The organism is Arthrobacter sp. TJ-238 (assembly GCF_058269215.1).
The window spans coordinates 56650-149944 of the sequence record NZ_JBZCNH010000009.1; the positions used below are offsets into that span (position 1 = coordinate 56650).

89 protein-coding genes and 3 pseudogenes (1 of these 92 cut by a window edge) are annotated in these 93295 nt (G+C 62.5%); 52 read left to right on the plus strand and 40 right to left on the minus strand.

The window, feature by feature from the left end:
- From AC4D2O_RS17055 to AC4D2O_RS17115, 13 genes and pseudogenes are all read right to left on the minus strand, one after another.
- Positions 1 to 298, minus strand: partial view of an HAD family hydrolase gene (locus tag AC4D2O_RS17055; protein ID WP_490908549.1) — the 5' end (the start) only. It extends 368 nt beyond the left edge of the window; 298 of the gene's 666 nt are visible here — the first part of the coding sequence; it begins with the start codon at positions 296 to 298; its stop codon lies beyond the left edge, outside the window.
- Positions 276 to 1214, minus strand: a complete 939-nt coding sequence (locus tag AC4D2O_RS17060; protein ID WP_490908550.1) for a pseudouridine-5'-phosphate glycosidase — start codon at positions 1212 to 1214, stop codon at positions 276 to 278. The genes AC4D2O_RS17055 and AC4D2O_RS17060 overlap by 23 nt, the downstream gene beginning before the upstream one ends.
- Positions 1215 to 1227: 13 nt before the next feature.
- A complete protein-coding gene (locus AC4D2O_RS17065; RefSeq protein WP_490908551.1) occupies positions 1228 to 1884 on the minus strand; it encodes a transglutaminase-like domain-containing protein in 657 nt (218 codons plus the stop codon).
- Positions 1877 to 2971: an acyl-CoA dehydrogenase family protein gene (locus AC4D2O_RS17070; protein WP_490908552.1), complete on the minus strand. Its 1095-nt coding sequence runs from the start codon at positions 2969 to 2971 to the stop codon at positions 1877 to 1879. Before AC4D2O_RS17070 ends, AC4D2O_RS17065 begins: the two co-directional genes overlap by 8 nt.
- On the minus strand, positions 2952 to 3329 hold the full coding sequence (locus AC4D2O_RS17075; protein WP_490908553.1) for an ectoine synthase: 378 nt from the start codon (positions 3327 to 3329) through the stop codon (positions 2952 to 2954). The genes AC4D2O_RS17070 and AC4D2O_RS17075 overlap by 20 nt, the downstream gene beginning before the upstream one ends.
- 24 nt (positions 3330 to 3353) lie before the next feature.
- A complete protein-coding gene (locus tag AC4D2O_RS17080) occupies positions 3354 to 3608 on the minus strand; it encodes an acyl carrier protein (protein WP_490908554.1) in 255 nt (84 codons plus the stop codon).
- Entirely contained in the window at positions 3601 to 5046 is a 1446-nt protein-coding gene (locus tag AC4D2O_RS17085; RefSeq protein WP_490908555.1) for an AMP-binding protein, read from the minus strand. Before AC4D2O_RS17085 ends, AC4D2O_RS17080 begins: the two co-directional genes overlap by 8 nt.
- 219 nt (positions 5047 to 5265) lie before the next feature.
- A complete protein-coding gene (locus AC4D2O_RS17090) occupies positions 5266 to 5619 on the minus strand; it encodes a 4'-phosphopantetheinyl transferase superfamily protein (protein WP_490908641.1) in 354 nt (117 codons plus the stop codon).
- Between the two features lie 6 nt (positions 5620 to 5625).
- Positions 5626 to 5943 (minus strand): annotated as a pseudogene (locus AC4D2O_RS17095) (hypothetical protein); the annotation flags it as partial.
- Positions 5928 to 6401, minus strand: coding sequence for a nucleoside deaminase (locus AC4D2O_RS17100; protein ID WP_490908556.1), 474 nt, complete (start codon positions 6399 to 6401; stop codon positions 5928 to 5930). The gene AC4D2O_RS17100 and the pseudogene AC4D2O_RS17095, both read right to left, overlap by 16 nt.
- A 69-nt stretch (positions 6402 to 6470) precedes the next feature.
- Positions 6471 to 7442, minus strand: coding sequence for an MsnO8 family LLM class oxidoreductase (locus tag AC4D2O_RS17105; protein ID WP_490908557.1), 972 nt, complete (start codon positions 7440 to 7442; stop codon positions 6471 to 6473).
- Complete coding sequence (locus AC4D2O_RS17110; RefSeq protein WP_490908558.1) at positions 7409 to 7933, minus strand: hypothetical protein; 525 nt, start codon at positions 7931 to 7933, stop codon at positions 7409 to 7411. Before AC4D2O_RS17110 ends, AC4D2O_RS17105 begins: the two co-directional genes overlap by 34 nt.
- Positions 7930 to 8784, minus strand: a complete 855-nt coding sequence (locus AC4D2O_RS17115; protein WP_490908560.1) for an alpha/beta hydrolase fold domain-containing protein — start codon at positions 8782 to 8784, stop codon at positions 7930 to 7932. Before AC4D2O_RS17115 ends, AC4D2O_RS17110 begins: the two co-directional genes overlap by 4 nt.
- Positions 8785 to 8987: 203 nt before the next feature.
- On the opposite strand from AC4D2O_RS17115, the gene AC4D2O_RS17120 reads away from it, so the two are divergent.
- The 6 genes from AC4D2O_RS17120 to AC4D2O_RS17145 all read left to right on the plus strand — a co-directional run bounded on the left by AC4D2O_RS17120 (position 8988) and on the right by AC4D2O_RS17145 (position 16349).
- Positions 8988 to 9671 carry a hypothetical protein gene (locus tag AC4D2O_RS17120; protein WP_490908561.1) on the plus strand — a complete coding sequence of 228 codons (684 nt, stop codon included), beginning with the start codon at positions 8988 to 8990 and terminating at the stop codon, positions 9669 to 9671.
- A gap of 78 nt (positions 9672 to 9749) precedes the next feature.
- Positions 9750 to 10916: a non-hydrolyzing UDP-N-acetylglucosamine 2-epimerase gene (gene wecB / locus AC4D2O_RS17125; RefSeq protein ID WP_490908562.1), complete on the plus strand. Its 1167-nt coding sequence runs from the start codon at positions 9750 to 9752 to the stop codon at positions 10914 to 10916.
- A 56-nt stretch (positions 10917 to 10972) separates the two neighbouring features.
- Positions 10973 to 12169, plus strand: coding sequence for an MFS transporter (locus tag AC4D2O_RS17130; RefSeq protein WP_490908563.1), 1197 nt, complete (start codon positions 10973 to 10975; stop codon positions 12167 to 12169).
- Between the two features lie 18 nt (positions 12170 to 12187).
- Positions 12188 to 13462 carry an FG-GAP repeat domain-containing protein gene (locus AC4D2O_RS17135; RefSeq protein ID WP_490908564.1) on the plus strand — a complete coding sequence of 425 codons (1275 nt, stop codon included), beginning with the start codon at positions 12188 to 12190 and terminating at the stop codon, positions 13460 to 13462.
- Entirely contained in the window at positions 13459 to 15162 is a 1704-nt protein-coding gene (locus tag AC4D2O_RS17140) for an FAD-binding oxidoreductase (RefSeq protein ID WP_490908565.1), read from the plus strand. Before AC4D2O_RS17135 ends, AC4D2O_RS17140 begins: the two co-directional genes overlap by 4 nt.
- Positions 15159 to 16349 (plus strand): acyltransferase family protein, encoded by a 1191-nt coding sequence (locus AC4D2O_RS17145; RefSeq protein WP_490908566.1) that lies wholly within the window; start codon positions 15159 to 15161, stop codon positions 16347 to 16349. Before AC4D2O_RS17140 ends, AC4D2O_RS17145 begins: the two co-directional genes overlap by 4 nt.
- Positions 16350 to 16416: 67 nt before the next feature.
- Here the strand turns inward: AC4D2O_RS17145 and AC4D2O_RS17150 are convergent, their stop codons facing one another.
- Positions 16417 to 17313, minus strand: coding sequence for a helix-turn-helix transcriptional regulator (locus AC4D2O_RS17150; protein WP_490908568.1), 897 nt, complete (start codon positions 17311 to 17313; stop codon positions 16417 to 16419).
- Between the two features lie 209 nt (positions 17314 to 17522).
- Between AC4D2O_RS17150 and AC4D2O_RS17155 the strand changes: the two genes are divergently transcribed.
- Both AC4D2O_RS17155 and AC4D2O_RS17160 read left to right on the plus strand, forming a co-directional pair.
- Positions 17523 to 18914 (plus strand): MFS transporter, encoded by a 1392-nt coding sequence (locus AC4D2O_RS17155; RefSeq protein WP_490908642.1) that lies wholly within the window; start codon positions 17523 to 17525, stop codon positions 18912 to 18914.
- Between the two features lie 465 nt (positions 18915 to 19379).
- The gene (locus AC4D2O_RS17160) at positions 19380 to 20435 is read left to right on the plus strand and encodes a PDDEXK nuclease domain-containing protein (protein WP_490908569.1); all 1056 of its coding nucleotides are present in this window, start codon (positions 19380 to 19382) and stop codon (positions 20433 to 20435) included.
- 165 nt (positions 20436 to 20600) lie between these two features.
- On the opposite strand, the gene AC4D2O_RS17165 is transcribed toward AC4D2O_RS17160, so the two are convergent.
- Both AC4D2O_RS17165 and AC4D2O_RS17170 read right to left on the minus strand, forming a co-directional pair.
- Positions 20601 to 21797 (minus strand): ATP-binding protein, encoded by a 1197-nt coding sequence (locus AC4D2O_RS17165; protein WP_490908570.1) that lies wholly within the window; start codon positions 21795 to 21797, stop codon positions 20601 to 20603.
- A gap of 115 nt (positions 21798 to 21912) precedes the next feature.
- Positions 21913 to 22701: a DeoR/GlpR family DNA-binding transcription regulator gene (locus AC4D2O_RS17170; protein WP_490908572.1), complete on the minus strand. Its 789-nt coding sequence runs from the start codon at positions 22699 to 22701 to the stop codon at positions 21913 to 21915.
- A 290-nt stretch (positions 22702 to 22991) separates the two neighbouring features.
- Here AC4D2O_RS17170 and AC4D2O_RS17175 point away from each other — a divergent pair, with 290 nt between their 5' ends.
- The 7 genes from AC4D2O_RS17175 (at position 22992) to AC4D2O_RS17205 (ending at position 30810) form a co-directional block, all read left to right on the plus strand.
- A complete protein-coding gene (locus tag AC4D2O_RS17175) occupies positions 22992 to 23933 on the plus strand; it encodes an ABC transporter substrate-binding protein (protein ID WP_490908573.1) in 942 nt (313 codons plus the stop codon).
- Positions 23934 to 23944: 11 nt separating this feature from the next.
- Positions 23945 to 24787, plus strand: coding sequence for an ATP-binding cassette domain-containing protein (locus tag AC4D2O_RS17180; protein ID WP_490908574.1), 843 nt, complete (start codon positions 23945 to 23947; stop codon positions 24785 to 24787).
- Positions 24784 to 26046 (plus strand): sugar ABC transporter permease, encoded by a 1263-nt coding sequence (locus tag AC4D2O_RS17185; protein WP_490908575.1) that lies wholly within the window; start codon positions 24784 to 24786, stop codon positions 26044 to 26046. The genes AC4D2O_RS17180 and AC4D2O_RS17185 overlap by 4 nt, the downstream gene beginning before the upstream one ends.
- A gap of 66 nt (positions 26047 to 26112) precedes the next feature.
- Positions 26113 to 27615 carry an FGGY family carbohydrate kinase gene (locus tag AC4D2O_RS17190; RefSeq protein WP_490908576.1) on the plus strand — a complete coding sequence of 501 codons (1503 nt, stop codon included), beginning with the start codon at positions 26113 to 26115 and terminating at the stop codon, positions 27613 to 27615.
- Positions 27612 to 29102, plus strand: coding sequence for an FGGY-family carbohydrate kinase (locus tag AC4D2O_RS17195; RefSeq protein ID WP_490908577.1), 1491 nt, complete (start codon positions 27612 to 27614; stop codon positions 29100 to 29102). The genes AC4D2O_RS17190 and AC4D2O_RS17195 overlap by 4 nt, the downstream gene beginning before the upstream one ends.
- Positions 29099 to 29761 (plus strand): histidine phosphatase family protein, encoded by a 663-nt coding sequence (locus AC4D2O_RS17200; protein WP_490908578.1) that lies wholly within the window; start codon positions 29099 to 29101, stop codon positions 29759 to 29761. The genes AC4D2O_RS17195 and AC4D2O_RS17200 overlap by 4 nt, the downstream gene beginning before the upstream one ends.
- Positions 29758 to 30810 (plus strand): 2-hydroxyacid dehydrogenase, encoded by a 1053-nt coding sequence (locus tag AC4D2O_RS17205; RefSeq protein ID WP_490908579.1) that lies wholly within the window; start codon positions 29758 to 29760, stop codon positions 30808 to 30810. Before AC4D2O_RS17200 ends, AC4D2O_RS17205 begins: the two co-directional genes overlap by 4 nt.
- Here the strand turns inward: AC4D2O_RS17205 and AC4D2O_RS17210 are convergent.
- The 3 genes from AC4D2O_RS17210 to AC4D2O_RS17220 all read right to left on the minus strand — a co-directional run bounded on the left by AC4D2O_RS17210 (position 30807) and on the right by AC4D2O_RS17220 (position 34697).
- The gene (locus AC4D2O_RS17210) at positions 30807 to 30935 is read right to left on the minus strand and encodes a hypothetical protein (RefSeq protein WP_490908580.1); all 129 of its coding nucleotides are present in this window, start codon (positions 30933 to 30935) and stop codon (positions 30807 to 30809) included. The genes AC4D2O_RS17205 and AC4D2O_RS17210 overlap by 4 nt on opposite strands.
- 71 nt (positions 30936 to 31006) lie before the next feature.
- Positions 31007 to 32494 carry a mannitol dehydrogenase family protein gene (locus tag AC4D2O_RS17215; RefSeq protein WP_490908581.1) on the minus strand — a complete coding sequence of 496 codons (1488 nt, stop codon included), beginning with the start codon at positions 32492 to 32494 and terminating at the stop codon, positions 31007 to 31009.
- Between the two features lie 136 nt (positions 32495 to 32630).
- On the minus strand, positions 32631 to 34697 hold the full coding sequence (locus tag AC4D2O_RS17220; protein ID WP_490908582.1) for a glycoside hydrolase family 2 protein: 2067 nt from the start codon (positions 34695 to 34697) through the stop codon (positions 32631 to 32633).
- 124 nt (positions 34698 to 34821) lie between these two features.
- On the opposite strand from AC4D2O_RS17220, the gene AC4D2O_RS17225 reads away from it, so the two are divergent.
- From AC4D2O_RS17225 to AC4D2O_RS17245, 5 genes are all read left to right on the plus strand, one after another.
- On the plus strand, positions 34822 to 36000 hold the full coding sequence (locus AC4D2O_RS17225) for a carbohydrate ABC transporter permease (protein ID WP_490908583.1): 1179 nt from the start codon (positions 34822 to 34824) through the stop codon (positions 35998 to 36000).
- Positions 36000 to 36926: a carbohydrate ABC transporter permease gene (locus AC4D2O_RS17230; protein WP_490908584.1), complete on the plus strand. Its 927-nt coding sequence runs from the start codon at positions 36000 to 36002 to the stop codon at positions 36924 to 36926. Before AC4D2O_RS17225 ends, AC4D2O_RS17230 begins: the two co-directional genes overlap by 1 nt.
- A gap of 163 nt (positions 36927 to 37089) precedes the next feature.
- Positions 37090 to 38478 carry an ABC transporter substrate-binding protein gene (locus AC4D2O_RS17235; RefSeq protein ID WP_490908585.1) on the plus strand — a complete coding sequence of 463 codons (1389 nt, stop codon included), beginning with the start codon at positions 37090 to 37092 and terminating at the stop codon, positions 38476 to 38478.
- Between the two features lie 206 nt (positions 38479 to 38684).
- A complete protein-coding gene (locus AC4D2O_RS17240) occupies positions 38685 to 39680 on the plus strand; it encodes a LacI family DNA-binding transcriptional regulator (RefSeq protein WP_490908586.1) in 996 nt (331 codons plus the stop codon).
- 151 nt (positions 39681 to 39831) lie between these two features.
- Positions 39832 to 40236, plus strand: coding sequence for a DUF6968 family protein (locus AC4D2O_RS17245; protein ID WP_490908588.1), 405 nt, complete (start codon positions 39832 to 39834; stop codon positions 40234 to 40236).
- Between the two features lie 158 nt (positions 40237 to 40394).
- Here AC4D2O_RS17245 and AC4D2O_RS17250 read toward each other — a convergent pair whose 3' ends face one another.
- Both AC4D2O_RS17250 and AC4D2O_RS17255 read right to left on the minus strand, forming a co-directional pair.
- Entirely contained in the window at positions 40395 to 41273 is an 879-nt protein-coding gene (locus AC4D2O_RS17250) for a hypothetical protein (protein WP_490908589.1), read from the minus strand.
- A gap of 75 nt (positions 41274 to 41348) precedes the next feature.
- Positions 41349 to 42215, minus strand: a complete 867-nt coding sequence (locus AC4D2O_RS17255; RefSeq protein WP_490908590.1) for an alpha/beta fold hydrolase — start codon at positions 42213 to 42215, stop codon at positions 41349 to 41351.
- 94 nt (positions 42216 to 42309) lie between these two features.
- Here AC4D2O_RS17255 and AC4D2O_RS17260 point away from each other — a divergent pair, with 94 nt between their 5' ends.
- Positions 42310 to 42837, plus strand: coding sequence for a CGNR zinc finger domain-containing protein (locus AC4D2O_RS17260; RefSeq protein ID WP_490908591.1), 528 nt, complete (start codon positions 42310 to 42312; stop codon positions 42835 to 42837).
- Between the two features lie 130 nt (positions 42838 to 42967).
- Here the strand turns inward: AC4D2O_RS17260 and AC4D2O_RS17265 are convergent, their stop codons facing one another.
- Positions 42968 to 43090 carry a ribosomal protein bL36 gene (locus AC4D2O_RS17265; protein ID WP_490908592.1) on the minus strand — a complete coding sequence of 41 codons (123 nt, stop codon included), beginning with the start codon at positions 43088 to 43090 and terminating at the stop codon, positions 42968 to 42970.
- A 116-nt stretch (positions 43091 to 43206) separates the two neighbouring features.
- On the opposite strand from AC4D2O_RS17265, the gene AC4D2O_RS17270 reads away from it, so the two are divergent.
- From AC4D2O_RS17270 to AC4D2O_RS17280, 3 genes are read left to right on the plus strand one after another with little or no spacing between them, the layout of a single operon-like run.
- Entirely contained in the window at positions 43207 to 43362 is a 156-nt protein-coding gene (locus tag AC4D2O_RS17270) for a hypothetical protein (RefSeq protein ID WP_490908593.1), read from the plus strand.
- Between the two features lie 21 nt (positions 43363 to 43383).
- The gene (locus tag AC4D2O_RS17275) at positions 43384 to 43578 is read left to right on the plus strand and encodes a hypothetical protein (protein ID WP_490908594.1); all 195 of its coding nucleotides are present in this window, start codon (positions 43384 to 43386) and stop codon (positions 43576 to 43578) included.
- 15 nt (positions 43579 to 43593) lie between these two features.
- Positions 43594 to 43830 carry an SDR family oxidoreductase gene (locus AC4D2O_RS17280; protein WP_490908643.1) on the plus strand — a complete coding sequence of 79 codons (237 nt, stop codon included), beginning with the start codon at positions 43594 to 43596 and terminating at the stop codon, positions 43828 to 43830.
- Between the two features lie 193 nt (positions 43831 to 44023).
- On the opposite strand, the gene AC4D2O_RS17285 is transcribed toward AC4D2O_RS17280, so the two are convergent.
- On the minus strand, positions 44024 to 44869 hold the full coding sequence (locus AC4D2O_RS17285) for an SDR family oxidoreductase (protein WP_490908595.1): 846 nt from the start codon (positions 44867 to 44869) through the stop codon (positions 44024 to 44026).
- A gap of 80 nt (positions 44870 to 44949) precedes the next feature.
- On the opposite strand from AC4D2O_RS17285, the gene AC4D2O_RS17290 reads away from it, so the two are divergent.
- Positions 44950 to 45558 carry a TetR/AcrR family transcriptional regulator gene (locus AC4D2O_RS17290; protein WP_490908596.1) on the plus strand — a complete coding sequence of 203 codons (609 nt, stop codon included), beginning with the start codon at positions 44950 to 44952 and terminating at the stop codon, positions 45556 to 45558.
- A 19-nt stretch (positions 45559 to 45577) separates the two neighbouring features.
- On the opposite strand, the gene AC4D2O_RS17295 is transcribed toward AC4D2O_RS17290, so the two are convergent.
- Positions 45578 to 46162 (minus strand): TetR/AcrR family transcriptional regulator, encoded by a 585-nt coding sequence (locus AC4D2O_RS17295; protein WP_490908597.1) that lies wholly within the window; start codon positions 46160 to 46162, stop codon positions 45578 to 45580.
- Positions 46163 to 46177: 15 nt separating this feature from the next.
- On the opposite strand from AC4D2O_RS17295, the gene AC4D2O_RS17300 reads away from it, so the two are divergent.
- A complete protein-coding gene (locus tag AC4D2O_RS17300) occupies positions 46178 to 47044 on the plus strand; it encodes an SDR family NAD(P)-dependent oxidoreductase (protein WP_490908598.1) in 867 nt (288 codons plus the stop codon).
- Between the two features lie 251 nt (positions 47045 to 47295).
- Here AC4D2O_RS17300 and AC4D2O_RS17305 read toward each other — a convergent pair whose 3' ends face one another.
- Together AC4D2O_RS17305 and AC4D2O_RS17310 are read right to left on the minus strand one after the other, a co-directional pair.
- Positions 47296 to 47667: a VOC family protein gene (locus tag AC4D2O_RS17305; RefSeq protein ID WP_490908599.1), complete on the minus strand. Its 372-nt coding sequence runs from the start codon at positions 47665 to 47667 to the stop codon at positions 47296 to 47298.
- 224 nt (positions 47668 to 47891) lie between these two features.
- A complete protein-coding gene (locus AC4D2O_RS17310; protein ID WP_490908600.1) occupies positions 47892 to 48863 on the minus strand; it encodes an NADP-dependent oxidoreductase in 972 nt (323 codons plus the stop codon).
- 66 nt (positions 48864 to 48929) lie between these two features.
- Between AC4D2O_RS17310 and AC4D2O_RS17315 the strand changes: the two genes are divergently transcribed.
- Positions 48930 to 49520 carry a TetR/AcrR family transcriptional regulator gene (locus AC4D2O_RS17315; protein WP_490908601.1) on the plus strand — a complete coding sequence of 197 codons (591 nt, stop codon included), beginning with the start codon at positions 48930 to 48932 and terminating at the stop codon, positions 49518 to 49520.
- Between the two features lie 235 nt (positions 49521 to 49755).
- Here the strand turns inward: AC4D2O_RS17315 and AC4D2O_RS17320 are convergent, their stop codons facing one another.
- Positions 49756 to 50064, minus strand: coding sequence for a putative quinol monooxygenase (locus AC4D2O_RS17320; RefSeq protein ID WP_490908602.1), 309 nt, complete (start codon positions 50062 to 50064; stop codon positions 49756 to 49758).
- A gap of 112 nt (positions 50065 to 50176) precedes the next feature.
- Between AC4D2O_RS17320 and AC4D2O_RS17325 the strand changes: the two genes are divergently transcribed.
- A complete protein-coding gene (locus tag AC4D2O_RS17325) occupies positions 50177 to 50554 on the plus strand; it encodes a MerR family transcriptional regulator (protein ID WP_490908603.1) in 378 nt (125 codons plus the stop codon).
- Between the two features lie 532 nt (positions 50555 to 51086).
- On the opposite strand, the gene AC4D2O_RS17330 is transcribed toward AC4D2O_RS17325, so the two are convergent.
- A complete protein-coding gene (locus tag AC4D2O_RS17330) occupies positions 51087 to 51656 on the minus strand; it encodes an MmyB family transcriptional regulator (protein WP_490908644.1) in 570 nt (189 codons plus the stop codon).
- Positions 51657 to 51734: 78 nt separating this feature from the next.
- Positions 51735 to 51971 (minus strand): annotated as a pseudogene (locus AC4D2O_RS17335) (helix-turn-helix domain-containing protein); the annotation flags it as partial.
- Positions 51972 to 52184: 213 nt separating this feature from the next.
- Between AC4D2O_RS17335 and AC4D2O_RS17340 the strand changes: the two are divergent.
- Positions 52185 to 52964, plus strand: coding sequence for an SDR family NAD(P)-dependent oxidoreductase (locus AC4D2O_RS17340; protein WP_490908604.1), 780 nt, complete (start codon positions 52185 to 52187; stop codon positions 52962 to 52964).
- Positions 52965 to 53129: 165 nt separating this feature from the next.
- On the opposite strand, the gene AC4D2O_RS17345 is transcribed toward AC4D2O_RS17340, so the two are convergent.
- The 5 genes from AC4D2O_RS17345 to AC4D2O_RS17365 all read right to left on the minus strand — a co-directional run bounded on the left by AC4D2O_RS17345 (position 53130) and on the right by AC4D2O_RS17365 (position 61451).
- A complete protein-coding gene (locus tag AC4D2O_RS17345; protein ID WP_490908606.1) occupies positions 53130 to 54422 on the minus strand; it encodes an alpha/beta hydrolase in 1293 nt (430 codons plus the stop codon).
- Positions 54419 to 57100, minus strand: a complete 2682-nt coding sequence (locus AC4D2O_RS17350) for a bifunctional lysylphosphatidylglycerol flippase/synthetase MprF (protein ID WP_490908607.1) — start codon at positions 57098 to 57100, stop codon at positions 54419 to 54421. Before AC4D2O_RS17350 ends, AC4D2O_RS17345 begins: the two co-directional genes overlap by 4 nt.
- Positions 57101 to 57821: 721 nt before the next feature.
- Positions 57822 to 59102 carry a COG4705 family protein gene (locus AC4D2O_RS17355; RefSeq protein WP_490908608.1) on the minus strand — a complete coding sequence of 427 codons (1281 nt, stop codon included), beginning with the start codon at positions 59100 to 59102 and terminating at the stop codon, positions 57822 to 57824.
- A gap of 352 nt (positions 59103 to 59454) precedes the next feature.
- On the minus strand, positions 59455 to 60318 hold the full coding sequence (locus AC4D2O_RS17360; RefSeq protein WP_490908609.1) for a phosphatase PAP2 family protein: 864 nt from the start codon (positions 60316 to 60318) through the stop codon (positions 59455 to 59457).
- Between the two features lie 515 nt (positions 60319 to 60833).
- A complete protein-coding gene (locus AC4D2O_RS17365) occupies positions 60834 to 61451 on the minus strand; it encodes an SGNH/GDSL hydrolase family protein (protein ID WP_490908612.1) in 618 nt (205 codons plus the stop codon).
- Positions 61452 to 62139: 688 nt separating this feature from the next.
- On the opposite strand from AC4D2O_RS17365, the gene AC4D2O_RS17370 reads away from it, so the two are divergent.
- From AC4D2O_RS17370 to AC4D2O_RS17420, 11 genes and pseudogenes are all read left to right on the plus strand, one after another.
- A complete protein-coding gene (locus AC4D2O_RS17370) occupies positions 62140 to 62742 on the plus strand; it encodes a PepSY domain-containing protein (protein ID WP_490908613.1) in 603 nt (200 codons plus the stop codon).
- A 451-nt stretch (positions 62743 to 63193) separates the two neighbouring features.
- Entirely contained in the window at positions 63194 to 63940 is a 747-nt protein-coding gene (locus AC4D2O_RS17375; RefSeq protein WP_490908614.1) for a DedA family protein, read from the plus strand.
- A 304-nt stretch (positions 63941 to 64244) separates the two neighbouring features.
- Positions 64245 to 64382, plus strand: a pseudogene (locus tag AC4D2O_RS17380) (phosphatase PAP2 family protein); the annotation flags it as partial.
- Between the two features lie 177 nt (positions 64383 to 64559).
- Complete coding sequence (locus AC4D2O_RS17385; RefSeq protein WP_490908645.1) at positions 64560 to 65237, plus strand: response regulator transcription factor; 678 nt, start codon at positions 64560 to 64562, stop codon at positions 65235 to 65237.
- Positions 65238 to 65361: 124 nt separating this feature from the next.
- Positions 65362 to 66903 (plus strand): sensor histidine kinase, encoded by a 1542-nt coding sequence (locus AC4D2O_RS17390; protein ID WP_490908615.1) that lies wholly within the window; start codon positions 65362 to 65364, stop codon positions 66901 to 66903.
- On the plus strand, positions 66900 to 68288 hold the full coding sequence (locus AC4D2O_RS17395) for a DedA family protein (RefSeq protein WP_490908617.1): 1389 nt from the start codon (positions 66900 to 66902) through the stop codon (positions 68286 to 68288). Before AC4D2O_RS17390 ends, AC4D2O_RS17395 begins: the two co-directional genes overlap by 4 nt.
- A 1123-nt stretch (positions 68289 to 69411) precedes the next feature.
- Entirely contained in the window at positions 69412 to 70356 is a 945-nt protein-coding gene (locus AC4D2O_RS17400; RefSeq protein ID WP_490908618.1) for an FAD:protein FMN transferase, read from the plus strand.
- 2 nt (positions 70357 to 70358) lie between these two features.
- Positions 70359 to 70928, plus strand: a complete 570-nt coding sequence (locus tag AC4D2O_RS17405; RefSeq protein ID WP_490908619.1) for a ferric reductase-like transmembrane domain-containing protein — start codon at positions 70359 to 70361, stop codon at positions 70926 to 70928.
- Entirely contained in the window at positions 70919 to 72010 is a 1092-nt protein-coding gene (locus tag AC4D2O_RS17410; protein WP_490908620.1) for an NADH-ubiquinone oxidoreductase-F iron-sulfur binding region domain-containing protein, read from the plus strand. The genes AC4D2O_RS17405 and AC4D2O_RS17410 overlap by 10 nt, the downstream gene beginning before the upstream one ends.
- Complete coding sequence (locus tag AC4D2O_RS17415; RefSeq protein WP_490908621.1) at positions 72007 to 72237, plus strand: ferredoxin; 231 nt, start codon at positions 72007 to 72009, stop codon at positions 72235 to 72237. The genes AC4D2O_RS17410 and AC4D2O_RS17415 overlap by 4 nt, the downstream gene beginning before the upstream one ends.
- Positions 72238 to 72343: 106 nt before the next feature.
- On the plus strand, positions 72344 to 73063 hold the full coding sequence (locus AC4D2O_RS17420) for a VIT1/CCC1 transporter family protein (RefSeq protein ID WP_490908622.1): 720 nt from the start codon (positions 72344 to 72346) through the stop codon (positions 73061 to 73063).
- Positions 73064 to 73614: 551 nt separating this feature from the next.
- Here AC4D2O_RS17420 and AC4D2O_RS17425 read toward each other — a convergent pair.
- Both AC4D2O_RS17425 and AC4D2O_RS17430 read right to left on the minus strand, forming a co-directional pair.
- Complete coding sequence (locus AC4D2O_RS17425) at positions 73615 to 74577, minus strand: SDR family NAD(P)-dependent oxidoreductase (RefSeq protein WP_490908624.1); 963 nt, start codon at positions 74575 to 74577, stop codon at positions 73615 to 73617.
- Between the two features lie 61 nt (positions 74578 to 74638).
- Positions 74639 to 75424: an SDR family NAD(P)-dependent oxidoreductase gene (locus tag AC4D2O_RS17430; protein ID WP_490908625.1), complete on the minus strand. Its 786-nt coding sequence runs from the start codon at positions 75422 to 75424 to the stop codon at positions 74639 to 74641.
- A 100-nt stretch (positions 75425 to 75524) separates the two neighbouring features.
- Between AC4D2O_RS17430 and AC4D2O_RS17435 the strand changes: the two genes are divergently transcribed.
- Positions 75525 to 76367 (plus strand): helix-turn-helix transcriptional regulator, encoded by an 843-nt coding sequence (locus tag AC4D2O_RS17435; RefSeq protein WP_490908626.1) that lies wholly within the window; start codon positions 75525 to 75527, stop codon positions 76365 to 76367.
- A 195-nt stretch (positions 76368 to 76562) separates the two neighbouring features.
- On the opposite strand, the gene AC4D2O_RS17440 is transcribed toward AC4D2O_RS17435, so the two are convergent.
- Positions 76563 to 77354 carry an IclR family transcriptional regulator gene (locus AC4D2O_RS17440; protein ID WP_490908627.1) on the minus strand — a complete coding sequence of 264 codons (792 nt, stop codon included), beginning with the start codon at positions 77352 to 77354 and terminating at the stop codon, positions 76563 to 76565.
- A 170-nt stretch (positions 77355 to 77524) separates the two neighbouring features.
- On the opposite strand from AC4D2O_RS17440, the gene kduI reads away from it, so the two are divergent.
- The 9 genes from kduI to AC4D2O_RS17485 all read left to right on the plus strand — a co-directional run bounded on the left by kduI (position 77525) and on the right by AC4D2O_RS17485 (position 87204).
- Complete coding sequence (gene kduI, locus AC4D2O_RS17445; RefSeq protein WP_490908628.1) at positions 77525 to 78340, plus strand: 5-dehydro-4-deoxy-D-glucuronate isomerase; 816 nt, start codon at positions 77525 to 77527, stop codon at positions 78338 to 78340.
- Positions 78337 to 79116 (plus strand): 2-dehydro-3-deoxy-D-gluconate 5-dehydrogenase KduD, encoded by a 780-nt coding sequence (gene kduD, locus AC4D2O_RS17450; RefSeq protein WP_490908629.1) that lies wholly within the window; start codon positions 78337 to 78339, stop codon positions 79114 to 79116. Before kduI ends, kduD begins: the two co-directional genes overlap by 4 nt.
- 134 nt (positions 79117 to 79250) lie before the next feature.
- On the plus strand, positions 79251 to 80342 hold the full coding sequence (locus tag AC4D2O_RS17455; RefSeq protein ID WP_490908630.1) for a sugar ABC transporter substrate-binding protein: 1092 nt from the start codon (positions 79251 to 79253) through the stop codon (positions 80340 to 80342).
- 2 nt (positions 80343 to 80344) lie between these two features.
- Positions 80345 to 81355, plus strand: a complete 1011-nt coding sequence (locus AC4D2O_RS17460; protein ID WP_490908646.1) for an ABC transporter permease — start codon at positions 80345 to 80347, stop codon at positions 81353 to 81355.
- On the plus strand, positions 81352 to 82914 hold the full coding sequence (locus AC4D2O_RS17465) for a sugar ABC transporter ATP-binding protein (protein ID WP_490908631.1): 1563 nt from the start codon (positions 81352 to 81354) through the stop codon (positions 82912 to 82914). The genes AC4D2O_RS17460 and AC4D2O_RS17465 overlap by 4 nt, the downstream gene beginning before the upstream one ends.
- Before the next feature lie 89 nt (positions 82915 to 83003).
- On the plus strand, positions 83004 to 83912 hold the full coding sequence (locus AC4D2O_RS17470; protein ID WP_490908632.1) for an ABC transporter permease: 909 nt from the start codon (positions 83004 to 83006) through the stop codon (positions 83910 to 83912).
- Between the two features lie 60 nt (positions 83913 to 83972).
- A complete protein-coding gene (locus tag AC4D2O_RS17475; protein ID WP_490908633.1) occupies positions 83973 to 85466 on the plus strand; it encodes an aldehyde dehydrogenase family protein in 1494 nt (497 codons plus the stop codon).
- Positions 85463 to 86113, plus strand: coding sequence for a bifunctional 4-hydroxy-2-oxoglutarate aldolase/2-dehydro-3-deoxy-phosphogluconate aldolase (gene eda / locus AC4D2O_RS17480; RefSeq protein ID WP_490908634.1), 651 nt, complete (start codon positions 85463 to 85465; stop codon positions 86111 to 86113). Before AC4D2O_RS17475 ends, eda begins: the two co-directional genes overlap by 4 nt.
- Before the next feature lie 56 nt (positions 86114 to 86169).
- Positions 86170 to 87204 carry a sugar kinase gene (locus AC4D2O_RS17485; RefSeq protein WP_490908635.1) on the plus strand — a complete coding sequence of 345 codons (1035 nt, stop codon included), beginning with the start codon at positions 86170 to 86172 and terminating at the stop codon, positions 87202 to 87204.
- A gap of 99 nt (positions 87205 to 87303) precedes the next feature.
- On the opposite strand, the gene AC4D2O_RS17490 is transcribed toward AC4D2O_RS17485, so the two are convergent.
- The 3 genes from AC4D2O_RS17490 to AC4D2O_RS17500 all read right to left on the minus strand — a co-directional run bounded on the left by AC4D2O_RS17490 (position 87304) and on the right by AC4D2O_RS17500 (position 90203).
- Positions 87304 to 87528, minus strand: coding sequence for a tautomerase family protein (locus tag AC4D2O_RS17490; RefSeq protein ID WP_490908636.1), 225 nt, complete (start codon positions 87526 to 87528; stop codon positions 87304 to 87306).
- A 927-nt stretch (positions 87529 to 88455) separates the two neighbouring features.
- Positions 88456 to 88878 (minus strand): hypothetical protein, encoded by a 423-nt coding sequence (locus AC4D2O_RS17495; protein ID WP_490908637.1) that lies wholly within the window; start codon positions 88876 to 88878, stop codon positions 88456 to 88458.
- Between the two features lie 305 nt (positions 88879 to 89183).
- A complete protein-coding gene (locus tag AC4D2O_RS17500) occupies positions 89184 to 90203 on the minus strand; it encodes a ComEC/Rec2 family competence protein (protein ID WP_490908638.1) in 1020 nt (339 codons plus the stop codon).
- Positions 90204 to 90439: 236 nt separating this feature from the next.
- On the opposite strand from AC4D2O_RS17500, the gene AC4D2O_RS17505 reads away from it, so the two are divergent.
- Together AC4D2O_RS17505 and mblB are read left to right on the plus strand one after the other, a co-directional pair.
- Entirely contained in the window at positions 90440 to 91648 is a 1209-nt protein-coding gene (locus tag AC4D2O_RS17505; RefSeq protein WP_490908639.1) for an ATP-binding protein, read from the plus strand.
- A 400-nt stretch (positions 91649 to 92048) separates the two neighbouring features.
- Positions 92049 to 93295, plus strand: a 1247-nt coding sequence (mblB, locus tag AC4D2O_RS17510; protein WP_490908640.1) for an anti-phage 6A-MBL system MBL-fold protein, incomplete at its 3' end; no start/stop codon positions are given.

Below are 93295 nucleotides of genomic sequence, written 5' to 3' on the forward strand. Positions count from 1 at the left end.
GTGTGTGGCCGGCAAGGGATCGGAGTGTTTCGCGTATTCCGGGGAAGACCAGGGTTGAAGCAGAAGCCACGACATGCTCGGTGAATAGCTCTCGGAACCGAACGACTGCCGCCTCGTGGGTCGCCTCTGTTCCGCCGAAGGTGGAGAAGAGCTGGATCAGCGGCTTGCCGATCATGGCTCTGATGACTGTCTCCGTCGGAGCGTCCAGGCCTAGGTCGAGAGCGGTCATTCGGGCAACACTGACGATGCCCGCTGGCGTGTCGAGCAGGGTCCCGTCAAGGTCGAACAGTACGGCCACTGTGGGGCTCCTTGGAGACGTGGGAAGCGATCTCGGCGGCGGCTACTGCCGTGGAGATCAGGACAGCGCGGTTGGCTTCCGTGCTCCGGCCAGCGGTCGCCTTACTGATGGCAGACAGGACCACCGGGGTCAGTGACTGTCCCCGTATGCCTTGAGTGAGTGCATCCGCCAGTGCGTCGTCGACTGCTCGGTTCAGCTCATCGGAGGGCAGCGCGTCCTCATCGTTGATCGGGCGGGTGATCAGCACTCCTCCTGGCAAGTCAGAGGCGAGATGGATGTCTATGACGCGTGCCAGGTCCGCTGCGGAATCGAGTGTCCAGGGGACCTCGCACCCGGAGGACACTGCGTAGTAGTTGGGGAAGTGCTTGGATCCGTAGCCAACGACGGGGATGCCCTTGGTCTCGAGGTATTCGAGCGTCAGGGCCGGGTCGAGGAGGCTTTTTGCTCCCGCGCAGACTACTGCGATCCGCTGCCTTGCCAGTTCGTCGAGGTCGGTGGACACATCGAACGAGGTCTCAGCGCCCCGGTGCACCCCGCCGATGCCGGCGACGCTGAAGACCTTGATTCTCTGGGCGGCCGCGATGATGAGGCTTGAGGAGACGGTCGTCCCTGCGGTCGCTTTGGATGCCATGGCCAGTGCTAGGTCCCGCGTGCTGATCTTCCTGGGTGAGTTCTCTTCGGCCATCCGGTAGAGCTCCTGGTCCTCGAGCCCGAGCTTGATGCGTCCGTCGATGACACCGATCCTGGCGGGTACCGCCCCGGCGTTCCTCACCGCCTTATCGACGTCGACCGCCATAGCGTGGTTCGTGGGAAACGAGCCGCCTGAGACGCCGGAGGTTTCCATTGCGACTATCGGAGCCTTGTCGTAGAAAGCGGTGGCGACTTCTTCCGAGAGGTCGATGTAGTCGGTGAGCATGGGTGCGGTCCCTTCAGTGGTTCGCGAGTTTTAGGAGCATTGATCGTTCGGTCGGGACGCGGTCCGTGGCGCCAATCATGCGTGGGTGATGGTGCCGCACGAGTGCCGTAATTTCGTCATAGCCCGGGGTGGAGCTCAGATGTTCGTCCGAGAGGAAGCGCATCGTTTTCCCCTGACCGGCCTCTTGATGCACGGAGTCGTGGTGGGCATCGAACTCCAGCGGGGTGATGCCGTAGAAGCGGCAGAGCATCTTCCCGAACACGGGGGTGACCTTCACCCACCTGCCCTGCAGGTAAATTTCGGAGAACCAGTGGAGGAACGTAGTGCCTCCCACAAGGTGCTCGAGCGCCGGAGTCGAGAGGTGATTGTCGACGGTCGATGCGTCCAGGCGTGCGGGCACACCGATTGCCCTGCAAGCAGCGACGTAGAGTGCCGACTTGTGTAGGCAGAACCCCTTCTTTGCTCGCAGCGTGCCGGAAGCGCTGATGCCCTCAGCACTCAGGTCGGTGTCGAAGACTTCGTAGTTGATGCCGTCCCGCACCGCATAGAACAGGTCCCTGGCGGCTTCTTCTGGACCCGGGCTGGTGCCCCGCACCGAGCGTTCGATCCAGGCTGAGACGTCCGGATGCTCGAAGTCGAAGACCGGGCTTGCCCCAAGGAATTCATCCACCGGACTTCACCCCCAGCATCGCTGCGATACGGGTGCGCTGGATCCTGTTGGTGCCCGAGTAAATCGGTCCGGCCAGCGCGTCGACGACGTCCTGAACCTGAACAGATCCACTGGCCACCCCGGATCCTCCACGAAGGTGAGTCGCATCAACTGCGGTGCTCAGGTTCGCTTCGCTGATGACGATCTTGGCAGCGGAAACCTCCTTGGTGATGTCCTTGTTGGTGCGCAGCAGTGAGATCACTTCGTGGATCAGGGCGAGGCCGCTCTGGTACTTCACGAACATGTCAGCGATGGTGAAGGAGATCGACTGATAGGTCGCGATCGGCGAACCGAACTGCTGTCGCCGGTTGACGAAGTCGATGCTCTCGTCGATTCGGCGGTGGATACGGCCGAGGTCGCAGGAGAAGGCATAAATGATTTCCCTCTTCATCACGTAGTCCAGAACCTGCAGCCCTGCTCCCTCCGATCCAATATGGAGGCCCGCCTGAACCCGGACGTTCGTTAGCTCGACCCGACCGATAGGGGATTCAGGAAGGCTTGCTGTCGGCTCGCTGCAGATCTCAACCCCTGGCGTATCGGTGGGGACCAGATAGGCGGAGATGCCGTGGTCCTGCGAGTTGCGGAGTGTGCGGGCGTAGACCACGACGTGGGTTGCGATCGGCGCATTGGTGATGAAGCGTTTCGTCCCGTTGAGGACGACACTTCCATCTGCCTCGTCAACGACTGCGGTTGCCTTCATTCGTGAGGGATCGGATCCTGCATCTTGCTCGGTGATTGCATGGGCTCCGATGTACTGGCCCCGAACCATCCGGCGAAGCACGTCCTGCTTCAGTGAAGGGGAGCCGAACCGCGTGATCGATGTGATCGTCGAGGCAAGGTGCGTGGCCACGGCAAACATCAGCCCTGGATTCTCGCCCGCTTCACCCAGCTTCCTCATCCTTTCGGAAACCTCGGCGATCCGTTCGCTGCTGGACAGGTCCTCCTTGGTGAGGACCTCGAAGATCCCTGTTTCGGAGATCCTCGACCAGCCCTCGTAGTCGAAGTCGAGCCGCTGCGGTGCGGCGACCTCAGTAGCTTGAGAAGTCATGCTCGGAGAGTTCATGGCGTTCGTGGCCTTCCAGGGCTGGAGAGAAAACGCTGATCAGGTGCATGTCCTCGCCCGGATCGGCGCACAGGATGTGGGGGTCATGCTGGTCGAGCGCGTAGAGGGTGCCCGGCTCGATGACTGCTTCGGTAGTCCCGTCTGCGCTGACTACCCTCCCTGACCCGGAGATGCAGTAGCAGGCCTCCAGGTGCTTCTCATAGCGCAGCTTGGACTCGGTCCCAGCCTTTACTACGGTGTGCGCCACTCCGAAGCCGAGTTGCTCGCCCTTGTTGACGAGTCGGAAGCTGGTGCCATTGCCCCAGTCGATGGCAGGGACGTCTTCGCGGGTTCTGATGAACATGATTTCTCCTTTGTGTGGGCTGGATCAGGCCGGGGTGTTCTCGTCGATGAAGTCGGCAATGCCTTGGATGCTGGAGAGTCGCTTCGGGTCGATCTCGAGCTCGTTCACTGGGAGTCCGAACTCGTCGCCGGACCAGGCAACGATCCGGAGCAGCGAGAGACTCGTGACGATTCCGAGCCCGACCAGGTTCAGCTCTGGGTTCAGTTCCTCGGCGGGCACGTCGGTCGCAATTTCCTGTGCGATGTAGTCGCGTACTTTGGTCAGCGTTGCTTCAGGCATTGATGGCTCCTTCGAGGTACGTGAGTTGAGTCAGCTTGCGGTCAATCTTGTCGGTGGATGTTCTGGGGAAGGGCGGTTCCACCATTTGGAAGCGAGCTGGCAGGGCATAAGGTGGCAGCAATCTCGAGCAGTGAACCCGAAGGGCAAGAGGTGAGAGGTTGGCCACACCCCTGGGCCTCACAAGCGCCACGATGCGGGGGGACGCGTCGTCGCCCAGTGCAAGCACTACCGATTCGTCGACGGCATCGTGGCTGTTGATGGAGGCTTCCACCTGATCGAGGCTCACGCGATTGCCGCGAATCTTCACGATGCGCGAGCTGCGCGATTCGAGGTGGTAGGTGCCGTCGGGCTCCCGGTGCACGATGTCACCCGTGGAGAAAAGGGCGGCGTTTTCGCTCTCGCCTTCGGCGGCCATGCCCACATACCGACTCATCATGAAGGGTGTTCGGACCAGGAGTTCACCTGACCCGGAGCCGTCGATGATCATCCCGGTCGAACCCCTGATGGCAGCGGTGACACCCGGCAGCGGCCGCCCGATAGGAAGTCGCTCGCATTCGAGGAAGTTGTCAGTGTCGAACGACGCCATGAAGCTGTTGTTCGTCTCGGTCGAGCCGTACACGTTGTGGAACCGGGCTCGCGGGAAGATGTCGAACATTAAGAGCCGTGTTTCCCTGTCGAGACTGGATCCGGTGGTAATGACGTCCCGCACCCCGGGCAGTCGTAGTGGATCCTCGTCGGTTGGCGCGGTGAGGGACTTGAAGACGAATGGCACGCCCTGGATGAGGTCGACGTCGGAATTCCTGAGAAGTGATCTCAGTGCGGCCGGACTTTGTGCGTCGGCGTCACGAACAAGCTCGACGCTTCCCCCGTTGGCGAGCACGGCCCACACTTCGAACAGGGACAGGTCGAAGTTCATGGGAGCGAAACCTAGCGACCGCCGGCCGGAGAGGCTGTAGGTTTGCTCGGCCCAGCCGAAGAACTCCCTGACAGCGTGCTCAGCCAGGGGAACAAGCTTGGGCTCGCCCGTGCTGCCAGATGTCGGAAGGATCAGAAGGATCCCCGCTACGTCCAGCCGGGGAGAGGGCTCAGCGTGGATGAGCTGTGGTGGTCGCCCTGCTGAATGCAGAACTGCCGCAGCATGGCTGCGGATGACCATTCCTTCCACTAGGGATTCTTCGCTGTTGGCAGGGAACACCAGAACGGACACGTCGAGGATCCACAGGGCTGCGATGTCGATGACCGTGTTCAAGCCGCGTATGCCTTCGACAGCCACGACAGTGGAAGGGCGGATGCCCTCTGCACGAAGAGCGGAGGCTCGCTCGTCGATCAGGCGTCCGAGCGCGGTGTAGCTGTACTCGGACCCCTGCCAGTGGACCGCAGGACGTTCGGGATTCGCCGCCCCGTAGGCTCGGATTCCGTCGATAGTCGGGTTGCTCACTCGAGTGTCCCTTTCGATTGCAGGCGCGAGAAATCAGGGCGGTGTGGCTGTGGGTGTGTGGTGCTGACTCGACGGTGAGTCCTCTGGCCCCTTCGGGGGCGGAAGGCATGTCCTTCAGACCTCAGTCTGCTGGCCCGGACCGTGGCTGTCCTGCCCCTGCCTTGGGTAGTACTGGCAGTGACAGGCTGGTCAGAAGGTTCTGGCAAGTCGGACTTCGTTTCAGGGAGTTCGAGCGGTAGCCAACGTCAGAACGAGGGATGGTGTGGCCGCGAAGAATCCGTCCAGGACACGCCGTGAATTCGCTCGTTGCCAGGCACGGAATCGGCCGTGCAGGGAGGACGAGTCGCTGAAACGGACCTCGATGTCTCGAATGGTCGATAACTTTGAAGACGGCGACAGAGCCTTGAAGGCAGCTTCTTTCGCGCTGAACAGGAGTGTGGCCACGTCGATGCACTCGACCTCGGGAAGATGATCGAGTTGGCTTTTGGAGGAGAAGATTTCCAGAGCACCACGGGGCACATCACCACCCGCTTCGATGTCGATTCCGACGGCGCCCGCGGCAGACCAGGCCACCGCTGCTGCGTGGCCGGCCGAGTGCGAGATGCTTCCCGAATACCCCTGTGGCCACCGTGCAGCTCCTGTTGAAACAGGGTCCAGTACGGCAGGCCCGTGATGCCCTGCACTTCGTAGGGCATCACGGGCGGCAGTGCGACCTGCAAGATATTCGGCAGTCCGCTGACCCCTCCAGCCTTCTCTAGGATCGCTGGTGAAGGGCTCGAACGAGAGTGCGAGACCAGGCTCGAGCAGATACCTCGATGCCCCGCCCGCCATATAGGCCTCGAAGGACCTGGCCACGAGCTGGCTGCGCTCCGGCCAGGAGCTTAGGGTCGAACCCATTCGTGAAAAGGCTCGAGGCGGCCATCGAGCTCCTTGAACTGCGCAACCGGTCCCCACCCCTCGGTTTCGAAGGGGAACTCCTCGTAGGTACCCCGCAGGTCGCACCCGAACGATCCAGCCTCCTCGCGGGTGACCGTGTAGAAGATCGTCTCGATACCCGCGTAGAAGGCAGACACGTAACAGAGCGTGCACGGCGAGCATGAGGTGTACATGGTGGCGCCCTTCAGCGCTTCAAGACCCAACTTCGTAGTCGCGTCCCTGATGGCGGCGACCTCTGCGTGAGCTGTCGGGTCGGAATCCTCAACGACCCGGTTGGGTGTAGGGGCGAGGGTGATGCCGGCGGCGGTCACGATCGTCGTAACGAAGGGAAGCCCTCCACCCTTGACCTCCAAGGTCGCAGCCTCAATGGTGGCTTGAGCTACCGCTTCGTCGAAGCCGGTACTGACTTGAGTGTTCATCGGGATCTCCTTTTGGTGTGTGATGCAAAACCGCCATTGTTGGCGGGAGTCGGGTGGCTGAGGGGCGCCTTAGTCGATGCCGTCCATGAAGACCTCGCGCATCGCTTGCTCGACGAGCTCGTAGGAACGGACGCGGTCCTTGAAGCGGGGGAGGGGCGTCGAGATCATCAACTCATCGACGGCCATCTGTCTGGAGAGTCTTTTCAACTCCCGTACCACCGTCACCGGCTCGCCCACGATCATCTTCTGGTCGTTGCCACCCCGCAGGGACAGTTCCTGCTCGGACCACCCCGAGAGCGCGCTGTCGGCGCAACTGGGGAAGGGCTGGTCGACGCCGAGGTCCTTGCGTGCGCGCCACAGCCGCACGGAGTTTGCAAGGCGATCTGCCTCGTCGGAAGTGGGTGCGGTGATGACCCGGACTGCTCCTAGCGCCTCTGGATGTGCCCGGTGATTCGTCGGCGCATAGGTCGAGGCGTACTTCAGAATCGCCGGCCGGCCACTTGTCGCGTTGAGGAAGTGCGCGTGTGCGTATCCCGTGCCCAGAGCGGCAGCTAGTGGGGCGGAACCTTTGCCGGCCCCCAGGAGCCACACTTTCAGGTCCTTCCGCTGCTGGTCATCGGGCATCAGCTGAAGCCTCGCGTGCAGCTGGATGAGCTTGTCGCTGAATTGCTCCGTGTCCGATGATCCTGCCCGCCCGACGCCGAGGTCGACCCTGCCAGGGTGCAGCGCTACGAGGATCTCGAATGCTTCGGCAATCCGCCTCGGGTCGTGATGCCCAAGTAGGACACCTCCCGTTCCGACGCGGATCTGCTTCGTCGCGTCAAGAACGGCCATGGCAAGGAGTTCCGGGGTCGTGCCAGCGAAGCCAGGTGAACCGTGGTGTTCTGCGACCCAGAACCGGTGATACCCCATGCTCTCGGTCGCGGCCGCGAGCTGTACGGTCTCGCGAATGGCCTCTGCCGGGGTGAGCCCCGCCGCCACCGGGGACTGGTCAAGGACGGATAGCCTCATCGCGTCGGGTAGGTCGTGCCAGGCGCGCATGCGGGCACGATAGTGAAGTCGGCCATGAAGACGAGGTTGTGGAGGTCGGCAGATGCGATCGATCGCAGGAGCGGCACTTCATCCGCGGCCTGCTTGTCAGTGAAGACGTTCATCGGCCACTCCCGCACTGTGCCTCCGCGCAGGTGCGGATGGTGAAACCCGCGACCGTAGTAGGCATGAAGACTTACTGGCGGTAATGCCAGAGACCTCTGCTCCTCCCAGGACAAGGTCCAGGAACAGAGCTGGCCGTCGAGTGTCTGCACTGTTCCGGTGTCCTCCACGGTGCCCCGTCCGAGGATGAGTGCTTCGTTCATTTCTGCCAGGACCTGAAGTGCGTACGGGCGGAGGAGATCCACAGCCGTGAAGAAGAGTGCTTCCTTGTCCCGCCTCGATACCGCGTCCCCGTGGGTGCCATCGCGCAGGTCTGCGAAATGTCGCCGGAGCGAATGGGTGTACGCGGGCTGTTCCGTGCGGATTGAGGAGTGGGTCATGGTCTGCTCGTTTCGGATGTCTTGTTGGTGGTCAGTTCGAGACTCATGCGTTCGAGCTCGAACTGAACCCACTGGTGAACAGGATTGGCGCGCGCTGACGCGCTGAGGAACTGGCCGTGGAAGACCCATGGGTCCTCGCGCACGGAAACGCTGACGGCGGCGTCACGGAGCTTCCTCGCGAATTCGTGGACGTCGTCGCGAACGGGGTCGGAAGGACCGACGAGAAGTGCCGTGCGGCAGACGCCGGCCAGGTGTTCCTCGTGGATTGGAGCAAGGTACTTGGACGTGCGCAGCGTCCCTTCGGCACCCGCGTACTGCCTCCAGGCGTGCATCAGCATCCGATGTGGAGGAAATGGCTGCTCGGGCTGGTGGTAGGACGGGGATGTGCAGCCTGGATCGAGCGGTGGGTACGCCAGGATCTGCCCTGCTAGGCGAAACCCGCTGTCACGAGCGAAGAGCGCGGCTCCAGCTGCCAGTGTTCCTCCGGCACTGTCACCGCCGACATAGGTGGAGCCACCGAACTGCGCTGCGCTCCAACGGAGGGCACATGAGATGTCCATGACCGCCGTCGGGTGTTCCCATTGGGGTGCCAGCCGGTAGCCGACACTCACGATCCGAGCCCGCCCGAGTGCCGCAAGCTGCAGACAGGCGCCGTGCCAGTCATCGATTGAGCCTCGCGTCCAGCTGCCACCGTGTGCCCAGACGAGGTTTGTGTCGTTGGCACCTTCCGGCTCATAGACCCTGACCCGGATGCGCTGACCGTCGGCCACGGGAATCGTCTGGTCGTGGAAGCTGACCGCACATCGATGCGGTTTGGATGCAGCCAGGTGCGCGGGCAGGTCGATGGTCATTGGATCAGTCTTGCTGCGCCGGCTGCTTCCCACCTGTCCCTGCTCTGCCTATCACTCACAGGGCGTGGATAGATTTGCCTACCCCTGTTGATACTTGCTCAGCGGAACACCGAAGTGACCACTCACCTTGGTGCTCCGCTCTTTTTCGCCGTCGCTCATCTGCGGCCGCGGATCACTCAACGCCGATACCTCCGGGGGTACCCATGCAAGCGTCAACCCAGGAACTGCTGACCTTCTCCAGCCGACTCGCCTACGCAGAAGTCCTGCGGTCCGTCTCCAATCACGTTGTTCCAGGGCGAAATATCGTCGTCAACATGTCGGCGCATGACGCACAGGTCGGAGCCGAGCAATTCAGCGCCCTTCCCCCGTTCAGCTCGACGATCCTCGTAGATGGCCGTGTTTCGGGCGACCTCCTCGGGATCTTTTCGGTTCAGGACATCCATGACCGGGAGCAGCTCGCACGCAACCTGGGCTGGACCGATTTCTACGGACCCGGAGAAGGGCATCCTGTCCTACTCAAGTCCGACCAGCAGAGCCTCGGCACCATCGAAATCGACAAAGCCCTGGCGCTCCACACACCCGGGCTTGGTGCCGGAGACTTCGAGCTGAAGGCAAACCTGTGGTTCAGCCCGGCCGGCACCGACTGTGGGATCCATAACGAGCACCCCTTCATCGAGATCCACACCCAGATCTCGGGCATTGGGCGCATGCAGAAGTTCACCGCCAAAGACCACGCAGCGCTGTACGAGGACCAGATCCTCGCCCCAGGCTCCACCAACCCGGTCCCGTTCTGCATCGAGCAGCCTAACGGGTTCGTCTACCCCTGGCATCAGTACCGGGCCGACACCGACTGCGTCTGGCTCGCGCTCGAGTACCACCAGCTCTAGCCACCCACACCAACCAGCTCCTCTTCCAGCGTCGATCATTCCCGGCGTCGTCATCACCCCTGCTCAAAGGAGATCGTCATGAAAACCATCGGAGTCGTCTTCGGCACCCGTCCGGAAGCGGTCAAGTTCGCACCCATCATCCACGCCCTCATCGAGGACCCCCGGTTCCGGCCTGTCCTCATCTCAACCGGACAGCACCGCGAGATGCTCGACAACACCCTCGAGGAATTTCGAATCACCCCAGACGTCGAGCTGCGAGTCATGAGGGACAAGCAGACTCTCTCGCAGGTCACGCACCGCATGCTCGAGGGCCTGTGTGCCGGTGACCACATGGAGGGCCTGGACGCGGTCATGGTGCACGGAGACACCGCCTCCACGCTGGCCGGGGCCCTCGCAGCCCTGCACCGTTCTGTGCCGATCATCCATGTCGAGGCCGGCCTGCGCAGCGGCAACAACTACTCGCCTTTCCCGGAAGAGGCGAACCGGAAGCTCGTCGCCCAGATTGCCGCCCTGCATCTCGCCCCGACTCCTGGGAACAGTGCGAACCTCATTCGCGAGGGAGTCCGCGAGAGCTCGATCGTCGTCACGGGCAACACCATTGTCGATGCCCTGCAGTGGGGCATGCAGAACCTCCACACCTACGGGGCGGCCGTTCTTGATGACCTTGACGGTGACCCACGCCGCGTCATCCTCGCCACCACGCATCGCCGCGAGAGCATCGGTCAGCCGATGAAGGAGATTGCCGAAGCTCTCACTGACATCGCGGCCCGCGACGATGTGCGCATCGTGGTCCCTCTGCACCTAAACCCGCGGGTGCGCGAGATCATGCTTCCCATCCTCTCGGGCATCCCCAACATCAACCTCGTCGATCCCCTGCCGTACCTGAGTTTCTGCCGACTGCTTCGCCGGAGCGACATCATCCTTTCCGACAGCTCAGGTGCGGAGGAGGAAGGGCCCGCCCTGGGCAAGCCGACTCTCGTGCTGCGGGACATCACCGAGCGGTGCGAGTCGATTCTGACGGGAAGCTCGCGCCTCGTGAGCCGCAACCGCGGCAAGATCGTTGCCGAAGTCGCTCGGCTCCTCAATGATCCCGTGGCCTACCGCGACATGGCTGGCGCTATCAACCCGTACGGCGACGGCCGGGCCACCGAGCGGACGATCGCAGCGACAGCGCATTTCTTCAAGATCGGTCCTGCGGTCATGCCCTTCGTGCCTGGCTCCGAGAGCATGCCCGTCCCCGCCTGACCTACTACCAGGGCAGGCAACGATTACCGCTGCCTGCCCCCCGGAAGGAAGACCCCATGCCCCTTGGACTATTCGCCCTCGCCCTGGGCGGCTTCGGCATCGGCCTCACCGAATTCGTCATCCTCGGACTACTTCCCGAAGTGGCAGCAGACTTCAACGTCAGCATCCCGGTCGCGGGCTACCTCGTCTCGGGCTACGCGCTCAGTGTCGCGGCCGGTGGAATCTTCGTGACCGCAGCCACTGCGTCACTCAAGCCGAAGAACGTGCTGTGTGCCCTCATGGTCCTGTTCATCGCGGGGAACCTGATCTCTGCCATCGCTGACACCTACGCGGTCATGATGGCCAGCCGCATCGTTGCGGCCCTCTGCCACGGCGCCTTCTTCGGTATCGGCGCGGTGCTCGCCTCGACCCTCGTCACGCCGGACAGGAAGGCACGCGCCATTTCGCTCATGTTCGCGGGCCTCACCATCGCGAACGTCCTCGGGGTTCCGCTGGGGACCTTCCTCGGGCAGAGCTACGGCTGGCGGTCGACCTTCTGGGCCATCACCGCCATCGGCGTCCTCGCCTTCATCGGACTGGTCGCCCTGATACCGCAGCGCGACGCCGAGCACCGGGCAGCTGGAAGCCTTCGGCGAGAACTTCGGGCCTTCACCAGCGGCCAGGTGTGGCTGTCCATCTTGGTCACCGTCTTCGGCTTCGGCGCCATGTTCGGATCCTTCACCTACATCGCCCCGATGCTCACCGACCTGGCAGGCTTCCCACCCTCGGCCGTCCCATGGATGCTCGTCCTCTTCGGAACAGGGCTCTTCGTCGGCAACATCATCGGCGGGCGAGCTGCGGACTCGAACCTCGACAGGACGCTCATCACCTTGCTGGCCGGTCTGACGGTGGTGCTGCTGGCCTTTACCGTGGCCATCCACAACCCGTGGTCGGCAGCTGTCACGGTGTTCCTGCTCGGCGCGGTCGGTTTCGCGGCGGTGCCGGGCATGCAAATGCGGGTCCTGTCCTTCGCGAGCCAGGCACCCACCCTCGCATCGGGCGTCAACATCTCGGCCTTCAACCTCGGCAACGCTATCGGGGCCTACCTGGGCGGGGTGACCATCGCGGCCGGCTTCGGCTACGTGTCACCCGTCTGGGTGGGTGCTGGCCTCGCCGCCGTCGCGCTGGCACTGATTCTGATGGCCGCGCGGATGGCCCGTGGCTCCAATCTCTCCGCTCCTTCCTCCCCACTCTCACCGACAGCGGTCGGCTGACTCACGAAAGGCACCGCCATGACGACACCAGCAGTAACAGGCGCCAAGATCCCAAGCCTGGACATCACGGAACCATCCTTCGGCAGCGAGACCGTCACCGACTTTCTGCGTGACGGGTACTGGCTCGAGGCAGCCGACATCGACGGGGATGGGCGTCCGGACCTCGTCGGCTACGGCCTGTCCCTCGGGGAAATCTACTGGTACAAGAACCCGACCTGGGAAAAGCGCCTGATCATCGACAAGATTAAGGAGCCGGTGGGCATGGACTTTGGGGACATCACCGGCAACGGCACCGACGACCTAGTCGTCTGCTACCAGCTGTACGGTCCCGGCGGCACCATCCACCACGCGGACCCTGAGGGCGGCAAGATCGACTGGATCGAGAACCCGGGCAAGGATGCCGCGGACGGAGCCCAGTGGAAGCGCCACTACATCGGGCGCGCCATCGGCATGCACCGCCTGCGTGTCGGGCACTTCACCAGGACTGACCGTACACAAGTGATCGGGTTCCCCATCGTCGCTGTCGAGGACGTCCACGCTGTCCTTCCCGTGGTCCTCTTCACCGAACCGGACGACCCGCGGACCGAGTGGGACAAGGAAGTCATCTCCGACACCGACTTCAGGATGATCCACGGTGTCGCGCGGAAGACCGACCTGATCCCCGGATCAGCACTGGATTCCATCCTCATGGCCTCTGACGAAGGTGTCACCTGGCTCTACTACGAGGAGGACTCGAGCACCTGGAAGTACGAGCACATCGGTGACGGCGAGGAATCCCAGTTCGAGCTGACCACCTTCAAGGGCAGCGGGGACGTGGACGGAGGCCGGGTGGGCGATGACCCACTGGCCTACGTCGCAGCGATCGAGCCCTTCCACGGCAACACGGTGGCCGTTTACACCCGCAGTGGCGGTGAGGATGAGGCCGCTGGCTGGACGCGCCACCTCCTGGACATTTATGGCGACCCGAACGAGAACGGGGAAGGCCCCGGCCACACGGTCATGTGCCGGGACTTCGACGGGGACGGTGATGACGAGTTCCTCATCGGGCTCCGCGGTCCGAACCCCTGGCAGGGCGCGTACTACTACAAGGCCGTCGACCTGCAGAAGGGACTGTTCCTGAAGTGGAAGGTCTCGGGCGAGTCCATCGCACGCATCGTCGCTGGCGACTTCGGTTCCCGCGGCGTGGATGACTTCGCCACCATCTCCTACTCCGTCCAGCACTACTTCGTCGCTCCCAAGGCGGAGATCACCCTGCACCCCAACCTGACCCCACAAGGAGGCAACGAGCGATGAGAACCAAGGACAAAGCCGCGGAAAAGGCAGGTCTCGGCAGGAGACACTTCCTCGGCGGATCAGCCGCCACAGCAGCAGTCGGGTCCCTCGCCGTCTTCGAGACCACCGGAGGGCCTGCGGCGAATGCCGCCACGGGAGCTGTCACACCTGACGGATCGGTCATCGGGCCATCTGACTCGCGCTACCGGGACCTGATGACAGGCAACAACCAGCGGTTCGTCGCCCGTCCCGAGTACGTCAGGCTGATCACCAGCTCCAAGGACGCCGAGAGCGCTGTGCGGGATGCGGTCAGAGCCGGCAAGAAGGTGTCCGTGCGAAGCGGCGGGCACTGCTTCGCCGACTTCGTCTGCAACCCGAGTATCGAGGTGATCCTCGACGTGTCGCCCATGAACGCGGTCTACTACGACAAGAAGATGCGCGCGTTCGCCGTCGAGCCTGGAGCCCGGCTGATGAACGTCTACGAGACCCTCTACAAGAACTGGGGCGTCACGATTCCAGGTGGCATCTGCTACAGCGTCGGGGTGGGTGGGCACATCGCCGGCGGCGGGTACGGCCTGCTTTCACGCTCTCACGGGCTGGTAACCGACCACCTGTATGCGGTCGAGGTGGTCACCGTCGCCGCCGACGGAAAGGTCCGAACGACCGTGGCCACCAGAGACGACAAGGGCGCCCTGAATGACCTCTGGTGGGCCCACACCGGCGGAGGCGGCGGCAACTGGGGGATCGTGACCAAGTACTGGTTCCGGTCCCCGGGAGCTTCCGGTTCCAACCCATCGGACCAGCTCATCAACGCGCCATCCACCGTCCTCGTCAGCGCCATCTCGATCCCCTGGGACCAGCTCGACGAGGAAAAGTTCCGCAGGCTCATCACGAACTTCGGGGCCTGGCACGAGAAGTACCGCGAGCCCGGCACCCCCGAGTCCCACCTGAGCAGCCTCTTCAACGTCAGTTCGAAGGCGAACGGAAACATGGGGATGTTCACCCAGATCGATGCGGCACGCCCCGACGCGAAGGGGGTCATGGACCGCTACGTGGCCTCGATCCTAGAAGGGGTCGCGGTCACCCCCGAACCCCTGGACACGCCCACCGGGGAGCTGCCGGCAATGCCGGACTTCTTCACCACGAGGGAGATCCCCTGGCTACAGGCGACACGGCTGGTGGGCACTGACAACCCGGTCATCACGAACCCGACCAGCCGCGGTGCGCACAAGTCCGCCTACCTCAACAAGCGCTTCGCCGACGACCAGATCGGGGTGCTCTACCGCCAGATGAGCCGCCCGGACTTCACCAACCCGAACACGATGCTTGTGCTGTTCTCCTTCGGCGGCCAGGTCAACGCCGTAGCCCCGGACGCCACGGCGAACGTGCAGCGGCGCTCAGCGTTCAAGCTCTGCCTCCAGACCTTCTGGCCGGACGAGTCCGACGACGACTTTTACCTCGGGTGGGAACGAGAAACCTTCGAGGGCATGTTCGCCGCTACCGGGGGAGTGCCCGTGCCGAACGAGCAGCTCGACGGCTGCTACATCAATTACCCCGACGTCGACATGGCGGACCCGGCACGGAACCGCTCTGGGACAGGATGGCAGGAGCTGTACTTCAAGACCAATTACCCGCGCCTCCAGCGGGCCAAGCAGGCCTGGGACCCGACCAACTTCTTCACCCACAGCCTCGGTATCGAGCTTCCTGGAGCTCGGCCGTGACCGCGACAACCGGGGCGAGCAGCTCGCCTAGGGCCGGCCTGAGCAAGCTGCCCTCACTCACAGGACTGCGATTCTTCGCGGCACTGCTCGTCTTCTTCTTCCATATCACGCTCTCGAACTCGCCCATCCCACCGAACGACCCCATCAACCCGTTCGCGGACCAGGAGCTCGGCTCGTTCCTCGAGATGCTCGTGAGCAAGGCCGGGTACGTCGGGGTCTCGTTCTTCTTCGTACTCAGCGGCTTCCTGCTCGCATGGTCTTACAAGCCCAGCGAACCGACCAGGCAGTTCTGGCGGCGCCGGCTGCTGAAGATCTTCCCCAACCACCTCGTCATGTGGGTGCTGTCGATGATCCTCTTCGCTGCCGCAATCAACACACCGACGGGCATCATCTCCAACCTGTTCCTGGTCAATTCCTTCTTCCCGGACGGCGCCGTCTATGTCGCGGTCAACCCGCCGTCCTGGACGCTGAACAGCGAGCTGCTGTTCTACATGCTGTTCCCGCTCATCATGATCCCGCTGCGCCGCATCCCGGGTAACCGGCTGTGGACGTGGGCCTGGGTCATGGTGGCAGGGATGATTGCCGTCCAGCTGGTGACCACCTACCTGATCCCGGCCACGCCGGTGTCGCCGCTCACCCCGGTGTCGGTTACCCAGTTCTGGTTCGGATACATCTTCCCGCCGTCGCGGCTGTTCGAGTTCGTCCTCGGATCCATCCTGGCGATGATCGTCCTTGACAAGCGGTGGATTCCGCTGAAGATGTGGCAGACCCTGCTGATCTGTGTCGCCGGCTACGCCCTCGCCATGGTCGTCCCGTTCGTCTACAGCTTCAGCGTGGCAACGATCATCCCGGTCGCGGCCATCATCTGCACCGTGGCCGCCGGTGACATCACCGGCCGCAAGACCTTCCTCGCCTCACCCACGATGGTCTGGCTCGGCAACATCTCCTTCGGGTTCTACCTCTGCCAGGGCGTCGTCATTTTCTACGGCCGCATCCTCCTCGGCGACCAGGTGTTCGACACCCCGATGGCGCTGCTCGTGATCGCCGGGTTCTTTGTGGCGACACTGCTCGGAGGCTGGGCCCTCTACGCTCTCGTGGAGAAGCCAGTGATGGACCGCTGGGCGCGCCCGAAGCGCAAGTCTGCAGCACCAGCCGCGGAACAGCCGGCGCCCGTCGCCGCACCGTAATCAGCATGAAGAAGGGACCCTGCAGACGCAGGGCCCCTTCTTTGCTTCAGCACACGACGTGGATGCCTCAGTCGCCGGTGGCGAGCAGCTCAGCATGCTGCAGATCTCCTGCCACTTCCTGTGGCATTTGAGAGCCGAGCAGCTGGAGGGCGACGTAGCCTGGTGTGCCGACATCGGCGGTGTACATGAGCACCCGGTGCCCTGACTCGTCAGGCGGGGTGAGGACCTCGAAGTTCAGCTCGAGGTCACCCACTTCAGGGTGGTGCATGTACTTCAGGCCGGACATGCAGTTCACGACTGGGTGCTTGGCCCAGAGCGACGAGAAGTCCGGACTCTTGACCGTCAGCTCGCCGACCAGCTCCGTGAGCTCAGGATCATCAGTCGTTGCACCGGCCAGCAGGCGCAGCGATGACACCGCGCGCGTCGCTTCCTCCTGCCAGCGAGTGTAGAGCTCACGCGTGTGCTCATCCAGGAACAACATGCGCGTCATGTTTGCCCGTGCGGCGGGCCGGTTCGGGCCGTCGAAGTCCAGGTGACCGGCAACCAGTCGATGACCGAGCCTGTTCCATGCCAGGACCTCGCTGCGCCGGCCGAGGACGACTGCAGGCGTTGACGCCATCGACCTGATGAGCCGAATCGTTCCAGCTCGTGCGAAGTCAGGCTTGTGAGCGGTCTTGTGTTTCGTCTTCACCGGCCGCGCGAGGTTCATCAGGTGCGTGCGCTCATCCGAAGTCAGGTTCAGCGCCCGGGCGATTGCTTCGATCACCGCCTCCGAAGCGTTGTTGCTCAATCCCTGTTCGAGCCTTGTGTAGTAGGTGATGCTCATCCCGGCGAGCATCGCCAGCTCTTCACGGCGAAGCCCTGGCACCCGGCGGACGCCGTAGTTGCGAAGGCCGACGTCCTCGGGCTGCAGTGCGGCCCTCCGGACTCGAAGGAACTCCCCAAGTTCACTCAAATTGCTCATCCCCCCATAGTGCCTGCGGGCGCAGGCGTTGTCCTGTCACTGGCAGTGCTACCCATGACACGGTCTGGTTGATTATTGCCCTCCCCAGCAGGCTGAAGACACACCGCTCCGCCTTTTCGCGGCAGGACCAGCAGACAAGGAACCCCATGACTACTCCGTATGACGTAGACCGTCGCGAGGTCTCGGTGGGAGCCAGCACGCCAACCGGTATGACCGGCAAGCAGCGACTGACGCTCATCGTCCTTCTGACAGCAAGCTTCACCCTGGCCGTCGACTTCTCGATCCTGAACGTCGCCCTGCCCACCATCGGTGCCGACGTTGGTTTCAGCCTCGAGAACCTCCAATGGATCGCCACCTCCTTCGCCCTGTGCGCAGCCGGCTTCACGCTTCTCTTCGGAAGGGTCGCGGACCTTATGGGCCGACGCCGGATGTTCCTCATCGGCATGGCCCTGCTGGGCGCTGGATCGTTGCTCGGGGGTTTGGCCGTAGACCCCGCAATCCTGCTCATCGCCCGCGTCGCCCAAGGAATCGCAACCGCCATTGTCGTACCAGCGGCCCTGGCACTGCTTCTAAGCTCCTTCGCAGAGGGACCCCTGCGGGACAAGGCACTCGGACTCAATGGCGCCCTAATGGCCGCCGGCTTCACCACCGGTGCAATCCTGGGTGGACTGCTGACGGATCTCCTTAGCTGGCGCTGGGCGTTCTTCATCAACATCCCGGTCGCCGTCGCAGTGCTCGTAATCGCTCCCATCGTGCTCGCCGAGAGCAAGCCAGCGGGCAGGACTCGGCTGGACGTGCCGGGCGCAACCGCCGTCACCGCAGGTCTCCTCGCCCTGGTATTCGGCCTCACAAGGGCCGCGGAGACTTCCTGGACGGACACTCTCACGCTCGTGTCCTTCGCCGTTGCCATCGTCCTGTTCGTGGCTTTCACCGCCATCGAGAAGGGTGCAGAGTTCCCCCTCGTACCGCTGGGCATCCTCAAGCGCTCGACCGTGGCGTGGGGCAACATCGCCGGGATACTTGCCTTCGTCACGGAAACGTCCCTGGTCTTCCTGCTGACCCTGTACCTCCAGCAAGTTCTCGGATACACCCCGCTTGGCGCCGGACTCTCGTTCGCTGTCCTTGGACTGGGTACCGTGCTTGGCGGAATCATCGGGCCTAAGGTTATTGGGGCTGTCGGCAACAAGCGGGCCATTGTGTACGGCTTCATCGTGCAGGGAATCGCAACCGCCTCCTTGGTGATGCTGGGGACGAACGGCTCGGCCATCATCTTGCTCCTGGCAGCAACCTTCATCGGCGGAGTCGCCAACCTCGTAGTCATCGTCGGCTTCATGGTCACGGCGACGTCAGGCTTGCCGGACGGAGAGCAAGGGCTGGCTACGGGACTGGCGACAATGAGCCAACAGATCGGCATCACCATGGGCATTCCAATCATGAGCGCAATCTTCACAGCGCAGCTCCTGGCTCTCGACTCGGATTCGGCAGCAGCAGTGCTTAGTGGCGTGACGTTGGCGATCTGGGTAAACGCTGCGTTGTGCATCGCGACGGCGCTGGTGGTCGCATTGTTCCTCAGGCCTCAGAAGGCAGCCGCAACAGCTTGAGGTGAGCGGAACCATCCGACTGTCCGCCACGGGACGCGATTATTCCGCAGCAAGTGGGGCTATCTGGCTCTCATTCTGGTCGCCCTGGGGATCGGGCTCCTCCTGACGGAACAGGCTCCCCTGTCCATCTTGGCGCAATCGTATGCTTCGCTGGCGCCGTGTTTTCCCTCTGGATCGGCGAATGGATGATCAAAGAGCTTAGACACGAGTACCGGTACGAGGAGGACGAACCTCGCAATTGATGAAGGAGACGAAACACCCAAAACCAACAATTTCTGTCGCCGGACACGGAGACACAGAAGTACAGAGTTCATTGCTGATCGTTCCCTTCAATCGCGTCACAGGCTGCGGTGCTATTACACTGCCTGCCCGGGTGTGGGAGCCGCGAACTGGGGGTTGGAGCGGTGACTATGGGTCTCCCTCGGCGATGGCGGGAAGGAACGCCACTCCAACTAGGGTGGTCCTATGCCTCAGCTCGAACCGGATCTCCCGGGAGATTATGCCGCCGCGCTCACGGCCTTGAAAGCGCTGGTGTGGGAAGCACAGCGCCGCGCGCAGCGCGTCGTGAATACGGCGATGATCGAGCTGTACTGGAACATCGGACGGTCGATTTTGGACAGGCAGGCGGACGAACCCTGGGGGAGTAGGGTCCTCGAACGCCTGGCGAAGGATCTGAAGGCCGAGTTCCCGCACATGAGAGGCTTTTCCCGAACTAACCTCTACAACATGCGCGCCTTCGCAGCGGCATGGGATGCTTCGGAACCAATTGTCCAGACACCGTCTGGACAATTGAGCTGGAGCCACAACGTCACGCTTTTGACCAAGGTTGACGACCACGAAGTGCGGACCTGGTACGCATCGCGCGCCGCCCAGCACGGCTGGTCAGTGGCCGTCCTCGAACACCAAATTTCGACCAATCTTCATGCCCGGGCCGGCGCGGCACCGAACAACCTTGAAGCACGGCTACCCGGCGTGGGCACAGACCTGGCGCGGGAAGTTGCGAAGGACCCGCTGGTACTCGATTTCCTCGGCCTGACCGAGGAAGCCCAGGAACACGCCATCGAGGAGGCCATGACCCTCCGGATGGCCCAGACACTGGCGGAGTTCGGACCAGGATTCGCCTTCGTCGGCCGACAACACCACCTCAGCATTGACGGGGACGACTTCTACATAGACCTCCTGCTCTACCACGTCCCCTCGGACCGGTACGTGGTGGTCGAACTTAAAGCAGGCAAGTTCAAACCGGAGAACCTAGGACAACTCAACTTTTACGTAGCAGCAGTCAACGACATCATGCGACTCCCGAGGCAGGCACCAACTGTTGGGATCTTGGTCTGTGGATCGAAGAGTGAACGAGTCGTGCGCTACGCCCTCGAGGGATCCACCCAACCCTTGGCCGTAACGTCCTATACCTACGAAGCGCTTCCCGCGGACGAACAAGCCGCACTGCCGTCGCCGGCCGCAATCACTGCTGCACTGGAGCACGAAAATCCGGACGCCTCTGACGCACCAAATTCCTGATCCGGAAGTAACCTCCCGACGGAGCAAAGACGGTACTTGAACAGGACATCCTCAAAGCTCAAAACACTCATCTTCGAGCACACCACTAATCGCCGATAATTGACCTTCCGTCGGCCTAATCCAGATGGTGCAGGCACGGCATCTGGTTGATCATCGGCCGCGGAGTCAGTCCTCGTGTTGTCGGAGGATGAAGCCGGTCATGCCAGGGACTGTGAAGGCGACTCGTCCGTATTCGGGGGAGTAGATGATGCCTTTGCTGATCAGTTGTGCCCTGGCTGGACCTAGTGCGGTGACTTTGACGCCGAGTCGCTCTGCGATCTTGCTCGTGCTGGATCCAGCGTCTCCGTCTTCAGCCATTGCTCGCAGGTACGAGCGTTCCTTTCGAGTTGCTCGTCCCCACCGGGAGGAAAAGAATCCGGCGTCGAGTTGTCCTAGTCCCATGGAGACGGCGAGTTCCGCGTCGTCTCCGGTGAATGGGCTTGTTGGGGCAGCGTCCCAGATGGCTTTGCCAAACTCCTGGATGAAGTATGGGTAGTGTCCGGAGGCTTGGAGCAGCGTGGTGAGGGCGTCGGAGGAGTACTCGGCACCCATCTTCTTTGCGGGTCGGGTCAGCGCGTATTGCGCGTCGGCCTCTTCGAGCGGGCCAATGGCGCGGTAGTCGAACAGTCTTTCGGCGTAGGTCCGCGCTTCACTAAGTGTCGTGGGGAGGTTCGGTAGACCTGCGCCGATGATGTAGAACGGCCAACCGCGTTGCCCGGCGGTGTGCTGCACGGTGATGAGCGCGGTCAATAGATCCTGGTCGAGGTCCTGCATTTCATCGATGAAGATCGCGAATGCACTGTTGTCTGCTTGCAGGGCCAGGGACACGTCCTCGACAAGTTCTTCGAGGTCGATGTCGATCGTTCCGGAGTTCGCCCGATGGTTCACCCCACTAGACGTCCCACCTGAGGCAATACTGATGTCGGCCTTGATGCCAGGGACGCCCAGGGTCAGGGTAAAGGACTGGATGGTGCCCAGTGCCTGTTGGAGCCGTTCTTTGCCGGAGGGGCTGTTGTAGCGGCGGGCTGCCGATGTCAGTTCGCGGGCGAATTTCCCGCGGACCTCGTTGAAGCCCTGTGCTTCGGGTTTGCCCTCCAGCCAGATCGTGAACCACCCGTGGTTGTCGGCATGTGCGCGCAGATAGTTGAGCAGTACGGTCTTGCCGACGCCCCGTAGGCCCGAGAGCACCATGCCGCGGTTTTGAAGATTACGCTTCGTTCTCGCGACGATGAGATCGAAGGCATCGATTTCTCGCTGCCGGCCGCCCATGACCGGGGGGCGAAGCCCAGATCCTGGGTTGTACGGGTTCAGTTCGAGGTGCATGTACCAAAATCTACGCCTTTATATCGAAACGTGTAGAACTACGTAGAACTTTCTAGATCTTCCGCAGTCGACCGCAGCGCTACCGATCCGATGGAGTGTTCACTGCCTGGGGCGGTCAGGCAGTCGGGGCTATATGGACCGTGCATTGGTCTTTGAGCTCGGCGATGACGTCGGGGTGGACGTCATCCGTGATGACGACGTCGGTGAAGTCGCTGACCGGGACGTAGTGGTGAAGTGAGGTCCGGCCGATCTTCGACCCATCCATGAGCAAAACGCGACGGGCGCCTGCGGTGAGCATGGCGCGTTTCATGTGCACGACGTCCTGTTCCTGGTGGTACGTCATGCGGGTGCCCATGGTCGAGGTGGACTGGAAGACGATATCGACGGAGTAGGACATGACGGACGGGTCGCTGGGCAACCCGATGAATGAATCATGCGTCCGGCTGTACTGGCCGCCGATCACGATGAGCCTGACGTCATCGTTCTCCCTGAAAACCTCGAGTCCCTGACGGTAGTTGGTCAGTACCGTCAGCGGACCCTTGTCGTTGAGCAGCCGCGCCAGAGCAAGGACGGTCGTGGAGTCATCGAGCATGACCGACATTCCGGCGTCCACGAACGTCTCGGCGACGCGGGCCAACGCCTGTTTGGCTCCTGGTTCAATCTGCATCCTGATCTCGGAGCTGGCCTCGAAGACGGTCGAGGGCAGGGCAGAGACGCCACCAGAGACCTTGCGCAGGATACCGCGGCGGGCAAGGTCATCGATGTCCCGGTGAATGGTCATCACGCTGACATCGCAGAGGGAGGCGAGGGTCGCCGCGCTGGCGAAGCCAGCCTCCACAACATGAGTAACGAGTGCACGCTGGCGCTCGACCCTTGGACGACGCGGCGACGCTTCTGTGCTCATGCTGATCGAACCTCACTGCTCGGACTGATACCTAAACACTATCCGAAGCAAAAAACTATCAGCGTACATGATAATAATCACAGAGTTAATGTTACTGTTCCTTCAGCGCCAGACGAGGCGCCTCCGTCCGCAGCCAGACATGAAAGAGAATTCCAATGAAGAAGTTCTTGACCCGGGGTCCCCTTGTGCTCGCAGCCTCCGCAAGCGTCGTACTCACCGTCGCAGGATGCGGGGGAGGAGGCGCAGCGGCAGGCGAACAGGCCGGCGAGGCAAAGAGCATCGCATTCTTGATGCCGGATAACGCCTCGACGCGGTATGAGCTGTTCGATCGCCCCCTCTTCGAGGCGAAGATGAAGGACCTGTGCGCCGAGTGCGAGGTCATCTACTCCAATGCTGATTCCAGTGCCTCGAAGCAGCAGGAACAGGCGAACTCCGCCATCGCCCAAGGTGTCGACGCCATCGTAATCGACCCGGTCGATTCAGCTGCGGCGGCCACCATCGTCAACTCGGCACAAAGCCAGGACATCCCGATCATCGCGTACGACCGCCCCATCCCCGACATGCCGGCCGACTACTACGTCTCCTTCGACAATGAGGCCATTGGGGCGAAAATTGCGCAGTCCCTCGTCGATCACCTGACAGAGATTGGCGCCACCGGAGGGGTCCTGCAGGTCAACGGATCTCCCACAGACGCCGCCGCCGGGCTCATTAAGGACGGCATCCACTCGTCGATCGATACCAGCGACTTCAATCTGCTGGCCGAGTTCGACACTCCCGGCTGGGATCCCACGGAAGCCCAAAACTGGGTCAGCGGCCAGATCACCCAGTTCGGCGACGATATCGCCGGCGTCGTCGCGGCGAACGACGGGACCGGCGGGGGAGCGATTGCCGCCTTCAAGGCCGCCGGTACCACGGAGCTCCCCCCCGTTACCGGCAACGACGCGGAACTGGCCGCCCTGCAGCGGATCATCGCGGGAGACCAGTACAACACCATCTCCAAGCCCATCAAGACCGTCGCCGAAGCCGCAGCCGAGGTCGCCTACAAGTTCGCCAACGGGGAGACCGTCGAGGGCAAGACGACGCTCTTCGACACCCCGTCCGAACTCTTCGAACCAACCGTGGTGACCCTCGATAACTTCCAGGAAGTCATCATCGACGGCGGAGTGGCCACCATCGAGGACATCTGCACGTCGACCTACGCGGCTGACTGCGCTGCAGCCGGCATCGAATAGGGGTACCGGGAATGAGCACACCCACACTCGCCCGCACGGACCGGACCATCCTGTCCCTCGAGGGCGTCAGCAAGTCCTTCGGAGCCGTCGCCGCTCTCACTGACATCGAGCTCCACGTCGCGGCAGGGGAAGTCGTTGCGATCGTCGGTGACAACGGCGCCGGGAAGTCCACCTTGGTCAAGGTCCTCTCCGGGGTCCACACCCCCGATACCGGAAGGATCACCTTCGAGGGGAACCCTGAAACGATTCCCACTCCCATGGCTGCGTTGAACCTCGGTATCGCAACGGTCTTCCAGGACCTGGCGCTCTGCGACAACCTCAACGTCATCAACAACCTGTTCCTAGGCCGCGAAATGTCCAAATACCGGCTCGACGAGGTCGCCATGGAAACCAGGTCCTGGGAGTTACTGAAGCAACTCTCAGCCAAGATCCCATCCCTGCACACGCCCATCGCCTCCCTCTCCGGCGGGCAACGCCAGACGGTCGCTATCGCCCGGTCCCTACTCGGAGACCCCAAAGTCATCATCCTGGACGAACCCACCGCAGCTCTCGGCGTCGCTCAGACCGCCGAGGTGCTGAATCTCGTCGAACGGCTCCGCGAACGCGGCCTCGGCGTCATCATGATCAGCCACAACATGGCCGACGTGAAAGCCGTGGCGGACCGCGTCGCCGTCCTCCGTCTCGGCAAGAACAACGGAACATTCCGGGTGGCCGACGTCTCGACCGAGGACGTCATCGCCGCCATCACCGGCGCCACTGACAACGTCGTGTCCCGACGCTCGGCCACCCGAAACCTGGACTCCACCCAGAACCCGGTACCGCAGCCCCCACTTACCGAGGAAACACAGCCATGAAGACCAGTACCGAGCCTCAAGGATCAGCTCAGGCCACGATGATCGACCGGCAGGACGAGCGATTACGCACCTCCACCGGTATCAGGGGAACCATCGACGGGGCTCTCGACCGTGTCCGCTCCGGGGATCTCGGCGTCCTGCCCGTCATCGCAGGGCTCGCCATCATCTGGACGATCCTGCAAATCCTCAACCCGAAGTTCCTCTCCAGCTCGAACCTGGTCAACCTCGCGATGGAAAGCGCAGCCGTGGGCGTCATCGCGCTCGGTATCGTCTGCGTCCTCCTGCTGGGACAGATTGATCTGTCCGTCGGATCCGTCAGCGGCCTCTCCGCAGCCGTCGTCACGGTCACCTTCGTCAACCAGGGCTGGAACGTCTGGCTCTCCGTAGCAGCAGCGGTCGTCATGGGAATGCTCATCGGCTGGTTCTACGGGCAGGTCTTCAACCGCTTCGGCGTCCCGGCATTCGTTGTCACCCTCGCCGGACTGCTCGGGTTTCTCGGCCTGCAGCTTTACGTCCTGGGTCCCATTGGGTCCATCAACATCCCCTTCGATTCCCCCCTCGTCTACTTCGCCCAGCTGGCTTTCGTCCCCGCCTGGTTGTCCTACGTGCTGGTCATTGCATCGGCCGCGGCCCTATTCCTCACCGACCTCCGACATGCCCGGGCACGCCACCGTGCAGGCCTGTCCAGCCGGTCATTGACCGGAAGCGCCTTGCGCGCGGCAGGCCTGCTGGTCCTCGCCGGTGTCGTCGTCTGGTATCTGAACCAGACCCGCGGCGTCGGCTGGATGTTCGTGTTCTTCCTCGCCCTCGTCCTGGCCATGAACTATGCGCTCACCCGCACCCAGTGGGGCCGCTCAATGTTCGCCGTCGGAGGCAACGCCGAGGCCGCCCGCCGGGCAGGCATCAACGTCAAAGCCGTCTACACCTCCGCCTTCGTGGCCTGCACGACATTGGCCGCCGTCGGCGGGATCCTCGCCGCGTCGCGCCTGGCGGCAGCGAACCAGAGCAGCGGCGGCGGCGACGTCAATCTCAACGCCATCGCCGCCGCCGTGATCGGCGGAACCAGTCTCTTCGGCGGACGCGGCAGCGCATTTGCGGCCCTGCTCGGCATCATCGTCATCCAGTCCATCTCCAGCGGACTCACCCTGCTGAGCCTGGACTCCTCATTCCGATTCATGGTCACCGGCGCCGTCCTCCTGCTCGCCGTCACACTGGACTCGGTATCACGCCGATCGCGCTCGTCCCATGGCAAGGCATGACGCCCCAGGAACCCGGCCAACCAGCTCGACCACTCACCCGAAAGGTAGCTCGATGAGGAGTACACCATGGCAGCAATAGCAGTCGACGCCGGCACCACCATGATCAAGGCCGTCGGCTACGACGACGACGGCAAGGAAGCGATCATCGTCCGCCTCCCCACCACCGTGACCCGACCCCACCCCGGCTGGGCAGAACAAGACATGCACGCCGTCCGGGCCGCCGTAACCGAAGCCATCAGCAACGTCGCCACACAACTCACCACACCCGTGCAGTTCCTCGCCATCACCGGCCAGGGCGACGGGAGCTGGCTCATCGACGAGGACGGCGAACCGACGGGCCCTGCCATCCTTTGGAACGACGGACGGGCCGGTGACGTCGTCGAAGCGTGGCGAGCAGACGGCACACTGGACCGCGCGTTCATCACCAACGGCTCCATGACCTTCGCCGGACTGCCGAATTCCATCTTGGCCTGGCTCGGACAGCACGACCCCGACCGACTGAAAGCGTCGACGTCGTCCTTGACCTGCGACGGCTGGCTGTTCTACAGCCTGACGGGCGTCCGGGCGGTCGATGGGTCCGACGGCGCAGCCCCCTTCATGGACATCCGCACACGCCAGTACTCGCCGGAGCTCTACGAGGCATACGCCATGCCCTGGGCCAAGAACCTCATGCCCACCATCATCACCGACACCGACCGTGCCCGCCCCCTGACCGTCAAGGCGGCCTCCCTGACCGGCTTGCCGCAGGGCACACCGGTGGTCCTAGCCTCCTACGACATCGCTGCGACGTCCATCGGGGCAGGAGCGGTCCTTCCTGGCCAGGCGTGCAGCATCCTCGGGACAACTCTTTGCACCGAGATCGTCATTGACACCATCGACACCTCCGTGACACCGGCCGGGCTCACCGTAGGGCTCGGCGTCGAAGGCCGCTACCTCCGGGCACTCCCGACCCTTGCAGGTGGGGAAGTCATTCAATGGGCGTGCTCCATGCTCAACTGCAACACCCCGATCGAGTTCACGGAGCTCGCGTCCCACAGCCCCCGCGGCGCAAACGGGCTCGTCTTTCACCCCTACTTGTCCCCGGCAGGGGAGCGGGCCCCGTTCCTCGACGCCACTGCCCGCGGCAATTTCCTCGGCCTTTCCCTCGAGCACCGGCGGGAGGATCTTGCCCGCGCCGTTCTGGAGGGTCTGACATTCGTCATCAGGGACTGCCTGGAAGCCGCCGGGCCAACCCCCACCGAGCTCCGCGTCTGCGGCGGCGGGGCGGACAACGCTCTATGGCTCCAGCTGATCGCCGACATGACCGGCGTGCCGGTACGCAAGCTCGCCGACACCGAAGTCGGAGCCCGCGGTGCATATCTCCTGGGCCTCACCACGACCGGGGTGCAGTCGAGCATCGAGGCAGCCGTTGCCGCCCATGTGAGCATCAGCATGACGTACGAGCCGTCAATGGATGCGGGAAGCTTCTACGACCGGCTCTACCCGGTCTTCCTCGAACTGAGGCAGGCCATGCGCCCTACCTGGAACCGACTTGCGCAGCTGCGCGCCGCACCGGCGGTGACCGCGTGAGCGTCGCAGCACCCGATGCCTGGCTGGGCATCGACCTAGGGACACAAAGCGTGCGTGCCCTGGCCGTAACCGACGAAGGAGTGATCCTGGCCTCGGCCTCGGCACCCCTGACGAGCCACCGCGACGGACAACGCCACGAGCAGGAGCCCGAGCACTGGTGGACGGCCACCATCACCGCGATCACCGCGATCACCCGAACGCTTTCCTCCACTAAGGCCGTCATCAGAGGGCTCTCGGTCGACGGCACTTCCGGCACCATCGTGCTGACCGACGCGGAAATCACCCCCCTGACCCCAGGCCTGATGTATGACGACGGGCGGGCCACGAACGAGGTCGATCGTGTCAACGAAGCAGGCCGTGATCTGTGGACCCGGCTCGGTTACAGGCGCATGCAAACCACCTGGGCGCTACCCAAGCTCGCCTGGCTCCAAGCTGATCATCCCCACCTAATGAACGCGCCCGGGACACGGCTGATGCACCAGAGTGATTTCATCAGCAGCCGGCTCGCAGGTCATCCCGTTGCCACCGACCTCAGCAGCGCGCTTAAGACCGGCGCCGACCTCATCAGCGAGACCTGGGATACAGCGGTCGTCGAAGCACTGTCGATTCCCGCTTCTGTCCTACCGGCACTGGTCAGGTCCGGCACACCACTGGCAGTCGTCGGAGCTGATGCTGCAGCCCGGACCGGCCTGGCACACGGGACCCCGATCGTCGCAGGAGCGACCGACGGATGCGCCGCCCAGCTGGGAGCAGGAGCCATAACGCCCGGTGACTGGAATTCGGTCGTCGGAACAACACTGATCCTCAAGGGCGTATCCGCCTCCGTCATCGAAGACCCCCTGGGGGTCGTGTACTCCCACAAGGGTCCGGACGGTCAGTGGCTCCCCGGAGGGGCCTCTAGCTCCGGGGCCGGCATCATCAGCCGGGATTTCGCTGCTGACAACCTACCGCGCCTTGAGCACACCGCACGCGCCTTCCACCCGGGCCCCACGACCTACCCGCTGCTGTCACGTGGCGAACGATTCCCTTTCAACGCGCCGGACGCACACGGGTTCTCCATCGGCAGCCCCACCTCGGAGGGGGAGCGGTACGCCGCCATCCTTCAGGGTCTGGCCTTCGTGGAACGGCTGTGTTTCGACTACCTCGACTCCCTCGGAGCCGATACCTCTGGCAGGCTTCTGTTCACGGGCGGAGCGACGAAAAGCACCTACTGGTCGCAGCTGCGGTCCGATGTCCTAGGACGCACAGTCCATCTGCCGGACAACGCAGAACCGGCTCTCGGCGTAGCCGTCCTCGCAGCAGCCGCCGTATCGGAACAATCCGCAGCGACTGTAGCGAATCAGATGGTCAAGGTCACGACGACGATCGAGCCTCGATCCGCCTACATCGACCGCTTCGGCGCGCCATACCTAACATTCTTGTCCGCACTCGAAGACCGGGGCTGGCTCCCACGCAACGTCGCAACCTACGCAAGGACGCACCTATGACCACCTTCTTCCTGTCGCGTCACGGAGAAACCATCTGGCATGCCGAGAACCGTTACGCGGGCCTAACCGACGTCGAACTCACACCGCGCGGACTCGAGCAAGGAGACGATCTCGCAGTCTGGGCGGCCACCGCAGCCCTCACCGGCGTCTGGTCCTCCACCCTCAGCCGAGCCGAACTCACCGCACGCAAAGCTGCAAGCACAGTCGGCCTACCCGTAGGAACAGACCCACGTTTACGTGAACTCGACTTCGGCGATGGCGAGGGACTCACGAAAGCGGAGATGCAGAAACGCTTTCCCACCGCACTGGAAGCGTTCCAACGCGATCCAGTGACGCATCACCTGCCAGGAGGAGAGCATCCCATGAAGGCCGCGAATCGCTTCTGCCAGGCCCTCGAGTCACTCAGCGCCGGGGACCCCGATGGCCGGATCCTGGTCGTCGCGCACTCGACCGTCCTTCGGCTCGTGCTTTGCAATCTCCTGGGCATCACCATCAGCAACTACCGGCGAGTGTTCCCCGCGCTGAAGAACTGCTCAGTGACCGAGGTGAAAATGGGCGACGGACACCCAGCCCTGCTCTCTTTTAACGTCGAGCCGACCGTCAGTCCCGCACCGACTACGCAATCAACACCCGTACCTGAACGAAGGACACCATCATGACCACGCGCATCCTGGCTGCAGGGGATCACTTCGTGACCACTGATCTCCTCATCGACGCTGTCACCCGTGAGGTCCACACCGAGGTGAGCTTTGAAAGGCTCACCCTGCCCTGGCCGGTGCAGCCCTTCGGTCCTGTCGGGGAGGTCGACGAAGCGTCCGGGTCCGAGGATGAACTCATCAAAGCCCTGCAAGGCGTGGAGATCTGCGTGACGCAGATGGCTCCTCTGACCGAGAAGGTTCTGGCAGCTTGTCCGGATCTCAAACTGTTCAGTATCGGTCGGGGCGGACCGGTCAACGCGAACCTGGAGGCAGCCACGCGTCACGGCGTTGCGGTGACGTACGCGCCCGGCAGGAATTCCACCGCTACCGCCGAGCACACGGTCGCCATGATGCTCGCGGCCGCACGCCGCATACCCGCAACCCATAGAGACCTCCTCGGCGGCCAATGGCGAGGGGACTACTACATGTATGACGCCGTGGGCCCAGAGCTCGAGGGAAGCACTGTCGGCCTCGTCGGGTACGGCGCCATCGGACGGAAAGTAGCCCGCATCCTCGGCGGTTTCGGCGCTCACGTCCTCGTGCACGACCCGTACGTCACACAGGACGATCTCGGAAGGGCAGCCCGCCTCGTGGATCTCCCTGACCTGCTCAGCCAGTCCCGCATCATTTCCCTTCACGCCCGCGTCACGAAGGAAACCACCGGAATGATCGCAGCTTCCGAAATCGCACAAATGCCTCGTGGGTCCATCCTCGTCAACTGCGCCCGTGGAGCACTCCTCGACTACGACGCGGCCCTCGACGCCCTGGCCTCGGGACACCTCTTCGGGGCAGCCTTTGATGTCTTCCCCCAAGAACCCATCCCCCCCGCCTCTAGGCTCCTGACCACACCGGGGGTCGTCCTTACCCCCCACCTCGCCGGATCCAGCAAGGAAACCGCCCAGAACGCCGCGTCGATCGTCGCCGCAGAAGTGCGCAGATATCTTAAAGGAGAAGACCTACAGCACCGCGCGAACCGAACTGCCATCCAGACGTCTGTTTCTCTCACCTAGTTCCGCGTGCGAAGCAGCCGCATCAGGGTGCTGACCTTACCTACCTGAAGAGCGTCGAAGCACTCCTCGGCTATCTCGAGCACGCCCACGATCTCGGCCGTCCGGCGCGTCTCGTCGGATTTCATAACTAAAGATGATGGAATGTTGGCGTCGGCTTAGGGCCTTGGAGTTGTGAGGGCGATGAGGTGATTTCGGCTTAGTCTCGCAATTGCTGAAGGAGAGCTCGGGCACCAGACTCATGAAGGGTAGCAAGCGCGGCCATGTAGGGCTGAGTAAATGCCGGTTGGTGGATGAGGTCGCCGAAGATGTCGTTTTGTCGAAGGAATGACAGCGGATCTTCGTGATTGCGGGACGCAGCATCCGTGATGTTCCTGGCGAGGCGATCGACGAGGGTAATCGGATTACCCTGTTCGTCGTGCCCTTCGGCGTACACCGCCCAGCTTGCGACCACGGCTGCGGAGCGGGACACGTCCCGTCTGTGCTCGAGGTTCTCGCGTATGACCGGCAGTAACCATTTGGGGATGCGGTCCGAGGTTTCAGCGCAGAGCCGGGCGAGCGTGTCCTTCACATACTCGTTGGAGAATCGCGCGATGAGGGTGTGCTTGTAGGTCTGGAGGTCGATGCCCGGAACGGGGTGCAGGGTCGGCGTGGCCTCGAGGTTCATGTAGTCGAGGAGGAAGCCCGCGAACAGGGGATCCTGACAGACCTCGTGCGCGTACCGGTAGCCCGCCAAGGTTCCGACGTAGCACTGTGCCTGGTGACTGGCATTGAGCAGTCGAAGCTTCATGAGCTCATAGGGTTCGACGTCGCTGACCAGTTGCACGCCGACGCCATCGAGGTCCGGGCGTCCGAGCGGAAAGGCGTCTTCGAGGACCCACTGTTCGTAGTCTTCGCAGATAACCGGCCATGCATCGTCGATGCCGAACGTTGTCTTCACCATGTCCCGATCGGTATCAGTGGTGACGGGTGTGATTCTGTCGACCATCGAGTTCGGGAAACTGACGTTCTGGCTGACCCACGCGCCCAGGTCTTCATCGACGAGAGTGGCGAAGGATGAGAACATTCTGCGGGCTACGTCACCGTTGCCTTGGATGTTGTCGCAGGACATGACGGTGAAGGGTGGAAGTCCGCGGTCGCGGCGGCGACGGAGAGCTTCGATGACTAGCCCGAAGGTCGTGGCCGGTTGCGCGCCGGGTATGAGGTCTTCCATGACAGCCGGGTGTAAGGCGTTGAACTCGCCGGTGACGTGATCGATGTTGTAACCGCCCTCGGTGATGGTGAGGGACACGATCCGGGTTGTTTCTGCTGCCATGCGTTCGATCACGGCGTCCGGATCATCGGGGGCAAATAGGTAGTCGATGATCGATCCGATGATGCGCGCATCAGTGGTGCCGTCCGGGTTTTTCAGGACCAGTGTGTAGAGACCGTTCTGGTCTTGCATGACGCGCTGCATGGCGCGGTCGGCGGGGAGTACGCCGACACCGCAGATCGCCCAGTCATGGGCGTGTCCCTGGTTCATGAGCCGATCAAGGTACATGGCCTGGTGAGCTCGGTGGAAGCCGCCCACTCCAAAGTGGACGATGCCTACCGTTAGGGCGGACCGATCATAAACGGGTACACGGACGCCGGCTGCGGTCAGTTTGTCAGCTGTTTCTTTGAGGGTGGTGTTGGACAGGTGATACATGAAGGCTCCTTTGACTGCTCATGTGTGGCTGGGACGGGCGGGTGGGGGAGGGGAATGACAAGTGCCTGGATGCCGCGGAGAGCCCCCGCTCATGCTCGGCGGTATCCAGGATGGCCACTCCTACACGGGGGGGGGGTCAGCGCAGGGTAGGGATTTCCTGTCCTTGGGTGAGCGCTTGGTGCTGGGCAGCGCTGTCTGACAGGGCTGCGGTGGGTTGTTCGACGGGGCTCTTGGGTCGCCGGTGTGAGCTGACGTCGACGTCCTCGCCGAGAACGATGGAGCGAATGACGTCCAGGGGGAGTTTCGGTATGCGGTTCTCGTTGGCGAGCCCGTTGGCTTCCTGCAGGGTGTCTGTGAGTTGGGTGTAGCAGAACCCAGCCAGGACAGGGCTTGTCTGCAGTGCCTGGAACTGTTCGCGCAACGCGTGTTCGTAGTCGGTGGCTGCGGTGACGGTGACGTAGCCCCAGCTGGTGTCCGGGGAAGACGCAGCGTAACTGATGCCCCCGAATTCGGACACGATGACGGGCTGGCCCGTGTTCTGGGAGTTGGTGAGCTTCATTCGTCGTCCGAGAGGTCCGACCCCTTGCATGATTGCGTCGACGGCTGGCCCGTCGGCGTAGAAGGCTGCGAGTTCTGGTCCGGAGGGTGAGTAGTCGTGGATGGTCCAGATGTCGGAGTCGGCGTGTTCCCATCCGTCGTTGCTGATGACGGGGCGGGTCCTATCCAGTGCCTTGGTCAGGTGGTAGAGGCCGCGCATGTAGTCCAGTTGTGCGGGGTCGTGGGAGAGGTGTTGCACACCCCAGCTCTCATTCAACGGTACCCACGCGATGATCGAGGGGTGGGAGCGGTCGCGCTCGATGGTCTCGGTCCATTCATGCATCAGGCGTGTGACTGCGGTGTTTGAGAACTCGAAGTTGCTGGCGTTTTCTCCCCAGACCATGAGGCCGATCTTGTCGGCCCAGAAAAGGAACCGCGGATCCTCCACTTTCTGATGGAGGCGTACTGTGTTGAAACCCATCTCCTTGGCCAGGCGTGCCTCGGCTTGCAGGGCCGGGGCGGTGGGGGCAGCGAGATGGGACTCGGGCCAGTAGCCCTGGGCGAGGACCGCGCGCAGATAACAGGGTCGGTCGTTGAGCATGAAGTGCCCTTTCAACCAGGACACGCTCCGCAATCCAAGGTAGGACGACACGCGATCTCCTGGGTGACCATCGAAGTTCACGCCGGCTACCGCATGGGGTCGGGTGGGTGCCTCGGTACCACCGGCGTTGTTTCGCTGCGGAAGAATCCGAAGGCTGATCGACGCGTCGATGAGTCGTGGGTGGTCGGGGGACCAGAGCAACGCCTCGTAGCCTTGCCCGTTGGCTTGCTTGGAGATGGTGATCACGACGCTGCTGCGGGGTTCGGTCGTAGTGAAGCGTGTACTGGCTAATAGTTCGCCGTCGTGGGTCAGGTCGACGTCGACTTGGACGGCTGTCCGTGGTCGCTCGCTGAGCCCGAGCTCGAGGGTCACCGTGCCAGCCGGCACATCGCTCGTCCATTGCAGTGCCGTCACGTGCACGCGCGGTACGGCTTCGACCCAGACGGGCTGCCAGATACCGGTGGTCCGGTGGTACCAGATTCCGTGTGGGTCCGACTGCCAGTCCTGCTTACCCCGCGGTTGTCCCACGTCATGCGGATCGTCCTCGGCGCGCACCACGATCACCACATCGCCACTGCTGTCGACACTCTGACGACTGTTGGTTTGACTGCTGTCCGGGAGGATCGTGTGTGGCACCTGCACGTTGAACGGGGTGTGTCCGCCCTCATGATCACCTAGATGATGGCCGTTCACCCATACATCAGCGCGATAATCGACCGCTCCGAAGTTGACAACAAACCGGTCGGTCTCTGCAGTGCGCAGTGTCTCAAGGTCCCCCCCACGGACAGTCTTCCGGTACCAGATCACCGGGTGGTAGCTCTTGTCTCCAATGCCGGACAGGGTTGCTTCCGGCGGGTAGGGGACAGTGATGGACGAGGCGAAGTCTCCGTTAATGGCCCACTGTTCATCGAGGCCGACGTTGTCGTCATCGTATGCGAAGTCCCAGGTGCCGGAGAGGTCCAGCCATTGGGTTCGCATGAGTTGCGGGCGCGGGTAGGAACCGTCCTGCCCGGACGCCTGCGGCGGTGCAGGTGTCAGCTCGACATCATGCTGGAAAGTTGTCATAGCTCACATGATGCTCGTCAAGTGACTACTTTGCAACGTGGCAAGAAAAAGTCTTGACTTTGCCCTCTCTAGCTTCCAAGCTAGCGGGGTCGCCCTCTTTGCTACGTGGAAAAGGAAGTCAACGATGACTGCAAATCAAGTCGAGCCCACAGGGCCCCCGACAGACCGAGATACCAGCGTCAGCACCCTGACCTCGTCAACGCCAGCAAGTGATACCGGCCACGGTCGCAATCGTGTGGGCAAGAGGCGACGGCGCAGGGCAAGCATCGACGCCGCGTTGTTCCTGGCACCGTTCCTTGTGGTGTATGGGATCTTCCTTCTCGCACCGGTCGGTCAGGCCCTCTACATGAGCGGGTACAACTGGGATCTGCTCAGCCCCATCCGACGCTTCATCGGTATCGACAACTACACGCGGATGCTGTGGGGAACCGGCATCGTCTGGAACCTCACGCATGCCTGGCTGACCCGCATCATCGTGCTCGTTGTCACGGCGCTGATCGCCCGTACACTTTTGCAGCAGAGCACCTCAAAGGTCCCCGCGATCATCACCGTCATTGTTGGTCTGCTCATCGCCGCTCTGCTCGGATTCCATCCCGGGCCCGGCGGAGCGTGGAATGATTCCGGGTTCTGGAACTCCCTGAAGAACACCTTGATCTTCACCCTCGTTTCCACCCCCATTCTCATCGCTCTCGGCCTGGTACTGGCTCTACTGCTAAACAACGCACGGCGTGGACGCAGTGCCTACCGTGCCGTGTTTTTCCTTCCGTATGTCCTGCCGATCTCGGCCGTCACCCTGATCTGGAGCTACCTTCTCAATCCAGATCGAGGGCTGATCGCAGGATTCCTTGGCTGGTTCGGCTTGGACGGCATCGCGTTCCTCTCCGACCCTTCCCTGGCGATGCCAGCGATTATTGCCACCAGTATCTGGTGGAGTGTCGGCTTCAACATGGTGCTCTTCGCCGCCGGCCTGCAGGACATCGAACCTGCCTACTATGAGGCCGCGTCCCTGGACGGCGCCGGCTACTGGCAGAAGTTCCGGCACATCACTCTGCCCGGGCTCTCCCACGTCACCGTCCTGGTAACCATCACCCAGCTCATCGCGTCGTTCCAGATCTTCGGCCAGGTGTACATCATGACGCGAGGCGGCCCCGGCACGGCCACAGAAGTGCTCATCCAGCACGTCTATGAGGCCGGCTTCAAGAACTACGAGCTCGGCTATGCCGCCGCTCTGTCGGTGTTCCTCTTCGTGGTCATGGCCGCCGTCGCCGCCGTCCAATTCCGTCTCATTTCAAAGGACTCATGATGGCTCACGCGACATCGCAGAGCACCACAACACCTCAGAGCAAGCTCGGCCGGCTGAAACGCCAGGGCGGCGAAATCCCGTCACGGCAGCCGCAAAACCAGGCCGGGAAGCGCGGTAACATCCGCTACCACACGCTGATGATCGTGGCCGCCTTCACATGGTTCATCCCCGTGCTCTGGATGATCTCCATGGCACTGACACCCAATGACGTCCTCCAGCGAAGCTCCTCGAACCTCTTCCCGTCGCAAATCACCTTCGAGAACTTCATCACCGCCCTTGGCGCGGGCGAGCTCGGCCGCTGGTTCCTCAACAGCGCCGTAGTCAGCATCACGACCACCGTGATTACCGTCATCTTCTGCGCCATGGCCGGTTACGCGTTCGCCCGCATCGACTTCCCTGGCCGGCGCATCCTGTTCATCATCGTCTTGGCGGGCCTTATGGTCCCCAAGGAAGCAATGTTTGTCCCGTTGTTCCTCATGATCTCCGGCGCGGATCTGCAAAACAGCTACTCTGCCTTGATCTTGCCCCGCCTCGCCGCCCCCTTGGGCGTGTTCCTGATGACCCAATTCTTTAGCAAGGTGCCGGTGGAACTCGAGGAAGCAGCCCGCATCGACGGAGCCGGACGCTGGCGAGTGTTCTTCGCCGTCATGCTACCCCTGGCCCGACCGGCCATGGCATCGCTGGCGATCTTCACCTTCGTCCTGACCTGGAACGACTACCTCTGGCCACTTGTTGCCTCCACTCGGTCCGAATGGTTCACCGTCACCACAGGACTGGCGTCCCTACAATCCAACTTCGCCGCAGCCACAGACCTCGGCACACTCATGGCACGAGGCCTCGTCGGAAGCCTGCCGCTGATCATCGTGTTCCTGCTCTTCCAGCGACAACTCATCCGCGGCATCACACTCGGCAGCGGCGAGAAATAGCACACGAACACCCAGACGCGCTGATGCACCGATGCACCGATGCTCAGGCGCGACCACAAGGGCGGACGTAGAACCACTACACACGCTTTCCCCTTGCCGACCACCTGTCAGCACCCCTGTTTCGAAACCCTGTCAGTGAAGACACCCATCAAGGAGTACCCCAATGCACACCAATTACCGACGGTCATCTAAGGCCGTCATCCTGCCTCTGCTCGCTTCGGCCCTGTTGTTGAGTGGTTGTGGCGGCGGAACCAGCACAGCACCCAGTGGACAAGAAGCCGCAGCCGATCTCGCGTCCGTGCCCGACGAAGACCTGCAGGGCACGACGATCGATTTCTCGCACTTCTTCGGCGAATGCTCCGACGTCGTCGGAGACAGCACGGACCTCACCGGCGTCGTCGGCGAATGCCCGACCATCACCACACTGGTCAACAAGTTCAATGCAGAGAACGGGTACGGGATCACAGTCAACCGTCTCGGCGGCGCGGCGTGGGACAACTACTACGATCAGCTCAACACCGCGATCGCCGGTTCCACGCCGCCCGACGTAGCGGCAATCCATGGAGCGAGCTTGGTCGACTACGCAGAACGCTCTCTGCTCCTGCCCCTCGAGGACGCTGCCGAGACGACCGGAACGGACCTCACGGACGCGTTACCCGTCGAGCAGGAAGCCATGAAGTACGAGGACACTGTGTACGCGGTCCCCTTCGACGTCCACGCCGCCCTCGCCCACGTGAACGTCGACCTTTTCAAGGAAGCCGGACTCGTCGACGCCGCCGGCGCCCCCGTGTTGCCCACGTCGACCGACGAATTCTTGGACGCGGCCCGCACGATGAAGGAGAAAACGGGGAAGAACCTCATCGCCATCCCACGGGTTGGGGACAACCTCGGCTGGCACCTGGTGCACAGCCTGATCATGCAGCAAGGCAGTAGCGTCTTGAGTGATGACCTCACCCAGGCCAATCTCGACACCCCCGAAGCCCGGACCGCGATCGAGTTCGTCACCTCGCTCTTCGAAGAAGGTTTCGCCGACGACGACCAGACCTATGACGCTGCCAGTCAGAGCTTCCTCAATGGAGATGCCGCCATGCTCTACAACGGCACATGGGTTGTCGACAGCTACAACACCGAGGCGACGTTCGAGTACAAGGCAACGGACTTCCCGACCCTGTTCGAAAAGCCTGCGGTGTGGTCCAACCAGCACATGTGGGCCATCCCGAACCAGCAGGAAGCAGACCCCGCCCAGTACCGGGCATCGATGGAGTTCATCAACTTCCTCTACGACAACGACGCATCCTGGGCTCTTGGAACAGGGCATATCCCGTCGCGCACCTCTGTCGTCGAAAGCGCTGAGTACACGGCTGCACCGCAGCGTGAGAACTACGCCGAGACCGGACTCACCAACGCTGGTCTGCTCCCGCACATCTCGAACTGGCCCGCAGTTGAGAAGATTTGCGTGCAGGCCGTCGAATCAATCTGGTTCCAGAACGCTCCCGTCGATGACGCGCTCAGCGAAGCTCAGTCCAACATCAACTCCTCCCTCGGCGACTAAGCCCTTCAAGCCTGGTCGACTACTAACCAGTGCCCACTACCCAGACAGCCGGCGATGGGTAGTGGGCACTGCTCGTACTAGAGTTGCCGCACCTTATTCCTAGGTGTCTCACATGTGCAGCAGCTTCCCGTTGTCAGCGATGATTGAACACACCCACAAACACTTCAAAACGTTAAGGGACAGGAGGCGGATCTCCGCTGATGCCGGTGAGCTTGAAGGATGTTGCAGCGCTGGCAGGAGTGTCCCCGCGCACAGTGTCGAACGTCGTCAACGATTATGTGCACGTCACCCCGGCCACGCGGGCTAAGGTGCAACGCGCCATCGACATCTTGGGGTACCGGCCCAGTGCCGCCGCGCGTCAGCTCCGCGGTGGACGCACTGGACTGTTCGCCCTCGCACTGCCGGAAATCGCCGCACCTTACTTCGCTCAACTCGCCAACCTTATTCAGATTCGAGCCGCTGAACGTGGCCTCACGGTGCTGATCGACCAAACCGGAGGAACTCGCGATCGTGAGTTGCTCGTGCTGGACGGGTACCACTCGAAGCTCGTCGATGGGCTGATCATCAATCCGTTGGCGATCACAGCCCACGATCTTGAGGCGCGTCAGCTTGGCTTCCCCACCATCCTGCTAGGCGAGAGCGTGACGGCGAGCGACATTATCCATGTCTCGATTGATAACGTCGCTGGTGCCCGCACTGCCACCGACTATCTACTGCAGACCGGCCGGCAACGCATCGCAGCCGTCGGTGTCCTGCCTCCTAACCGGGCAGCGGGACCCGGGCAACGCAGACTCGAAGGGTACAAGGAAGCCCTATCCCTCCACGGCATCCGGCTCGACCCCCATCTGCTTATTCACACGGAGTCGTGGTCTCTGGCCGAAGGCTTCAACATGGCCAACGAACTCCTCGACGCCGCGGTCGATGTTGACGCCGTGTTCTGCTTCAACGACTCACTAGCGCTCGGCTTCATGAAAGCACTCACCGACCGAGGCGTCCATGTACCGGACGACATAGCCGTCCTCGGGTGGGACGACATTGAAGAAGCGTCCTACTCTACCCCGACCCTAACCACCATCACACCCAACAAAGCAGCGATCGCCACCACCGCCGTCGATCTGTTGATCGCCGCCCTCGAAGGCGAAGAAACCGCGACCACCGAAGTACTCCTCGACTACCACCTCACAGTACGGAACAGCACCTGATCGATCGAGATCCTTCGGAACTCGCCAGTCGTTCACGTCGAATGAAGACAGCTATAAAACCTGCCATCCTTTTCGACAGTTTCCGCTGATGTGGACAGCTCGCCGAGGCAGTCACATCCCCACCCACCAGTGCTCACGGAAGACACCCACGATGAAGTACCCATTCAACAGGTCCCAAGTCATCGCCACTCGCACCTTGTCAGGACCCGACGCTGAAATCGTGGCCCGGGTTGGTCGTCCGCAGCCCATGGAAGATCGGCCCTGGGACTGGTCATGCTCATTTCGCATCGACGGACTGACCGAGGACCCCCAAGACGGATATGCCCTCGGGATCGATGCCATCCAGGCACTTCTTCTGGCACTGACGCAAATCGGCGACAGGCTGGCAGCAAGCGGCGTAAACATCAACTTCCTCGGCGGCCCCGTTCTCGGATTCCCGACAACAACAGGATCCTCCGCCAGCGCAGAAAACTTTTTGACGAGCGACCCGATATTCCCTCAATCTAAGCAGCCGGAGCGCAGAGAACATCCGTCCGATAGGCCGCACCCAGAGTGATTCTTCACACTGGAGGCGTTGCGGTGAGTTGCGGTGATGAGTGGATCTTCTCCGCCCCAACTGGATTCACGCTGATGGCGGTCACTAAGGTAATCCGTGCTGGCCGCCCTACAGGCGTGCTTGTGCCAATAGGGAGCCGTGGTGGTTACCTAATGACATCAGGAAATCTCTCGGACTGCTTTTGAAGTGAACCGGGTGGCGCGCTCCACTCGGAACGATTCGTTCCCCTGGCGGGGCAACCACTCCACGACCGCTGTTCCCGAGAGATACAGGGAAGCCCCGGTTGCGAAGTCAAATAACAGGACCGAAGCGGTCGGATCAACCGCCAAATTACCGAGACTATTGAACATATTGTTTCCGGGATAATCCGGCCAGATGAGCTGTTGTTCGTGCACCTCGATGAAACCAGCATCCCCGCCGCGGTGTGAGCTATCGACCCCTCGGCTCGGATGCGTGGTTCCAAGAAACATGGTCGACGCCGCACTGATCCACGTTGCATGACGCTGTGTAAGGTGCGAGCCATGATAGGCGGGGCGCATTTTCGTGGAGGGCCCGTGCATGCTGTCTGGGGCGTGTATGTACTGCGGACAATTGCCGAAAGCCTGAGACACGGCCACCATCAGGCGTGTCCTACTCTTCCCTGCAAGGACACCGTTGACCCGCACCCGACGACGACGCATCAGGTCGATCACAAGCACCCCGACGTGCTGTCCAGCACTCATGTGCTCCAGCGGGTCCCCGGAGCGGATCGTGGCATCGATCAGCAGTGTCTTCCCATTGTGTCCGCTGGCGAGGAAGCCCGCGTTCGAGTGGAGCGGCGAGGACCACAGCCGGCCTGATGAGTCGCGCCCTGTAAGCACAGCGAATGTCTGTGTGGCGAGAAACGCTGTCATGCCCGCGGACATGCCATGGGGGTCGAGCATGCCCTCAAGGCGTCGCGCCAGAAGAGAAACTCCTGCACGCTCTTGAACAGCACGTTCACCGGAATGGAAGCCCACTTCAACTGGAGGTGTCTCGAGATGCAAATCGATCTTCATCACTAAGCCTCACTTGATGCCGGGCAAGCTCTGTCACCAGCCCTGACCAGTCAGTATTGGAGCCGGGGGGATTGGTCAGGACCGGGCGTGCTGGATGAGGAAAGCGTGCACCTCGGCCGCTACCTCGTCCCCTGCGGATTCGAGTAGGAAATGCCCACCGGGCAGGAGGCTGACCTCTGCGTCGGGCAGGTCGGTAAGGAATGCTCGCGCTCCGTCGGGGCCGAAGATTTGATCACCCTCACCCCATATAGCGAGCAGAGGTACTTGTGAGTCCCTGAAGTACTGATGCAGGTCCGGGTACATGGTGACATTGGTGGCGTAGTCGCGGAAGAGCTTGAGCTGGATTTCGTCGTTTCCCGGACGGGATACCAGTGCCAGGTCGTGTGTCCAGGTGTCCGGATCAACCAGGGTCGGGTCGTCCACTCCGGTGAGATACTGCCACTTGATGGCTTCGAGGGTAAGAGCGAACCTCACGCCCTCCTCAGTGCGCGGGTTCTGCTCTGACTGGTAGTCCGTGACCACCTTCCAGAAGCTGTCGACGAAGCCTGCCTCGTAAGCATTGCCGTTCTGGCTCACGATCGCCGTGACGGACGACGGGTTGGCGGTGGCGAGCCGCCATCCAATCGGAGCCCCGTAATCCTGGACATACAGCGCGTATCGGCTGACGCCGATGTGCTCCAACAGTCCCTTCGTCAGGCGTGCCAGGGCGTCAAAGGTGTAGTCGAACTCGCTGGCGGGGGGAGTGTCGGAAAAGCCGAACCCGAGATGGTCCGGCGCGATGACATGGAAGTCCTGGGCGAGGCTCGGGATCAAATTGCGGAACATGAAGGAGCTCGTTGGGAAGCCGTGGAGTAGCACGATGGCCAGCGCTGAAGGATCACCCGCCTCCCGGTAGAACAGTTTGTGGCCGTCTATAGTCGCCGTGCGGTGCTGGACGCTCATGTCTAACCTCTATTGATAGTTGGTCCGGTTAGATGAAGCATGCGCCTGATCTGCTAACCTGTCAACAATGTTCATTCGGTTAGGCAGGAGGGGTGTGTATCACGTATCGAGGGCAGATGAGGAACTTCTGCTGGAATTGCTGAACACGACTCCGACCGTGTCAGGCGTAGGACTCGATCTCCTGGCTGATGAGAGCCATGGACGCGTCTGGTTGAAAGAGCGCGGAGGGCAAGGCTCAGGGGAGGAATGGCAGCACATCCTTACGGTGCGGGCTACCCTTCAGCGCGCAGCCCGCGGTGAGGTGGTTGGTGATGACGAGTTGCAGGTGCTCCTGAAGTCGGCCGCCTCGAAACCAGTAATCGCCGAGGGCGAGCTCCTGTGGGTGTTGGATGCGCGAGCTGATGACCTGTTGGGTGTTCGAAGCGTTCTTGCCTGGAATTTTATCGGCGCAGGTACTCGCCGGCGCCTGCGCCCCTGCGCCAACAAGGAGTGCTCCCTGTTTCTCATCGATCGCAGCAATGGCAACCGGGCCCAGTGGTGCTCCATGGCGGTGTGCGGCAATCGGATGAAGGCGCGTCGGCACTACCAGCACAACCGAAACACGATTGCCGACCGTCACTGAAAACCGCACGCCAGTGAGAATAGTGTAGACAAAACGAACACGTTGAATGGGGAAGGGGCACGCCTTCGGAAGGTGCGTTGCTCTGCGGGGCAGCAGCGTCGGCGTTGCCTCTGCCCCACGCTATTCGCTCCTAGCCCTGTCGGGCTTTCATGCGCGGGTTCTTCTTATTGATGACGAACGTTCTGCCACGCCGGCGAACGATCTGAGCGCCCGGGATGGCTTTGAGGGCTCGTAGTGAGTTGCGGTTCTTCATGGTGCTCCCTAGTGTTTCCGATTGAAAATCAGTTGCGTCGTATCGAATGCGGGGCTGGGAGTCTGTCCCACTCTGCCTGCTTCTCCACTTCTCGGGCCCGCAGCGATGGACTCGTGATGAACATGCGTGCCGACGACATAGTCTCCGTTGGCGGGCGAGCGGCTGCTTTCCAGGCCAACGTCTCCCAGGAAGAGCACGCCTCACGCCTGTTCGAGAACGTCAGGGAAAAATTCGGCACCATCACCACGGAGGTCAACAACGCGCGGATCTGAAAGTTCGAGCCGATCCTCGACGTGATCGTCGATGAGTACCGACGCCATTACGACACGAACGTCCTCGGCAACATCCTCGTCAGCCGCGAGTACGCCCGACCGGACGACCTCACGCAGGGCACGATCATCAACCCCACCAGCGTGGTCATCGAATCCTCCTCCCCGGGCACGAGCCTTCATATCGGCACGATAATGGCGATTATTGCGATGACATGAGTCCTTGCCCTGGGACTGGCACCACGAGGATTCCGGATCAATGCCATCGCAGCGGGCCTGATCGATACAGAAGGAACCCGTACAAGCGGCTTCATGGGCTCCGACGCTGAGAAACAATTCGTCACCACGATCCCGCTGACCCGAGCAGGCACCCCCGAGGACATCGCCGATGTCGCACTCTTCCTCGGCACCGACCCTTCCCGCTACATGACCGGTCAGGTCCTCTTCGTCGACGGAGGCCAAGCACTATGAGCGCAGAACGCGACATTACCTCCTTCGGAGCCCGCACAACCGCCGACGAAATGCCCAACGGCATCGATCTCCACGGGCACACAGCAATCACCACAGGTGCGCCCAGTACTCCCTGCGCAGTCAGGAATTGATTAAACTGGCGGGTGGCCCGCACTGTGAGCCGATCTTGCAGATCCTAACCTGTGTGAAGGGTTTAGGTGAAGGAGGTGCGGTGGTCGGTGATGAAGTCGTCGAAGGAGCGGGCTGGGCGTCCGAGGAGGCGGGGGACGTCATCGGAGAGCCATTGGGCGTCTCCGGTGGAGATGAGGCTGAAGGCTTGGGCGTTCATCTCAGCTGTCTGTGCGGGGACACCTGCTGCGATCATGCCGGCCTTGTCCTGCTCAAAGGTAAGCGGCCTGTAGGTGATCGTTCGTCTTAGTGCGCCGCTCAGGGCTGCAGCGACATCCGCGTAGGAGACCAGCGCTGGGCCTGTTATCCAATAGGTCTGACCGGCATGCTGCGCATAGTTCTCAGCGACCGTTGCCGCAACATCGGCGACATCACGAGCATCAGTGAGTCCGACCCGTCCCGCTCCGGCGGAGGACCCGAAGCTACTGGTGTCCGCAACCACGGGAGCGATGCGGAGGAAGTTCTGCATATAAGCATTGGAGCGAAGAAGTGTATGGGTTACACCGGACGCGGCCAGAGCCGCCTCAATCTCGTACTGGCCCCGTCGCCGTGCAATCGGAGAATCGGCAGATGCTTTGCTCGTGACCTTCACGACGTGAGCGACCTGGGCACGAGCCGCGCTGGTGATCACATTGATCTCCTCGCCAGGAACCGCAGGGCTGACAAGAACCACCGATTCAACACCCTCCAAAGCTGCATCGAGGGACCACGCATCATTGAAGTCCCCAACGGCGACTTCGGCGCCTAGTTCCTCCAGTGCTTGGCCTTTGTCGCGGTCCCGTACCAGCGCTCGAACCCCTACGTCCCGCTGTCGCAGCAGCCGTACCGCTTCAGAACCTACCGTGCCCGTTGCACCAGTCACCAGAATCATCACGCCTCCTATTGGAATAGATAATCCAGAGTGAGCGCAGGTGAATGGATTGTCAAATCCAATATGACTATGATGGTGGGATGATATCGACGAGCACCACAGGGAAGCCCTTGAGCGCGAAAGGAGAGCGCAGCCGAGGCAGGATCGTCCAGGCGGCGGCACAACTCTTCCATCAGCGCGGCGTCGCGCAGACAACGATCGAGGACGTCAAAGAGGCTGCGGGAGTGAGCAGCTCGCAGCTCTATCACTACTTCGACGACAAGAACGCGCTGATTCAGGCGGTTATCGACCACCAGTCCTACGCTGTGATCAACACGCAACAGCGCGACGACGGAGTGGCGGGGGGACTTATCGCGTGGCGGGATCTGATGGTCGCTGAAGCCAAGCGAGCTCAGGGGCGTGGTGGTTGTCCCCTTGGAACACTGGCCGGGCAGCTCGCTGAAGCCGATCCGGATGCCCGAAGGAAGATCTCCGAGGGATTCAGTCGCTGGGAGGACATTCTCAGGGAACAACTACAGGCCCTCGACGATGCCGGCCGGTTACGCCCGGGCATCGATTCAGGTGAACTTGCGGCCACTCTCCTGGCAACCCTGCAAGGCGGGCTCCTCCTGGCTCAAGTCCATCGAAACACTAAAGCCCTCCAGAGGGCACTCGACACCGTCATTTCCCTCGCCACCCTCGACGATTAGGGCAGAAGCGCCGCGACGATCAGGCTCTGACAGCATTGATCGCTTCGTCATAGAGGGAGTGGAGGTCCCTGTTTCCATCTGAGTCGACCCAGGTTCTCGAGGCCAGATCGAGGCAGGTCAGCGAGGTCGCGACGATGGCGGAGGCCTTCAAATCCAGTGATCCCTGGCGGTCATCAAGTCGTTGCGCAATCAGTGGGACGAGCAACTCCTGCCACCGGAGGCGCTTTTCGATGTGACGGGCGTAAAGAGACGGCGTCCCGAAAAGCATCCGGCCCAACGCGAGATCAACTTCCCTCGAGGTTTGCAGCGTGTCTTGGGCGGCGAGCAGGCCGGCTCTCAATGCCTCCCACGGGTCCTCCTGGGAGGGACGGTCCGCGACAGCACGGGCAACTGCTTCACCCCGGTGCACGAGATCGCCGACCACCACATCCTCTTTCGCACTGAAGTACCTGAAGAAGGATCGCCGGGACACACCAGCTGCAGTAACAATGTGCTCGATCGTTGTCGCCTCGAATCCCTGCGACAAGAACAACTCCAGTGCGACCTTTGTAATCTCCTCGTGCACCGCGGCCCGCTGTCGTTCCCGGAGGGAAGCTTGCTTCATGCACACAGTATATAAGTGACACGCAGTGCCATAACGGCCTACAGTGTCGCTATAGACTTTGACTATACGAAGCAGACGGTCCTCATTACCGGTGCAAGCTCAGGCATCGGGGAGGCTTTCGCGCATGCACTTGCCGAGCGAGGGTCTGCTCTGGTGCTGGTGGCGCGGCGTGGAGATCGGCTGCATCGCCTCGCGGCGGAGCTTCGGGCAGGACGTGGTGTGGATGTTTCGGTGATTACCGCAGATCTGTCATCGCCCGCAGCTGGGCCCGATCTTCATCGGGTTGTCCTCGAGCGGGGTCTGACCGTAACGAGCCTGATCAACAACGCTGGATTCGGTTCGTTCGGGCCCTTCACCGAGCAGAGGCTGTCTAGTCTGTCCGATGAGATTGCCGTCGACGTTGCCGCGCCCGTGATTCTGACCTCCGTGTTCCTTCCCGACCTGATCCAGTCCGGCACCGGCTTCCTGATCAACGTTGCGAGCATGGCCGCATATACACCTGTTCCACGCATGGCCGTCTACGCGGCGTCCAAAGCTTTCATTCTCAGCTTCACTGAAGCACTGTGGGCTGAGACCCGGAACACCGGTATCACTGTCTTCGCGCTCTCACCCGGAGCCACCAGTACCGAGTTCAACACTGTTGTCGGTACGGACGATGCCACCGCCGGCGCCCGCATGCGCACACCCTCTCAGGTCGTCGCCACTGCTTTGCGGCATCTAGAACGACGCAACCCAAGCCCAAGCGTCATCGACGGCGCAGGAAACCAGACAGGCGCAATCCTGACGAAGCTCCTTAACCGGCGGACAACAGCTACAGCCATGAACCGGCTCACAGACCCAGAACGCCGCAAGAAACCGGCACCCCCGAGGGAAGGCCAGTAGTAATTTACGTGCAAGAAGGCGAGCAGTGGTCTCAAGAGTCTCGGTGCCAATCGGAGCAGGACGAATGCCCATCAGTGACCTCGCCAGCTTCTGGAGAAGCACCCATGCTGGCTGTGGTGGAGTCAGCAACCTTGAGATTTATTCGATGAGTTAGCTGAACGGACCAGCAGAACCTTGATGACTCTGTTCATTACCGGAGGTGTTACACCGGTCATGTGATGAATCCGATTAGAGGCTCCTGTAAGGCATGTTCAGCTTACGAGGGGGTACCTCAGGGAGATTTGGTTGCTGTCGGGGTCGGTGACGATGCCGTGTCGCATGTTTCCCCATGTCACTAGGGGTGATACTTCTTGGGCGCCGTCTGCGACGAGCTTGGCGTACATCGCGTCGACGTCATCGGCGGAAGCGAACCCGAACTCCAGGACGACCCGTCGGTCGTTCGCGCCACGCTCGTAACCGGGGAAATATGCTCTGATGTAGTCGACGGTCTCCCAGTACAGGATCGTTCCGTTGGGCATAGGAAGCCGGAACGCCTCGTGGGAGTTCACGTCCTCTCGGATGGGCAGCCCCAGCGACCGGTAGAACGTCATCGCGGCGTCGAGGTTCGTGACGATGATGCCCACGATCCCCAGACCCAGGGTCCCACCAGGCACTGAGCTTGTCGGACCGGAGGTGGGCGTCCCACTGGTGGTAGCGGATCGCGGGGCGCAGGCAGCTAGAGCCGCGGCCGCCAAGGCCGCCAGGCCTCCCCGCAGGACACGGCGACGATTCGATGCTCTGGACAAGATCGTCCTTCCTTGTTGCGGGGGGGCCGGGCAGCTAACGAGCGCCCTGGGGCTGGTTACTGTCAGGGATTGAGGATGATTTTGCCTCGGAGCTTTCCTGCTTGCTGGCGTTCGTGAGCCTGTGCTGCCTGCTCAAGGGGATAAGTGGCTTCAATGGGTGTGCCGAGTTCATTGTCTCCGGCGGCTTCCAGGAGGCGGGTGAGCTCGAGAGTGTCGGGATGTACGGTCAGGACTGTCACTGCTATCCCTCGAGCAGCATCGAAAGGACCTGTCGGGTCGATGTACGGCGGCACAACAGTGACATAGCTTCCTCCATCACGCACGGCCGCAATAGTAGAGTGCGCGGTGGCTCCTCCGACCAGGTCCACGGCAGCATCGACACCCTCGGGGTTCTGGGTACGCACCTCCAGCGTGAAATCCCCGCGGTGAACAGTCGCCGTGGCGCCCAATGACATCGCGACATCGGCGTCCTCGGCCCGGGTGACCGCTGTGACGAGTAGCCCCTGGCGGGCTGCGAGTTGCACGACGATCCTGCCCACGGCCCCGAGCGGCCCGTTCACGAGTACAGTTGAGCCGGCAACCAGGTTCAGCGATTCAATGATCTGACTGGCAGTCAGACCGGCCAGCGGGACAGTCGCTGCCTGATCGAGCGAGAGCCCCTCAGGTACGGGGGCCAGCAGGTCAGCAGCAAGAGTGATGTATTGCGTGTAGGTGCCGTTCTGATCGAGGGGCTGAAAGGTCATCGCAGCGACTCGGTCACCCACGGCGACGGCGCTCACACCGTCACCCAGTGCCTCGATAATGCCGGCTAGGTCCCACCCGATGACCATCGGGAACCGGGCGTCATCCTGGGAGATGTTCTTTCCTGCCCGCGTGCTGAGGTCCACTGGATTCACAGCAGCGGCAACCACCCGCACCACGGCCTGGCCCGCTGTCGGAGCCGGAACACTCACCTGCCCCTCCTGGAGCTCTGCCGGGCACCCAAAAGCGTTGATGATCTGTGCTCGTGCTGATCTTGCAATCGGTGTGCTCACGATGAACTCCTAAGTAGATCGATCTGTCTAGTTCGTTCAAGCTAGCAGAGGTAGACTGATCTGTATATGAGTACCCCTAGTGATCGTCCCGGGAGCCGTGATCGACTCCTTGCTGCTGCGGTTGACCTGCTTCGTTTGAAGGGGCCGGCGGCCAGCGGCACAGCCGAATTACTGAAGCTTGCGCAAGCACCGCGCGGTTCCTTCTATTTTCACTTCCCAGACGGGAAAGACCAGTTGGTTGCAGAGGCAGTTGCTCTTGCCGCACAGGACACCCACGAGGTCATCATGGCTCACCTTGGAGATCGGTCGAGGTCCCTTCCCGAGCGCCTCGAGGCACTTTTGCGCCAGGTTGGACAAGATCTTGAGACGGGCGACTTCCAGCAGGGTTGTGCCGTGGCGGCAACCTCCGTGCAACTCGCCGATAGCGACCCGCGATTGCGCACAGTAGCCTCAGACGCGTTCCACGGGTGGACCAGGACTCTCATCACCGCCTTCCGAGATGAAGGCATGGAGGCTGCGGCTGCCCAACTGCTGGCTGATACGGTCGTCGCAGTGCTCGAGGGTGCCACGATTCTCGCCCGTACCAGACGCGACGCAACACCCCTGTCCAATGCAGCAACCGCCATGCGTGAGCTCGCAACCACCATGCTTCCGTAGTTCCCCTCCTTGGAAGAGGCGAGTGGTACGCCGCGCGGAGAAAGGTGTAACGGGCTATAGAGTCGGTAAGTCCGCTCGTGAAGCACCGACGCCCGTCCTGGCGAGCATCAAAACAACTTCTAACACGCGATTCTGGCTCTGACATGGACTGAGGCGTGCCACTCGCCCTCTAATTGTCATGGTTGCGTAGTGGTCTCAGTGACTGTGACTAACTCGTGTTGGTTTTCGTGTGTAGTTATCCGCGCCGGGTAAGGCGCATGCCTGATCCTTCGCCTTCGAGCAGCGGCATCAGACCCGTCATGAGTTCGGCGTAGCCTGCGGTGGCGTTATGCGCGACCAAGTCTTCGACGGTCGCCCCTTCCTCGAGCAGGACGATGTGGTTCGGGTCATCGAGGTCCGTCAGGAGCTCGTACTGCAGGCATCCTGCCTCGGTCCGTGTCGCTTCGATGAAGTTCGCGATGAGGTCGACAGCGGCTTGATTGTTCTTCGGGCTCGTGTGGGCCTGAACAAGGATCATGATGGGCGAGGCGGTGTTGTCGGTCATGGTCGTGGTGCTTTCTGTTGAGCTTGGTAGGTAGTCGTACGCTAACTCCTGACGTTGGCGTGAGGTGCAAGAGGCTGCGCGAAGAAACAGAACGAAGAGGCGGACAGGGACGATGCGAATTGGTGAGGTGGCGCAGCAGTGCGGGGTGAGCGTGCGTGCTCTGCGCTATTACGAGGAGCACGGTTTGCTGCAGTCCGTGCGCTCACCGGCCGGGCAGCGCGTGTACGACGAATCGGCCGTGACCCGTGTGGCGCTTATTCAGCAGTTGTACGCAGCTGGGATCACGAGCCCGAGGATCCGGGCGATCCTGCCCTGCATGGAAGCCGGCGCATCAACACCTGAGCTCATCGAAGAACTCCGGCAGCAACGCTCCCAGTTACAGGAACGCGCCCTCCAGCTCGAGGCGACAATTCTCAAACTCGACGACGTCATCGACACCGCACTCCACCCACGCGATGACTGCACCCTTACCGGCGTAATTCCGGCCTGATTGGTGTATTTTCAGCCCGACCAGGTTACGGAGCGAGCGGGATGCTTGCCCCGGGGATTTCGGTGGTGAGTCGACATCACTTTTTTCAGCACTTGGTCTCCAAGGGGTCATCCAGCTGAGAGCTGTAAGGGTTTCGCTTAGGTCAAGTGCTCCTGCTTCTTGAAGGCGAGACACCGAGTGAGCCGATTTTGGTTCGTGTAGGGTGCGAACGCGTTCAGATTTGCCCTGCATGCAGTCAGGGCTTGGATGGTATTAGCGACGACCTTCCAAAGGTGCTATTGCTGGAGGGGAAGGTACGAGCCGCTTGGAGACGATTGCCGCCCTCAAGGGCGGAACGTGTGCTAGTTGCACTGATGATGAGGATCAGCGACATGGGTGGGTCCGCTAACCATCCCGCGACAATGACCTTTCTTAATCTTGCCTTAACCAGTTTGCGCTGTTGGTATTCACTTTTAGCAGGAGAACCAGGTGTAGAAACCGGTATCGCCTGTAGAGGGCTTCGCCGAATAAATGAAGCCGACATTAGTGACGGCTATTCGGCTCGGGGGTGTATTCGTTCATTGTGGGGGCGTGGAAGCTGGTCTGTGTCCCCGCAGGAGGCGGCGTAGGAGGCGAGGAGGGCTAGTTTGTCGGCGTTGTCGGATCCTGGGGTGGGGTGGTATATAGCCAGAACGAGTGCGTGGGCGGTGTCACCGATGGTGAGTTTTTCGCGGTTGAGGGTCATCTCCCCGACGAGGGGGTGATCGATGATGATGGGCCAGTTCTGCCGTGCTTGGACGTCTTGTTGCGCCCAGAGGGTCCTGAATCGGTTGCTTGCGAGGGAGAGCTCGCCGACGAGGTCGATGAAGCGTGCATCGTTTGTGTCGGGTCCGACGGATCGTCGGAAGCCGGCGACGAGGCGAGCTGTTGTGTCCTCCCAGTCCGGGTAGAGGGCCTGCTCGTCAGCGTCGAGGAGCACGTCGCGCAGCCGGTTCCGGCCTATGGTGAGCCGCGGTGAGATAGCGGTGGCGAGGGGATTGGTGGCGAGGACGTCGAAGTAACGGCCCTCCACGAACGCGGGCAGGTTCATCAATGACAGAAGCAGATTGATGCTCTCGGGCACGGGTTCGCGTCTCGGCCGTTTCCGTGGCCGAGTCATGGGTTGGTCGTTGACGGAAAGCAGGTACGCGGTTCCTGTTGGACCCAGACCGAATACCTGCGCGAGAGCTTCGAGGATCTGTTGTGAGGGTCGTCGGTCCCGGCCTTGCTCGAGGCGCAGGTAGTAGTCAGAGCTAATCCCAGCCAACAGCGCCACTTCGGAGCGGCGCAACCCGGGAACGCGGCGATTGCTCCCCGCCGGCAGTCCAACCTGTTCCGGGCGCACCCGACCGCGCTGAGCGCGCAGGTAATCACCGAGCAAGTTCTCCCTGGAAGTCATACCTGAAGCCTAGAACTTCCCTGCAGGCGTGGTCGTGGTCCTGCTGGCCCCACTATCAAGGGGGCATACCTACACCGCGTCCACCCCGCCCACCATTGATCCCAGCCAGGAGCTACCGGAGCAACAAATGTCTAGTTGATGATGATCCAGCATCGGGGTGGTCTGGGTACCGGGTAACTGCACAACCAGTGCTTTAGAAGAAGGAGGACCGCTATGAGTGGATTAGCTGTTGTTACCGGAGCATCATCTGGTATCGGTCGGGAGTACGCCCGTCGCCTGGCAACCCAGGGTACGAACCTGATTGCGGTTGGTCGCCGGCAGGAGCGCCTGAAGGAACTTGTCACTGAGTTCCCCGATGTAACAGTGCGGACCGTCGTTGCGGATCTCTCGACATACGAGGGAGTTCGGGAGGTCATCAACGCTGTTGGGGACCAGCCAGTCACGTTGCTCGTCAACAACGCCGGCGTCGCCCACTACAAGGCATTCCTTGACCTGCCTCAGGAGCAAGCCTCGGAGCTTGTTGGCGTGAAAGTGCTCGCCCCCACCCTCCTGACCCATGCCGTCGCCCCGGGAATGGTCTCGCGCGGTACTGGGCAGATCGTCAATGTTGCGGGGATGATTGCCTTCAGCGGCCCGGCGAGTCTGGAACAGGTGGGGCTGCGGCGCGCAATCTACGCATCGACACTCGCCTACACGCTCACCCTCTCACAGACCCTTAGCGCGGAGCTCTCTCCAAACGGCGTCGCCGTACAGGCACTGCTGCCCGGCGTGGTTGCGACCGAGTTCCACGAACGGCAGGGCTTGGATCTTTCGGCCACTGCCCGCATGAGCGCCGCGGACGTCGTCACCGCCAGCTTCCGAGGAATTGAACTCGGCGAGACCGTCACCGCCCCCGGCGTAGAGCAGGGCGACCTGCTCCAAGACGCCTTCACCGCGGACCTCATAGCGTTCGGCGCGCAGTCACCCGAACTGGCCACCCGCTACAACCCCTAACCTGGAACCTCGAAAGCGGATGCGATATCGAGGGAAGCGGCGCAGAGCAGTTCGCTCAAACATCTCGGCTCTGTCTCTCTGTCTTGCCACGCTTGTATTCTCGAGACGACTTTGGCCGGGCGCATGTACTACCGGTGATCGTGGTGTCCGTCGTGGGGGCATTCATCAGGGTAGGGCACCTGCGCGTTGCATGAGCCAGTCGAGGTTGTTTTGGAGGCCGGCCCTCCATGCCTCCCAGGTATGACCGCCTGGCACGGTCTGCAACTGAACGTCGATGCCTGCCGTCGTCATGGCGGCGGCGACCTTCTCGCCCTGCGGCCTGTAGAAGCTGTCGTCGGCGCCGACTGTGATGATTCCCGCGGTGTCGGGCAGTGAAGTGGTCGTGATGATATTGAGGGCGTTCTGGGCTTCGAAGGCCACGGCGTCACCGGAGAAGTAGCCGCTGATCAGGGCGTCGTGGCCCGCTTCGATGGTGGGCTGGTCCTCGCCGGAGATGTCGAGGAACGTCGGGTAGACCGATGGGTGGCCCGTCGCGAGGGTCAGGGAGCACGTACCGCCGTAGGAGAAGCCGCCGATCGCCCAGTCGGTGGGGGCATGGGTTCCTGCTTTCAATGTGGATTTCACCCAGGCCGGGAGGTCGGTGGCGAGGTAGGTCCCTGCCTTGCCGTAGTTGCTGTCGAGGCAGAGGGACGGTGTGGGGCCGGTGCTCGCTGCGGCGTCCGGTAGGATCACGATCGGCGCCAGGCCCTTATGGTCTGCTGCGTACGCGTTCATCACCGCCGGAAGCTGGCCGCCGGTGATCCAGTCCTTGGGTCCGCCGGGATCCCCATGGATGAGCACGAGGACCGGGACGCTGGCCGGGGTGGAAGCCAGATAAGCCGGGGGCAAATACACGTAGGCATCACCGGCCTTTACCCCCGAGACCGTCCCCGGGATTGTCGTCACGGACACGGTGCCGGTAGCGGGCATGTCCGCGGGCGGATCCCAGTCGGCGAGAGTGGTCAATGGACCTGGGTCCTTGAGGGTGTCCACGGCCTCGAGCCGCGGTATGTTGCTGCCACCACCCACTGCCTCCAGCGTCGGGAAGGAGCCGTAGTAGGCGTTGATACCTCCTGCAGCCGCGACCAGGACCAGGATGGGAGCGACAACGGTTAGTACGCGCTGCCACCACCGCCGGCGAGTGACCACAACACGTACAGCGAGCAGGACCGCCGCGATCGCCGCCCCGCCTAGTACGTAGAACCAGGAGGGCTGGGGTGCCCCCCAGATGTTCACGAACACCTCGGTCACAAACCAGACAACGATTCCGCCGACCGCTCCGATGAGTACGGCAGGGATAACGGTGCGCGTGAGGTGCCGTCTGCGACCGGCCACGAGCCACAGCAGAGCGAGCCCGCCGATGACGGTGAAGACGGCGGGCGCCAGTCCTCCGATGAGGTCCCACTCGAACGGATTCATGAGTGCTCCTTCGGTCCGGCGATGCGGGTCGACGGTGCGTCGTGTGTGCGCACGACTGGGACGGGTACCGAAGGGGATGCTGATGAGGACGCCGGACCAGGGACTGATGGGGGCGGTGAAGCGGGTGATGGTGCGGGGGTTAGTTGGGAGACGGGGGCAGACCCGGGTGCTGACAGGGACACTGGTGCGGTGGCTGGTAGTGACTTTGCTACGGATCGTGAAGCGGGTGCGGGTTCAGTTGCCCGTCCGCGTAGTGGCGCTGTCCTAATAAGGTGCCATATGTCGACGGGGCTGATGTCTGGTGCATAGGCCCTGGTGATGGCCTGTCCAATCGCCGGGAGGGTGGCCGGGTCCTCGAAGCACAGGTACAAGGGTACATATCGGGGCCCGAACTTCGCCTTGAATGCGAACAGGGACCGGAAGCCGTAGACCGGTTCGAGGGTGCGCCCGATGACACCGAGTATCCTGTCCAGGGCGTCCCCCGGGGTGGCTTCGGCGTCTTTCGGGACGAACCGCGCGAGGGGCGCACCGGACAGGCTGAGCTGGGTGTAGCCCTCCGCCTGCAGGTCGAGCGCGGCTTGGGCGATGAGCACCTCGATGCTGTGCTTGAAGCCGGACCCGCGGCGCCGCATGAAGTCCAGCGTCCACCCGGTGACCTCGCCGTCCTCGTGGATGGGCAGCCACGAGGCGACGGCGTGGACGGTGCGCTCGTCGTCGATGATCACGGAGCAGCGGACGTCGGGATCGCGCAGCTCGTCGATGCCGCCGAGGGTGAAGCCCATCTCCGGCAGGGACTTGTCCGCCACCCATTCCTCCGAGATGCTGCGGATCTGGTCGAGGATCACCAGCGGGGTCCTCCGGGTGTCCACCCATTCGTTGTGCACGCCGTTCTTCCGAGCCTGGTTGAGGGCGGTGCGGATGTCCTGGAACTTCTTCCCGGTGAAGGCGAGGGAGCCCAGGTCCAGGACCGTCTCCTCGGCCACCTGGAGGCGCCGGAACCCGGTGGCCTCCAGCGCATCGGCCAGGGGTGTGGTCACCGAGTAGAAGCAGGGCGTCCACCCCTGCGCATGGCAGTGGTCCGAGAAGTCACGCAGCGCCCGCTCGGTGTCCTGCTGCGGACCCACCGGTCCGGCCAGTGTCAGGGCGACGCCGGAGATCACGCGGTACGGCACGTACGATCCACCGCCGAACCAGTAGGAGTTGCCCGGCCAGAGGCCCATCCATGTCATTGAGCCTCTGCCGTGGATCGTGGCGATGAGGCGTGCCCGTTCTCGGTCGTCGTCGTTCCCGGTACGGGGCACCGAGCGGAACGACCGGAGGAGGAGCGTTCCAACCACTGCCCAGAACGCGATGCCGATCCACTCGTACAGGATGATCGCCGCGCTGCCGGAGGGGAGGAACGCCGGGTAAATGCGAAGCGTAGCCGCGACGGGTACTAGTCGCTGAGGGAAGTCGGCCAGGAGTGCCCGCACCGTGGCATCCGGACTGAACTGTTCAGCGAGCACCAGTCCGAGGCCAACATAGAGTGCACCGGCGCCGACAATGACGCCGACCGTCCGGATTCCCAGGGCCCTGTAGGCACCAGGTGCTGCCCGCAGCCCGAAGAGCCGGTGGACGAGGATCAGGAGCACTACGATCATGACGGGTTGCAGTGCCGGCACCACGAGGTCGGCGATGACGCGTCCTGGACGGGCACCGTTGAGGAGCGTTGTGAGCTCTTCGTCGGCACCGTGTCGCATGAACGTAAGGAAGGTGTGAACTGAGAGTGCGGCCAGGGCCAGCTGCACCACGATGGTTCCCGCCCACGCGGAGCGGCGGCCGCGGCGCAGGCCATCGGTGAGGACGAGCAGGAGAACGGTTGGCAGGCATGACATCACAATGCCGCCCAAGCCGGCCCGTGCCTGAAGTTGTGCATCGGCGCATTGTCGTACCGCGCCGCCCGGTTCGCAGGCAGCCCGGACGGCATCGGGTGTCGCTCCCTCTACCGTGGTGAAGAGGAGACCGAGAACCGCGAAGGGGCCTGTCGCATGCGGCGAGAGCGCGGCGAGGGTGGGCCCGATGGCTGCCGCGGCGCAAATCAGTGCGACGAGAACACGGGATTCATGGATTGATGAGGCGACCGGGCGGCGTACACGGTGTCGCAAAAGCAGTGGTCCGGCTGCGAGCCCGGCCAGTGCGGCCAGCAGCAACGCCACCGACATGAGCGCTCCGTTGTACAGGACAAGCGTCAGCGGAAGGAGGATGCCCAGGATCCTCAGACGCCGCCGCCAGAGCGGGCCCATCGCGGCGGTTGAGGCCAGCATCGCGCCGAGCACCCCTGCTGCGGGACCACCGAGCGAAGATCTGTCGAACGTAGCCGCCCAGTGCGGGAACAGTGGGGTTACGGCGACGCCGAGGACAAGCGCGCCGAGCAGCGCTACGAGGTGCGTGGCGAGGACGGCGAGTCCGAAGCGAGGCGACCCGAGCCGGGCTTCGGCGAGGATGCCGAGGGTCACCGCGGACACCGTGGCACCGAGGTACGCGGGCAGATCAGGCGCCCAGCCCAGGGACAGCAGCACCGAGAGGGGATTCTGACCCGTGGTCCGGGGAGAGAACAGGACCGAGGGAGCGAGGGCGGCAGGTGGGCCATCTAAGAGGGAGCCAGTACCGAGTGTGAGGAGCCACACTCCGATGATCATCGACAGTGCCAGGGGTGCCCTATGTACCAGGCGAGTAAGGAAGGAGAACAAGACAGCTGCCGGGGCGGTAGGCGCACCAAATGATGTGTGTTCGCGGAATGTCTCGTCGTGCTTTTTGCTGACCATCGTTCCCCCGGTCTGAAGGTTGGGCACCCCGAGATGAAAGTTCTTCAACGGAGTTCACCCGCGAAGTTGAACCGCCGTCAGTGTCCGAGTGCCGGCTGGACGTACTCTGGGTGCGTCTTGTGTTCCATGCATGGGAAGAGGGGCAGGAACCTCGGCGAAGGGGGCCCGCAAGAATGGCCTGTTCGCTTTCTCGTCCTTCGTCTGTCGCTTGGTGTCACAAGCAAGGGTTGTCTGTTGCCACCCGTGGTTGTCAGGCTCTATACCGCGTTGCTCACTCTAGGCCAGCATCACTTTCGACCTTCCGCAACCGGGTGAATACGGCAGCGAGCGACGGGCAACTCGCTGGACCCGCGAACCCTGCATCGGCAGCTGAGAACCTGGGAACTTTCACTGGGGGCAGCTAGGGGAGGGAGGGCAGCTGGCCCTCCTCAACAGGGATCAAAGATAAGCTAGCTGCCCCTTCTGGGTTGCTGCTCAGATCCCGCGCAGAGTAGGTGCTAAAGGGGCTCAGGGCTTCAGCAGAGGTCGCCCTACTCGAGAGAGCCCCAACGAGGCTGAATGTGAGAGCCCCATTCGAGACCATGATCGTCTGTCCTTACTTGTTGCTAAGGGTACTGAGGAGGTTTTGCAGGGATTCCTGTTCCGTTGCCTTGTCCGGACTGCTGGAGCGCACCGATGAGAGAACTGGATCGATCTGATTATCGATGAATGTCCAGGTCTGGCAGTCGGCAGCCATCAGATCGGTCTGGTTGTCATCCCACGCGGTTTCGAGGTCGGTTGCTCGGCTGGCGGCGCCGGCTTGGTCGCCCTGAGTGACGAGCATGAGGGTATCGGTGGCAATGGTGTTGAACTCGGTGAGACTTGCGGCTGGGAATTTTGTTCGTGCCGCTGTTTGGGCTTCGGCCTGAGTCAACGGTGTCGAGCCGGTGGTGCAGGCCGGGGGCGTGCCTTCATCGGCCAGCGCGCTGGTATGCGGGAGGCTGTTGGTGTAGACGAGTAATCCGACGGTGGCTATCGCGACGGTGGTCAGGATGCCGAGAGCGGCCCGCTGACGGGCGGGGGATGAATACTGTGCGGTGTTGGTTCTGGATCGTTCCACGACGTCTGTCCTGCTGATGGACAGGTATATGACGGTGGCGAGGATCGCGGCGAGGAAGAGGACGCTCGTCGCGAAAGTGCCGAGTCCGAGACCTCCTTCGGCTGGTGTCAGGCCGAGCCAGTCACCGATGTTGGCGCCGAGCGGTCGGGTGAGGATGTAGGCGATCCAGAACGTAAGGACAGGGTTTGCACCGAAGCGCCAAAGCGCGGTCACGATGCCAATGAGGACCAGGGGCAGCAGGATAGAGAGTCCTGGGCCCCAGCCTGTAAGTTCCAGGGTCCAGTCGCCCAACGCGGTTCCGAGCGCGAAGGTGGTGAGCACGGCGAGCCAGTAGAACGCCTCGCGCGGCGCACTGATGATGCTGTGAATCGAAAGGGTGCGTTCTTTCCTAAACCAGATGGTGAAGATGACAGCCAGCGCGGCGGAGAACATGGTAGCGCTGATCCACAGGGGAACGCCGGCCTGGTCGGTCAGGATGTCGGTGTAGAGGGTTCCGGTGATGCTCATGACCACGACGGTCAGCCAATAGGCGCCGGGACGGTAGCGGTTGAGCCGCATCTGTACGGTCAGCACGATCACGCTGATGATCGTGAAGATGACGGCAGTTACGACAAGGCCGACGCCGAGGGCCATATTGATGTAGTCGGCGAAGCTCTCGCCCACAGTTGTACAGAGGATCTTGATGATCCAGAACCAGAGTGTGATCTCGGGGACCTTGCTGAGTATCTGTCGCGCCGAGGGTCGAGTTGCAGAATTCATCGAGCGTGTCTGGTCCATGGTCATCTCCTAGGTAGTCCTCTGTAGTCCTCGTCGTCCGCGGGCAATTGCCTCCGCGGTGTCCTTGCTGGCGAGCATCGCGCAGACGCGACCGAATGCTGCCACCAGTGTCGGCTGCGGAGGTTGAACGGAAGCTGAGAGACCAACACCGCACGGGGCAGGGGCAGAATTGTCTCCTCGGATCCGACGTTCTACATTCGGCATTCGGCATTCGACATTCGACGGCAAATAGTGTCGGAACCGTCAGCCCCCGGCAAGACTCAAGGATCGCTTGTCTCCTCGAATGGCGCGGTCATCGCGGAACCCCCGAAAATTTTGGTCCCGTTAGCCTTTGCGGATCCCACCGGGTTCACTACGGATGGCTTTGTGTCGTCCCTCTACTCGTACGGCGTCGGGCCGTCAGATAGAGGCGATGTGAGGTGATGACCAGTGCGAGCCACGCGAACCCCAAAGTCCATGCCACGAGTACGTCGGTGAACCAGTGGTGACCTAGGAAGACGCGGCTCAGGCCCATACTGAGTGCGAAGGCAGCAGCGAGAAGGACTGTGACAGTTGCTTCCCGGCGGGTGTGTTGACGCAGCAAGAGCAGGTATGCAATGACCCCGGCAATCACTAAAGCATTCAACGAGTGACCGCTCGGGAAGGACGCCGAATACTCGTATGGCGGCACGGCGTCAGTCAAGGGGGGACGGGCGCGTCCAATAAACTGTTTGCCAACGATCGTCATCAACAATGATCCGGCAGCAGCTGCACCTATTAGAACAACTGGTGTCCACGATCGGCGGCGAACAGCCAAGAACACCATGACTCCGCCTGCCAGGATCGGCAAGCCAATAGGCCCGCCGATGTTCGTGTAGCCGGTCACCAGGGCGTCGAGCGTTGGGGATCGTAGGTCCACCGCGGCGTTGAGCAGCGGATGATCTAGGGCCGCGACGCCGTCACCTTCAGTCACCGCGTCATAAATCCCCGCCGACGCAACAGTCAGCAATAGCGCCAGCACCGCCCCGACAAGCAACGGTATGACCAGTGCTGCATGAGGGCCGAGCCGGACACTAAGCCGGTGCGTCCAGCGAGCCCCAAACCGTCCAAGTGGTGTCCTCCAGCGCGTGAGATCCCGTCCCGCGGCGAAACGATCCTGTGTATCGCCCGCGGTATTGGCCTGCCCGGCAGAGTCGTCGGTGCCTGCTGCCGCGCGAGAATTCATGTTTCGGTTCATTGTTCTTTTCCTTCGCTCCGGCCCCATTTGCAGGTGGCGTGATTCCGCCGCGGATGATTGCCTCATTAGCTACAAAAGTCACCAGAAAAACGCTAGGGCGTCGACCCTGTGAAAACGCTGAGTTTTGGAGCTGCGACAGCCGGTGTGCAGTGGAACCGGGTGACTACTTTCACTGCTTTACTCCCAAGCTAGGTGGCCCTCTGTACGGATGCGCAGAACACCTCACACGGGCCGCAGGGCTAACAGGTCTTCGATACCTCGAAAAGCACCGGCATGGACGTTAGACAGCAGGTGCTGCCGGGCGGGCACTCTTGGCAGGTCTGGAAACCCGGTTTGCAAAACAACCTGAACTGGCTGGCAGCTCGGTCCGGGCTCACCCAGTGGCCCTTATGGCGCTCAGCCCGCCGAGAACCAGTCCTGCTCGTGAAGAATTGTGTAGCGCCCGGGGTGGCCGACAGGAGGTCGAAGGAGGTTGAACTGTCCCGCGTACATTTTATGTTCGGCCTGACTTCAGGTTAGGGCGTGTGTGCGAGGTCCGGGGGTGTGAGGTGGTGGGCGGTGAGCTGTGCCCCTAGGACAGCGGCAAGATGGTCGTGGCCGGCCTGTGTCAGGTGCACGCCGTCCGCCAGCTGGTTGCTTGCTTGGTAGCGGGTCAGCCAGTCGCCGGCGCTGATGAAAGTGATGTGATGCCCCGCCGCGTAGGCGCCCAGAGCCGCGTCGACCGCGGAGCGGCGTCCACCGCCGTCAGCAGTTCCCTTGGCAAGGGTTCCGATCATGATGATCTTCGATGAGGGGTACGCGCGGGTAAGCGTGGAGACGACCTTGTCGGCGCCGCCGGTGACTTGTGCGTCCGTAGCACCCTGGGCGGCGTCGTTGCCGCCTCCCTGTACGACGATCAGGGCCGGATCCGTACATGGTAGGACCCACTGGCCGCTGTTGAGTGCTGAGGGGTAATCGAGCGCACCGTTGCCATTGGCTGTGGCGAAACCGGTTCCTCCTGCTCCGACGAACCTGACGTCGTACCCAGCGTCGCGCAGCGCGGTCTGCGTCCAGGTTTGGTCCGCGGGGACTCCCGCCGCACCACCGGACTGTGAATCACCAATGAGCAGAGCGGTCCGGCTGGGATTGGCCACATGCAGGCCCGGTTTCCCGCTGAATGGGTCTGTGCAAGCCGTGTGTTGGGACTTGGCGGGAGCCATAGCAATCGGACTCGCCGGTGGTGCCGCTGGCGCTGCCTCAACCTGCCCGGCAGTCATCCCTTGCACACCTGTCGTCGGTGTCGATGTCGTTGTGGATGAGGCGAGGCTGCCGCCCACGGCTGCTGTTACCACCAGCAGCGCGCCGGCAATGAAACTGCCCCCTGCCGTCATCGCGGCCCGACGTTGTTCGCGTCCTGTGCGGTACATAGTGTCCTCCGACATCCAGGCCGGCTCGAATCGGTCTTTCGATGCGGCGTACCTCGATACCAGTAGTGTCATCCGCGGATCTTGAACAGACGCTGAGAGCCCCGTGACCCCATCGGGAGCACTTCCGGAGCACAGCAGGATGACTTCGGTAGAAGGCGGTGAACAACAGCTAGTGGCCCTAATTCACACAAGGTTCGGCGACCAGTGATGGTGGCCGTGCGAAGGTACCCCTGATCGGTCAGCGGAGGCTAGTGCTGAGGACCTCTTGTGGGTTTCTCAGCGTCCTCTTAGCGGGGGTGGGTGAAAGTGGTGTCAGGCACCGCAAGACGGGGCCGGACCCGAATTGACGCTAACAAGCTGGTAGGCCAGCTTGCACCGCAGGGTTCACGTCCGTTGATTGAAAGGCAGTCCGCCCATGAACACCATCCAGAAGAAGAAGGCTATCGTAGGCTCGCTCGCGGGTCTGGTGCTGGTCAGCGGAACCGCTCTCGGCGGTATCGCTGTGGCCAACGCCACCACCACCACGACTCCCTCGCCGGGCACCACGCAGGGCGGGCAGGGTGAGCAGAACGACGCGAATGAGGCGAAGGTGAAGGGATCAATTTCGGTTCCCGAGTCTGCTACCGAGGTACCTGATGCCGAGGAAACCGCGCAGCTCGCCAAGCTCGCGACCGTCGACACCTTCGCTGCTGAGGCAGCTGCCACGGCGTCGGTCCCGGGGAGCACGATCGTACGCACCGACCTCGGTGATGAGGACGGGTTCCTGGTCTATGACGTGACCGTCAAGGACGGTGCAGGCGTCATGACGGAAGTAAAGATCGATGCCGGCGACGCCGCCGTGCTGGCTTCCGAGGCAGGCGACGACGAGGGCACTGGAAGCCCCAAAGGTTCAGAAGCCGACGAAGCCAGCGAAGGCCCCGAGTCCCAAGACGGCGCCGACCAGAGCAACGACAATGGCGCCGACGGCGAAATGAACGACGCCCAAGAAGCCGCCCAGGGCACCGCCAACGGCAAGTAGCCGCAACAGCCCCGAACAAGCTCCATCAGGGCCCACGAAAGCCGGCCGCGTATCCGCTCCCCACAGCGATGCGCGGCCGGCCTCTGTTAACCCACCCCTCGTCCGGCCGCTGCCCTCGGCACGCACTGGCACAAATCCGGCCAGCCGATGAGAACGATCGCAGCCAGTTGCGCCCAACCGGGCCTAGCGGGCCCTGACGCTCAGGAACCTCTCAGTTCCCGCATGGGATGTTTACCAGGCGATTAAAGTACACCCGTTACCCACCAACGCCCACCAACACCCGCCGACGCCTTCCAGCGCCGCACCCATAGGCGAGGCAAGGGACGGACGATGCCTCAAGGACCGGTCGCGGCGGCCAAAGATTTCAAGAGCTGTCGATCCCCGGCCATGGGTGACGTATTGCGGGGACGGCATGCTGCCGTCCCCGCTTGGAGACGAGAAGGAACAGCACATGGTGACACTGATGACCGGGTTCTTGCCCGCTGGCTTATCGCTGGGGAGCGTGACGGATCCGTCTGCGCTGCTGCAAAGCGCGGGCGGGTGGGTCCTACTGGTGGTGGCAGCGGTCGTCTTTGTCGAATCAGGGGTGCTGTTTCCCTTCCTGCCGGGCGATTCCTTAATTTTTACCGCGGGACTGTTGCATGCCCGGTTGGGCGTGCCCCTGGCATTGCTCATCGTGGTTATCGTCGCAGCCGCTATTGCCGGGGATCAGGTCGGGTACTGGCTGGGCCGCCGCTTCGGACGAAGACTTTTCAAGGACGACGCCCGCGTCCTGAACACCCGTTACCTGAGCGCTGCCGAGAACTTCTTCACCCGGTACGGCGGCAGATCCCTCGTGCTGGCCCGCTTCGTCCCCTTCGCCAGGACCTTCGTTCCCCTGGCTGCCGGCGCGGCCCACTACCGGTACCGGTCCTTCCTAATGTGGAATGTCCTCGGCGGGGTCCTGTGGGGAGCCGGGCTGACCATCGCGGGATCGCTGCTAGGCGGCGTACCTTTCATTGCCGACCATGTCGACCTCATCGCCCTGATGATCGTCGTGGTGTCCGTGGTCCCTACCGTCTTCGAAATCATCCGGCACATCAGTACGAACAAAGTCGGCCAGATTGACACGCCAGTTACTGTGACCGACAGCACGGCAGTCGATGGCTCCGCGACGACCGTACCGTCCCCTGCCCACCGACTGGACGACTTGCGATGACGACACCTTTGCAGCCGAACACGACACAAGAGCCCTCCGCTTCGTCGAGACCCGGACAGCAGGCGACCGGGCGGCGTGTTGTTCGCGATCCTTTCCTGGTGCGGCATTGGGTGCTCGGCCAGCGGTTGGTCATCGGGTTGGTCTGGTGCGCCGGCCTGGTTCTGACATCCAGTGTCTTCCTCGCCGCCTCTGATCTGCGCCTGCGCTCAGCGATCCGTTGCTCCCCAATGTCCAGGGCCCGACGTCGTATCCGTCCGGTCACACGGCCTTCGCCGTATCCTTGGGTATCGCGATATAACTGGCCATGCTGCGGACCCGATGGAGGGTGCCGGTCATCGTTGGTGCCGCTGTCTTCGCTGTTGTCGTCGGTGCGTCACGGATCTACCTCGAAGTGCACTACCTTTCCAACGTCGTGGCCTCGTTCGCCCTCTCCGCCGCCGTGGCCGTCATGCTGAGCGGTGCCATCACCTTCCTCCGGCGGAGCCCTGATGAAAAAGGCGCTGATGGACCCAATGCCAGTGCAGGTGTGGTTCCAGGTCATCGTTGGCCTCAGGCTGTTCGGGGCGCTGAGGACCAGCATCGCTACGATGACATCACCCTGCTAAGGAACGGAAACCCGATGCGCGTATTGTTGGTCGAGGACGAGAAAGACCTGGCCGAGTCGATCCGCCGCGGACTGACCAACGAGGGTTTCGTGGTCGATGTCGCCCACGAAGGGATCACCGGGGCGTGGATGGCCGTTGAGAATCCTTACGACGTCGCCGTGCTGGACATTATGCTCCCGGGTAAGCACGGGTATCAGATTCTCAAGGAAATTCGCGAGGCGAAGATCTGGACTCCAGTGTTGATGCTCACGGCGAAGGACGGCGAGTACGACCAGACGGACGCCTTCGATCTGGGTGCCGACGATTACCTGACTAAACCCTTTAGCTTCATTGTCCTGGTTGCGCATTTGAGGGCGCTGATCCGACGCGGCGCCCCGGAGCGTCCCGTCGCCTTGAGTGTCGGATCTCTCGTCCTGGACCCCGTGCGGCGCCTGGTCACCCGGCGAGAAGTTCGTATTGCCCTAACGCCGAAGGAGTATGCCATCGTGCACTACCTGATGCGTCACCACGATCAGGTCGTCTCCAAAGCGGAGATCCTCGATAACGTCTGGGACGCGGCCTACGAGGGCAGCGATAACGTCGTTGAGGTCTACGTAGGGTATCTGCGGAAAAAGCTTGATCTTCCTTTCGGCACAACCACACTAATTACCGTGCGGGGCATGGGGTACTGCCTGGTCTCCGATGAACGCTGAACCCGGTTCGCCGGCCAACAGGTTACCGAGTGTGACTCCGGCGCGTCAGATCCTTCAACGTGGTGCTTTCCACCGGTCCGGATGGGGTGTGCGCCGACAGGCCGTCCTGGCCGCAGTCGTCACCATGGCAGTCGTGCTGGTCATAGCCGGCCTGGTCCTGCTGTCCGTCCTCCGCACCTCACTTTTGGACAATGCTCGGGATCTCGCTGTGCAACGCCGCGACACCATCGTCGAACAGATCCGGGAGAACGACTCTGGAGACCTCGCCGGTGATCTCGCCGGTGATCTCGCCGGTGATGTCACGGGCACTCCTGCAGGCTCGGGCACGCAGTTAACGCAGGTCATCGACCAAGCCGGCTCTGTCATCGCCACTACGGATGCGTCGGTAGACGACGTGCTGTACCAGGGCCACCCCCTCAACCCGGGGCAGTCCTTCGTGTCCGGGGATCCCGGGCTAATTAGCATCGTCGACTTCGACGACTACGTTGTCGCCGCTCAAGGTATCGCCACGCCCGACGGTAACAAGGTCGTCGCGGTCGGAGTACCGACCGCCATCGAACGCGACGCCGTCAGCACCGTCGGCTGGTTCCTCCTCGCGGGCGTCCCGGTGCTGCTTGCCCTGGCAGGAACCCTAATCTGGTTCCTCGTCGGACGGGCGCTGCGGCCGGTGGAACGCATCCGCTCAACCGTCGCCGGCATCTCCCACCAGCACCTCGACGAACGAGTAGAAGTACCGCGAACCCGCGACGAGATCGAACGGCTGGCCGCCACCATGAACGAGATGCTGGCCCGCCTGCAAAGCGCCGACGCTGCCCAGCGACGGTTCGTCACTGACGCCAGCCACGAGCTGCGAAGCCCCCTGGCCACCCTAACAACAGGGCTGGAGATCGCAGCAGCCGATCCATCCGCGACAACCTGGCACGAAACATCGGGCATGCTCCGAACCCAAGCCAACAGGATGGGTTACCTTGTCGAGGATCTGCTGACACTGGCGAAGATCGACGACGCCGGACTCAAATACGTCATGCAAGACGTCGACTTGGATGACCTGCTCCTCGAAGAGGCCAACAGGCTCAAAACCGCTTCCCACCATGCTGTCCGCGCCCACATCGAACCTGCCCGCATCACTGCTGACCCGCACCGCATCACTCAGGTCCTGCGGAACCTCCTCAACAACGCCAACCGCCACGCGGCTACGACCATCACCATGAACCTCACCACCGAGCGGACGAACTCTGAATCCGCAAATAAGGACAGGACGGAACCGACCGGTACCACCCGGGACCGTAGGGCCGGGGGAGTGCATGCAGTCCTGACCATCGATAATGACGGCGACAGAATCGACGAGGCCCAGCGCGAACGGGTGTTCGACCGTTTCGTTCGCCTCGATGAGAGTCGCACCCGGGAAAGCGGCGGCAGCGGACTGGGCCTGGCGATCAGCCGGGAAATCATCCGGGCGCACGCCGGCACCATTACCGCCACCGAAACTCCAGACGAGTTGACACGCTTCCGCGTCATCCTTCCTCTCCAGGAGTCTCTTCCGGCCGCACCATCGGGGGCCCACTCATCCCAGCGACATCACGGCAGTGGACCGATGCTTCCGCCCTCGCCCCCACCTGCGGATCCAGACCCCCAGGTCGCGAATGACCGCAGGACGCCCCGATGACACCGGTCATCGACGCACTCGTATCCCTATCCGGCCCCCTGGTGTACATCATCGTGGGGCTTCTGGCCTTCAGCGAAGCGGCGGCCTTCGTCGGCTTGGTCCTTCCCGGCGAAACCGCCTTGTTCATTGGAGGCGTGATCGCCAGCCAGGGCCATGTAAACCTTGGCATCATGCTCGGCGTCGCCGTGGTCGCCGCAATCGCCGGTGACTCCGTCGGCTACGAAATAGGGCGCCGGTTCGGGCCGGCGTTGAAACACAGCCGCGCTGGTCGATTCGTGGGCGAGGACAAATGGGCCAAGAGTGAGCAGTTCCTTGCCCGGCGTGGTGGGACCGCCGTGTTGCTGGGACGATGGGTGGGCTTGCTGCGCGCGCTGGTCCCGGCAATCGCAGGTATGGCACGCGTGCCCTACAAGACGTTCCTGCTGTATAACTCCATTGGAGGCACGATCTGGGCGGTCACCGTCGTCCTGCTGGGTTACTACGCTGGACAGTCCTACAAGGCCGTCGAACAGTACCTGGGCAAAGCAAGCCTGATCCTCACCCTCATCCTCACCGGCGCCCTCGTCCTTACCCTCGCCGCACGGTTCGCTCTGAGGAACCCCGGCTGGACACGCTCGCGCGTCGAGAAAATCGCCGTCCTGCCTGCCACATCCGCCGCCGATGACGGCGCACGGACACGGGAGACACAAGATGGGCCGCAGCAGGCTCACCGTCAGCACCCAAGGGCGAGCTGGGCTGGGACGGCAACACCGATTGCACTGATGGTGGCACTCGTGGCACTGACCGTCAGCTACAACCTCCTCAGTGACACAGCCCCTGGCAGGGGGGTCACGACGGCACTCGGCGCACCGATCAGGACGTGGTTCCTCGAGCATCAAGACGACGAGTTCACCGTCCTGATGAAAGCACTCACCGTCCTGGGTCACCCCGTGGTCGCGCTCGGGATCCTGCTCGTCTGCTTGAGCCCTGGCCGGCTACGAACCATCGCCCACGCGCGCCGCTACGCTCTATTTCTTTGCACTGGGGTCGCCGCCGCGATCGTTGCAGGAACAGTGGCCCCGATCCCGTTCCCATCCGCGACAGGCCACACTGGCCTAGATTTCCTTTCCCCGGCTGGTCAAACCCTCACCACGGCGGCCCTGCTCACCTGCTCCGCATGGCTTCTTATCGGTTTCCGTGCCATAATGTGGCGCACTTTCGTTGTGACTCTCACCATCTTGACGGCCCTCACCCCTCTGATAGCGCTCAGCCACGTGTACCTGGCACAGCAGAACCCTGTCGACGTGGTCTTCGGATGGACATTCGGGACGCTGTTCGCCGCCACCTTGGCGGCGTCGTCAGAAACCGGGGTCGAACCGCCGGTGTCTGCCAGCCAAAAGTGGTGACTGGTGGCAGAACCAGGACCGACGCCGCGCGTGCACTCGCACCGGAACCCGTCGAGCAGACGAGCAGACCAGCCCGGTGAATCAGGACCTTGATCCAGAGCACATAAACTGCGCCGCCATGCTCACCGGGTTCACACTGCCTGACCACCAACACGAAAAGTTGCTGGACGTTTTGCGGTCGTAGCTCGAGCCCTCAACTGTGTCGCCTGATGAGGGAAGGACACAGGTGGCCCGAGACGATGCGATCCCGTATCCGGCGCCGCTCCATGATCGTTGGACGAACTGGTCTTATCATCTTCATCCCGTCGGCAGCGCGTACTCGCCGTTTGGGCCCTTGTTCCGGCTCTGACACTGGGAAGCGCAGGCGTGGCTGCTGCCCTATCAAGCTCGGACACCGACACCACCGTGACATCCTCCCCAGCGAAAGCGGCCACTGCTCAGGAAGCGGGTCGCTCGTTGTCCTCGCCGGAAACGCAGCGTCCGACCGCCGCGGCTCATTTCGTCGATAGCCGGACCTACGACCTCCATGGTGAAATCGTCGTTCCGTGTCTCGAATTGAATGCCCGTGCATCCCGCGCGACGGACGACACACGCTAACGCAGCAGACAACCTCGTGACGGCTGTCACTTGCCGCTTACCGGCTTCCGCGCACCGTGGTGTAGCTGTCACTGCCGCCGACAGGCATGCGCAGGCACCGGCAACGAGCTGCACGAGATCAGGCGGACGAGGGCTTCAGCGCATGTCCTCATTCCCTCACCACGCCCGTCCACGTCGCTCCTTTGAACTGAACGATGGTGGATCTGCCGGGTTTGTTCAGGGAACCTTCAGGGGTGCAGTGGCACGCTGGGATCACAGCAAAGGAGACCGACATGATCACCAACTCCAGGACACGCGCCCTCACAGCCGTCCGCCGGTGGACCACCGCCGGCATACTCGTGGCAACGCTCGGAACCATGGGCGTGAGCGCCGGCCTAGCGTCAGAGATGCAGGTGTCGCAGCAGACGTCGCAGCAGGTAGCTTCCCAGGGCTCCTCGTCGAGCGGAGGGCCGGGGTTCAGCAAAAACGCGGCCCCGCAGAACGCTCCTCAAAAGCAACCACAGGTCACGACGAAAGGTTCCTGACCGTGCCCTCGTCGACCTTCGCTGCGATTGGAACATCGATCAGCGTGCACACAACAGCCGCGGAAGCTCTGCCGCCGGCCCGGGCTGTGGCGCGTACCTATCTTATTGAGCTTGACGAGGTAGCATCCCGGTTCCGCCCCGACTCGGAGCTCAGTGCCATCAACCGTCACGCGGCGACAGGTGCAGCCACGGAAATCGTGAGCCCTTTTCTTGGAGAATTGCTTCAGGCAGCGATAACCACAGCCAGGCTGACCGACGGCCTGGTCGATCCCACCATCGGGTCCGCGCTGATCAGGTCCGGTTATAACGTCGATCACGCACTCGTCACAGGACGAAGTGACTGGCTGTCCCCCGGTGCGCCCGCACCCGCACCGGGGTGGGAAAGCCTACGGTTCGATTCTGATACCCGGACACTTGAAGTTCCCTCGGGAACCGTGCTTGATCTGGGGGCCAGTGCGAAAGCGTTCGCCGCTGATCAACTGAGCGCGCTCCTCAAGGATTTTCTGCCCGGTGGATTCCTTGTGGACCTTGGTGGTGACCTCGCCGTCAGCGGGGCATTACCCGAAGAGGGATGGACCGTCGGCGTGGAGGAAGCTGACAAAACAATCGCTCAGGTGGTGACTCTGCGCTCCGGTGGTCTCGCTACCTCCTCGACGCGTCTTCGTACCTGGATACAGGACGGTCAGCGTGTCCATCACATTCTCGATCCGCGCACCGGACGCAACGCCGACACAATCTGGGCCGAGGTTACATGCTCCGCTGCCACCGCCCTGGAAGCGAATGCCGCGTCCACCGCCGCGATTATCCTCGGGCGTTCAGCCCCGCACTGGCTAGAATCCAACGAACTAAACGCTAGACTGCACGGTGCGGACGGATCTGTTGTGCTCACCGGCGCATGGCCGGACCCGGTAGGCGGTCAAGCTGATCCAAAGAGGCCCGAACAATGAGTGTGGATCTCAACGAGCTGCTATGGATTGTCTCCCGGGCCACGGGGGTGACGACAACAGTTCTTCTAACCGTCGTGTTTGTCCTTGGAGTTCTGACGGCCGGGCGCCGACGGCCTACAGGAATACAGACGACCGTGGTCACCGGCTTGCACCGAAACCTGGGCCTGGGCCTCACCGTCTTTCTTCTGGCGCATGTCCTAACCGCTGTCCTGGAAACCTACGTCAGCATCGACTGGGTCGCTGCCGTGGTGCCCTTCACCTCAAGCTACGAACGAATCTGGGTGGGACTAGGAACCATCGCCTTCGACCTGCTCGTGACCGTCATTGTCACCTCAGCCTTCCGGCACCAGATCAGCGAACAGTGGTGGCACCGCATTCACCTCTTGTCCTACCTACTATGGCCGATCGCCATCCTGCATGGGCTTGCACTTGGGACCAGCAGCGGCTGGATCCTGCGGGGGATCGGCATCACGTGTGCCATCGCCGGTGTTGCAGCGATGGTTTACAGGTTAACGGCCCAGCAACCCGACGAGACGGAACGCGCGCGCATCCAGGGGCAGCAATGGCGGTGAATTTTCTCGATGTCCTTGACGCCGCAGGTCTGACCGGCCGTGGTGGAGCCGGCTTCCCAACGGCGAGGAAAGTAGCCTTGGCGCAGCGGAACGGCGCCGAACTCATCGTTAACGCCTGCGACGGCGAGATCGGCGCAGCGAAGGACACTCACGTCATCCTCAATCACCTCGACCAGGTGGAACACGGGGCGCAGCTTCTAAAGACCGGTAGGGTGACCTACGCGGTACATGCCGGGTCGGCCTCCGAGCAGTGGCTTCGGTCGCACGGGATGCGGGTCCTGCCCGTCCCCCCGCGCTACGTGTCCTCCGAAGCCAGTGCACTCGTAGCTCTCCATCACGGACGCCCTGCCCGGCCCATGAGCAAAAGAACGCTCACCGTCGAGGGAGGAAGAACCCCTGATGGCAGGAAAACCCGACCCACACTGGTCCTCAATGCGGAAACGGTCCTTCGTGTCGCCCAGATAGAACAGAACGGTGCCCTGTGGTTCCGGTCCTTCGGGACAGAGGAAGAACCGGGTCCCCGACTAGTCAGTATTAGTGGAGCCGTGAACCACCCGGGAGTTTTCGAGACCGAGGCAGGGGTTGCCTTCCATGAGGTCACCGATCTGGCAGGAGGACTCCAAGGCGACGTACAGGCGATCAATATAGGAGGCCTCGGCGGAGGATGGGTGTCACCCGACGCTGCCTTCCGTCTCACCTACGGGGCACCGCACCCGGGACAGGCAGGCATCATGATCGGGACCGGCGTCATCAGGGCACTGCACCCGCAACAATGCCCCGTCGACGAAGTCTCGGCGATGCTCACTTACGCGGCAGGCGAATCTGCCGGGCAATGTGGACCCTGCATGTTCGGAATGCCCGACCTCGCAGAAGCCTTCCGACGCTTAGCAGAAAATCATGCCGAACCCACACATCAGTCGGAGGTCGAGCAACAGCTCAGACTGATCCAAGATAGAGGGGCATGCCATTTCCCGGACGGGGTCGCCGGGTTCACGTCCAGTGCGCTGACCGTCTTCTCCTCCCACCTCGCTGACCACGGCCGAGGGACCTGCCGATATCGGCGCCCTAGGACGGCACCATGACCACTGCCGCAGCACCCGATGCTTACCCATCCCGCCGAGCACATCTCGCTGTCGACCGCATCATGTGCTCAGGCCATGGGGTGTGCGCGACGCTCCTCCCCGAGCACGTCAACCTCGACGACCGGGGGTATCCCATTCTGAACCAACGGGTCCACGACCCGATAACCGCGGCACTAGCCATCAAATACTGCCCAGCGCGCGCCCTCTGGTGGAACACACCCCGCTGACAATCCCTCGAGCAGGGGCTGACGCAGCGCCGGCCTACTTCGGGCGTGAACTTAGGAGATGCACCCCTTCATGGAGCCTGCAACGCAAGAATGCTTGACTGACGGCATGTCTGCCTTGCCGAATGCGCATGACGAGCCGCATGATCACAGCGGCGCAACACGGTTGAACTCCCTCAGAGCTGCAGTCCTGGGAGCCAATGACGGAATCGTCTCGGTCGCCGCAACCGTCATCGGTGTTGCCAGCGTGACCGATGCCATCGCCCCCATCCTCATTGCCGGCACGGCTGCCGTTGTCGGAGGAGCCGTCTCAATGGCCCTCGGCGAATACGTGTCAGTAAGCACCCAACGCGACAGCCAAAAAGCGCTGATAGAGAAGGAGCGCGAAGAACTGAGAATAGATCCGGAGGGCGAACTCGTAGAGCTCGCGCAGCTGTACGAGCAGAAAGGGTTGACGCCGACAACTGCACTCACAGTTGCCAAGGAACTCAGCGAACACGACATTCTGGCAGCACACCTATCCGCCGAATTGAACATCAACGAGGACGAAATTGCCAGCCCATGGCACGCCGCAGTCGCATCAGCACTCGCTTTCACAATCGGAGCCATACTCCCGCTGGCCGCAATGATCCTCGCCCCAGCCGACCTTCGAATCCCTGGCACCTTCCTCGCGGTCCTTACCGCCCTTGCACTCACCGGGACTCTCAGCGCACACAGCGGAGGAAGCCCGAAACTCAAAGCCACACTCCGCCTTGTGATCGGAGGAGCGGCCGCCATGACCGTAACCTTCCTGATAGGCGCCCTACTCGGCACGACCGGTTGGGTCTAGCGGAACGGATGGTGCAGGCGGGCCGACGGTGCCACACTGTGCGTGTTCCTGCGGCTCGGCGGGACGCGAGGTCTGCCACTAATCTGCACGCTCGTGCGCCCGCGGCACCGAACCACGTCGAAGCAAGGCTGCCTGGCGAGGGCACCGATCTGGCCGCGAAGGCGCGAAGGACTCCTGTTGTTCAACTTCCTCGGGTTAGGCACGTCCCCTTTACCTGCACCGCACCCGCACAGCGCCGAGACCTCTTCCTCGTCATCAAGCCCTCCTGAAGGCGGGCTGGACCGAACCTCGTCAAATAGGTTTACGAACCGTAAGAACGAGCTGCACGGCAACTCTCACATCGGTGAAAAGCGCCGACAAATGGCTTCTACACAGACTCCCGCTGCTAGCAGTACAAAGAGACCGATAATTGATATTATGCTTATGCGTGTCGAAAAACACGCCGTCCGTCCTCGCTTCGCGGGTGTCAGTTCTCGCTAAAAGAGACGAATGGGAGACTTAGGCTTGTGCAAAGCAATTGATTTTCCGGGCTGCTGATCATCCTTCTGCCCTCATATCCCGGGGTCGTTATGGCGTCGGTCGATTAATTCGAGGGATACATCCCAGAGCCGGGTGGCGTTGGTGGGGTCCAGGGCGTAGGCGCGAACTCCGTGAGTTCCGTTAATGATCTCCGGTACGACGGTTGCTTCTGTGCAGTCCTCGAGATACTTCCCCCCAATCCCGTCGAGGAGGGGGGAGGTGGCGGCGAATACCGACGTTGCTGCTCCCTGTTCCAGTGTTTTCGTAGTGAGGCCGGCGGCAGCGACCTGCTGTTTGACGGCAACCAGGGTTTCTGGGCTCCAGTGGCGTTGCAGGTTGGTCCAGATTCCGCCGGGCATCACGGCGTTTGCGGTGATCCCATCGTTCGCCCACCGTCGGGTGGCTTCGACGGCGAAGAGCACATTTGCGGTCTTGGATTGACCATAGGCCTGACCGGCGTCATAGGGGCGGTGATCGAAGAACAGGTCGTCGTACATGATGTCGGACATGCCGTGACCGCTGGAACTCACGGACACAATCCTCGCTCCTTCCGCAGCTGCCAGAGCGTGATGGAGCCCGTTTGCCAGCACAAAATGTCCGAGGTGGTTCGTCGCGAACTGCAGTTCCCAGCCGCGCTCTGTCCGCGCCTCCGGCGTCATCATGATTCCTGCATTATTGACGAGTAGGTGAAGAGGGCCCGCCCACGTGTCGGCGAAACGGTATACAGAGGTGATGTTAGCGAGGTCGAGCGGGCGAACAAGCACTTTTGTATGATGATCCGCACGCATAATGTCTGCGGCAACGTGGTGTCCGGCGTCGATGTCGCGGACGGCGAGGGTCACTTCGGCACCGGCACGTGCGAGAGCTCGGGCGGTCTCGACACCGATGCCGGAGGAAGCGCCGGTGACGATCGCTCTCCTGCCCGTGAGGTCAATGTGTTCGACGACGTCATTGGCGGTGCTCACCGCGGTAAATGGGGAATCGATGGTGGTCATACTAGGTGCCCAGTCTCAGAAGTAGTCGGGTAGGTTGTCGCTGTTCGTAGCAGGGCCAGCGTCATGCGGGACGGGTCGAAGAAATACCACCGTCGATGGCGAGGATGCTCCCATGCATCATCCGTGAGGCATCAGATGCTAGGAACAGTACGCCCTGCGCGACATCCTGTGGCTGGATGACCACGCGGGCTGGAGTCGTGGCGGTCATTGCGTCGAGGACGGTGCGGGCCGCTTCGTTGCCGGGGGTGAGAGTTGCGCCCGGGGAGACTGTGTTGACGCGGACGCCATATGCGCCGAATTCAGCGGCCCAGGATCTGGTCAGTTGTTCCAAAGCGGCCTTCGTCGCCGTGTACATGGCGGCGAAGGGGTTACCTACTGACGCCATCCACGAACCGATGTTGATCACGACACCGCCTCCGGCGTCCGCCATTGCGGGAAGGAGGGAAGCGGCGAGTATGTGTGGAGCCCGAAGGTTGACCGCGAGCATTGCCTCGAGGTCGTCGTCGGGAAGGTCAGCGGTCGATGTCGCAGGATAGATTCCCGCGTTGTTCACGAGGACGTCGACATGTCCTCCCAGCAATGCTCTGGCCTCCGTGACGAACTGCCGGATCTCCGAATAAGAACCCGCTAGGTCGACAGCGAGGAATTCCGCGCGGCCGCCATTCTCGTTGATGCGAGCCGTGACCTCGGCTCCTCGGAGTCGGTTGCGTCCGCTCACCACGACATGGGCACCCGCTGCGGCCAGAGTGCTGGCGATAGCAGCGCCGATACCACTGGTGGAACCAGTGACGAGAGCAGTTCGCCCGTCGAGGGGAGTCGCTGTACTGAATAGGACGTTTGTTGTCATGAGTCAGTTGTAGATCCAGCGGATCACTTGAACCAGACCCCGCTCAACCTGGGCATGGCAGGACCACGTTCGGGCAGTCCGGGAGATCTACAGTGAGGAGATGATTGCTGATCGGACACAACTCGGAGCATTCCTGCGCTCTCGTCGAGACGCTCTGACCCCGGCTGCGGCCGGCGTGGAGGCCCTTCCCGGACCACGCCGGGTACCAGGCTTGCGCAAGGAGGAACTTGCAGTGCTGGCTGGCATGAGTTCGGACTACTACAGCCGCCTTGAGCAGGGACGCCAGTCTAATGTCTCCGCCAGCGTGCTCGAGGCGTTGGCCCGAGCTCTATGCCTGAACGAGGTGGAACAGAAGCACCTGTTCGCTTTGGCGAATCCTTCCAATCGATCACGGACCGCATCACCGGCTTTACAGCAAGCCGACCCAGGGTTACTCAGACTGATGGGGGCGCTGGATCATGCGCCGGCCCTCGTATTGGGGCGCCGCGGAGAGGTACTGGCTACCAACGCGCTTCTCACCGCCGTCTTGGATGGCCTCCGGCCGTCAACATCCCTGGTGCGCTTCATGTTCTTCGACCCGCTCGCTCGAGAACGCATCGTGAACTGGGCGCATTTCGCCGCGACATCAATTGCCGCTCTCCGTGGAGAATTAGGCCGTCACCCCGACGACAAACGACTAATGGCCTTGATCGATGAGTTGACGTCCCGGGACGTGGATGCGGCGCGCTGGTGGGAGGACCACAGCGTGCAGGACTACACCTCGGCGGCAAAGCAAATCCTGCACCCCGTGGTCGGGGAACTGTCCTTCGATATCGAGACAGTTACATCACCACGAGCCTTCGATCAGGTCCTTATTACCTACATAGCACAACCTGACTCGGAGACCGTCCGAAAGCTACCGTTCCTAGCTAGTTGGGGGTCAGAACAAGCCGCCTCTCGTTGACACTGCACCCCACCCTTCACGACACCGACCCCCTTAAGGGATCTACCCAACCCTTAACCGTGACGTCCTAACCCTATGAAGCGCTTCCCGTTGATAATCAGGCCACCCTGCCGTCGCCGACCGCTATCACCGCTGCACTCGCGCATGAGAAACGACCAAACGCCGACGATGGCGCCGGGCATTAGCAGGACTGCTTCAGCGGACGATGCTGTTGTCATGCAGGAGGGACAGACGGGCCTTGACGCTCAGCAGGGTTTCAATAATGAAGTCCTCGCGGTCGCCGTCCAAGCGGCTGATCGGCACCGCAACGCTGAGGGCGTCCACTGTTGCACGCGAAAAAGGCAGGGCGACTCCGAAGCAGCGCACGCCCAAACAGGACTCCTCGCTTTCTACCGCGTAGCCCAGTTGGGTCGCCTTCTCGATGATTGCCAGCAAAGTGCCCCGGTCCGTGGTCGCCTTAGAAGTGAGGGGCTCGATTTTCTCGGGGACGAGCGCTTCACGGATGGCGGCCGGCTGCGTGGCGAGCATCGCCCGGCCGAGGGAAGTGGCGTAGGCAGGGAGGCGCCGACCGACGGCCGAGTGCATCCGTAGGGGATGCTTGGACTCTCGCTTAGCGGTGTAGATGACGTCGCTACCCTCCAGGCGACCGAGGTGCACGGTTTCCTCGGTGGCGACTGCGATCTCATCCATCACCGCAGCAGCACGCGAGAGAACCGGGTCACCGTCGAGGTAGGCCGAGCTGACGGTCAGCGTGTGAATCCCCAGTTGATAGACGCTCCCGGTCGGATCTGTGTCCAGCCACCCGCGCGCGCACATGGTGCGCAGGAGTGCGTGCAGGCTGCTCTTCGGGATGCCTAGGCGATGTGCGAGCTGCAGCTGGGTGCCGGGACCGTGAGCGGCGATGGCGTCGAGGAGGTCGAGCACGCGGGCGGCAGATTTGACCTGTCCCGTCGAGGAGTGGCCGTTCACCATCATGTCCGTGTCCATTCGAGGCCTCCTGATCGTTGTGGCACGACCTTGCTCGCGCTCAAAAGCAACTCTACTCCAACGTCCACATATGTGGACTTAGTTCGAACCCTTGATTGTGATGACAGTCACAGCTATGGTTCTTCTCAATTCACATAGCGGAACGCGGTTCAGATAACGAGGAGAGCGCATTGATAAAGGTTAGGTATTCCGCCTCACCGTCCAGCGTGGAGACGGCGACGACGGCGGACCTGCGGGAGAACTTTCTCGTTCAGGGCCTGTTCCGCGCCGGCGAGGTGCACGGTGTCTACTCGCACGACGACCGGCTGGTGGTTGGGGGAGCGGTGCCCGGGGACAGCCGGCTCGAGTTGCCGGCTTGGGACGTGCTCGGCACCGCCTCCCACTTGGAGCGTCGCGAGCTGGGCATCATCAACGTCGGACATTTCGGTCACGTCTTGGTCGACGGGGAGAAGTTCGAGCTCCACCACCTCGACGGCCTGTTCGTCGGGCGCGGCAGCGAGGTCGTCTTCGCTGGTCCCGAAGCGGCGTTCTACTTTGTCTCAGCGCCCGCGCACGCGACGTACCCCACGACTGCACTGAGTCACCAGGAGATCGAACCGGTGGCGCTCGGTTCGCCGCAGGGCGCCAACGAGCGCAGTCTTTACCGCTACGCCTGGGGTCAGGAACTGCAGACGTCGGTGCTCCAGTTCGGTCTGACCGTCATTGCCGACGGCTCCGTGTGGAACACTTTCCCGCCGCACCTGCACGACCGGCGCACCGAGGTCTACCTGTATGTCGACCTCGACGAGGAGGACCGGGTCTTCCACTTCATGGGCAAGCCCCGCGCCACCCGCCACCTAGTCGTGCGCAATCGTGAAGCCGTCATCTCGCCGCCCTGGTCGATCCACTCGGGCGCCGGCACCGGCTCCTACGCATTCATCTGGGCCATGGCAGGCGAAAACAACGCTTACACCGACCTCACCCCCGTCTCACTGGAGGACCTGTGACCACGCAACTCGAAACTGAGCGCCGTTCTCCGTTCAACCTGCACGGCAAGACCGCGGTCGTCACCGGCGCCGGCCGTGGTCTAGGCCAGGGCGTCGCGCTCGGCCTCGCTCAAGCCGGCGCGGATCTGGTGCTGCTCGGCCGACCGGGCAGCCAGGACTCGACCCGTGCGATGGCCCGGAGCCTAGGACGCGAGGTCCAGAATGTCGATCTCGACGTCGCAGACCACGACGCCGTCGCGCGAGTCAGCGCGGAGGTGACCGAAAGCCGCCAGGTCGACATCCTGGTCAATAACGCCGGAATCATCGAGCGCGAGGACACCGTCGGCCTGAGCCCGGAGTCCTGGAACCGTGTCATCGACACCAACCTCAACGGGCTTTTCTTCCTGAGTCAATACCTCGGCCGCCCCATGGTTGAGCGCGGGCACGGAAAAATCATCAGCATCGCCAGCCTGCTCGCTTTTCAGGGTGGGATTCGGGTCGCCTCGTACGCCGCCAGCAAGCACGGGGTCGCCGGCATCACCAAAGCGTTGGCGAACGAGTGGGGCCCGTCCGGCGTGCAGGTCAATGCCATCGCCCCCGGCTACATGGCCACCGACAACACGAGCCAGCTCCGAGAGGACCCCGACCGCTCCCGCGCGATTCTCGAGCGGATTCCCGCCGGACGATGGGGGACGGCGGCCGACATCGCCGGCGCGGCAGTGTTCCTCAGCTCCTCGGCGGCCAACTACGTCAACGGCCACGTCCTCGTCGTCGACGGAGGCTGGATGGCCCGATAAGCCCCGACCCAGACACACAATTCCCATCACACCGCAGCCCCGCACGATTCGGCACTACTCACATTCGTACGGCAGCTCACCGCCCATCAGTCCTTCCCGCGAAAATTCCGGTACCGAAGAAATCGAGGATCGATATGAAATACACCTTTCGTCCCGCCGCAGCCCTCATCGGCCTCTCTCTGGCCACCGTTAGCCTTGCAGGATGTAGCGAGCAGGCCAGTGGAGGTAGTGGGGGCAGTGGCGGCACCGAAGCCGGCAGCTGCAACCCCTCCGACGTCAGGCTGGTCGGCCAGGTCCGCAACGAATCTAACCCCTACGAGGCCGCGTGGCTCGACGGTGGTGACGCATTCGCTGAGTCCGTTGACCTGAGCCAGGAGCGGCTTACCTACGACGGTGACTCCACCAAGCAGCAGGAGCAGATCAGCCAGCTGCTCGCCGGCGACACCGAGTGCCTCGTCATGAACATCCTGCCCAACGGTGACTCCGATACCCCCCCAGTCGTAGAAGGGGCCGAGGAGGCCGGCGCCTACCTCGTCACACAGTGGAACAAGCCGGCCGATCTCAACATCACCGACTACGACCAGTGGCTCAGCCACATCACATACGACGGTGTCGAGTCCGGCAAGCAAATCGGTGACGCGCTGGCCGAGGCCATCGGCGGGCCGGGCGGCATCATCGCCCTGCAGGGCATTCTCGACACCGGTGCTGCAAAGGACCGCTTTGCCGGCCTCGAAGAATCGCTGGCGGCCAACCCGGACATCAAACTACTCGATGACCAGACAGCCAACTTCTCCCGCGCAGAAGCGCTCGAGGTGACCAAGACGCTGCTCACCAAGCACGGCGAGGACATCAAGGGCATCTGGGCCGCCAACGACGACATGGCGCTGGGTGCGCTCGAGGCGCTGCAGCAGGCCGGCCGCACGGACGTGGCAGTCGTCGGAATCGATGCCGTGCCGGACGCGCTGACCGCGATCGAGGACGGCACAATGACCGCCACCGTCTCCAGTGACGGCCCTTGGCAGGGAGGCATCGGCCTGGCCATCGGCTACTGTGTCGCCACTGGCGAGCTGTCGGTCGAGGACATCGCTGACGAGGACCGCGCCTGGTTCGCCGAGCAGTTCCTGATCGACCAGGACAACGTCGCCGAATTCATCTCCCCGGAGACCAACGACGCCGACTTCGCGTGCGACAACCTCTTCAGCCGGTCGCAGGGCTCGATCTCGTGAGCATGGCATCCCCCGCCGAGGACATCGAGGTCGCCGCGGCGCACCGCCCCCAACCTCGACGGGGGGTGTCGTTCCGAGACGCCGGTCCCCCGATCGCCCTGATCGTCATTTTCGCGGTCTTCGCAGCACTAAGCCCTGATTTCCGGACCATCGGGAACGTGCAGAACATCTTGGACACAGCAGCTGTCCTCGCCGTCGTGACCTGCGGTATCACCTTCGTACTCATGATGGGGTCCATCGATCTCTCCGCTCCGGGGATCATGGGAGCGTCTGCCATCGCGGTTGCCCTCCTGGTCGCCAACAACCGCAACGACAACGCCCTAAGCCTCGTCGGTGTCCTGATCGCGGTCCTCCTGGCCGCGGCACTCGGCTGCCTAAGCGGACTCGCCCTGGTCCTGTTGAAGGTGCCCTCCTTCATGACGACCCTCGGCATCTCGGCCATCGGGCTCGGGCTCGCCACCCTCATGTTCGCCGGGGTGCAGCCGAACATCACCGACACCACGCTCGAAAGCTGGGCCATCGACCGCCTGCTCGGCTTTTCCTACCTCACCTGGATCGCGGCCGCCTGCGTCCTGCTGGGCTGGCTAATCCAGCGCTACTCCCGACTCGGCCGCTACGCGTTCGCCATCGGCGGCGCGGAGGAAGTGCTGTCGCTCTCCGGCGTGAAGGTCGCCCCGTATAAGATCGCCGTTTTCACTCTCGCCGGCGCGTTCTACGGGCTCGCCGGCGTCATGGTCACCAGCCAGCTCAGCGCCGGCCTCGTCCAGGCCGGCAAGGGCTTCGACTTCGCGGCCATCACCGCGGCGGTGGTCGGCGGCACCCTTCTCACCGGTGGCCGCGGCGGCATCCTGCACTCGGCCGTCGGTGTCCTGCTGATCACCGTCCTCACCAACGGCCTGGTTCAGATCGGCGTCAGCCCCTACTGGCAAGGCGGCGTGCAGGGCCTCATCGTCGTCGCGGCGGTGGCCGCCGCAGTTATTCCGCAACGTCGAAGGAACCAGGTAACCAAATGACCACCGATCAGCAAATTAACGCCGAGGCAAACGCGCCTGGCCCAGTACACGCGCTCGAGGTGCGTGGCCTCGTCAAGCACTACCCGGGCGTCAAGGCACTCGACGGCGTCGACCTCGTCGTGCGCCCGCACGAGGTACTCGGCATCGCCGGTGAGAACGGCGCCGGAAAATCCACCCTTCTCAAGGCCCTCGTAGGACTCGTCAGGCCCGACTTTGGCGAGATCCGGGTCCGCGGCGAAAACATCCGGCTCAGGAGCGTCGTCGACGCCGCCAACCACGGTATCGGCATGGTCTTCCAAGAGCAGTCCCTGGTACCCAACCTCACGGCTGCCGAGAACATCGTGCTCGGCAGCGAGGGGCAGGGCGTCCGGCGCGGTATCTACCACTGGAAGACGATGCGCGAGCTGGCACAAGAGCAACTCGACAAGATCGGTTCCACCATCGACCCACTAGCCCGCACGGACACGCTGTCCTTCGCCGATCGGCAGATGGTCGAGATCGCGAAGGTGCTCCGGATAGAGGAGCGCAGCCAGCACCCGCCCGTGATCATTCTCGACGAGCCAACCTCGGTCCTGGAACCGAAAGAGATCGATACCCTCTTCACGCAGATCCGCCGGCTGCGTGAATTCGCCTCGGTCGTCTTCGTGTCCCACCGTCTCGACGAGGTGCTCGACGTCTGCGACCGGGTCAGCGTGCTGCGCGGCGGCCGATCGGTGGGAGAGATTCTGACCGCAGGTGCGACCCCGTCCGAGCTGCACCGGATGATGATCGGGTCGACCGGCTCCGACGACCACTACCATGACACTGCGGCGAAGCCCTCGGACCTGACGCTCGAGCCCATGCTCACGGTCCGGGGCCTGTCAGGCAAAACGTTCCGCGACGTGGACCTCGAGGTCCACGCCGGCGAGATCGTCGGGATCGTCGGTGTGCACGGCTCGGGTCGCGAAGACCTCTGTCGTGCACTGTTCGGGGCTGAGCCGACGACGGCCGGCGAGGTCACCCTCGACGGCAAGGAGCTCGACCTGTCCGGCACCCGAGCTGCCTGTGCTGCTGGCATCGGCTACGTTCCCGCCGAGCGCAAGAGCGAGGGCATGGTCGGTCCGATGTCGGTCGCCGACAACATGACGCTGACCAAGCAGAAGTCCCGCTGCACGGGCCCGCTCGTGGCGCCCAAGAAGCAGGCGACACTCGTCGATAGCTGGATAGAGCGGCTCTCCATCCGCACCCCGCACAGGGGCACCGCCATCCAGCGACTCTCGGGCGGAAACCAGCAAAAGGTGGTGCTCGCCCGATGGCTGGTGGCCGGCGACATCCGGTTGCTGCTGCTCGACCACCCCACCCGCGGTCTCGATATCGGGGCCCGATCGGAGGTATACCGCCTGATGCGCGAGCTCGCCGGGACCGGCGTGGCCACGGTCCTGCTGGCCGATAGCCTTGAGGAGGCTATAGGCATGTCCGACCGGGTCGTCGTGATGAGCGACGGTCGCGCGACCAGAGAGGTGGCCTGTCCCTCGGGTGGCAAACCAACTCCCCTCGACCTCGTCAAGGAGATGGTCTGATCGTGTCCACCCCTGTGAATGCCATATCTACGACGGAACCGGTAGTCGAAGCGGGCCGCGCGACCCTCGGGCAGCGGCTAACGTCATTCATGCCGCTCATCGCGCTCGTCACTTTGCTGGCAGCACTTGCCATCGCTGACCCTGGGTTCCTTACCCAGCGCAGCCTCACGGCCGCGGTCAACACGTCGGCGCCGCTTATCGTTCTCGCGGCAGGCGCCACGCTGGTGGTCCTGTGCGGTGGAATCGATCTGTCGATCGCCGCCCTGTGCTCGTTGTCGACGGTGGTCTTCGCCCTGTGGCTGCCCGACCTCGGCGGTCTCACCACACTAGCCGTCATCGGGGCTGCCGGTGCGATCGGTGCGGTGCAAGGCATCGCCCACGTACTGCTCCGCATCCCGTCGTTCATCATCACGTTGGGCGGCCTGAGCATCTTCTCAGCGATCGCCCTGGTCATCTCCGACGCCGGTCCCATCCGGATCGTTGAGCGGGAAGCCACCAACTGGCTCACCTTGTACGTCGGCGGGGTCGTCCCCATGGCCTTCTTTGTGGCCGTGATAGTAGTGGCCGCGATCGCCCTGGTCCTCAAACTCACGCCGCTGCACAGCTGGGTCAGCGCCACCGGTTACTCCGAGTCGGCCGCCCGCCTGGCCGGCGCGCCGGTCGACCTGGTCAAAGTCGGTGCCTTCACCGTATCCGGGGCGTGCGCCGGCCTCGCCGCCGTCATGCTCGTGTCGCGCAACTTCAGCGGCAGTCCGACCATGGCGGACAACCTGCTGCTCCCGGCGGTGGCCGCGATCGTCGTCGGCGGCACAGCTATCACGGGCGGTCACGGCAGCATCTGGCGCTCCCTCGTCGGCGCCCTGGTCATCACGCTGCTGCGTGTCGGCCTGCCGATTGTCGGCGTACCTTCGGCGTACGAGCAGATCCTGTACGGAGCAATCATCGTCGCCGCCGTGGCACTGACCCTCGACCGTTCGAAGGTGTTAGTCATCAAGTAGCCGCGCTGATTTCTCCTTGCCACACCTACGAAGCACAACCCAACCCTATGGAAGGCCACCATGATTACCGACACCATCACGCTCCTGCCCGCCGTCGAGGAGTTCCTCGCCACCCCCAAGCAGCTGCTCATCGACGGTGAGTGGGTGGACGCGAAGGATGGCAGGACCTTCGCGACCGTCAACCCGTCGACCGAGGCGGTCCTCGTTCAGGTCGCACAGGCATCTGCTGTGGACGTCGACCGCGCGGTCGTGGCCGCCCGAAATGCCTTCGAGTCGCCCTCGCCGTGGTCCGAGATGAGCCCGCGCGACCGCTCCCACCTGCTGTGGCGCATCGGTGACCTTATCGACGAAAGCGTCGAGGAGTTCGCCCAGCTCGAGTCACTCGACAACGGCAAGACACTCGATTCAGCGCGCGGCGACGTCGGCGTGGCCGCCGAGCTGTTCCGCTACTTCGCCGGCTGGGCCACCAAGATGGAGGGAACCACAATCCCGATGTCGGTGCCCGGGCGAAACTTCCATGCCTACACCCGTCGCGAGGCCATCGGTGTCGTCGCCGGGATCGTGCCATGGAACTTCCCTCTGACGATGGCCGCGTTCAAAATCGTGCCCGCCATTACCGTCGGCAACACCATCGTTCTTAAGCCGGCCGAGCAGACCCCGCTGACCGCGCTCAGACTGGGCCAGCTGCTCCTTGACGCCGGTCTGCCCGCAGGTGTCGTCAACGTAGTCACCGGCTTCGGTGACACCGGCGCCGCGCTGGTTGAACACCCCGACGTCGACAAGGTCGCCTTCACCGGCAGCACCGAGGTCGGCAAGAAGATCGCCGCGGCCGCGTCAGGCAACCTGAAAAAGGTCTCGCTGGAGCTCGGCGGCAAGGCGCCCAACATCATCTTCGCCGATGCGGATCTCGACGCCGCCATCGCCGGTGCCGCCCTGGCGGGCTACTTCAACGAGGGCCAGTGTTGTGTCAACGGCTCGCGCCTCTACGTCCAACGCAGCGTCTACGACCGGGTGGTCGAGGGCGTGGCCGCGGCCGCCAATGCCATCAAAGTGGGTGACGCATTCGCTGCCGACAGCACCATGGGCCCGCTCGTCTCCCAGGAGCAGTACGAGAAGGTGCTGGGTTACATCCGCGGTGCGGTCGAGGCCGGTGCGACGCTCAGTGCCGGAAGCGCTGACGCCGTCGGTGACAACGGCTACTTCGTCCATCCCACGCTGATCACGTCGGTCACCGAGGACATGGCAGTGCAGACGGACGAGATATTCGGTCCCGTCATCACTGCGATCCCTTTCGACACCGAAGACGAGGTGGTCGCGGCCGCCAACAACACCGTCTATGGCCTGGCGGCTGGCGTGTGGTCCAAGGACATCGGTACCGCGCACCGCGTCGGCGCCCGTCTGCGCGCAGGGACGGTCTGGCTCAATACGTGGCACGCGGACGACGTGACGCTGCCGCGCGGTGGTTTCAAGCAGTCCGGATGGGGTCGGGAGCTCGGTTCGTTTGGTTTGGACGACTACACCGAGCTCAAGACCGTTATCGCCGAACTGCGGTGAGCACGATAGATATCCTGAGGGGGCACCGGGTCATTCCGGTGGTGGTGTTCGACGACGCCGCCCAAGCCGACGACCTCGGTGCCGCCCTGGTCAATGGCGGGCTGCCGGTTGCGGAAATTACCCTCCGTACGCCGGAGGCGGTCGCAGTACTGCGGCGCCTTGCGGCGCGCGGTGACCTAAACGTGGGCGCCGGAACCGTTCTCACCGCCGCACAGGTCGACCTCGTGTACGAGGCGGGCGCCGGCTTCGTAGTCTCACCCGGCCTGAGCGTCGAGGTCGTACGCCGCTGCCAGGCGCTCAATCTTCCGGTGATTCCCGGCGTCAGCACCGCCTCCGAAATCATGGCGGCGCTGGACCTCGGGCTCGACACCGTCAAGTTTTTCCCGGCCGAGGCCTGCGGTGGGTTGCCCACCGTCAGAGCGCTATCCGCCGCGTTCCCCCAGGTGTGGTTCGTACCCACAGGTGGGCTCACCGCCGAGAGTGCTCCGATGTATCTCTCCCACCCTGCGGTCGCGGCGGTCGGTGGCAGCTGGATGGTCGCGGCCGACCTCTTGGCCTCCGAGCAGTGGGACGAGGTGGCCCTGAGATGCTCGGCCACCATCGGCGCGGCTCCACTCGCCTACGGCCGGCAAGGAGCGCAACCATGATCAGGACTCGCCCCGCTGCCGATTGTGAGTTCGATGTCGTGGCGCTGGGAGAGGTCATGCTGCGGCTCGACCCGGGCGAGGGCCGGATCCGCACCGCCCGCCGTTTCGACGCATGGGAGGGCGGCGGCGAGTACAACGTCGCTCGCGGGATACGAACAGTGTTCGGGCTCCGGGCCGGCGTCGTCACCGCGCTTGCGGACAACGAGATCGGCCACCTCGTCGAGAACCTTGTCCTACAGGGCGGAGTCGATACCTCACTGATCCGGTGGGAGGAGTACGACGGTATCGGCCGCACTGTCCGCAACGGACTCAATTTCACCGAGCGCGGCTTCGGTGTGCGGGGCGCGGTCGGAGTCTCCGACCGTGCCAACACCGCGATCGCTCTGCTGACTCCAGGCGCCGTGGACTGGAGCGACCTGTTCGGTCGTCGTGGGGTGAGATGGCTCCACACCGGGGGGATTTACGCCGCTCTGTCGGAGAGCGCCGCCGCTGTTGCCGAGGAAGCGATGGTCGCTGCCCAGAAGTACGGCACCGTGGTGTCCTTCGACACCAACTACCGGCCCAGCCTGTGGGCCGGTATCGGTGGGAGAGAGGTCGCCAAGGACGTCAACACGAGGTTGGCCAGAAATGTCGATCTTTTGATCGGCAACGAGGAGGACTTCACCGCCGCACTAGGCTTCGACATCGAACGCGTCGACGAGGACTTGAGGACGCCGACGAACAGCTTCGCCGCCATGGCAGGGATCGTCGCGGAGAAAATGCCGTGGGTCTCCGTTGTGGCGACCACGCTGCGAACCGTTCACACAGCCAGCGACAACGACTGGCAAGCCATCGCCTGGTCCTTGGAGACAGGCGTGTTGTCCTCGGCGGCCCGCGACCACCTCGGCATCTTCGACCGTGTGGGGGGCGGTGACGGCTTCGCGTCCGGGCTGATCTACGGCCTGCTCGAGGGAGAGGAGCTGCAGACGTGCCTCGAGCTCGGTGCTGCCCATGGTGCGCTAGCGATGACTACACCGGGTGACAACTCCATGGCCACCCGTGAGGAGGTCTGGGCACTGGCCAGCGGTTCCAACGCCCGCGTCCGACGCTAGGCATCAGATGAAACACGACAACAGAAGTGCCCACCGGCTGGATGCAGTTCCTGAACCCATGGCTTCACAGGTCAGTGTGTATGTCGTTGCTGTCCCGGCTCAGTCCCCGCCGAGTGCGGCCACCACACTGGCTCGGCTCTCGTCTTCACTCGCGAGAACGCCGCCGTTCGCGACGGTGTCTGCCGAGATCTCGGTGAAGACCATGCGCACGTCCTGCCGACGAGCCCCAAGGATCTCAACGGCACTATCGGCCACGGCACGGGCGAAGGCGCGACGCTGCTCCAGCGTGCGGCCCTGCAGGAGCTCAACGGTGATATTAGGCATGGTAGGCCTCTCTCCTAGCGGTTCGTCCACAAGGACGACTTTGGTTCATCAGTGTGAATATCACCTTACCCAACTCAATTAGGGCGCGCAATGACTCCGAGGCTGTCGATGATTATGTGGAGCCGCTCGTGTGAATTTATGGATCGTCCAAACTTCACCTATGACCGTGCAGCGGTGACCGATTGACGAGCAGTGCCCACGCTTGCGCGATGAGGGACGATAACAGGCGGAGCGCAAGGACGACGGCACCCTGAGAGTCCGTTCTGGTGAGCGAGGCGCGCCAGAAAGCGCGCACCGCTCCAGATGCGCAGGGCCTGAGTACATGTGCGCCGGACATACGACGCTGCCAAGGATTGGCAGCGTCGGGTGTGGAAGAGCGGCCACCTGATGCCGAAGCGACCGATTGCTCGAAGCTACAAACAGCGGCATCTCAGCAATGCATTCGCCCAGCGGTACGGGGCAACCGTCTTTATCAGCAGCCCCTTCCAAGTAGTTCCGGTAGACAACCGATAATCGAAAATTTGTCAGCTGATATTGACGATCCGAGGATGGCGCTTTTGGGTTGATCGGCACGCTACGTGGGGAAGGGAAGTCCCTCGACGCGTACACCGAGCGCGGCGCGAAGGCGACGGCCAGGCGCCTGGGCGTCACCGAGAGCAACGGGATCATCGTGGGGACGGCCAGCTGCGTCTTGAACCAGAACAGGTTTCACCGACGGGAAACCCGTTCGGTCAGGAGAGTAGTCGCTACTTCCTGAGGATGCGCCATAACCAGTGGCACAACCAGTGGGACGTTAGCCGCGACAGATCTGGCGGTCGAAGAGCGTTTGCTCAGCAGACTCCCCCGGAGGTCGCGATGAATTGCCGATAATTGATATTATGTCAGGTAAAAGGTATTGAAGGGGAGCTCAAAGGGTCTTCAGTCCATTCATCTTGCAGCATCGATGCCCGGCTCCTGCGGGGTAGATAGCAGCGCGTCAGCATATCGATCTGCAGCTCGTCTCACATGGGAGGGTGTGATGATGAGCAACCAAACCGAGGCGACGATCACAGCCCAACTACCGGAAACCACCAGGGGCCACAACGTCCAGCCCGTCACGCCAGCGACACTCAGACCAACGCCCACTGTGCTGGTGAGGAAAACGAATGCGGCGATAACGATACCCAAGGGTTTGAGTCCGTAAAGGTTGCGGGCAGCGCCGTAAAGGAGCAGCTCGCTGTAGACCCTCGGGTAGGCATCCTGGATGCGCGTGAGCTCGCGCAACCTGGCAACCGCGTCGTCGTAAACATCGTCTGCTGCTTCGGGATTTCGGGCTTCATCCTTCGCTTTGGGTAGCTTGACACCGGTCATCGCTTGTACCCGCCGATGTAGCCGAACGACCTCTTCTTTCTTATTGTCGGTCCACCTCAGGCGTTGGACTGTAGGACTACCGCCCCACCCCTTCCACAGTGTCTTCTGCACATCGCCCCCGCGGTCGCGGACGAGGCGCATGACAATCAGGTGCACCCCTGCTGCGGCCACGAGGAGGAGGGCCGAGCGAGTGAGGTCGCCCAAGCTCTGTACTCGGACCAACAAGACAACAAGCAGCGTTACTGGAGCTAGAGCCCACACGGCCGGTTTGAGTTGTGTGGTGCGCTCATACCTGTCAGGCACGTCTAGCCGTCCACCTCCACCCATTTCAACGGAGCAATTGGGCCCCAGCTCGGACGGTCCTCCGCGTCACGATTCCATCGGACGGTCATACCTCTGGTCGCGCAGACCATGTAGCCACGTCGGGTGAAAGCGTTTGCCACCTCGGGCCGAGGAAAGTCGTCCGCCTCCTTGCCGACGCTTACGAACGCAGTGCGGGCTTTTGTGTCACCGACGATCGGGCCTGCGAGGCGATTCATCACTTCAGCCGTCAGGTTGTGGCGTGAACCGTGGTGCGGGATGTCGAAGAAGTCAGGGTAGGTGTTTCCGATACCGAGCGTCTCAAGGGCATCGGCTGCTTGCAGCAACGCCGGAGCCCCTGCATCGCCGGTAAAGAGCGCCCGGTACTGATCGACCTGAAGGTTGAGGATTAGGCTGCTGTTGTTGCGCGCTGTGGTGCCACCGTTGTCGGTCAGTTCTCCCTCGCCAGGGTCCGTACTGCGAAAAGAGAGGACCTTTCGAATCGCCGTTGCCGCGGCTCGTACGACTGAGCTGAACGATTTCGAGTTGCTTTCCTGTACTGACTCCCCCGCGAGCAGATCCTTGTAGTAGTCCTCTGTGGGGCCAGCTACTGTGATGGCGCCAGAGAGGAAGGTTGAGCCCGCGAATGCGTCTGTGGTGACGATCGTCCCGTGTTGACGAGCAAGCCCTATAAGTTCGTCGACTTTGTCGGCCTTCACGTCATCGGAGGTGTACCCGTAAGCGGAGGGCTGGTGGATGACGAGCTGCCCTACGGTGAGCTGATCGAATACACCGAACAGTCCGTTGATGTGGTCATCATCGGGGTGAGTGCAGAACATCAGGTCGATGTGAGAGGTTCCGTAGTACCGCTGAACGTGTTTCACGATTTCGTCGCTGGTTTCAGCGAATCCGCCGTCGATCAGGACGACCCGATTCGCACTCGTCACTGGGTCCGAGATATGGCAGAGGATTGCGTCACCGGTGTTCGAGCTGTCCCCAATCGGGATGAATTCAATCTCTATCATTGGGTTGTACCTTCCTAGGCGCCGTTAGCCGTGAATTATCGATGGATTGGTGCTCGAATCCGGGCGGGTGCATGCCGGACAGGCCTTGCTCGTGAGGGGGGCCACCGCCGACAGCGGGACCGATCGCGGTCAATAGTCAAAACCGCGATCGCAAACATCGGCGACGCGGGTCAAGTCTGGTGTACTAAGTTCTAGTTAGTTCTAACGATTTTCATATACCCCGTATACTTCCCTATATGCATCTCGAACTCAACCCCTACAACCCCGGCTCCGGGCTCCGGCCACCCGTCATGGGAGGCCGGCAGCGAGAGATAGACGCCTTCGATCTCATCGTCGCCCGCACCAAACGCGACCTACAGAACCGGGGCATGGTGCTCTCAGGTTTGCGAGGCGTCGGCAAGACGGTGCTGCTCAACTACCTGCGAGCTCACGCCGACAACCACGGATGGTTCACCATCTGGCTGGAAGGCAAACCCGAAGCACAAGGCTTCACCGAAGTCCGCGAGAAGTTCGCCCGCGAACTGACCTCGGCGGCTCGCCGCTACAACGGACCTTCCGGCAAGGAACGACTCCGCCAAGCCCTGGGCACCATCCAGTCCTTCACCCTGGCTCTGGGCGTCCCTGGCATCAAGGCCGACATCAGCATGGCCTCAGCCCAGGGCGCAGATAATGCGGCCGGCATGCGGGGTGATCGAGCGAACTCCGGGACGATCGACATCGATCTCGAGGAACTCGTCGAGGACGTATCTCTTGCACTGAAAGCGGACAACAGCGCCTTCGCGATCTTCATCGATGAAATGCAGGACCTCGACCAGGATCTACTGACCGCGCTCATCACCGTCCAGCACACCGCCGGCCAACGCGGCTGGCCGTTCTACATCATCGGCGCAGGACTGCCGAACCTACCCACAACCCTCAGCGAAGCGCGAACCTACGCCGAACGACTGTTCGACTACCGCACCATCGGCCCGCTCGAGAAGCCAGATGCCCAATACGCGCTGACCCGACCCGCGAAGGAGATGGGCGCCGAGTACTCCCCCGAAGCCCTCACCACCCTGCTCGAGGCGTCCGGCAACTACCCCTACTTCATCCAGGAATTCGGCAAAGCCATCTGGGACGCCGCCCCAACGACCCCCTTCACCGGAAGCGACGCAGAACTCGCCGTCGCATTAGGGCTCGGCCAGCTAGACGCCGGATTCTTTTCCTCCCGATGGGGACGGGCAACCCGGAAAGAACGCTCCTACCTACGAGCAATGGCCGAAGACGGAGACAACGGCTCGAGCACAAGCCAAATTGCTGAGCGGCTCGGCGTCAAAGTCACCGCTCTTGGCCCTGCCCGGGCGCAACTCATCAGCAAAGGCATTATCTACTCGCCCGACTACGGACGAGTCGCGTTCACCGTTCCAGGTATGACGGGATTTATCCTCCGCCAGCAAGACGACTGACCGCTCTCAGAACCGAGTGATCGTCAGTCATAATCAAACTCGGCCCGAGGTGAAAATTGCTCAGTCAGCGACACGGAAGCCCTGACGTCAACGTTCCGCTTCATGCGCTGATCGAAAGTTATCGTTATGTCAAATTATGTTGACGAACAGGGTCTAAAGGGCGCACCACAAGGCCCCTCGTAGCTTCTCTGACCAACAGCCTCCAACACCGGATGGGAGGTGCTGGAGGGCTGTTGACTAGGACGCAAATGAGTATGCGCGACGTCGCGCGCCGGCCCGTTACGCTCGCTATGCCGTTGATGAGCTGAAGAGCCTACTGATGGCGTTGTCGGTGCCCACAGCTAATCTCAATGTATGCCTAGTGTCGCGTTCGACGACCGGCGGCTAGAGAGGCGATCGCATGGTTCAGTCTGAGGGGCTCCCCGCCCGTGGTGTGGTGTTCTGGCCTGTCGGCACCGGCGACAGCACGACGGTCGTCGTTGACGACCTCGTTGTACTGCAGGTCGATTTGCATGACATGGCGAAAGCCGATGATGAGGCCATGCCTGAGGTCGCGGTGGTCGACCGTCTGATCGAGGCGTTGCCGGTGGTGGACGGTATGCCGTACTTGGCGACCTTCGCGCTGACGCATGCTGATAAGGACCATTGTTTAGGCTTTGCGGACCTAGTTGACCGGGTCAGAATCGGTGAACTGTGGTCCACGCCCCGGTTGTGGCGCGAGTACAACGACCCAGACGCTCCGGCTCTCTGCAGCGACGCGATCGCTTTCCGGGAGGAGTCCGAGCGACGTATTGCGGCAACGATGGAAGCGGTAAACGCCGGAGGGGCCCCGACCAGTGGTGATCGCATCCGGGTTATTGGGTACGACGACGAGCACAGTTCCCATGCCTATGACGAGTTGCCGGATGAGTACCTCGCGTGGCCTGGAAAGTCGTTGACTGTGCTGGACGGGCACGAGCGAGCTGGCGTATTTGAGGCGTTCATCCACGCGCCGTTCAAGGACGACGCCGCATCGGCGCGGAACGAGACGTCGCTGTCCATGCAGGTCACCCTGACCGACGAGACCGGCGTCGATGGCAAGGTGCTGCTGTTCGGAGACCTGGCCCACGACACGATCATGAAGATCTTCGACTACAGCGAGTACTACGACCGCGAACAGTACCTGGCGTGGGATCTACTTTTGGCCCCGCACCACTGCTCCAAGCGCGTGATGTACGAGAGGGACAGCGACGGCAACGAACAGCTCCAGCTGGATGTCCTCAACGCGTTCGAGCGCAACGCCCGCCCGAATGGGACCGTCGTGTGCAGCAGCGGAGTGTTCCCCGACGTGGACGTCGATGGGCATAACCCGCCCCATCGGATGGCAGCGGATCGGTATTCGGAGATCGCGGACGAGGTCATCTGCACCATGTCCTGGGTCGATGAAGCGGCACCGTCCCCGGTCGTGTTCGGCGTTGACGCGACCGGCGCACGCGTCATTCGTGGCGACCTCGTCCACAGCGCTGCGACGGAGGCCAAAACTGAGCTGGCGGCCTCGGCGACTGGTCGTCGGTTCGCTGCCATCACGGCAGCCGCCGTCGCTGTTGGTAACGCGACTCCCATCGCCGCTGCCGCTGCGCCGTCGAGTGCGGGCCCGGAGCGTGTCGA

Excerpts from the sequence above, each read along its gene's own strand:
- AC4D2O_RS17455 (WP_490908630.1), top strand. The coding sequence starts at position 79,251 with ATGAAATACACCTTTCGTCCCGCCGCAGCCCTCATCGGCCTCTCTCTG.
- AC4D2O_RS17270 (WP_490908593.1), top strand. The coding sequence starts at position 43,207 with ATGAACATGCGTGCCGACGACATAGTCTCCGTTGGCGGGCGAGCGGCT.
- AC4D2O_RS17390 (WP_490908615.1), top strand. The coding sequence starts at position 65,362 with ATGGCAGTCGTGCTGGTCATAGCCGGCCTGGTCCTGCTGTCCGTCCTC.
- AC4D2O_RS17160 (WP_490908569.1), top strand. The coding sequence starts at position 19,380 with ATGCCTCAGCTCGAACCGGATCTCCCGGGAGATTATGCCGCCGCGCTC.
- AC4D2O_RS17410 (WP_490908620.1), top strand. The coding sequence starts at position 70,919 with ATGGCGGTGAATTTTCTCGATGTCCTTGACGCCGCAGGTCTGACCGGC.
- AC4D2O_RS17470 (WP_490908632.1), top strand. The coding sequence starts at position 83,004 with ATGCCGCTCATCGCGCTCGTCACTTTGCTGGCAGCACTTGCCATCGCT.
- AC4D2O_RS17115 (WP_490908560.1), bottom strand. The coding sequence starts at position 8,784 with ATGACCATCGACCTGCCCGCGCACCTGGCTGCATCCAAACCGCATCGA.
- AC4D2O_RS17430 (WP_490908625.1), bottom strand. The coding sequence starts at position 75,424 with ATGACAACAAACGTCCTATTCAGTACAGCGACTCCCCTCGACGGGCGA.
- AC4D2O_RS17060 (WP_490908550.1), bottom strand. The coding sequence starts at position 1,214 with ATGCTCACCGACTACATCGACCTCTCGGAAGAAGTCGCCACCGCTTTC.
- AC4D2O_RS17100 (WP_490908556.1), bottom strand. The coding sequence starts at position 6,401 with ATGAACACTCAAGTCAGTACCGGCTTCGACGAAGCGGTAGCTCAAGCC.
- AC4D2O_RS17190 (WP_490908576.1), top strand. The coding sequence starts at position 26,113 with ATGGCAGCAATAGCAGTCGACGCCGGCACCACCATGATCAAGGCCGTC.
- AC4D2O_RS17325 (WP_490908603.1), top strand. The coding sequence starts at position 50,177 with ATGCGAATTGGTGAGGTGGCGCAGCAGTGCGGGGTGAGCGTGCGTGCT.
- AC4D2O_RS17395 (WP_490908617.1), top strand. The coding sequence starts at position 66,900 with ATGACACCGGTCATCGACGCACTCGTATCCCTATCCGGCCCCCTGGTG.
- AC4D2O_RS17375 (WP_490908614.1), top strand. The coding sequence starts at position 63,194 with ATGGTGACACTGATGACCGGGTTCTTGCCCGCTGGCTTATCGCTGGGG.
- AC4D2O_RS17490 (WP_490908636.1), bottom strand. The coding sequence starts at position 87,528 with ATGCCTAATATCACCGTTGAGCTCCTGCAGGGCCGCACGCTGGAGCAG.
- AC4D2O_RS17440 (WP_490908627.1), bottom strand. The coding sequence starts at position 77,354 with ATGGACACGGACATGATGGTGAACGGCCACTCCTCGACGGGACAGGTC.
- AC4D2O_RS17245 (WP_490908588.1), top strand. The coding sequence starts at position 39,832 with ATGAAGTACCCATTCAACAGGTCCCAAGTCATCGCCACTCGCACCTTG.
- AC4D2O_RS17295 (WP_490908597.1), bottom strand. The coding sequence starts at position 46,162 with ATGAAGCAAGCTTCCCTCCGGGAACGACAGCGGGCCGCGGTGCACGAG.
- AC4D2O_RS17320 (WP_490908602.1), bottom strand. The coding sequence starts at position 50,064 with ATGACCGACAACACCGCCTCGCCCATCATGATCCTTGTTCAGGCCCAC.
- AC4D2O_RS17120 (WP_490908561.1), top strand. The coding sequence starts at position 8,988 with ATGCAAGCGTCAACCCAGGAACTGCTGACCTTCTCCAGCCGACTCGCC.
- AC4D2O_RS17250 (WP_490908589.1), bottom strand. The coding sequence starts at position 41,273 with ATGAAGATCGATTTGCATCTCGAGACACCTCCAGTTGAAGTGGGCTTC.
- AC4D2O_RS17265 (WP_490908592.1), bottom strand. The coding sequence starts at position 43,090 with ATGAAGAACCGCAACTCACTACGAGCCCTCAAAGCCATCCCGGGCGCT.
- AC4D2O_RS17080 (WP_490908554.1), bottom strand. The coding sequence starts at position 3,608 with ATGCCTGAAGCAACGCTGACCAAAGTACGCGACTACATCGCACAGGAA.
- AC4D2O_RS17230 (WP_490908584.1), top strand. The coding sequence starts at position 36,000 with ATGGCTCACGCGACATCGCAGAGCACCACAACACCTCAGAGCAAGCTC.
- AC4D2O_RS17435 (WP_490908626.1), top strand. The coding sequence starts at position 75,525 with ATGATTGCTGATCGGACACAACTCGGAGCATTCCTGCGCTCTCGTCGA.
- AC4D2O_RS17140 (WP_490908565.1), top strand. The coding sequence starts at position 13,459 with ATGAGAACCAAGGACAAAGCCGCGGAAAAGGCAGGTCTCGGCAGGAGA.
- AC4D2O_RS17370 (WP_490908613.1), top strand. The coding sequence starts at position 62,140 with ATGAACACCATCCAGAAGAAGAAGGCTATCGTAGGCTCGCTCGCGGGT.
- AC4D2O_RS17175 (WP_490908573.1), top strand. The coding sequence starts at position 22,992 with ATGCCGGATAACGCCTCGACGCGGTATGAGCTGTTCGATCGCCCCCTC.
- AC4D2O_RS17315 (WP_490908601.1), top strand. The coding sequence starts at position 48,930 with ATGAGTACCCCTAGTGATCGTCCCGGGAGCCGTGATCGACTCCTTGCT.
- AC4D2O_RS17235 (WP_490908585.1), top strand. The coding sequence starts at position 37,090 with ATGCACACCAATTACCGACGGTCATCTAAGGCCGTCATCCTGCCTCTG.
- AC4D2O_RS17075 (WP_490908553.1), bottom strand. The coding sequence starts at position 3,329 with ATGTTCATCAGAACCCGCGAAGACGTCCCTGCCATCGACTGGGGCAAT.
- AC4D2O_RS17105 (WP_490908557.1), bottom strand. The coding sequence starts at position 7,442 with ATGCGCGCCTGGCACGACCTACCCGACGCGATGAGGCTATCCGTCCTT.
- AC4D2O_RS17485 (WP_490908635.1), top strand. The coding sequence starts at position 86,170 with ATGCTGCGGCTCGACCCGGGCGAGGGCCGGATCCGCACCGCCCGCCGT.
- AC4D2O_RS17110 (WP_490908558.1), bottom strand. The coding sequence starts at position 7,933 with ATGACCCACTCCTCAATCCGCACGGAACAGCCCGCGTACACCCATTCG.
- AC4D2O_RS17500 (WP_490908638.1), bottom strand. The coding sequence starts at position 90,203 with ATGATAGAGATTGAATTCATCCCGATTGGGGACAGCTCGAACACCGGT.
- AC4D2O_RS17255 (WP_490908590.1), bottom strand. The coding sequence starts at position 42,215 with ATGAGCGTCCAGCACCGCACGGCGACTATAGACGGCCACAAACTGTTC.
- AC4D2O_RS17425 (WP_490908624.1), bottom strand. The coding sequence starts at position 74,577 with ATGACCACCATCGATTCCCCATTTACCGCGGTGAGCACCGCCAATGAC.
- AC4D2O_RS17420 (WP_490908622.1), top strand. The coding sequence starts at position 72,344 with ATGTCTGCCTTGCCGAATGCGCATGACGAGCCGCATGATCACAGCGGC.
- AC4D2O_RS17135 (WP_490908564.1), top strand. The coding sequence starts at position 12,188 with ATGACGACACCAGCAGTAACAGGCGCCAAGATCCCAAGCCTGGACATC.
- AC4D2O_RS17345 (WP_490908606.1), bottom strand. The coding sequence starts at position 54,422 with ATGAATCCGTTCGAGTGGGACCTCATCGGAGGACTGGCGCCCGCCGTC.
- AC4D2O_RS17165 (WP_490908570.1), bottom strand. The coding sequence starts at position 21,797 with ATGCACCTCGAACTGAACCCGTACAACCCAGGATCTGGGCTTCGCCCC.
- AC4D2O_RS17475 (WP_490908633.1), top strand. The coding sequence starts at position 83,973 with ATGATTACCGACACCATCACGCTCCTGCCCGCCGTCGAGGAGTTCCTC.
- AC4D2O_RS17130 (WP_490908563.1), top strand. The coding sequence starts at position 10,973 with ATGCCCCTTGGACTATTCGCCCTCGCCCTGGGCGGCTTCGGCATCGGC.
- AC4D2O_RS17285 (WP_490908595.1), bottom strand. The coding sequence starts at position 44,869 with ATGATTCTGGTGACTGGTGCAACGGGCACGGTAGGTTCTGAAGCGGTA.
- AC4D2O_RS17170 (WP_490908572.1), bottom strand. The coding sequence starts at position 22,701 with ATGAGCACAGAAGCGTCGCCGCGTCGTCCAAGGGTCGAGCGCCAGCGT.
- AC4D2O_RS17290 (WP_490908596.1), top strand. The coding sequence starts at position 44,950 with ATGATATCGACGAGCACCACAGGGAAGCCCTTGAGCGCGAAAGGAGAG.
- AC4D2O_RS17225 (WP_490908583.1), top strand. The coding sequence starts at position 34,822 with ATGACTGCAAATCAAGTCGAGCCCACAGGGCCCCCGACAGACCGAGAT.
- AC4D2O_RS17215 (WP_490908581.1), bottom strand. The coding sequence starts at position 32,494 with ATGTATCACCTGTCCAACACCACCCTCAAAGAAACAGCTGACAAACTG.
- AC4D2O_RS17505 (WP_490908639.1), top strand. The coding sequence starts at position 90,440 with ATGCATCTCGAACTCAACCCCTACAACCCCGGCTCCGGGCTCCGGCCA.
- AC4D2O_RS17360 (WP_490908609.1), bottom strand. The coding sequence starts at position 60,318 with ATGAACCGAAACATGAATTCTCGCGCGGCAGCAGGCACCGACGACTCT.
- AC4D2O_RS17220 (WP_490908582.1), bottom strand. The coding sequence starts at position 34,697 with ATGACAACTTTCCAGCATGATGTCGAGCTGACACCTGCACCGCCGCAG.
- AC4D2O_RS17210 (WP_490908580.1), bottom strand. The coding sequence starts at position 30,935 with ATGAAATCCGACGAGACGCGCCGGACGGCCGAGATCGTGGGCGTGCTC.
- AC4D2O_RS17180 (WP_490908574.1), top strand. The coding sequence starts at position 23,945 with ATGAGCACACCCACACTCGCCCGCACGGACCGGACCATCCTGTCCCTC.
- AC4D2O_RS17155 (WP_490908642.1), top strand. The coding sequence starts at position 17,523 with ATGACCGGCAAGCAGCGACTGACGCTCATCGTCCTTCTGACAGCAAGC.
- wecB (WP_490908562.1), top strand. The coding sequence starts at position 9,750 with ATGAAAACCATCGGAGTCGTCTTCGGCACCCGTCCGGAAGCGGTCAAG.
- AC4D2O_RS17200 (WP_490908578.1), top strand. The coding sequence starts at position 29,099 with ATGACCACCTTCTTCCTGTCGCGTCACGGAGAAACCATCTGGCATGCC.
- AC4D2O_RS17350 (WP_490908607.1), bottom strand. The coding sequence starts at position 57,100 with ATGATCATCGGAGTGTGGCTCCTCACACTCGGTACTGGCTCCCTCTTA.
- AC4D2O_RS17415 (WP_490908621.1), top strand. The coding sequence starts at position 72,007 with ATGACCACTGCCGCAGCACCCGATGCTTACCCATCCCGCCGAGCACAT.
- AC4D2O_RS17465 (WP_490908631.1), top strand. The coding sequence starts at position 81,352 with ATGACCACCGATCAGCAAATTAACGCCGAGGCAAACGCGCCTGGCCCA.
- AC4D2O_RS17385 (WP_490908645.1), top strand. The coding sequence starts at position 64,560 with ATGCGCGTATTGTTGGTCGAGGACGAGAAAGACCTGGCCGAGTCGATC.
- AC4D2O_RS17460 (WP_490908646.1), top strand. The coding sequence starts at position 80,345 with ATGGCATCCCCCGCCGAGGACATCGAGGTCGCCGCGGCGCACCGCCCC.
- AC4D2O_RS17070 (WP_490908552.1), bottom strand. The coding sequence starts at position 2,971 with ATGACTTCTCAAGCTACTGAGGTCGCCGCACCGCAGCGGCTCGACTTC.
- AC4D2O_RS17355 (WP_490908608.1), bottom strand. The coding sequence starts at position 59,102 with ATGGACCAGACACGCTCGATGAATTCTGCAACTCGACCCTCGGCGCGA.
- AC4D2O_RS17340 (WP_490908604.1), top strand. The coding sequence starts at position 52,185 with ATGAGTGGATTAGCTGTTGTTACCGGAGCATCATCTGGTATCGGTCGG.
- AC4D2O_RS17185 (WP_490908575.1), top strand. The coding sequence starts at position 24,784 with ATGAAGACCAGTACCGAGCCTCAAGGATCAGCTCAGGCCACGATGATC.
- AC4D2O_RS17150 (WP_490908568.1), bottom strand. The coding sequence starts at position 17,313 with ATGAGCAATTTGAGTGAACTTGGGGAGTTCCTTCGAGTCCGGAGGGCC.
- AC4D2O_RS17495 (WP_490908637.1), bottom strand. The coding sequence starts at position 88,878 with ATGACCGGTGTCAAGCTACCCAAAGCGAAGGATGAAGCCCGAAATCCC.
- AC4D2O_RS17205 (WP_490908579.1), top strand. The coding sequence starts at position 29,758 with ATGACCACGCGCATCCTGGCTGCAGGGGATCACTTCGTGACCACTGAT.